General features: G+C 60.1%; 113 protein-coding genes, 1 tRNA gene and 5 pseudogenes (2 of these 119 only partly in view). 49 read left to right on the plus strand and 70 right to left on the minus strand.

Annotated elements, in window-relative coordinates:
- On the plus strand, nucleotides 1-309 hold the final stretch of the coding sequence (locus tag AC1DYC_RS15155; RefSeq protein ID WP_477407472.1) for a TetR/AcrR family transcriptional regulator. 336 nt of this gene lie to the left of the window's left edge; 309 of the gene's 645 nt are visible here — the last part of the coding sequence; its start codon lies beyond the left edge, outside the window; the stop codon is at nucleotides 307-309.
- A gap of 194 nt (nucleotides 310-503) precedes the next feature.
- Entirely contained in the window at nucleotides 504-737 is a 234-nt protein-coding gene (locus AC1DYC_RS15160; protein ID WP_477407474.1) for a DUF680 domain-containing protein, read from the plus strand.
- A 120-nt stretch (nucleotides 738-857) separates the two neighbouring features.
- Here the strand turns inward: AC1DYC_RS15160 and AC1DYC_RS15165 are convergent, their stop codons facing one another.
- The 5 genes from AC1DYC_RS15165 to AC1DYC_RS15185 all read right to left on the minus strand — a co-directional run bounded on the left by AC1DYC_RS15165 (nucleotide 858) and on the right by AC1DYC_RS15185 (nucleotide 6,350).
- The gene (locus AC1DYC_RS15165; RefSeq protein ID WP_477407476.1) at nucleotides 858-1,088 is read right to left on the minus strand and encodes a hypothetical protein; all 231 of its coding nucleotides are present in this window, start codon (nucleotides 1,086-1,088) and stop codon (nucleotides 858-860) included.
- 78 nt (nucleotides 1,089-1,166) lie between these two features.
- Entirely contained in the window at nucleotides 1,167-1,739 is a 573-nt protein-coding gene (locus AC1DYC_RS15170) for a sarcosine oxidase subunit gamma (RefSeq protein WP_477407478.1), read from the minus strand.
- Entirely contained in the window at nucleotides 1,732-4,725 is a 2,994-nt protein-coding gene (locus AC1DYC_RS15175) for a sarcosine oxidase subunit alpha (RefSeq protein ID WP_477407480.1), read from the minus strand. Before AC1DYC_RS15175 ends, AC1DYC_RS15170 begins: the two co-directional genes overlap by 8 nt.
- The gene (locus AC1DYC_RS15180) at nucleotides 4,722-5,033 is read right to left on the minus strand and encodes a sarcosine oxidase subunit delta (RefSeq protein ID WP_023683197.1); all 312 of its coding nucleotides are present in this window, start codon (nucleotides 5,031-5,033) and stop codon (nucleotides 4,722-4,724) included. Before AC1DYC_RS15180 ends, AC1DYC_RS15175 begins: the two co-directional genes overlap by 4 nt.
- Before the next feature lie 63 nt (nucleotides 5,034-5,096).
- A complete protein-coding gene (locus AC1DYC_RS15185; RefSeq protein ID WP_436173424.1) occupies nucleotides 5,097-6,350 on the minus strand; it encodes a sarcosine oxidase subunit beta in 1,254 nt (417 codons plus the stop codon).
- Between the two features lie 201 nt (nucleotides 6,351-6,551).
- Here AC1DYC_RS15185 and AC1DYC_RS15190 point away from each other — a divergent pair, with 201 nt between their 5' ends.
- The 9 genes from AC1DYC_RS15190 to AC1DYC_RS15230 all read left to right on the plus strand — a co-directional run bounded on the left by AC1DYC_RS15190 (nucleotide 6,552) and on the right by AC1DYC_RS15230 (nucleotide 13,343).
- Nucleotides 6,552-6,920 (plus strand): YrdB family protein, encoded by a 369-nt coding sequence (locus tag AC1DYC_RS15190; RefSeq protein ID WP_477407482.1) that lies wholly within the window; start codon nucleotides 6,552-6,554, stop codon nucleotides 6,918-6,920.
- Between the two features lie 135 nt (nucleotides 6,921-7,055).
- Nucleotides 7,056-7,826 carry an SDR family oxidoreductase gene (locus tag AC1DYC_RS15195; RefSeq protein WP_477407484.1) on the plus strand — a complete coding sequence of 257 codons (771 nt, stop codon included), beginning with the start codon at nucleotides 7,056-7,058 and terminating at the stop codon, nucleotides 7,824-7,826.
- 127 nt (nucleotides 7,827-7,953) lie between these two features.
- Nucleotides 7,954-8,340: an SET domain-containing protein-lysine N-methyltransferase gene (locus AC1DYC_RS15200; RefSeq protein WP_112559216.1), complete on the plus strand. Its 387-nt coding sequence runs from the start codon at nucleotides 7,954-7,956 to the stop codon at nucleotides 8,338-8,340.
- Between the two features lie 176 nt (nucleotides 8,341-8,516).
- Nucleotides 8,517-8,795: a 30S ribosomal protein S21 gene (rpsU, locus tag AC1DYC_RS15205; protein WP_023671138.1), complete on the plus strand. Its 279-nt coding sequence runs from the start codon at nucleotides 8,517-8,519 to the stop codon at nucleotides 8,793-8,795.
- 208 nt (nucleotides 8,796-9,003) lie between these two features.
- The gene (locus tag AC1DYC_RS15210; RefSeq protein WP_477407486.1) at nucleotides 9,004-9,858 is read left to right on the plus strand and encodes a tetratricopeptide repeat protein; all 855 of its coding nucleotides are present in this window, start codon (nucleotides 9,004-9,006) and stop codon (nucleotides 9,856-9,858) included.
- 157 nt (nucleotides 9,859-10,015) lie between these two features.
- On the plus strand, nucleotides 10,016-10,576 hold the full coding sequence (locus AC1DYC_RS15215; RefSeq protein ID WP_477407488.1) for a DUF4274 domain-containing protein: 561 nt from the start codon (nucleotides 10,016-10,018) through the stop codon (nucleotides 10,574-10,576).
- A gap of 139 nt (nucleotides 10,577-10,715) precedes the next feature.
- Nucleotides 10,716-11,189 carry a DUF992 domain-containing protein gene (locus AC1DYC_RS15220; protein ID WP_477303849.1) on the plus strand — a complete coding sequence of 158 codons (474 nt, stop codon included), beginning with the start codon at nucleotides 10,716-10,718 and terminating at the stop codon, nucleotides 11,187-11,189.
- 89 nt (nucleotides 11,190-11,278) lie between these two features.
- Nucleotides 11,279-11,758 carry a DUF992 domain-containing protein gene (locus AC1DYC_RS15225; RefSeq protein ID WP_477407490.1) on the plus strand — a complete coding sequence of 160 codons (480 nt, stop codon included), beginning with the start codon at nucleotides 11,279-11,281 and terminating at the stop codon, nucleotides 11,756-11,758.
- Nucleotides 11,759-11,906: 148 nt separating this feature from the next.
- Entirely contained in the window at nucleotides 11,907-13,343 is a 1,437-nt protein-coding gene (locus tag AC1DYC_RS15230) for an MFS transporter (RefSeq protein WP_477407492.1), read from the plus strand.
- Nucleotides 13,344-13,390: 47 nt separating this feature from the next.
- Here the strand turns inward: AC1DYC_RS15230 and AC1DYC_RS15235 are convergent, their stop codons facing one another.
- Nucleotides 13,391-14,236, minus strand: coding sequence for a LysR family transcriptional regulator (locus AC1DYC_RS15235; RefSeq protein ID WP_477407494.1), 846 nt, complete (start codon nucleotides 14,234-14,236; stop codon nucleotides 13,391-13,393).
- Between the two features lie 98 nt (nucleotides 14,237-14,334).
- On the opposite strand from AC1DYC_RS15235, the gene AC1DYC_RS15240 reads away from it, so the two are divergent.
- Nucleotides 14,335-15,660, plus strand: coding sequence for an aspartate aminotransferase family protein (locus AC1DYC_RS15240; protein WP_477407496.1), 1,326 nt, complete (start codon nucleotides 14,335-14,337; stop codon nucleotides 15,658-15,660).
- Nucleotides 15,661-15,681: 21 nt separating this feature from the next.
- Here the strand turns inward: AC1DYC_RS15240 and coaBC are convergent, their stop codons facing one another.
- The 3 genes from coaBC to ubiE all read right to left on the minus strand — a co-directional run bounded on the left by coaBC (nucleotide 15,682) and on the right by ubiE (nucleotide 19,644).
- The gene (gene coaBC, locus AC1DYC_RS15245; RefSeq protein ID WP_477407498.1) at nucleotides 15,682-17,154 is read right to left on the minus strand and encodes a bifunctional phosphopantothenoylcysteine decarboxylase/phosphopantothenate--cysteine ligase CoaBC; all 1,473 of its coding nucleotides are present in this window, start codon (nucleotides 17,152-17,154) and stop codon (nucleotides 15,682-15,684) included.
- A gap of 80 nt (nucleotides 17,155-17,234) precedes the next feature.
- On the minus strand, nucleotides 17,235-18,809 hold the full coding sequence (gene ubiB / locus AC1DYC_RS15250) for a 2-polyprenylphenol 6-hydroxylase (RefSeq protein ID WP_477407500.1): 1,575 nt from the start codon (nucleotides 18,807-18,809) through the stop codon (nucleotides 17,235-17,237).
- Between the two features lie 58 nt (nucleotides 18,810-18,867).
- Nucleotides 18,868-19,644 (minus strand): bifunctional demethylmenaquinone methyltransferase/2-methoxy-6-polyprenyl-1,4-benzoquinol methylase UbiE, encoded by a 777-nt coding sequence (gene ubiE, locus AC1DYC_RS15255; protein WP_477407502.1) that lies wholly within the window; start codon nucleotides 19,642-19,644, stop codon nucleotides 18,868-18,870.
- Between the two features lie 135 nt (nucleotides 19,645-19,779).
- On the opposite strand from ubiE, the gene AC1DYC_RS15260 reads away from it, so the two are divergent.
- From AC1DYC_RS15260 to AC1DYC_RS15270, 3 genes are all read left to right on the plus strand, one after another.
- A complete protein-coding gene (locus AC1DYC_RS15260; RefSeq protein WP_477407504.1) occupies nucleotides 19,780-20,754 on the plus strand; it encodes an adenosine deaminase in 975 nt (324 codons plus the stop codon).
- A gap of 116 nt (nucleotides 20,755-20,870) precedes the next feature.
- Nucleotides 20,871-21,500 carry a uracil phosphoribosyltransferase gene (upp, locus tag AC1DYC_RS15265; RefSeq protein WP_095084682.1) on the plus strand — a complete coding sequence of 210 codons (630 nt, stop codon included), beginning with the start codon at nucleotides 20,871-20,873 and terminating at the stop codon, nucleotides 21,498-21,500.
- Nucleotides 21,501-21,629: 129 nt separating this feature from the next.
- On the plus strand, nucleotides 21,630-22,193 hold the full coding sequence (locus AC1DYC_RS15270; protein WP_477407506.1) for a TIGR02281 family clan AA aspartic protease: 564 nt from the start codon (nucleotides 21,630-21,632) through the stop codon (nucleotides 22,191-22,193).
- A gap of 10 nt (nucleotides 22,194-22,203) precedes the next feature.
- On the opposite strand, the gene deoA is transcribed toward AC1DYC_RS15270, so the two are convergent.
- The 6 genes from deoA to AC1DYC_RS15300 form a co-directional block, all read right to left on the minus strand.
- Complete coding sequence (deoA, locus tag AC1DYC_RS15275) at nucleotides 22,204-23,523, minus strand: thymidine phosphorylase (RefSeq protein WP_477407508.1); 1,320 nt, start codon at nucleotides 23,521-23,523, stop codon at nucleotides 22,204-22,206.
- Nucleotides 23,523-24,344: a purine-nucleoside phosphorylase gene (locus tag AC1DYC_RS15280; protein ID WP_477407510.1), complete on the minus strand. Its 822-nt coding sequence runs from the start codon at nucleotides 24,342-24,344 to the stop codon at nucleotides 23,523-23,525. Before AC1DYC_RS15280 ends, deoA begins: the two co-directional genes overlap by 1 nt.
- A gap of 12 nt (nucleotides 24,345-24,356) precedes the next feature.
- Nucleotides 24,357-24,749, minus strand: a complete 393-nt coding sequence (gene cdd, locus AC1DYC_RS15285; protein WP_477310276.1) for a cytidine deaminase — start codon at nucleotides 24,747-24,749, stop codon at nucleotides 24,357-24,359.
- 114 nt (nucleotides 24,750-24,863) lie between these two features.
- On the minus strand, nucleotides 24,864-25,835 hold the full coding sequence (locus AC1DYC_RS15290; RefSeq protein WP_477407512.1) for an ABC transporter permease: 972 nt from the start codon (nucleotides 25,833-25,835) through the stop codon (nucleotides 24,864-24,866).
- Nucleotide 25,836: 1 nt separating this feature from the next.
- A complete protein-coding gene (locus AC1DYC_RS15295) occupies nucleotides 25,837-26,976 on the minus strand; it encodes an ABC transporter permease (RefSeq protein ID WP_477332312.1) in 1,140 nt (379 codons plus the stop codon).
- Nucleotides 26,973-28,505, minus strand: a complete 1,533-nt coding sequence (locus tag AC1DYC_RS15300) for an ABC transporter ATP-binding protein (RefSeq protein ID WP_477407514.1) — start codon at nucleotides 28,503-28,505, stop codon at nucleotides 26,973-26,975. The genes AC1DYC_RS15295 and AC1DYC_RS15300 overlap by 4 nt, the downstream gene beginning before the upstream one ends.
- Before the next feature lie 217 nt (nucleotides 28,506-28,722).
- Between AC1DYC_RS15300 and AC1DYC_RS15305 the strand changes: the two genes are divergently transcribed.
- Nucleotides 28,723-28,929 carry a SlyX family protein gene (locus AC1DYC_RS15305; RefSeq protein ID WP_477408316.1) on the plus strand — a complete coding sequence of 69 codons (207 nt, stop codon included), beginning with the start codon at nucleotides 28,723-28,725 and terminating at the stop codon, nucleotides 28,927-28,929.
- Nucleotides 28,930-28,942: 13 nt separating this feature from the next.
- Nucleotides 28,943-29,359 carry a hypothetical protein gene (locus tag AC1DYC_RS15310; RefSeq protein WP_477407516.1) on the plus strand — a complete coding sequence of 139 codons (417 nt, stop codon included), beginning with the start codon at nucleotides 28,943-28,945 and terminating at the stop codon, nucleotides 29,357-29,359.
- A 271-nt stretch (nucleotides 29,360-29,630) separates the two neighbouring features.
- On the opposite strand, the gene AC1DYC_RS15315 is transcribed toward AC1DYC_RS15310, so the two are convergent.
- The 3 genes from AC1DYC_RS15315 to AC1DYC_RS15325 form a co-directional block, all read right to left on the minus strand.
- Nucleotides 29,631-30,620: a BMP family lipoprotein gene (locus AC1DYC_RS15315; protein ID WP_477286027.1), complete on the minus strand. Its 990-nt coding sequence runs from the start codon at nucleotides 30,618-30,620 to the stop codon at nucleotides 29,631-29,633.
- A 233-nt stretch (nucleotides 30,621-30,853) separates the two neighbouring features.
- Nucleotides 30,854-31,177: a hypothetical protein gene (locus tag AC1DYC_RS15320; protein WP_477407518.1), complete on the minus strand. Its 324-nt coding sequence runs from the start codon at nucleotides 31,175-31,177 to the stop codon at nucleotides 30,854-30,856.
- A gap of 115 nt (nucleotides 31,178-31,292) precedes the next feature.
- Nucleotides 31,293-32,030: a hypothetical protein gene (locus AC1DYC_RS15325; protein WP_477407520.1), complete on the minus strand. Its 738-nt coding sequence runs from the start codon at nucleotides 32,028-32,030 to the stop codon at nucleotides 31,293-31,295.
- Nucleotides 32,031-32,392: 362 nt separating this feature from the next.
- Here AC1DYC_RS15325 and AC1DYC_RS15330 point away from each other — a divergent pair.
- Nucleotides 32,393-32,482 (plus strand) — tRNA-Ser (locus AC1DYC_RS15330).
- 1,152 nt (nucleotides 32,483-33,634) lie between these two features.
- On the opposite strand, the gene AC1DYC_RS15335 is transcribed toward AC1DYC_RS15330, so the two are convergent.
- Complete coding sequence (locus AC1DYC_RS15335) at nucleotides 33,635-34,243, minus strand: cell envelope biogenesis protein TolA (RefSeq protein ID WP_477407522.1); 609 nt, start codon at nucleotides 34,241-34,243, stop codon at nucleotides 33,635-33,637.
- Nucleotides 34,244-34,840: 597 nt separating this feature from the next.
- Here AC1DYC_RS15335 and AC1DYC_RS15340 point away from each other — a divergent pair.
- Complete coding sequence (locus AC1DYC_RS15340) at nucleotides 34,841-35,044, plus strand: CsbD family protein (protein WP_025583583.1); 204 nt, start codon at nucleotides 34,841-34,843, stop codon at nucleotides 35,042-35,044.
- 435 nt (nucleotides 35,045-35,479) lie between these two features.
- Here AC1DYC_RS15340 and AC1DYC_RS15345 read toward each other — a convergent pair whose 3' ends face one another.
- From AC1DYC_RS15345 to AC1DYC_RS15360, 4 genes are all read right to left on the minus strand, one after another.
- On the minus strand, nucleotides 35,480-35,809 hold the full coding sequence (locus AC1DYC_RS15345; RefSeq protein WP_477407524.1) for a low affinity iron permease family protein: 330 nt from the start codon (nucleotides 35,807-35,809) through the stop codon (nucleotides 35,480-35,482).
- A gap of 192 nt (nucleotides 35,810-36,001) precedes the next feature.
- Nucleotides 36,002-36,286 carry a hypothetical protein gene (locus AC1DYC_RS15350; protein WP_477408318.1) on the minus strand — a complete coding sequence of 95 codons (285 nt, stop codon included), beginning with the start codon at nucleotides 36,284-36,286 and terminating at the stop codon, nucleotides 36,002-36,004.
- Nucleotides 36,287-36,464: 178 nt separating this feature from the next.
- The gene (locus AC1DYC_RS15355) at nucleotides 36,465-36,881 is read right to left on the minus strand and encodes a hypothetical protein (RefSeq protein WP_477407526.1); all 417 of its coding nucleotides are present in this window, start codon (nucleotides 36,879-36,881) and stop codon (nucleotides 36,465-36,467) included.
- Nucleotides 36,882-36,891: 10 nt separating this feature from the next.
- A complete protein-coding gene (locus AC1DYC_RS15360) occupies nucleotides 36,892-37,185 on the minus strand; it encodes a hypothetical protein (RefSeq protein WP_477407528.1) in 294 nt (97 codons plus the stop codon).
- A 59-nt stretch (nucleotides 37,186-37,244) separates the two neighbouring features.
- Here AC1DYC_RS15360 and AC1DYC_RS15365 point away from each other — a divergent pair, with 59 nt between their 5' ends.
- The gene (locus tag AC1DYC_RS15365) at nucleotides 37,245-37,433 is read left to right on the plus strand and encodes a hypothetical protein (protein WP_477407530.1); all 189 of its coding nucleotides are present in this window, start codon (nucleotides 37,245-37,247) and stop codon (nucleotides 37,431-37,433) included.
- A 10-nt stretch (nucleotides 37,434-37,443) separates the two neighbouring features.
- Nucleotides 37,444-37,707 carry a hypothetical protein gene (locus tag AC1DYC_RS15370; protein ID WP_477407532.1) on the plus strand — a complete coding sequence of 88 codons (264 nt, stop codon included), beginning with the start codon at nucleotides 37,444-37,446 and terminating at the stop codon, nucleotides 37,705-37,707.
- On the opposite strand, the gene AC1DYC_RS15375 is transcribed toward AC1DYC_RS15370, so the two are convergent.
- The 7 genes from AC1DYC_RS15375 to AC1DYC_RS15405 form a co-directional block, all read right to left on the minus strand.
- On the minus strand, nucleotides 37,708-38,427 hold the full coding sequence (locus AC1DYC_RS15375; RefSeq protein WP_477407534.1) for an SOS response-associated peptidase: 720 nt from the start codon (nucleotides 38,425-38,427) through the stop codon (nucleotides 37,708-37,710). It abuts the gene before it with no gap.
- A 118-nt stretch (nucleotides 38,428-38,545) separates the two neighbouring features.
- Nucleotides 38,546-38,878 (minus strand): hypothetical protein, encoded by a 333-nt coding sequence (locus AC1DYC_RS15380; protein ID WP_477407536.1) that lies wholly within the window; start codon nucleotides 38,876-38,878, stop codon nucleotides 38,546-38,548.
- 206 nt (nucleotides 38,879-39,084) lie between these two features.
- Nucleotides 39,085-39,264: a hypothetical protein gene (locus tag AC1DYC_RS15385; protein ID WP_477407538.1), complete on the minus strand. Its 180-nt coding sequence runs from the start codon at nucleotides 39,262-39,264 to the stop codon at nucleotides 39,085-39,087.
- Nucleotides 39,265-39,415: 151 nt separating this feature from the next.
- Nucleotides 39,416-39,637 (minus strand): DUF768 domain-containing protein, encoded by a 222-nt coding sequence (locus AC1DYC_RS15390; RefSeq protein WP_477407540.1) that lies wholly within the window; start codon nucleotides 39,635-39,637, stop codon nucleotides 39,416-39,418.
- Between the two features lie 81 nt (nucleotides 39,638-39,718).
- Entirely contained in the window at nucleotides 39,719-39,910 is a 192-nt protein-coding gene (locus AC1DYC_RS15395; protein ID WP_477407541.1) for a hypothetical protein, read from the minus strand.
- Nucleotides 39,911-40,026: 116 nt separating this feature from the next.
- Nucleotides 40,027-40,227, minus strand: a complete 201-nt coding sequence (locus AC1DYC_RS15400; RefSeq protein WP_477407543.1) for a hypothetical protein — start codon at nucleotides 40,225-40,227, stop codon at nucleotides 40,027-40,029.
- Nucleotides 40,224-41,108, minus strand: a complete 885-nt coding sequence (locus AC1DYC_RS15405) for an ATP-dependent DNA ligase (protein WP_477407545.1) — start codon at nucleotides 41,106-41,108, stop codon at nucleotides 40,224-40,226. Before AC1DYC_RS15405 ends, AC1DYC_RS15400 begins: the two co-directional genes overlap by 4 nt.
- 1,682 nt (nucleotides 41,109-42,790) lie before the next feature.
- Between AC1DYC_RS15405 and AC1DYC_RS15410 the strand changes: the two genes are divergently transcribed.
- The 4 genes from AC1DYC_RS15410 to AC1DYC_RS15425 all read left to right on the plus strand — a co-directional run bounded on the left by AC1DYC_RS15410 (nucleotide 42,791) and on the right by AC1DYC_RS15425 (nucleotide 46,108).
- Nucleotides 42,791-42,997, plus strand: a complete 207-nt coding sequence (locus tag AC1DYC_RS15410) for a hypothetical protein (protein WP_477407547.1) — start codon at nucleotides 42,791-42,793, stop codon at nucleotides 42,995-42,997.
- 161 nt (nucleotides 42,998-43,158) lie between these two features.
- A complete protein-coding gene (locus tag AC1DYC_RS15415) occupies nucleotides 43,159-43,350 on the plus strand; it encodes a DUF3606 domain-containing protein (protein WP_477407549.1) in 192 nt (63 codons plus the stop codon).
- Between the two features lie 310 nt (nucleotides 43,351-43,660).
- Nucleotides 43,661-44,416 (plus strand): Crp/Fnr family transcriptional regulator, encoded by a 756-nt coding sequence (locus AC1DYC_RS15420; RefSeq protein ID WP_477407551.1) that lies wholly within the window; start codon nucleotides 43,661-43,663, stop codon nucleotides 44,414-44,416.
- Between the two features lie 1,359 nt (nucleotides 44,417-45,775).
- The gene (locus AC1DYC_RS15425; protein WP_477407553.1) at nucleotides 45,776-46,108 is read left to right on the plus strand and encodes a helix-turn-helix domain-containing protein; all 333 of its coding nucleotides are present in this window, start codon (nucleotides 45,776-45,778) and stop codon (nucleotides 46,106-46,108) included.
- A 255-nt stretch (nucleotides 46,109-46,363) separates the two neighbouring features.
- On the opposite strand, the gene AC1DYC_RS15430 is transcribed toward AC1DYC_RS15425, so the two are convergent.
- Entirely contained in the window at nucleotides 46,364-46,567 is a 204-nt protein-coding gene (locus tag AC1DYC_RS15430; protein ID WP_477407555.1) for a hypothetical protein, read from the minus strand.
- A 232-nt stretch (nucleotides 46,568-46,799) separates the two neighbouring features.
- Between AC1DYC_RS15430 and AC1DYC_RS15435 the strand changes: the two genes are divergently transcribed.
- Entirely contained in the window at nucleotides 46,800-47,078 is a 279-nt protein-coding gene (locus tag AC1DYC_RS15435) for a hypothetical protein (RefSeq protein ID WP_477407557.1), read from the plus strand.
- A gap of 121 nt (nucleotides 47,079-47,199) precedes the next feature.
- Here AC1DYC_RS15435 and AC1DYC_RS15440 read toward each other — a convergent pair whose 3' ends face one another.
- Nucleotides 47,200-47,604, minus strand: a complete 405-nt coding sequence (locus AC1DYC_RS15440) for an MAPEG family protein (protein WP_477407559.1) — start codon at nucleotides 47,602-47,604, stop codon at nucleotides 47,200-47,202.
- Between the two features lie 276 nt (nucleotides 47,605-47,880).
- Complete coding sequence (locus tag AC1DYC_RS15445) at nucleotides 47,881-48,255, minus strand: hypothetical protein (protein ID WP_477407561.1); 375 nt, start codon at nucleotides 48,253-48,255, stop codon at nucleotides 47,881-47,883.
- Between the two features lie 197 nt (nucleotides 48,256-48,452).
- Between AC1DYC_RS15445 and AC1DYC_RS15450 the strand changes: the two genes are divergently transcribed.
- On the plus strand, nucleotides 48,453-49,895 hold the full coding sequence (locus AC1DYC_RS15450; RefSeq protein WP_477407563.1) for a LuxR C-terminal-related transcriptional regulator: 1,443 nt from the start codon (nucleotides 48,453-48,455) through the stop codon (nucleotides 49,893-49,895).
- 206 nt (nucleotides 49,896-50,101) lie between these two features.
- Here AC1DYC_RS15450 and AC1DYC_RS15455 read toward each other — a convergent pair whose 3' ends face one another.
- On the minus strand, nucleotides 50,102-51,133 hold the full coding sequence (locus AC1DYC_RS15455; RefSeq protein WP_477407565.1) for a GlxA family transcriptional regulator: 1,032 nt from the start codon (nucleotides 51,131-51,133) through the stop codon (nucleotides 50,102-50,104).
- A 102-nt stretch (nucleotides 51,134-51,235) separates the two neighbouring features.
- On the opposite strand from AC1DYC_RS15455, the gene AC1DYC_RS15460 reads away from it, so the two are divergent.
- On the plus strand, nucleotides 51,236-52,642 hold the full coding sequence (locus AC1DYC_RS15460) for an FAD-binding oxidoreductase (RefSeq protein ID WP_477407567.1): 1,407 nt from the start codon (nucleotides 51,236-51,238) through the stop codon (nucleotides 52,640-52,642).
- A 297-nt stretch (nucleotides 52,643-52,939) separates the two neighbouring features.
- Here AC1DYC_RS15460 and AC1DYC_RS15465 read toward each other — a convergent pair whose 3' ends face one another.
- Entirely contained in the window at nucleotides 52,940-54,793 is a 1,854-nt protein-coding gene (locus tag AC1DYC_RS15465; protein WP_477407569.1) for an adenylate/guanylate cyclase domain-containing protein, read from the minus strand.
- A 276-nt stretch (nucleotides 54,794-55,069) separates the two neighbouring features.
- Between AC1DYC_RS15465 and AC1DYC_RS15470 the strand changes: the two are divergent.
- Nucleotides 55,070-55,306: pseudogene (locus AC1DYC_RS15470) on the plus strand (IS110 family transposase); the annotation flags it as partial.
- A gap of 691 nt (nucleotides 55,307-55,997) precedes the next feature.
- On the opposite strand, the pseudogene AC1DYC_RS15475 reads toward AC1DYC_RS15470, so the two are convergent.
- Nucleotides 55,998-56,180 (minus strand): annotated as a pseudogene (locus AC1DYC_RS15475) (hypothetical protein); the annotation flags it as partial.
- A 16-nt stretch (nucleotides 56,181-56,196) separates the two neighbouring features.
- A complete protein-coding gene (locus tag AC1DYC_RS15480) occupies nucleotides 56,197-56,649 on the minus strand; it encodes a YybH family protein (RefSeq protein ID WP_337108348.1) in 453 nt (150 codons plus the stop codon).
- A gap of 280 nt (nucleotides 56,650-56,929) precedes the next feature.
- On the opposite strand from AC1DYC_RS15480, the gene AC1DYC_RS15485 reads away from it, so the two are divergent.
- Complete coding sequence (locus AC1DYC_RS15485; RefSeq protein ID WP_477407572.1) at nucleotides 56,930-60,256, plus strand: AAA family ATPase; 3,327 nt, start codon at nucleotides 56,930-56,932, stop codon at nucleotides 60,254-60,256.
- Between the two features lie 97 nt (nucleotides 60,257-60,353).
- On the opposite strand, the gene AC1DYC_RS15490 is transcribed toward AC1DYC_RS15485, so the two are convergent.
- Nucleotides 60,354-62,063 (minus strand): adenylate/guanylate cyclase domain-containing protein, encoded by a 1,710-nt coding sequence (locus AC1DYC_RS15490; RefSeq protein ID WP_477407574.1) that lies wholly within the window; start codon nucleotides 62,061-62,063, stop codon nucleotides 60,354-60,356.
- Nucleotides 62,064-62,349: 286 nt separating this feature from the next.
- Between AC1DYC_RS15490 and AC1DYC_RS15495 the strand changes: the two are divergent.
- Nucleotides 62,350-62,785, plus strand: a pseudogene (locus AC1DYC_RS15495) (urease accessory protein UreH domain-containing protein); the annotation flags it as partial.
- Between the two features lie 338 nt (nucleotides 62,786-63,123).
- Nucleotides 63,124-63,372: pseudogene (locus AC1DYC_RS15500) on the plus strand (hypothetical protein); the annotation flags it as partial.
- 65 nt (nucleotides 63,373-63,437) lie between these two features.
- Here the strand turns inward: AC1DYC_RS15500 and AC1DYC_RS15505 are convergent.
- The 10 genes from AC1DYC_RS15505 to AC1DYC_RS15550 all read right to left on the minus strand — a co-directional run bounded on the left by AC1DYC_RS15505 (nucleotide 63,438) and on the right by AC1DYC_RS15550 (nucleotide 71,929).
- Nucleotides 63,438-64,055, minus strand: a complete 618-nt coding sequence (locus AC1DYC_RS15505; protein ID WP_477408320.1) for a DUF2062 domain-containing protein — start codon at nucleotides 64,053-64,055, stop codon at nucleotides 63,438-63,440.
- Between the two features lie 208 nt (nucleotides 64,056-64,263).
- Nucleotides 64,264-65,118, minus strand: a complete 855-nt coding sequence (locus tag AC1DYC_RS15510) for a PRC-barrel domain-containing protein (protein ID WP_477407576.1) — start codon at nucleotides 65,116-65,118, stop codon at nucleotides 64,264-64,266.
- 546 nt (nucleotides 65,119-65,664) lie between these two features.
- The gene (locus AC1DYC_RS15515; RefSeq protein ID WP_477407578.1) at nucleotides 65,665-66,882 is read right to left on the minus strand and encodes an OmpA family protein; all 1,218 of its coding nucleotides are present in this window, start codon (nucleotides 66,880-66,882) and stop codon (nucleotides 65,665-65,667) included.
- A 1,495-nt stretch (nucleotides 66,883-68,377) separates the two neighbouring features.
- Nucleotides 68,378-68,854, minus strand: a complete 477-nt coding sequence (locus tag AC1DYC_RS15520) for a YciE/YciF ferroxidase family protein (RefSeq protein ID WP_477407581.1) — start codon at nucleotides 68,852-68,854, stop codon at nucleotides 68,378-68,380.
- A gap of 407 nt (nucleotides 68,855-69,261) precedes the next feature.
- Nucleotides 69,262-69,513, minus strand: coding sequence for a GlsB/YeaQ/YmgE family stress response membrane protein (locus AC1DYC_RS15525; protein ID WP_477407583.1), 252 nt, complete (start codon nucleotides 69,511-69,513; stop codon nucleotides 69,262-69,264).
- A 127-nt stretch (nucleotides 69,514-69,640) separates the two neighbouring features.
- Nucleotides 69,641-69,970, minus strand: a complete 330-nt coding sequence (locus tag AC1DYC_RS15530) for a DUF4112 domain-containing protein (RefSeq protein WP_477407585.1) — start codon at nucleotides 69,968-69,970, stop codon at nucleotides 69,641-69,643.
- Between the two features lie 85 nt (nucleotides 69,971-70,055).
- On the minus strand, nucleotides 70,056-70,547 hold the full coding sequence (locus AC1DYC_RS15535) for a YidB family protein (protein ID WP_477407587.1): 492 nt from the start codon (nucleotides 70,545-70,547) through the stop codon (nucleotides 70,056-70,058).
- A 381-nt stretch (nucleotides 70,548-70,928) separates the two neighbouring features.
- Nucleotides 70,929-71,192 carry a YMGG-like glycine zipper-containing protein gene (locus AC1DYC_RS15540; RefSeq protein WP_477373398.1) on the minus strand — a complete coding sequence of 88 codons (264 nt, stop codon included), beginning with the start codon at nucleotides 71,190-71,192 and terminating at the stop codon, nucleotides 70,929-70,931.
- A gap of 111 nt (nucleotides 71,193-71,303) precedes the next feature.
- Nucleotides 71,304-71,591: a hypothetical protein gene (locus AC1DYC_RS15545; RefSeq protein ID WP_477407589.1), complete on the minus strand. Its 288-nt coding sequence runs from the start codon at nucleotides 71,589-71,591 to the stop codon at nucleotides 71,304-71,306.
- A complete protein-coding gene (locus tag AC1DYC_RS15550) occupies nucleotides 71,588-71,929 on the minus strand; it encodes a low affinity iron permease family protein (protein WP_477407591.1) in 342 nt (113 codons plus the stop codon). The genes AC1DYC_RS15545 and AC1DYC_RS15550 overlap by 4 nt, the downstream gene beginning before the upstream one ends.
- Before the next feature lie 556 nt (nucleotides 71,930-72,485).
- Between AC1DYC_RS15550 and AC1DYC_RS15555 the strand changes: the two genes are divergently transcribed.
- The 5 genes from AC1DYC_RS15555 (at nucleotide 72,486) to AC1DYC_RS15575 (ending at nucleotide 75,132) form a co-directional block, all read left to right on the plus strand.
- Complete coding sequence (locus AC1DYC_RS15555; protein ID WP_477373510.1) at nucleotides 72,486-72,674, plus strand: DUF3606 domain-containing protein; 189 nt, start codon at nucleotides 72,486-72,488, stop codon at nucleotides 72,672-72,674.
- A 19-nt stretch (nucleotides 72,675-72,693) separates the two neighbouring features.
- The gene (locus AC1DYC_RS15560) at nucleotides 72,694-72,897 is read left to right on the plus strand and encodes a hypothetical protein (protein WP_477407593.1); all 204 of its coding nucleotides are present in this window, start codon (nucleotides 72,694-72,696) and stop codon (nucleotides 72,895-72,897) included.
- Nucleotides 72,898-73,202: 305 nt separating this feature from the next.
- Complete coding sequence (locus AC1DYC_RS15565; RefSeq protein WP_477407595.1) at nucleotides 73,203-73,676, plus strand: VOC family protein; 474 nt, start codon at nucleotides 73,203-73,205, stop codon at nucleotides 73,674-73,676.
- 86 nt (nucleotides 73,677-73,762) lie between these two features.
- The gene (locus AC1DYC_RS15570; protein WP_477407597.1) at nucleotides 73,763-74,758 is read left to right on the plus strand and encodes a YihY/virulence factor BrkB family protein; all 996 of its coding nucleotides are present in this window, start codon (nucleotides 73,763-73,765) and stop codon (nucleotides 74,756-74,758) included.
- A 77-nt stretch (nucleotides 74,759-74,835) separates the two neighbouring features.
- Entirely contained in the window at nucleotides 74,836-75,132 is a 297-nt protein-coding gene (locus tag AC1DYC_RS15575; RefSeq protein WP_477407599.1) for a hypothetical protein, read from the plus strand.
- A gap of 92 nt (nucleotides 75,133-75,224) precedes the next feature.
- Here AC1DYC_RS15575 and AC1DYC_RS15580 read toward each other — a convergent pair whose 3' ends face one another.
- Genes AC1DYC_RS15580 through AC1DYC_RS15600 form a run of 5 tightly spaced genes read right to left on the minus strand, consistent with a single transcriptional unit; the run spans nucleotide 75,225 to nucleotide 78,013 of the window.
- Nucleotides 75,225-75,842: a cysteine hydrolase family protein gene (locus tag AC1DYC_RS15580; RefSeq protein ID WP_477408322.1), complete on the minus strand. Its 618-nt coding sequence runs from the start codon at nucleotides 75,840-75,842 to the stop codon at nucleotides 75,225-75,227.
- Nucleotides 75,843-75,869: 27 nt separating this feature from the next.
- Nucleotides 75,870-76,382, minus strand: coding sequence for a DUF6894 family protein (locus AC1DYC_RS15585; RefSeq protein ID WP_477407601.1), 513 nt, complete (start codon nucleotides 76,380-76,382; stop codon nucleotides 75,870-75,872).
- 42 nt (nucleotides 76,383-76,424) lie between these two features.
- On the minus strand, nucleotides 76,425-77,084 hold the full coding sequence (locus AC1DYC_RS15590; protein WP_477407603.1) for a hypothetical protein: 660 nt from the start codon (nucleotides 77,082-77,084) through the stop codon (nucleotides 76,425-76,427).
- Nucleotides 77,068-77,478: a phage holin family protein gene (locus tag AC1DYC_RS15595; protein WP_477407605.1), complete on the minus strand. Its 411-nt coding sequence runs from the start codon at nucleotides 77,476-77,478 to the stop codon at nucleotides 77,068-77,070. The genes AC1DYC_RS15590 and AC1DYC_RS15595 overlap by 17 nt, the downstream gene beginning before the upstream one ends.
- 16 nt (nucleotides 77,479-77,494) lie before the next feature.
- Nucleotides 77,495-78,013 (minus strand): hypothetical protein, encoded by a 519-nt coding sequence (locus AC1DYC_RS15600; RefSeq protein WP_477407607.1) that lies wholly within the window; start codon nucleotides 78,011-78,013, stop codon nucleotides 77,495-77,497.
- Nucleotides 78,014-79,014: 1,001 nt separating this feature from the next.
- On the opposite strand from AC1DYC_RS15600, the gene AC1DYC_RS15605 reads away from it, so the two are divergent.
- From AC1DYC_RS15605 to AC1DYC_RS15615, 3 genes are all read left to right on the plus strand, one after another.
- Nucleotides 79,015-79,392, plus strand: coding sequence for a response regulator (locus tag AC1DYC_RS15605; protein ID WP_477373326.1), 378 nt, complete (start codon nucleotides 79,015-79,017; stop codon nucleotides 79,390-79,392).
- Nucleotides 79,393-79,515: 123 nt separating this feature from the next.
- Nucleotides 79,516-81,486 (plus strand): sensor histidine kinase, encoded by a 1,971-nt coding sequence (locus AC1DYC_RS15610; protein WP_477407609.1) that lies wholly within the window; start codon nucleotides 79,516-79,518, stop codon nucleotides 81,484-81,486.
- A 225-nt stretch (nucleotides 81,487-81,711) separates the two neighbouring features.
- Nucleotides 81,712-82,689 (plus strand): SDR family oxidoreductase, encoded by a 978-nt coding sequence (locus AC1DYC_RS15615; RefSeq protein WP_477407611.1) that lies wholly within the window; start codon nucleotides 81,712-81,714, stop codon nucleotides 82,687-82,689.
- 62 nt (nucleotides 82,690-82,751) lie between these two features.
- Here the strand turns inward: AC1DYC_RS15615 and AC1DYC_RS15620 are convergent, their stop codons facing one another.
- Both AC1DYC_RS15620 and AC1DYC_RS15625 read right to left on the minus strand, forming a co-directional pair.
- Nucleotides 82,752-84,152, minus strand: coding sequence for a phospholipase D family protein (locus AC1DYC_RS15620; RefSeq protein ID WP_477407613.1), 1,401 nt, complete (start codon nucleotides 84,150-84,152; stop codon nucleotides 82,752-82,754).
- Nucleotides 84,153-84,289: 137 nt separating this feature from the next.
- Nucleotides 84,290-84,541: a response regulator gene (locus AC1DYC_RS15625; protein WP_477407615.1), complete on the minus strand. Its 252-nt coding sequence runs from the start codon at nucleotides 84,539-84,541 to the stop codon at nucleotides 84,290-84,292.
- Between AC1DYC_RS15625 and AC1DYC_RS15630 the strand changes: the two are divergent.
- The 5 genes and pseudogenes from AC1DYC_RS15630 to AC1DYC_RS15650 all read left to right on the plus strand — a co-directional run.
- Nucleotides 84,540-84,692 (plus strand): annotated as a pseudogene (locus tag AC1DYC_RS15630) (DUF982 domain-containing protein); the annotation flags it as partial. The gene AC1DYC_RS15625 and the pseudogene AC1DYC_RS15630 sit on opposite strands and share 2 nt — an antisense overlap.
- 286 nt (nucleotides 84,693-84,978) lie before the next feature.
- Nucleotides 84,979-85,728, plus strand: a complete 750-nt coding sequence (locus tag AC1DYC_RS15635; RefSeq protein ID WP_477407616.1) for a DUF4142 domain-containing protein — start codon at nucleotides 84,979-84,981, stop codon at nucleotides 85,726-85,728.
- A gap of 33 nt (nucleotides 85,729-85,761) precedes the next feature.
- Nucleotides 85,762-86,367 (plus strand): hypothetical protein, encoded by a 606-nt coding sequence (locus AC1DYC_RS15640; RefSeq protein ID WP_477407618.1) that lies wholly within the window; start codon nucleotides 85,762-85,764, stop codon nucleotides 86,365-86,367.
- A gap of 87 nt (nucleotides 86,368-86,454) precedes the next feature.
- The gene (katE, locus tag AC1DYC_RS15645; RefSeq protein ID WP_477407620.1) at nucleotides 86,455-88,566 is read left to right on the plus strand and encodes a catalase; all 2,112 of its coding nucleotides are present in this window, start codon (nucleotides 86,455-86,457) and stop codon (nucleotides 88,564-88,566) included.
- Between the two features lie 39 nt (nucleotides 88,567-88,605).
- Nucleotides 88,606-88,824, plus strand: coding sequence for a hypothetical protein (locus AC1DYC_RS15650; protein ID WP_477407622.1), 219 nt, complete (start codon nucleotides 88,606-88,608; stop codon nucleotides 88,822-88,824).
- Between the two features lie 39 nt (nucleotides 88,825-88,863).
- On the opposite strand, the gene AC1DYC_RS15655 is transcribed toward AC1DYC_RS15650, so the two are convergent.
- The gene (locus tag AC1DYC_RS15655; RefSeq protein WP_477407624.1) at nucleotides 88,864-90,009 is read right to left on the minus strand and encodes an extracellular catalytic domain type 1 short-chain-length polyhydroxyalkanoate depolymerase; all 1,146 of its coding nucleotides are present in this window, start codon (nucleotides 90,007-90,009) and stop codon (nucleotides 88,864-88,866) included.
- 811 nt (nucleotides 90,010-90,820) lie between these two features.
- On the opposite strand from AC1DYC_RS15655, the gene AC1DYC_RS15660 reads away from it, so the two are divergent.
- Nucleotides 90,821-91,012, plus strand: a complete 192-nt coding sequence (locus AC1DYC_RS15660; RefSeq protein WP_477339835.1) for a hypothetical protein — start codon at nucleotides 90,821-90,823, stop codon at nucleotides 91,010-91,012.
- Between the two features lie 1,279 nt (nucleotides 91,013-92,291).
- Nucleotides 92,292-92,747, plus strand: a complete 456-nt coding sequence (locus AC1DYC_RS15665) for a phasin (protein ID WP_477310604.1) — start codon at nucleotides 92,292-92,294, stop codon at nucleotides 92,745-92,747.
- A 625-nt stretch (nucleotides 92,748-93,372) separates the two neighbouring features.
- On the opposite strand, the gene AC1DYC_RS15670 is transcribed toward AC1DYC_RS15665, so the two are convergent.
- The 10 genes from AC1DYC_RS15670 to AC1DYC_RS15715 all read right to left on the minus strand — a co-directional run bounded on the left by AC1DYC_RS15670 (nucleotide 93,373) and on the right by AC1DYC_RS15715 (nucleotide 104,987).
- Complete coding sequence (locus AC1DYC_RS15670) at nucleotides 93,373-95,022, minus strand: DUF3987 domain-containing protein (RefSeq protein ID WP_477407626.1); 1,650 nt, start codon at nucleotides 95,020-95,022, stop codon at nucleotides 93,373-93,375.
- The gene (locus tag AC1DYC_RS15675) at nucleotides 95,003-95,263 is read right to left on the minus strand and encodes a hypothetical protein (protein WP_477407628.1); all 261 of its coding nucleotides are present in this window, start codon (nucleotides 95,261-95,263) and stop codon (nucleotides 95,003-95,005) included. The genes AC1DYC_RS15670 and AC1DYC_RS15675 overlap by 20 nt, the downstream gene beginning before the upstream one ends.
- 63 nt (nucleotides 95,264-95,326) lie before the next feature.
- Entirely contained in the window at nucleotides 95,327-95,533 is a 207-nt protein-coding gene (locus tag AC1DYC_RS15680; protein WP_477407630.1) for a helix-turn-helix transcriptional regulator, read from the minus strand.
- Nucleotides 95,534-95,725: 192 nt separating this feature from the next.
- Nucleotides 95,726-96,871, minus strand: coding sequence for a tyrosine-type recombinase/integrase (locus AC1DYC_RS15685; protein ID WP_477407631.1), 1,146 nt, complete (start codon nucleotides 96,869-96,871; stop codon nucleotides 95,726-95,728).
- A 213-nt stretch (nucleotides 96,872-97,084) separates the two neighbouring features.
- Nucleotides 97,085-97,918, minus strand: a complete 834-nt coding sequence (locus AC1DYC_RS15690; RefSeq protein ID WP_477407633.1) for an HNH endonuclease — start codon at nucleotides 97,916-97,918, stop codon at nucleotides 97,085-97,087.
- A gap of 140 nt (nucleotides 97,919-98,058) precedes the next feature.
- Nucleotides 98,059-100,059 (minus strand): AI-2E family transporter, encoded by a 2,001-nt coding sequence (locus tag AC1DYC_RS15695; protein ID WP_477407635.1) that lies wholly within the window; start codon nucleotides 100,057-100,059, stop codon nucleotides 98,059-98,061.
- Nucleotides 100,060-100,599: 540 nt separating this feature from the next.
- Complete coding sequence (locus tag AC1DYC_RS15700) at nucleotides 100,600-102,648, minus strand: pentapeptide repeat-containing protein (protein ID WP_477407637.1); 2,049 nt, start codon at nucleotides 102,646-102,648, stop codon at nucleotides 100,600-100,602.
- The gene (locus tag AC1DYC_RS15705; protein ID WP_477407639.1) at nucleotides 102,645-103,697 is read right to left on the minus strand and encodes a hypothetical protein; all 1,053 of its coding nucleotides are present in this window, start codon (nucleotides 103,695-103,697) and stop codon (nucleotides 102,645-102,647) included. Before AC1DYC_RS15705 ends, AC1DYC_RS15700 begins: the two co-directional genes overlap by 4 nt.
- Entirely contained in the window at nucleotides 103,694-104,779 is a 1,086-nt protein-coding gene (locus AC1DYC_RS15710) for a trypsin-like serine peptidase (protein WP_477407641.1), read from the minus strand. The genes AC1DYC_RS15705 and AC1DYC_RS15710 overlap by 4 nt, the downstream gene beginning before the upstream one ends.
- Nucleotides 104,724-104,987: a DUF4112 domain-containing protein gene (locus tag AC1DYC_RS15715; protein ID WP_477407643.1), complete on the minus strand. Its 264-nt coding sequence runs from the start codon at nucleotides 104,985-104,987 to the stop codon at nucleotides 104,724-104,726. Before AC1DYC_RS15715 ends, AC1DYC_RS15710 begins: the two co-directional genes overlap by 56 nt.
- A 221-nt stretch (nucleotides 104,988-105,208) precedes the next feature.
- Between AC1DYC_RS15715 and AC1DYC_RS15720 the strand changes: the two genes are divergently transcribed.
- Nucleotides 105,209-106,153: a DMT family transporter gene (locus tag AC1DYC_RS15720; protein WP_477407645.1), complete on the plus strand. Its 945-nt coding sequence runs from the start codon at nucleotides 105,209-105,211 to the stop codon at nucleotides 106,151-106,153.
- Nucleotides 106,154-106,547: 394 nt separating this feature from the next.
- Entirely contained in the window at nucleotides 106,548-106,739 is a 192-nt protein-coding gene (locus tag AC1DYC_RS15725) for a hypothetical protein (protein WP_477407647.1), read from the plus strand.
- 51 nt (nucleotides 106,740-106,790) lie between these two features.
- Here the strand turns inward: AC1DYC_RS15725 and AC1DYC_RS15730 are convergent, their stop codons facing one another.
- The 4 genes from AC1DYC_RS15730 to AC1DYC_RS15745 form a co-directional block, all read right to left on the minus strand.
- A complete protein-coding gene (locus AC1DYC_RS15730; protein WP_477407649.1) occupies nucleotides 106,791-107,792 on the minus strand; it encodes a L,D-transpeptidase family protein in 1,002 nt (333 codons plus the stop codon).
- Nucleotides 107,793-107,909: 117 nt separating this feature from the next.
- Complete coding sequence (locus tag AC1DYC_RS15735; RefSeq protein WP_477407651.1) at nucleotides 107,910-108,092, minus strand: hypothetical protein; 183 nt, start codon at nucleotides 108,090-108,092, stop codon at nucleotides 107,910-107,912.
- A gap of 327 nt (nucleotides 108,093-108,419) precedes the next feature.
- The gene (locus AC1DYC_RS15740) at nucleotides 108,420-108,728 is read right to left on the minus strand and encodes a PilZ domain-containing protein (RefSeq protein ID WP_477407653.1); all 309 of its coding nucleotides are present in this window, start codon (nucleotides 108,726-108,728) and stop codon (nucleotides 108,420-108,422) included.
- A 24-nt stretch (nucleotides 108,729-108,752) separates the two neighbouring features.
- Nucleotides 108,753-108,781 carry the 3' end of a hypothetical protein gene (locus AC1DYC_RS15745; protein ID WP_477309704.1) on the minus strand. Its footprint extends 181 nt past the window's final position, so the window shows 29 of its 210 coding nt (coding positions 182-210); its start codon lies off the right edge, out of view — the gene reads right to left on this strand; it ends in the stop codon at nucleotides 108,753-108,755.

A 108,781-nucleotide genomic window follows, 5' to 3' on the forward strand; every position in this document is an offset into this window, starting at 1 on the left:
ATGACTGAAAAGACCAAGCTGCCGGAGGGCAGAAGCTATGAGGACATGGAGGAGGGCAACCCGGCGATGAAAGCGCTGATCTCCAGGGTCGAGGCCTGCGTCGCCGCCGGCAAATTGCACGGCGATGCGCGTGCCATCGCCACAATGCTGTGGGCGGTCGGCCACGGCACCATCTCGTTGCTGATCACCTTTCCGTTCTACCCCTTTGGCGATCCGCAGGCTTTCGTCAGGCGGATGTGCGATTCCACCCTTGCCTCGCTCACCGCGCAGGACGTGCCACCGCTGACCAAGACCCCGGTCAACTGCTGAGCAGTTGGGTATCCCCCGCCCCTCCAATTGAACGTCCGGGCTGACAGCTTCGGCTGTGTCAGTACGCCGCGATTTTTGGCGTTCAAAAAAATTGTCGTACGTGTACGTTTTCTGACTTGAAAACCTGTTTCCTCGGGCGTATCTGTACATTGTATCGTACATGTACGAAAACAAATTACCCGATGGAGACTGACATGAACAAGATCCTTCTCGCTCTCGCCACCGTGCTGGCGCTCTCCGGCTCGGCCTTCGCTGCCAGCGGCAACCACTCGGCCAAGCAGGCCCCGGCTGCCACCTGCGTCGACACCACGACCAATGCCAAGCTCGATTGCAGCGTGACCGGCTCGGTCGAAAAGTCGGACGTCAAGGCCAAGGGCCCGCGCCTCGGCATCGAGATCGACCCGTGGATCGTGCCGAGCACGTTCTAAATTGAGCTCGACCACCGAACGGCACAACGACTAAGGGCGGCAGGACAATCCCGACCGCCCATTTTCCCCCGGCGAATGCCGCGGTTTTCCTGAGTTCAAGCCTAAGCGTCGCGGAACGGACTATGTCTTGCGCGGCTTTCGTCCCGGCACGGTCTTGGCCTTGCCTGGCCTCGCCGGAGCGCCGGAGATGGAGGTCGCGGTGATCGACACCGGGTCGCTGGCCGGGAACGTGTCCTCGAGACCTTCCTCAAGCTCCTCTTCGGCACTCACCTCGCGATGCTGCTCATGTTCGAGCGAGCGTACCGCCGACGTCTTCTTGATCGGTGATTTTGGCGTGGCTTTCGGCGGCATGGCGGCTCTCCCTCGACAGGCGGAAGCAGAACGAGCCCGCGCGGCAGACGTTCCCGGAGCAATCCGAAAAGGATTGCTCTACGCCGCCGCGTCGCTGGCTGCCTCCGACAGGAAAGTAAAGACATAGTCCGAGAAGGAACGCCAGCACTCGACCCGGAAGGCGTCGGCTGCGGTGCGCAGCAGCACGATCTCGCACTTGCCGAGAATGGTGCGCGAGGCCGCGCCCACCGGAAAAGCCTCCAGCGACAGGTCCTGCGGGCAGCCCGCATTGATCGCAGCAGCCGCCGCCGGGCCAGTAACGGCAAAGGCGACGTTGCGATGCGAGATGCCGACCGCCGAATGCAGCGCGGCCGCCTTGGCGCAGTCGGCGAGCGGATCCTTTCCGGCCTCGTCGATCACAAACCATTCGTCCGGCCCGAGCCACAGCGCGGTGCGGCCAGCCTTGGTCGCCGAGCTCTTCGGCTGCTTCGGCAAGGTCAGCCCGAGCGCCTTCGACAGCGCAGCAACAGAAACCACAGGCGCGCGCAACGACATCCGCTCCGCCGGCGGCAGCACCTCGACCTTCACGTTCTTCGCCGACACGCTGCGCCCGGCCTGCGCCGGACGGCGCTCAGCCGACGATGCGTTTGCTTTCACAGCAGCCTTAGCCATTGAGGCGCCCTCCCGTTTCGTCGAAGAACACCATGCCGGTGACCTCCACCTCGATCACGCCGTTCGGCATCGGCACGTAGAGCGTCTCGCCCATCCGGTCGCGGCCGCCGGCGACCAGCGCCAGCGCGATCGAGCGGCCGCAATTTTCCGACCAGTAGCTCGAGGTGACATGGCCGATCATCTTCATCGGGATCGCCTGCTTCGGATCGGCGACGATCTGTGCGCCCTCCTCCAGCACCACTTTCGGGTCCTTGGTTTTCAGACCGACCAGCTGCTTGCGGCCCTTGGCGACAAGGTCCGGCCGCGTCAGGCCGCGAATGCCGACGAAGTCGGTCTTCTTCTTGCCGACCGCCCAGTCGAGCCCGGCATCGTTCGGCGTTACCGTGCCGTCTGTGTCCTGGCCGACGATGATGTAGCCCTTTTCGGCGCGCAGCACGTGCATCGCCTCGGTGCCATAGGCGGCGGCGCCATGCTTCTGGCCTTCGGCCCACAGCGCTTCCCAGACGGCCTGGCCGTAATCGGCCGGCACATTGACTTCGAAGCCGCGCTCGCCGGTGAACGACATGCGGAACAGCCTGGTCGGCACGCCGCAGATCTTGCCTTCGCGCACCGACATATGCGGCAGCGCCTCATCCGACATGTCGATGCCTTCGACCAGCGGCGCGATGATGTCGCGCGACTTCGGCCCCTGCACCGCGATGACAGCCCACTGCTCGGTGATCGAGGTCAGCCAGACGTTCAGATGCGGGAACTCGGTCTGGAGATAGTCCTCCATGTGGTTCATGACGCGCGGGGCACCGCCGGTCGTCGTCGTCACATGAAAACGGTCCGGCGCCAGCCGGCCGACGACGCCGTCATCATAGATGAAGCCGTCCTCGCGCAGCATGATGCCATAGCGGCAGCGGCCGGGCTCCAGCTTCTCCCACGCATTGGTATAGAGCAGCTCCATGAACTTGGCCGCATCCGGCCCGACGACTTCGATCTTGCCCAGCGTCGAAGCGTCGAACAGGCCGGCATTGCTGCGCACCGCGACGCATTCGCGGTCGACCGCGGCATGCATGTCCTCGCCGCCCTTGGGGAAATACCAGGCGCGCTTCCACTGGCCGACATCCTCGAACACGGCACCTTGCGCTTCGGCCCATGGATGGATCGCTGTCTTTCGCGTCGGGTCGAACAGCGGCCCGCGCGAATGGCTGACGATCGCGCCGAAGGTCACCGGCGTATAGGGCGCGCGGAAGGTGGTCAGGCCGACCTCGGGGATCGGCTTGCCCAGCGTCTCGGCGGCAATGGCCAGGCCGTGCATGTTGGACGTCTTGCCCTGGTCGGTCGCCATGCCGTTGGTGGTGAAGCGCTTGACGTGCTCGATCGAGCGCATGCCTTCATGCACCGCCTGGCGGATGTCCTTGGCGGTGACGTCGTTCTGGAAATCGACGAAGGCCTTGACCGTCTTGTCCGGCCCGGCGCCGGGCGCCGCGCCCAGCATGCCGCGTGACCAGCTTTCCGAGGTATCGACCTTCGGCTTCGTGCCCTTGGCGGTTTTCGCACCAGTGTCTTTCGCCGCCTTGGCGCCAGCAGCATAGGCTTCGTCGATACTCGCCGACAGACCGTCCGTGCCGTTGCAGGCGCCGACCGACACGCAGTCCTGAGCATAGGTGCCCGGCACGAAGCGCTTGGTCTCGTCGTTGAAGGCGACCTTGCCGCGCGACTGCGAGAACAGATGCACCGAGGGCGTCCACCCGGCCGACATCAGGATGGCGTCGACGGGAATGGTGCGCTCGCCGCCGCCATTCTTTGGCTGCACGGTCATCGAGGTCACGCGCAATTTGCCACCGGCGCGGATCACCGCGCGGCCGAAATTGATCTCGATGCCGAGCGCCCTCGCCTCGTCGATCACTGGTCCGGTCGGATGGTCGCGCAGATCGACGATCGCAGCGATGTTGACGCCGGCCTTCTTCAGGTCGATCGCCGCCGCGTAAGCCGAGTCGTTGGCGGTGTAGACGCCGACATTTTTGCCGACCGCCACGCCATAATGGTTGAGATAGATGCGCGCCGCCGAGGCCAGCATGATGCCGGGCCGGTCATTGTCGGCAAACACCATGTGGCGCTCGATCGAGCCTGTCGCCAGCACCACGCGCTTGGCGCGGACCTGCCACAGCCGCTCGCGCGGCACATCGTGGCCGGGGCTTTGCAGATGGTCGCTGACGCGCTCGACCAGGGCGACGAAATTCTGTGCGTAGTAGCCGAAGGCCGTCGTGCGTGACAGCACGCGGACATTGTCCATGCCCTTGAGCTTCACGATCGCCGCTTGCGCCCAGGCATAGCCGTCCTGGCCATCGATCTTCGCGCCGGTCTCGAAGCGCAGGCTGCCGCCGAAATCCGCCTGCTCGTCGGCGAGGATGACGCGCGCGCCGGTTTCGGCAGCGGCAAGCGCCGCCGTAATTCCGGCCGCACCACCGCCCAGCACCAGCACGTCGCAATGCGCATAGCGCGACGAATAATGGTCGGGATCGGGCTTGTCGGGAGAAACGCCGAGGCCTGCAGCAGCGCGGATCTTCGGCTCGTACAGGCTCTTCCACGCCGCCTTCGGCCACATGAAGGTCTTGTAGTAGAAACCGGCCGAAAACAGCGGCGATGCAATGTCGTTGACCGCGCCGACGTCGAAGGCGAGCGAGGGCCAGCGGTTCTGCGAGCTCGCGATGAGCCCGTCATAGAGCTCCTGCACCGTGGCGCGGATGTTCGGCGCCTTGCGCGCGTCGTCACGCTTGACCTCGACCAGCGCATTGGGCTCTTCCGCGCCGGCGGACAGGAAGCCGCGGGGACGGTGATATTTGAATGAGCGGCCGACCAGATGGACGCCATTGGCCAGCAACGCCGAGGCCAGCGTGTCGCCCTCGATGCCGGTATAGGACTGGCCGTCGAAGCTGAAGCGCGCCGTCTTGGCCTGGCTGAGCCGGCCGGCGCTCGGAATACGGAACGCGCCGCTCATTTGGAAGCCATTTCGTTGGAGTTTTTGGGCAGCTTAGACGGCTTCGGCTCGCCGGCTTTGTAAGTCATGACAAACTTGTCGGTGACGGTGTCGCGCACCGCGTTGAAGAAACGCGCGCAGCCGTGAATGTGGCGCCAACGCTCATAGATGATGCCCTTGGGGTTGGAGCGGATGAAGAAGAACTTTTCGAAGTCGTCGTCGCTCTCGCCCGCCATGTTGGCCGAGCGCGCAATATGCGCCTCGCCGGCGTTGCGGAACTCGAGCTCCGGGCGCTCTTCCTCGCAATAGGGGCAGCGGATGAGAAGCATCTGTTTGGTCCTAAAATTCGCGGTGGCCGATGGCCGGTTGGTCGCAAAGCCTCTTGGCAGCCATCAGTGCGCCACCGCCGCCGCCGCTGCCTCGTCGATGAGGCGGCCGGTGCGGAAGCGCTCGATGGTGAAGGGCGCGTTGATCGGATGCGGATCGTCCTTGGCAATGGTGTGGGCAAAGACATGGCCAGAGCCTGGCGTCGCCTTGAAGCCGCCCGTGCCCCAGCCGCAGTTGACGTAGAGGCCGGGCACCGGCGTCTTGGCCAGGATCGGCGAGCGGTCGGGCGTGACGTCGACGATGCCGCCCCAGGAACGCAGCATCTTCATGCGGGTGAAGATCGGGAACATCTCGCAGATGGCGTCCAGCGTGTGCTGCAAGATGTGCAGGCCGCCGGTCTGCGAATAGGAGACATACTGGTCGGTGCCGGCGCCGATCACCAGCTCGCCCTTGTCGGACTGCGAGATGTAGGCGTGCACCGTGTTCGACATCACCACGCACGGCACCACCGGCTTGACCGGCTCCGACACCAGCGCCTGCAGCGGATAGCTCTCCAGCGGCATGCGCACGCCGGCCATGTTCATGATGACCGAGGAATGGCCCGCAGCCACCACGCCGACCTTTTTCGCACCGATGAAGCCGCGCGTCGTGTCGACGCCCATGACCGCGCCATTGGCGGCGCGCTTGACCCCGGTGACTTCGCAATTCTGGATGATGTGGACGCCGCGCGCCGAGGCACCGCGCGCATAGCCCCAGGCGACCGCATCGTGGCGCGCCGTGCCGCCGCGCCGCTGGAGCGCTGCGCCGACGACGGGATAACGCGCCTGCTTCGAAATGTTGAGCGGCGGGCAGAATTCCTTGGCCTGCTCCGGCGTCAGCCATTCATTGTCGATGCCGTTGAGGCGGTTGGCGTGCACATGGCGCTTCAGCACCTGGATGTCGTGCACATTGTGCGCCAGCATCATGACGCCGCGCGCCGAATACATGACGTTGTAGTTGAGCTCCTGGGAGAGCCCATCCCACAGCTTCAGCGCATGGTCATAGATGCCCGCGCTCTCGTCATAGAGATAGTTGGAGCGGATGATGGTGGTGTTGCGGCCGGTGTTGCCGCCGCCGAGCCAGCCCTTTTCCAGCACCGCGACATTGGTGATGCCGTGCACGGTGGCGAGATAATAGGCGGTGGCCAGGCCATGGCCGCCGGCGCCGACGATGATGACGTCGTATTCCTTCTTCGGCTCCGGCGAGGACCATTGTTCCTCCCAGCCCTTGTGGCCGCGCATAGCCTCGCGGGCGATGGCGAATACCGAATATTTTTTCAACGTTCCAGCCTCGCAAATGGCGGCAGGGCATTCACTCGGCCCCTGCGCGCGAGGTGTATCACTAGCGAAACAGCGCTTCCACCCTTGCGCTGTTTGCGACGGCGCTTGCCGTTTTGCGCCGTGGTGGAAAAGACCGGCCCGGACTGGCAGCCAAGGTTACGTTCGGCCACACTGGCGGTCGCGAGACTCTGGAGGACAAATATGGGCAACGCCTGGTGGAATCTGACGTTGCGCTTCCTGCTGGAACTTGCCGCTTTGCTTGGTCTCGGCATCGCCAGTTGGAGCCTCTCTGGCGGATGGTGGCGCTGGCTCCTCGCTCTGACCTTGCCGCTCATTGCAGCCGCGCTGTGGGGAACCTTCGCGGTGCGCGACGACCCAAGCCGGTCAGGTCGTGCGCCGGTGCCTGTGCCGGGTGCGGTGCGGCTGGTGTTAGAACTGGCGATCCTGTTTGGCGGTGCTGCCGGATTCTGTGCCGCCGACTACACCACCACGGGCATCATTATGACGCTCCTCATCGCCATCAGCTACGCATTTTCGCTCGACCGCCTCAACTGGCTGCTGAAGCAATAGTCAGGGCGGCTGTACCGCCATCATTCAGTTCAGCAAACCGAACAGTGCGCACGTATCGGGTGGCTCGCGCCGCCCCAGGCTGCGATTACCCATCCCGATTGCCGGCGCTGCTGGCGAAGAAAAGGATGTAAGAAAATGTTCGCACTCGCCAACAAGGTCGCCATCGTCACCGGCGCCAGTTCCGGCATCGGCCGCGCCACCGCGAAACTCTTTGCCGAGGAAGGCGCCAAGGTCGTGGTCGCCGCCCGTCGCCAGGCCGAGCTTGAGGCGCTGGTGGCTGAAATCGAGGACGCCGACGGCACGGCCATCGCGCTTGCCGGCGACGTCACCGACGAGGCCTATGCAAAAGCGCTTGTCGATCTGGCTGTCGAAAAATTCGGTGGGCTCGATATCGCCTTCAACAATGTCGGCGCTGTCGGCCCAATGGGTCCGATTTCGGACCTGTCGCTCAAGGGCTGGCGCGAGACGCTCGATGCCAATCTGACCAGCGCCTTTCTCGGCGCCAAATATCAGGTGCCGGCCATGGTCGAACGTGGTGGCGGGTCGCTGATCTTCACCTCCACTTTCGTCGGCCACACCGTCGGCATGCCCGGCATGACCAGCTATGCCGCCAGCAAGGCCGGGCTGATCGGGCTGACGCAGGTCCTGGCCGCCGAATACGGCGCCAAAGGCGTGCGGGTCAACGCGCTGGTGCCGGGCGGCACCGACACGCCGGCAAGCATCACCAACGCACCGGACGCCGGCCCTGAAGTGCTGGCCTTCGTCGAAGGGCTGCATGCGCTGAAGCGTATTGCGCAGCCGCAGGAGATCGCCCGCGCGGCGCTCTTCCTGGCGTCGGACGCCTCAAGCTTCACCACCGGATCGGCGCTGTTTGCCGATGGCGGCGTCTCGATCACCCGGACGTGAAGCATTTCGCGGTCATCGCCCGCGCTGATCAGCCATAGAGCCTCAAACCGGACTTGCTTTTTCGACCCGATTTGGCGATTCCGTTTTTTGTCGAAACGGGTCTTCTTGCCAAACAGGTCCTGGAACCATGCTGCTGATCAGAACCTATGTCGCCCAGAGCGCAATCGAAGGCGTCGGCGTGTTCGCTGCCGAGCCGATCAAAAAGGGCGCCTCGATCTGGCGGCTCGATCCGGATTTCGACCGGCTGATCCCGATGGACAGATACGAAGCGGCCCCTCCGCATCTCCGCGAACTGCTCGACCGCTACGCCTATCCGAGCCCGGACCGCCCCGGCTTCATGGTCTATGAGGTCGACAATGGCCGCTTCATGAACCATGCCGAGCGGCCGAACACCGACTTTTCACAATATGGCGGCGCCACCGCCACCCGCGACATCGCCGCCGGCGAGGAGATCACCTGCGACTACGGCGAATTCTTTGAAGATTTCGCCCGGCTTCACCTGGCCAGCGCCTGATTGGCGCCCTATCTCGAGGCGACCGTGGCAAATTGGCGGTTGTCCTTCATTTCGAGTGTGGACAGCGCGGCCTGATTCTGCTATCAGCCGCCACAATTCGTGGTGTAAATCGCCGCGGAGGCATGTGGCTATGGCCGCTTGCCTGTTGATATCAAACCCGAAAGACAGGATTGCCCGTGCAGGTACTCGTCCGCGACAATAACGTTGATCAGGCGCTTCGCGCTCTCAAGAAGAAGATGCAGCGTGAAGGCATTTTCCGCGAAATGAAGATGCGCGGCCACTACGAGAAGCCTTCCGAGAAGCGCGCCCGTGAAAAGGCTGAAGCCGTTCGCCGCGCCCGCAAGCTGGCCCGCAAGCGCGCTCAGCGCGAAGGCCTGCTGCCGATGACGCCGCGCCCGGTTGCTGCCGGCGCCGCCGGTGGTCCTGGTGGTGCTCCGCGTCCGCCGCGGTTCTAACGCCAATTTTTCGTCCTTTTCGAAGGATATCAGAGGTGGCGCGATGCGGAATCGCCGCCACCTTTTTGTTTAGAGCGCCGCCTTTTTGTTAGAGGGCGTTCCCTTGAACGCGCAAACGACGCTCTAGATTTTGTTACGACAATCTGTGGACCCGGCCCGGAGGGGGACCTGGACTGAGCGACGCGACTGAAGTGAGGACAGGGCAGACATGAACGCAACCAGCGTAGAGCGCAGAACCACAATGCGCGGTTTCGCCCTGACGGCAGCCTTGCTCTCCGGCCTGGTGCTTGCCAGCTGCCAGAGCGTCCCGACCGGCGAGTTCAACAACATCGACAAGGCGCAAGGCTCGACCGAAAACATCTCCTCGCTGTCGGCGGTGATCCAGCGCAATCCGCAGGATCCGGAAGGCTACAATGTGCGCGGCTCGGCCTATGGCCGCGGCGGCCAGTACCAGGCGGCGCTGAAGGACTTCGACACCGCCATCCAGCTCAACCCGAATTTCTACCAGGCCTATTCGAACCGGGCGCTGATCCAGCGCTTCCTCGGCAATCAGGCCGCCGCCCTTGCCGACTACAACCGCTCGATCCAGATCAATTCGAACTATGACGCCGCCTATATCGGCCGCGGCAACCTCTACCGCAAGGCCGGCCAGACCCAGCAGGCCTTCAACGATTTCCAGAAGGCGATCCAGCTCGACACCACGGATGCCCGCGCCTACCACAATCGCGGCCTGATCTATCAGAGCCAGGGCCAGCACAAATTTGCCATCGAGGATTTCTCGACCGCCATCTCGCTGGCGCCGGATGCCGCCGAACCCTATAACGGCCGCGGCCTGTCCTATCTCGCCATGAACGACGAGGACAACGCTTTCTCCGACTTCAACATGGCCATCAAGCTCGACGGCAAGAACGCCGAGGCCTGGTCTAACCAGGCGCTGATCTATGAGCGCCGCGGCGACAAGGTCAAGGCATCGAAGGCCTACCGCGAAGCGGTTCACCTCGACCCGACCTACCAGCCGGCCAAGGACGGCCTGTCGCGCACCGCCACCGCCACCGCCGGCTGATACCCAGCCGGTTCGCCGCGCGAGTCGTCACCCGCAACGTTTTATCCATCAGTGTTCCCTTCCCTGTGCAGGTCGCCGCAAAGCGGCCCGCGCAGCAAAATCGCAATCTTTGCGTTCCAGAATGGAAGCCGGACCGCGACATCGGAACGGCACCGCGATGGATGAAAACGAACTCCTGATCAAGCAGCAGATCGCCTGGCTTGAAACCGCCTCTCCCGACGATTGGCATCGGGCTGTGCTCGACTTCAACTGGGATTGGGATATCGACCCGCTGCTCTGGATCGCCCGCCAGCCGCAATGCGACAAGGCCACGGCCTTGACCATGTTCTGGCTGGGGCAGCCGGCCTATTACCTCATCCTGGCGGCGGAGAATGGCGGAACGGACGATAGCTACGCCCCGGTATGGGAGATGCTGAAGTTCATTGCCCAGCGCATCAATGCCAATGGCTATGTCCGTTCGAAGATCGCCTTCGACGTCGATGATTTCATCGAGCAGGATTTTGAAGAGCTGGTCGAGAAAGCCGGTCAGCTCGCCCACTCGCCGCTGAAGCCGCATCCCGATATGCGCCGCGCCCTTCGCGGACGCCGGCCCGTCAACGACATCGACTTCTACCGGCGGTATCCCCAGGATTTGCACGGCACGGTGCTGGTCGATTTGCCGGACCCAGGCCCGCTGGACAAGGCCTGGTCGGCGCTCGGGCGCTTGTGGCGCCACTGAGCTTTGGCCGACACGCCCTCACCCAATCTTAACCACCGATGGCAAAGCGTTAACCCTTGCCTTGATCGCGCCAAGTTTTCGGCGGAACGCTCCGGGCCATTCAACCGTTGTTGAAGGCAATTTTCGAAAGGACTGACCCATGATCAAGAAAATCATCTGTGCCGCAGCGCTCGCCACGACGCTGTTTGCCGTTCCCGCTAGCGCCGGCAAGCTTCAACTCGGCACGCTCGATTGCACCATCGACGGTGGCGTCGGCTACGTCGTCACGTCGAACAAGGGCGTCGACTGCACCTTCCGCCCGTACCACCATGGACCGTCCGAGAAATACACGGGGATGATCTCCAAGCTCGGCGTCGATCTCGGTCAGACGCATCAGGGCCAGCTGGTTTGGGCAGTTCTGGCCGCCACCCGCGGCCATGACGAGGGCGACCTTGCCGGCCATTATTACGGCGTCAACGCCGAGGCGAGCGTCGTGACTGGCGGCGGCGCCAATCTGCTGGTCGGCGGCCTGGACGGCGCCTTTGTGCTGGAGCCGCTGAGCGTTCAGGCGCAGACCGGCGTCAACGTGGCGGTCGCCGTGACCTCGCTGGAACTGATCCACTCGTTCAAGTAAGCATCGGCAAATAAGGATCGACTGATCCCTCTACGTGCGGCGCGGAACAGGATACTGTTTCGCGCCGCATGCTTTTTGGGGGATCCGCCATGCTCAAGACCGTAGTCGCCGCCGCCATCGCCATTGCCTGGGCAGGACAGGCGCAAGCGCAGGACCAGGGCCTCGAACTCGGCGTGCTCGATTGCGCCATCGGCGGCGGCACCGGCTTCATCTTCGGCTCCAGCAAGGATCTGAGTTGCACCTTCACGCCTGCCGACGAGAGCTTCTCGCCGGAGGCCTATTTCGGTGCCGTCAACAAATACGGGCTCGACATCGGCACCACCAAGCAGACGGTCATGCAGTGGCTGGTGCTGACGCCGCTGAAGAACATCTATGCGCCGGGTGCGCTTGCGGGTGACTATGTCGGCGCCAGCGCCGAAGTGACGGCGGCGGTCGGCGCCGGCGCCAATCTCCTGGTCGGCGGTTCCTCGCAGGCCTTCACCCTGCAGCCGCTTAGCCTGCAGACCCAGACCGGCATCAACATCGCCATCGGCGTCAGCCAGTTCCAGCTGCGCAGCACCGAGAACTGATCGGTGAAAAAAGCCGCTTGAACTCAACCGTGGTTGAGGTTTTACAAGCCTGCCCTGCCTGAAACAGCGCGCATGGCCCCGCCGGAAACCCTTGCTGGCTTCTGGCGTCATGCGCCGACATAGAGATATGCAAGGCAGGGTAAAAAGAATGACTGACATCACCAGCAACAAAGTCGACTGGCGGGCATTGTGGGCAAGCGGCGACCTCGCGCGCTTCTGCTTCATCAGCCTCGGCATCCTGCTGCACGCCACCAACGAGACGATGGTGGCTACCGTCATGCCGGCCATGGTCGGCGACCTCGCCGGCGTGCAGTTCGTCGGCTGGTCGCTGGCCGTCTATGAGCTCGGCGCCATCGTCGCCGGTGCTGCCGCCGGGCGCATGGTCAGCTATGTCGCTCTGCGCTCCAACGTCACGGTCGCCGCTTTGCTCTACGCCGCCGGCGCGCTGATCTGCGCCACAGCACCTTCCATGCCGGTGTTTCTCGCCGGCCGCCTGGTAGAGGGTCTCGGCGGCGGCGCGCTGGTGTCGCTGGCCTACGTCTCGGTCCAACGGCTGTTTGACCGCAACATCTGGCCGCAGTTGTTCGGCATCATGTCGGCGATCTGGGGCGTTGCCGCATTCAGCGGCCCAATGCTTGGCGCCATCATGGTCGAGCTGTTGTCCTGGCGCTGGGCTTTCGGCGTCTTCGTGCTGGGCGGCATCGCCATGGCGCTGGCGAGCTTCATCGTGCTGAACACGCCGGAAGCGACAAAGCCGCAAGCCGCTGCCGGCACCTCGCCGCCCTTCCCCTATGCCGCGCTTGGCTGTCTCGCCATCGCCGTCATTTTGATCGCCACCGCCGGCGTCGACGTCGCCCTGCTGCGCTCGTCGCTGCTCTTGGTCCTCGGTCTCGCCGGCCTGGCGCTGTTCGTCTTCGTCGACGCCATGAAACCGCGCTCGCGGCTGTTTCCCTCGCAGCTGTTTTCGTGGCGCTCGCCGGTCGGCAGCGGCATGACCGTGGTCGCCGCCTTTTCGGTGGCGACGGTCTCCTTCTCGATCTACGGGCCGCTGCTTCTCACCACGCTGCACGGCATCCCGATCCTGACCACCGGCTACATCATCGCCGCCGAATCCATCGCCTGGTCGATCCTGTCGATTGCCGTCGCCAATGCGCCGCTGGAGCGTGAGCGGCAGATCATCGTCATCGGCGCGCTGATGATCGCATCCGGCCTCGCCGGTTTCGCATGGTCGATCCCGTCGGGATCGATCCCGCTGATCCTGGTCTGCGCCCTGCTGCAAGGCGGCGGCTTCGGCGTCACCTGGCCTTTCCTCACCCGCATCATCGTCGCCTCGGCTCGCGACGGTGAGCAGACCATCGCGTCGGCCGCAGTGCCGACCATGCAGCGCATCGGCTACGCCGTCGGCGCCGCCGTGGCCGGCATCATCGCCAATGCCAGCGGCTTCTCCGCGGGGCTCAACCGCGACGCCGCGGCCAGCGTCGCCGGCTGGCTGTTCCTCGCCTTCGTGCCGCTCGGCATTGTCGGCTGCCTGGCGGCGTTGAGGATGGCTTTGACGGCAAGCCGGCCACAATTGGCGGCAGGCTGAGACCATCGCCGCGATTGGCCGGTTACCTTCCTGACCGGCCACCAGACTCAAAGGGACGGAAGCACACTGCGGATGTGATTGGCGAACGCCTCCACCGCAGGGGAGCGCTCCGTATCGGCAACGGCAATCAGAATGCCAAGGCGCGGCAGTGGAGGCAGCGGCAGAATATGCAGGTCGGAGGGCACCGCCTCCTGCGCCATGACGCTGATCGCCAGGCCCGACCGCGCCACCGCGATCAAACCCGCAAGGCTGTTGCTGGCGTAGGCTATCTTGTAGCGCAGACCGGCGCGGGCCATGGCATCGCAAGCCGCCTTGTGGTCGACAGTGTTCGACGCCGACAGCGCCAGCGGAACGGTGTCGCCGAACCCATAGAGATCGAGCGCCTGCTTGCTGCCTACCCAGACCAGCCGTTCCGTGCGCACGACGCCTTGTGCATCGTCTGCATCCGAAACCAGCGCGAGATCGATCTGGCGCCCGTTGAGAAGCGTCCGCAATTCGACCGTCGGCGCCGAGACAACCTTGATCTCGACATCGGGATACATCGTCCCGAAACTCTTCAAGAGCGCGGGAAAGAAGGCGCTGAGATAATCTTCCGGACTGCCGAAAATGATCGAGCCGTGCAGGCCTTTTTCGGACAGTGCCGAGATCGCCTCGTCATGGAGTTTGAGAATGCGCTCGGCATAGGCGAGGAAGCGCTCGCCGCTGCCGGTCAACCGCACACCACTGCCGCTGCGATGAAACAGGTTTTGGCCGAGCGCCTCCTCAAGCCGCTGTATCTGCATGGTCACGGCCGACTGCGTGCGGCCGACCTGTATGGCGACCGCGCTCAGCGTTCCCGAATGGGCCGCGCGCACGAAGGTCGCCAGCAGCTTGAGATCGAGCGGAGCCTGCATATCAATTCCGTTGATATCGGAATCCGATTACTATCAATTTTACTGCATCCGCGCCATCGGCTACTTTTTCCTCCTCAACGGTTTGATGGAGCTGCGGCATGTCGAAAAACGCGGATCGCGAATTCTGGGCTGCGGCGCAGAAGCACCTGATACGCTATGGTGGCAGCTTCGAACCGGCCATCATCGAGCGTGCGGCGGGCTCCTTCGTCTACGATGCCGACGACAGGCCGATCCTCGACTTCACCTCCGGCCAGATGAGCGCGCTGCTCGGCCATTCCCACCCCAGGATCGTTTCGGCGGTGACCCGCCAGGTCGAAAAGGTAGCCCACCTCTTCAGCGGCATGCTGTCGCGACCGGTTGTCGAGCTTGCCGAACGGCTGGCGGCACTTGCGCCGGGGCTCGACCGGGTCATGCTGCTTTCGACGGGCGCGGAATCGAATGAAGCCGCGATCCGCATGGCAAAGCTGGTGACCGGCAAGCACGAGGTCGTCGCCTTCTCGAAGAGCTGGCACGGCATGACCGGGGCAGCCGCTTCCGCGACCTACAGCGCAGGCCGCAAGGGCTACGGGCCGGCCGCGGTCGGATCGCTCGCCATCCCCGCCCCCAACAGTTTCCGGCCGCGCTTCAGGAATGCCGACGGCTCGCTGGATTGGCTGACTGAACTCGACGACGCCTTCGATCTCGTCGATAGCCAGTCGACCGGAAGTCTGGCGGCCTTTGTCGCCGAGCCGATCCTGTCCAGCGGCGGCATACTGGAATTGCCACACGGATATCTGGCAGCGCTCAAGCAGAAGTGCCGCGAGCGCGGCATGCTGCTCATCCTCGACGAAGCGCAGACCGGCATCGGCCGCACCGGCGATATGTTCGCCTTCCAAAGGGACGGCGTCACCCCCGACATTCTCACTCTGTCCAAGACCATCGGCGCCGGCCTGCCGCTGTCGGCCGTGATGACGACAGCCGACATCGAAGACGCCGCGCATGAAAAAGGCTTCCTGTTCTACACCACGCATGTCTCCGACCCGCTGCCGGCCGCTGTCGGCCTCGCCGTGCTCGATGTGGTGGAACAGGAAAAACTGGTCGACCGCGCCCGGCATATGGGCGCGAAATTGTTCGACGGGCTGTCGCGGCTGAAGCAGCGGCATGACTGTGTCGGCGACGTGCGTGGTCGCGGCCTGCTGCTCGGCGTCGAGATCGTCAAGGACGGCAAGGAGCCGGACCACCAGCTCGGCGCCGCGATCGCGGCGGAAGCGTTCCGGCGCGGGCTCAGCATGAACATCGTCAAGCTGCCCGGCATGGGCGGCGTCTTCCGCATCGCCCCGCCACTGACCATCTCCGAACAAGAACTGGATCTTGGCTTGCGGATCATCTCGGAGTCGATCGAAGCCGGGCTTGCAGCCAGCGCTCCCGGCATCGCCGCGGAGTGAGCCGGGCGGCCGGGCTGCCGCTCAGACGACGATAGTCTTCAGCCGTTCGGCGATCAGCGCGGCAAGCCGCGCCGCCACCTCGTCCTTGGTCATTTCCGGCCATTCCTCGACGCCTGACTTGGAGACGATGCGCACCTTGTTGCGGTCGCCGCCCATGACGCCGGTGGGACCGACGCCGCTTTCATGCGAGACGTCGTTGGCGACGATGAAATCGGCGCCCTTCTTCTTCAGCTTGGCCTCGGCATTCCGGATCAGATCCTGCGTCTCGGCGGCGAAGCCGACGACCAGTCCCGGCCGCTGCTTGTGATGACCGACGCCTGAGAGAATGTCGGGGTTTTCGACCATCTGCAGCGCCGGCGGCCCCTCGCCCGCCACCTTCTTGATCTTCTCGCCGGCGGCGCCGGCGGTGCGCCAGTCGGCGACCGCCGCGACGAACACAGCGGCATCGGCAGGAAGAAGCGCTTCGACGGCCGCTTTCATTTCAGCCGCGGTCTCGACATGCGTCGTCACAACGCTGGCCGGATCGGCAATGCTGACCGGGCCGGAGACGAGGCGCACATCGGCGCCCAGCCTCGCCAACGCTGCCGCAATCGCATGGCCCTGCTTGCCCGACGAGCGGTTGGCGATGTAGCGCACCGGATCGATCGGCTCATGCGTCGGCCCCGATGTGACGATGATCCTGCGGCCGGAGAGCGGCTTCGGCTTGCTGTCGAGCAGCGCCTCGATCACTGCCACGATCTCCAGCGGTTCGGCCATGCGGCCTTCGCCGGCCTCATTGCTTTCCGCCATCTCGCCTCTGGCCGGGCCGACAAAGGCAATGCCGTCCTTGGCGAGCGTCGCCCGGTTGCGGCGCGTCGCGGCATGCGCCCACATTTTCGGGTTCATCGCCGGCGCCATCAGCACTTTCTTGTCGGTGGCGAGCAGCACGGTCGATGCCAGGTCGTTGGCATGGCCGTTGGCGAGCTTGGCCATCAGATCGGCGGTGGCCGGCGCCACCACCAGAAGGTCGGCCTCGCGCGACAGCCTGATATGGCCGACATCGTGCTCGTCATTGCGGTCGAACAGGTCGGTAAAGACATGGTCGGCCGAAAGCGCGCCGACCGACAGCGTGGTGACGAATTCCTGCGCGGCCGCTGTCATCACCACACGCACCGCGGCACCGCGCTCGCGCAGCCGGCGGATCAGGTCGAGCGCCTTGTAGGCGGCAATGCCGCCGCCGATGATCAGCAGGATGCGCTTGGCCGAGAGGCTGCCACGCGGCTGGGTCTTGCTCACCGCAGCAACGACCGGTGCTGCCGGGCTGCGTGCAACAGCCAACTCCCGCAGCGTTTCTTCGATCCGCTCGATGCGACCGGAGGGGCCAAGCTGGCCCTCGACCGCGGCACGGATCATCACCCGCGCCTGCTCTTCCATCGAGCGGTCATTCTCTGCTGCGAGCTGCCGCAGCAGGTCTTTCACGTCATCGTCGAGATTGCGGATGGTGATGCTGGCCATATGATTGCACTCTGCTCGACACAACCGGAAGCAATGATAGCAATGCGATCAATTGAGGACAAGCTGTCCCAGACGAGCCGCTAGAAAATCCGCCACGCAATATAGACCAGTGTCAGCGCGATCACCCACAGCGCCACCCGGCCGGAGCGGGTGTAGCGGGCTTCGGCCTTGCCGATGGCGCGCGATGTCGCCTCGTCGAAGCGCAGGCCGTGCTCGGCCATCAGATCGATCTCGCGCGACAGCCGCTCGGTGCGGGCGACAAAGTCCGGCGCCTGGCGCGCGAGCGCCAGCAGCGCCTTGGCGCCGTCGCGCGCATCCATGAGCAGGCCGCTCGGACCCAGATTGCCGGCGATCCACTGGCCGACCACCGGCTCGGCCGTCTTCCACATGTTGAAGGCAGGGTCGAGCGTGCGCGCGACGCCTTCGACCACCACCATGGTCTTCTGCAAAAGGATCAGTTCCGGCCGCGTCGCCATGTCGAACAGTTCGGTGACCTCGAACAGCAGCGTCAAAAGCTTGGCCATCGAGATGGTCTCGGCCGGCTGGCCATGGATCGGCTCGCCGATCGCGCGAATCGCCTGGGCGAAGGCCGCGACATTGTGCTGGCGCGGTACATAGCCGGCCTCGAAATGCACCTCGGCGACGCGCAGATAGTCGCGGGTGATGAAGCCGTAGAGGATTTCGGCAAGGAACCGGCGCTCCTTCTTGCCTAGCCGTCCGGCAATGCCAAGATCGACGGCGACGATATCGCCGTTGGCTTCGACGAACAGATTGCCAGGATGCATGTCGGCATGGAAGAAGCCGTCGCGCAGCGTGTGGCGCAGGAACGACTGGATCAGGTTGGTGGCGATCGCCTTGAGATCGTGACCGACCGCCACGAGACCAGCCACGTCGTTCATTTTGACGCCGTCGACCCACTCCATGGTCAGCACGTCGCGGCCGGTGCGTTCCCAGTCGACCGACGGCACGCGAAAACCGGGATCATCCTTGGTGTTTTCGCCGAGCTCCGAAAGCGCTGCCGCCTCGAGCCTGAGATCCATCTCGACCTTGGTGGTCTGCGCCAGCGTCTCGGTCACCTCGACCGGCCGCAGCCGGCGCGATGACGGGATGTACTTTTCCTGCAGCCGGGCGGCGAGAAAATAGCTTTCGAGATCCTGGAAGAAGCGGCGGCGCACGCCAGGCCGGATCACCTTCACCGCCACCTTGGTATCGACGCCATCATGGATGGCTTGCGCCGGATGAACCTGGGCGATGGAGGCGGCTGCGACGGGATCGCCGAACGCGGTATAGAGCTCGCCGATCTTGCGCCCGAGCGAACCCTCTATCGCCGCCACTGCTTCCGCCTGCGGGAAGGTGTGCATCTTATCCTGCAGCATGGCGAGGTCGAGCGCCATGTCGTTGCCGACGACATCGGGCCGCGTCGCCAGGAACTGACCGAGCTTGACGTAGGAAGGCCCGAGCCGGACCACCGCCTTGGCCAGCCGGTCGCTGCGCTCGTAGGCGAGCGCGCGGCGGCGGGTGAACAGCCTGGCCATGCGCCAGCCGAATTTCGGCAGGCCGGTGAGTTCGTCACCCGGAAGTGCCGCGATCACGCCCTCGCGGACCAGCACCCAGCCGGCCCGTGCGAGCCGAAAGGCGGCGCCGACGCTGCTCATGCCCAAGCCCGCTTCAAATTGGCCTGCTGCAATTCGGCCTGCTGCAAACTGTCCTGCCTCAAAGCTTCCAGCCTGAATGCAGGGCGGCAATGCCGCCGGAATAATTGCGGAACGAGACCCGCTCGAAGCCGGCGCGGGTGATCATCGAAGCAAAGTTCTGCTGGTTGGGAAATTTGCGGATCGACTCGACCAGATAGGAGTAGGGTTCGCCGTCGCCGGTGACCATCTTGCCGATCTGCGGGATGGCGTTGAACGACCAGGCTTCATAGACCTTGTCGAGCAGCGGCATCTCGACCTCGGAAAATTCCAGGCACAGAAACCGCCCGCCGGGCTTCAGCACGCGGAAGGCTTCCGTCAGCGCGACATCAATGCGCGGCACGTTTCGGATGCCGAAAGCGATGGTGTAGGCGTCGAAGGTAGCGTCCGCAAAAGGCAGTTCTTCGGCATTGGCCTCGACGAAATCGGTGCTTCCGGAGAGGCCCTTCTTCTCAGCCCGGTCGCGGCCGACGCTGAGCATCGAGCCATTGATGTCGAGCACCGTGGAATGCGCATTGCCGTGGCTGGCATCGACGATGCGGAAGGCGATGTCGCCGGTGCCGCCGGCGACGTCGAGCACTTTCCAGCCCGGACGTTTCGGCGGATTGAGCCATGTCACCATGGCGTCCTTCCACAGCCGGTGCAATCCGGCCGACATCAGGTCGTTCATCAGGTCGTAGCGGTTCGCCACCTTGTGGAAAACGTCGTTGACCAGGGGCTGCTTGTCGCCTGGCCCTACGCTCTTGAAACCATAGGAGGTTTCCATGCCGCCCGCGGCTGTGGTTCTCTCAACTGACATTATTTTGATCCGTCATAAAACCGGCGGGACCATAGCCGATCGATGGTGCGGGCGCTATTGTTTAAGGCGCGGTGTTCAGCCGCGCTTCCAGGTGGCGGGTTTGTGAAGACCTGGACTGACCGACGGGATGTTTGAATGCCTTTGAAAGCAGAACTGCACTGCCATATTGAAGGGGCAGCGGCGCCCGAGCTCGTCATTCGCCAGGCGCAGAAATATGGCAAGGACACCTCGCCCTATATCCAGAACGGTTCCTTCGTCTGGCACGATTTCACTTCGTTCCTCGCCGCCTACGATTTTTCCGCCGATCTGTTCCGCACCGAGGAGGACTATGCCCGTCTCGCCGACCATTATCTGACCAGCCTTGCCCGTGACGGCGCCATCTATTCCGAGGTCTTCACCTCGCCCGACCATGCTGTCAGGGCCGGGCTGTCGCCCAAGGCTTATACCGACGCGCTCGGCGAAGGCATGCTGCGCGCGAAGGCCAAGACCGGCATTGAGGGCCGCATGATCGTCACCGGCGTGCGTCATGTCGGCGTCGAATCGATCGAGCAGGCGGCGCGCTTCGCGGCGCGCTGCGGAAATCCGCTGGTCACCGGCTTCGGCGTCGCCGGCGACGAGCGCATGGGCGAGATGGAGGATTATGTCCGTGCTTTCGAGATCGCCCGCGAAGCCGGCCTCGGCATCACCATCCATGCCGGCGAACTGACCGGCTGGGAGACGGTGCAGGCAGCCCTCGACCACATCCGCCCGTCGCGCATCGGCCACGGTGTGCGCGCCATCGAAAACCCCGATCTGGTGCGGCGCATCGCCGACGAGGGCATCGTGCTCGAGTGCTGCCCCGGCTCCAACATCGCCCTCAAGGTCTACGAGACTTTCGCCGATCATCCCTTCCCCGCTTTGCAGGCTGCCGGCTGCAAGGTGACGCTGAACTCCGACGATCCGCCCTATTTCTGGACCTCGCTGAAGCGCGAATACGACATTGCCGCCGAGCATTTCGCCATGAACGAAAAGGCGCTGACCGCCGTCACCAAAACGGCGATCGAGGCGGCTTTCGTCGACAGGAAGACCAAGACTGCGCTCCTGGCACGTCTGAACAGCGCCACGCGCTGACCGCTTCCCGACGATTTCCCGCGACAAAACTGTGGCCGGTCACGCCCAAGCGGTTCCTTGGCCGGCGCATTGTCGCTAGGGTCTTTCCCAAGCAGCGAAAAATTCAGGAGCAACCCATGCAGGGCGTCACCGTCGTCGACCACCCGCTTGTCCAGCACAAGCTGACCATCATGCGCAAGAAGGAGACGTCGACCGCCGGGTTCCGGCGGCTGCTGCGCGAGATCTCGCTGCTGCTCGGCTATGAGGTCACCCGCAACCTCGAACTGACGACGACCACGATCGAGACGCCGATCGAGACCATGGAGGCGCCGACGCTGGAGGGCAAGAAGCTGGTCTTCGCCTCGGTGCTGCGCGCCGGCAACGGCCTGCTCGAAGGCCTGCTCGACCTGGTGCCGGCGGCGCGCGTCGCCCATATCGGCCTCTACCGCGACCACGAGACGCTGGAGGCGGTGGAATATTTCTTCAAGGCGCCGAGCGATCTTGCCGACCGGCTGGTGATCGTCGTCGATCCGATGCTGGCGACCGCCAATTCGGCGATCGCGGCCATCGACAAGCTGAAGGGGCGCGGCGCCACCAACATCCGCTTCCTCTGCCTGCTGGCGGCGCCCGAAGGCATTGAGCGCTTCACCAAGGCGCATCCCGATGTACCGGTCTTCACCGCCTCCATCGACCGCCAGCTCAACGAGAAGGGCTACATCATGCCCGGCCTCGGCGATGCCGGCGACCGCATGTACGGGACCAAATGACGGCGGCTGGCAAAGCCGGCTGACATTCCGTCGTTTACCGCCCGTTTACGCAAAGCCTCGGTTTCGGGCCGGCGTTAAAGCGGCAAACACCATGTGCGGACAAGAATGGGCCTTCACGAAGGTCCATTCATGCTGCGCAAGCTTCTCATTCTGGGCGTGTTCGCGGGAACATCGGCATCGATCCCGATCGTCTACCAGTCGAATCCGCAAATACTGGACAGTCTGCTGAAGTCGACGGTTGCCAGCAAGCCGGCCGCCGAACCGCCGCCTGAGCTGAACCTCGCTTCGGTTCCCGACAAGCCGGCCGCACCGCTGCCCACCGGCCGCAAGGTATTGGTGGCGGCTGACGAGCGCGGCCATTTCACCTCCGCCTTCAAGCTCAACGGCCGCCAGGTCGACGGCATGATCGACACCGGCGCCACGCTGGTCGCCATCAACACCTCGACGGCGCGGCGCATCGGCATCTCGCTCAACCCGTCGGATTTCAGCCATCAGGTCAACACCGCCAACGGCGCGATCAGGGCAGCCGTGGTCAACATCGATCGCCTGCAGATCGGCAAGATCAGCGTCGACAACATCCAGGCGGTGGTGCTCGACGACAGGGCGCTGCAGACCAACCTGATCGGCATGAGCTTTTTGCAGCGGCTGGCAAAATACCAGGTCGAAAACGGCACCTTGCTGCTCGTGCAGTAGGCTACTTCCACTAACCGCGCGCCAGCACCCGGCGGATGACAGTCTTGTCGGCGGCCGGCTTGGAGGCGCCGACCGTATAGGCCGAAAGCACGGCGGCCGCGGCTGCCTCGGCCTCCGCATGCGTGCGGGCATGGACCAGCGCCAGCGCATCGCCGGCCCGCACCTCGGCGCCGATCGGCAGCAGCCTTGTGATCCCGACCGCATGGTCGATCTTGTCGTCCGGCCGCGTCCGCCCGCCGCCGAGCCCGACCACGGCAAGGCCGATATCGCGGGTGGCGATCCCGCTGACAAAGCCATTCCCGGTCGCCTTGACCGCAAACTCTACCGCCGCCTTGGGCAGGTATTTCTCCGGCTTCTCGACAAAATCGGCGGGGCCGCCAAGGGCGGCCACCATGCGGGCGAAAATGGCCGCCGCGCGACCGCCGGCAAGCGTCTCGGCGGCCCGCCTGAGACCATCTTGCTGCGACGAAACCAGCCCCGCCGATTGCAGCATCTCGGCCGCCAGCGCGAGCGTCACATCCTCCAGCCGCTTGTCGCGGAACCGTCCGGTGAGGAAGTCGACGGCATTGCGCACCTCGACCGCATTGCCGGCCGCCGATGCCAACGGCTCGTTCATGCCGGTAACCAGCGCCGAGGCCTTCAGGCCGGCGCCATTGGCGACCTCAACCAGACTGTTGGCCAGTGCGGTTGCGTCGCGCGACTTCTCCATGAAGGCGCCATTGCCGACCTTGACGTCGAGCACCAGCGAACCCAGGCCGGCAGCCAGCTTCTTCGACAGGATCGAGGCGGTGATCAGCGGCACCGATTCCACTGTGCCGGTGACATCGCGGATGGCATAGAGCCGGCGGTCGGCAGGCGCCAGATCGGCGGTCTGGCCGATGATGGCGCAGCCGGTCTCCAGCACCGTCTTGCGAAAGCGCGCCACATCTGGCTGGCTGATATAGCCAGGGATGGCATCCATCTTGTCCAGCGTGCCGCCGGTATGGCCGAGGCCCCGACCCGAGATCATCGGCACATAGGCGCCGCAGGCGGCGACGATCGGCGCCAGCATCAGCGAGACATTGTCGCCGACGCCACCCGTCGAATGCTTGTCGGTGACCGGACCCGGCAGGTCCGACCAGTCGAGCACGTCGCCGGAATCGCGCATCGCCAGTGTCAGCGCCACCGCCTCGTCGCGGCTCATGCCGTTGAAGAACACCGCCATGGCGAACGCGCCGACCTGACCGTCCGTGACGCTGCCCGAGGTTACGCCGGCGACGAAGGCCGCAATCTCCTGCGCCGACAGTTTCTGGCCGTCGCGCTTGCGGCGGATGATTTCCTGCGGAAGCATCAGGCGTCGTCGCCCTTTGGCTCCGGCAACCCGTCCTGGAACACATGCGCAAGGATTGTCGCCAGCCGCGCGCCGCCGATCGGCGCCATATCCTTGGTCTCCTGGTGCGACAGCTCCGCCCCGGTCATACCTGCGGCAAGGTTGGTGATTACCGAACAGGCGGCAACGCGCAGGCCGAGGAAGCGGGCGAGAATGACCTCCGGCACGGTCGACATGCCCACCGCATTGGCGCCCATGATGCGGGCCATGCGGATTTCTGCCGGCGTCTCGAAGCACGGGCCGGAAAACCACATATAGACGCCCTGGTGCAGCCTGGTTCCGGTGGCTTTTGCGGCGCGTTCGATCGCTGCGCGCAAGCCGATGTCATAGGCTTCGGTCAGGCCGACGAAGCGTCGGTCGCTGGGCTCGCCGATCAGCGGGTTGGAGCCGGAGAAATTGATGTGGTCGGTGATCATCATCACCGATCCCGGCGGCATATCGGGATCGACCGAGCCGGCGGCATTGGTGAGGATCAGCTTGGTGATGCCGATGCCGGCAAGCACTTCCAGTGCCGGCCGCATCGCCGCGGCAACGCCGTGCTCGTAATAGTGGGCGCGGCCCGACAGCATCAGCACCGGCGTGCCGGCAAACAGCCCCGCCACCACCTCGCCGGCGTGGCCGGTGACCCCGCTGCGGGGGAAACCCGGCAGGTCGGCATAGGAGACGCGCACGGCATTTTTGATCTGGTCGACAAGCCCGCCAAGGCCCGACCCCAGCACCATGGCGGTGGTCGGCGCCAACCCGTCCAGCCGCTCAACGAGATGGTCCAGAGCTTCTTTCATGTCAGCCAATCTTCATTTCAAAATGTCGCCGCGGAATCCGTAGGGCAGCATGTCGCCCATGGTCACGGTCTCGACCACGCCGCCGTTGTCGCAGAGGTAGAGTTTCGTATCCGGCCGGCAGAACTCCGCCAGCCTCTGCCGGCAGCCGCCGCAGGGCGAGCACTTGGCCATGCGCGAGGCAATGACGGCGATCTCCACGATCTTGCCGCCACCGCCCATGATGTAGTGGCCGAGCGCTGTGGTCTCGGCGCACCAGCCTTCCGGATAGGAGGCGACCTCGATGTTGGCGCCGGTGAAGACACGGCCGTCCTCGGTGCGCAACGCCGCACCCACCGGAAACTTCGAATAGGGCGCGTAAGCCTTGCCCATGGCTTCCTGCGCGGCTTCGAACAGATCATGCGACATTCAGACGTTCTCTCCGACGATCATGGTCAAAACCCGGCGCTTTGCGTTTTCCTGGCGCCTTTCAAGCACCGAGCCGCACGTTCGGCTCAGCAGCCCCAGACTAGCGTGACCGGATCACCGTTCCTTGACATAGGGCACGCCGCCGGCGCGTGGCGGGATCGCCTTGCCGATGAAGCCGGCAAGCAGGATCACGGTCAGCACATAGGGCAGCGCCTGCATGAACTGCACCGGCACCTTGCCGATGAGCGGCAGCGGCGAGCCCTGCAGCCGGATCGCCGCCGCGTCGAGGAAGCCGAACAGAAGGCAGGCGAACATGGCGTTGACCGGCCGCCATTTGGCAAAGATCAGCGCCGCCAGCGCGATATAGCCCTTGCCTGCCGTCATGTCCTTCACGAAGCCGCCATTCTGCACCATCGACAGATAGGCGCCGGCGATGCCGGTCAGCACGCCGGTGCAGATCAGCGCCCGGTAGCGCAGCCAGGCGACCGAAATGCCGGCGGTGTCGACGGCGGCCGGGTTCTCGCCGACGGCGCGCAGCCTGAGGCCGAAGCGGGTGCGAAACAGCACCCACCAGGTGAACGGCACCATGGCGAAAGCGAGATAGACCAGGATCGAGTGGCCGGACAGAAGCTCGGAATAGATCGGTCCGATGACCGGCACATCGTGGATCGCGGCGGCACCAGGCAGAGTGATGGCCTCAAAGCGCTCGCCCGGCTGCAGCGCCGGCGTGCGCCCGCCCTGCTGGAACCAGGCCTGGCCCAGAATGATGGTCGAGCCGGCGGCGACGAAGTTGATCGCCACGCCGGAGACGATCTGGTTGCCGCGATGAGTGATCGAGGCAAAGCCGTGCACCAGGGCAAAGGCGACCGACATCACGATCGCCATGCCGAGACCGAGGAAGGCCGAATGGAAGACCGAGGCCGCGGCCGCACCGGCAAAGGCGCCGACCAGCATCTTGCCTTCCAGCCCGATGTCGAAGACGCCGGCGCGCTCGGAATAGAGACCGGCGAGGCAAGCGAGCAGCAGCGGCACCGACAGGCGTATGGTCGAGTCGAGGATCTGCACGATGGCGATGAACACATCCATCTCAGGCGCCCTTCCCTTTGACCGCTTCAATGCCGACCGACCTTGGACTGAACGAGGCGAACAGCGCCTGGACGTAGGGCCGGAACATGTGCTCCAGCGCCCCGGCAAACAGGATGACGAGGCCCTGGATGATGACGATCATGTCGCGGGAAATCGCCGGCATCTCGAAGGCAAGTTCGGCGCCGCCCTGGTAGAGCATGCCAAACAGGATCGCCGCCAGTACGATGCCGACCGGATGCAGCCGGCCCATCAGCGCCACGGCGATGCCGACGAAACCGGCGCCGGAGACGAAATCGATCGCCACATTGTGCTGGTCGCCCATCACCGGGTTCAGTGTCATCATGCCGGCCAACGCGCCCGAGATCATCATCGCGATGATGATGATGCGGGTCTCCGAAATGCCGGCATAGCGCGCCGCTTTCGGGCTGTGGCCATAGGTGCGCATCTCATAACCGAGTTTGGTGCGCCAGATCAGCAGCCAGACCAGGAAGGCCATGACCAGCGCCAGCAGGAAGCAGATGTTGAACGGCGCCGAGCGGATCTTGGCGCCGAACAGTTCGATGATCCAGTTGAGCTTGGGCAGTTCGGCCCCGGCGAGGAAGTTGCGCGTCTGCGGCGCCTGCGAAGCCGCCGGCTTCAACGGCCCGACCAGCAGATAGACCATGATCGACGCGGCGATGAAGTTGAACATGATGGTGGTGATGACGATGTGCGAGCCGCGCTTGGCCTGCAGATAGGCCGGGATCAGCGCCCACAACGCACCGACCGCGGCCCCGGCGGCGATCGCCAGCGGGAACGTCAGCCACCAAGGCAACACGCTGTCGAAGGCGAGACAGACCACGCCCACGCCGAGGCCGGCAATATAGGCTTGGCCCTCGGTGCCGATGTTGAACAGGCCGCAATGCGCGGCCACCGCCACCGACAGGCCGGTGAAGATGAAGGTGGTGGCGTAGAACAGGGTGAAGGCGATTCCGGTTCCCTTGCCGAAGGCGCCTTCTACCAGGATGACGGCGGCGCGGAACGGGTTCTCGCCGACCAGCATGACGACGAAACCGGCAACGATGAAGGCCACCGATAGATTGATCAGCGGGATCAGCCCATAATCGGCCCAGGCAGGCAATTTGGCGTAAGGCGTGCTCATTCTGCCGCCTCCTGGCGCTCGACGCCGGCCATCAGCAGGCCAAGCTCGCCTTCAGTCGCCTCGGGGCCGCGCTCGCCGACGATGCGGCCGGCAAACATCACCAGGATGCGGTCGGACAGTGAACGGATCTCGTCGAGTTCGACCGACACCACCAGCACCGCCTTGCCCTGGTCGCGCATGGCGATCAGCCGCTTGTGGATGAATTCGATGGCGCCGACATCGACGCCGCGCGTCGGCTGACCGACGATGAGGACACCGGGGTCCTGTTCCATTTCCCGCGCCAGCACGATCTTCTGCTGGTTGCCGCCGGAGAAATTCGCCGTCTTCAGGCGCGGATTGCCGGGCCGAATGTCGTATTTCTCGATCTTGTCCTTGGCGTCGGCCATGATCGCATCGATGTTGAGGAACGGCCCTTTGAGATAGCGCGGGTCGTCATGATAGCCGAGGATCGAATTCTCGTTCTCCTCGAAGGCCAGCACCAGCCCGACATGGTGGCGGTCCTCCGGCACATGGGCCAAGCCCCGGTCGCGCAACTCGCCGGGGTCGGCCTTGCCGGTGAGGTCGATCGGCTTGCCGTCGAGCATGACCGAACCGGAGACGGCATGCCTTATGCCGGATATCGCCTCCAGCAGTTCGGACTGGCCATTGCCGGCAACACCGGCAATGCCGACGATCTCGCCGGCTTTGATATCGAAGGAGATGTCGTCGACCATGGTGACGCCACGGGAATCCTTCACCGTCAGGTTCTTGACCGCGAGCTTGACGGCGCCGGCTTCCGCCTCGCCCTTTTCGACGCGCAGCAGCACGCGCCGGCCGACCATCAGCTCGGCGAGTTCCCCCACCGTCGTCTTGCTGGTCTCGCGCGTCGCCACCATCGTACCCTGGCGCATGACCGAGACATTGTCGGTGATGGCCATGATCTCGCGCAGCTTGTGGGTGATCAGCACCACCGTTTTTCCCTGGTCCTTCAACTGCTTGAGGATGCGGAACAGATGGTCGGCCTCGGCCGGCGTCAACACGCCCGTCGGCTCGTCGAGGATCAGGATTTCGGCGCCGCGATAAAGCGCCTTGAGGATTTCGACACGCTGCTGCAGGCCGACCGGCAATTCCTCGATGATGGCATCGGGATCGACTTCCAGCCCGTATTCGCGTTCGAGGCGCTCCAGTTCGGAGCGCGCCTTGGCGATGCTCTTTTTCAGCAGCGCATCGCTTTCGGCGCCGAGGATGATGTTTTCCAGCACGGTGAAATTGTCGACCAGCATGAAGTGCTGGTGCACCATGCCGATGCCGAGCGCGATGGCGTCATTGGAGGTCTTGATCGACGCCGGCTTGCCGCCGACGCGGATCTCGCCGCTGTCGGCCTGGTAGAAGCCGTAGAGGATCGACATCAGCGTCGACTTGCCGGCGCCGTTCTCGCCGACAATGCCGTGGATGGTGCCGCGCGCGATCTCCAGGTTGATGTCGCGATTGGCGCGCACGGCGCCAAAACTCTTGTTGATGCCGATCAGCTCGATTGCGGCTTGCGCCATGCAGCCTGTCCCACTCTTATTTTTTTATCGCTTGGTCAAAACGCCTAGCATGATGCCCCACCCGTGCCAATTGGCGGCGCAGGCACACTCTCGACAAATCCCTGTACGATTGTCAATTTCGAACGTGACCTGAGACCTTCACATTCACTAATATACAAAGCTCAATGCCGCAGCATTGTGCAGCTGCATGCGCCAGGACCGAAGGATTTTCTCGATGATCATGCCTGCCGACCGGCTGACGACGCTGGAAATCCGCGCCACTGAACAGGAAAGGACCATTGAAGAACTGTCCGGCCAGATTGCCGAGCAATGGAAGGTGATCGAACGCATGCAGCGCAAGCTCGAGGCGCTGGCCGAGCGTTTCCTGGCGCTGGAAGAGCAGTCGGCGCCCGATGTGCCGGTGACCAAACCGCCGCACTGGTAGCAAGGAGAGGCTGATGGCCAGTGAGAGCGATCGCGTTGCCCGTGCCGGCGACTATGTGCTTGGCCTGATGAACGACCGCGACCGGGAACGCGCCGAGCGCGACCTCGAGATCGACCCCGCCTTCCGCGACACGGTGATGCGGCTGGCCGAGCGCATGCATGTCTTCGACCGCGCGGAGCCATCGGGCGATCGTGATCGCTGGCGGCTGATCTCGCAGCGCATCGCCGAAATGCCGCAAATGCGTGTGGTCGGCCATGACGAGGCAAAGCCGACGCCGGTGATCAACAGGCTGGAGCGTCGCCCCTACGGCGTCGGCGTGCATTCGCTTGGCGGTCGACGAGGCGCCGTCATCGCTATCGTTCTGATCGTGGTCTTTGCGTTGGGATATCTCGTGGGCTTGTTGTCGGCGGGCAGCGCGCTTTTGCCGTGACCTGCGAGCCAATCGGATACGGCGCTCCCCCTCTCCGTCTCGGCTTCGCCGAGCCACCTCTCCCCCACTTTGTGGGGGCGAGGAATCCAGGCTCTCCGAGGCCGCGACCTCCGAGATTAGCGTTTCCTCGCCCCCATGAAATGGGGGAGAGGTGGCTCGGGCGAAGCCCGAGACGGAGAGGGGGCTGGCGCCAACCCGAGGCGATTACCCTGCTCCAAAAACAAAACCGCCGGGCTTTCACCCGGCGGTTCAAAACCTTAATCCTTGCCGATCAATACGGGCAGGCGTTGTCGGCGGTGTAGTCGTGGACCTGGATCGTGCCGGCGATGATGTCGGCCTTGGCCTTTTCGACCGCCGCCTTCATCTCGTCGGTGACCAGCGCCTTGTTGTTGTCGTCCATGGCGTAGTCGACGCCGCCTTCCTTGAGGCCGAGATTTTGCAGGCCGCCTTTGAAGGTGCCGTTCTTGCCGTCCATGAAGGCGGTGTAGACGGCCACGTCGACGCGCTTCAGCATCGAGGTCAGCACCTTGCCGGGCTGCAGGCCGTTCTGGTTGGAATCGACGCCGATGCCGAGCTTGCCGGCATCCGCCGCCGCCTGCAGCACGCCGACGCCGGTGCCGCCGGCCGCGGCATAGACCACGTCGGAGCCCTGGTCGATCTGCGTCTTGGCGATCTCGCCGCCCTTGGCCGGATCGTTCCACGCCGCCGGCGTGTCACCGGTCATGTTCTGGATGACGTCGGTCGCACCGGCAGACTTGGCGCCGCCGACATAGCCGCATTCGAACTTGCGGATCAGCGGAATGTCCATGCCGCCGATGAAGGAGACCTTCTTCGTCTTCGAGGCCATCGCCGCCAGGATGCCGACGAGATAGGAGCCTTCGTTTTCCTTGAAGACAAGCGAACGGACATTGGGCATATCGACGGCATCGTCGATGATGGCGAAGTTGAGGTCGGGATATTCCTTCGCGACCACCTTCAGCGCATCCTCCCAGGCAAAGCCGGCCATGACGATCGGGTTGCGGCCGTCTTCAGCGAAGCGGCGCAGCGCCTGCTCGCGCTGCGAGGCGTTGGACACTTCGAACTCGACATAGGCGGTGCCGGTTTCGGTCTTGAACTTTTCGGCGCCGTGATAGGCAGCCTCGTTGAAGGATTTGTCGAACTTGCCGCCAAGATCGTAGAGGATGGCCGGCTGGACATCCGCGGCGAAAGCCGGAAGAACCATTGCGGTTGCGGCCAGGAGGCCGAGAACGATACGTTTCATGTGATCCACACCCTGTCGGTTATTCTTTTCCGTTACGCGCCGCCCGCCTGCCCGGTTCTCCGGCAGGCATGCGACATCAGCCAGGAGCGTACTCCCCTCCCGCTCCGGGCAATCTGGCACGGCCCGAAACAAAATTCACGCGGAATTTTGACCTTTTGGAAAAGCATGCCCAAGGCGGTGACAGCCGTGGGCGGGAGCCGCCTTGTCGTCGCAAGTCCGCCGGGAACAATCCGTCAGCCCGGCGCGAATTCTCCGCCTCGCCGGCGGCGCCGGTAGCCAATCGCGTAGAGCAGCAAGGCAAGTACTGCGAACACGGCGAAGCCCGGCTGGGCCAGTACCCAGGCGATGCCGCCGTCCCAGACCATCGGATTGGCCTTGGCGCGCACGAAGGTCTCGAAGGCCGCGCGGGTGTCGGGCGACACCGCCAGCCAGCTCGAATTGAGCGGCGTCATGACCAGCGCGGAGGCTGCCACCGAGCGCGTCGCGTCGAGCACCGCCATGATGACGGCGACCGAAAGGGCGACCATGGCCGCGAGGCGAAACAAAAAACGCAACATCGAAATCTTCCTCCGGTCCTCAAGCTCCTCCCGAGGACCTTCCGGTCAAGACGAGGAATAGAATGCGTAGGCCCGGCGCGCAATCGGCCTGCGCGAATTTGAAGCCCCCGTCCGCCTATATGGTCGCCTTTCGGCTGCGCCGATGGACGAGCCAGACGGCAAGGATGCCGCCGGCAATCGCGCCGACCACCAGCCCGGCAAGGCCGATGAACAGGGCGAAATAGCCGCAGCCGCCCTCGAAACAGCTGATGTCGGTGACTTCGGCGATGACAGCACCCAGCCCGAAGCCGGCGACGGCGCCGACGACCGCGCCGAGGATGATGCCGAGCAGGGCTGCGGCAATCGAGGCGAAGGCTGACGGCGCTTGCGCTTGCGGTCTGGTATAGACAGCCGCGGGTCCCGCATCGCGACGCAGCAGGTAGATGCAGAACAGGCCGATGCCGATTTCGGCCGCAGTGATGGCCAGGCTTCTGGCGGAGAAGACGAACTCCGGCACAGCCAGCACATAGACCTGCCTTGCCAGCAGAAAGACGATGACGGCGATCTGCCAGAAGGTGAAATGGCGCGGGAAGTGCGCCGAACGGCCGAAGGCGAGGCCGAGCAGATAGAGCCCCCACAGGATGGTGATGATGTCGAAGGCCAGCGCGCCAAGGACGAAATAGAAGACCGTGTCCGGCAGGCCGGAACTGCCCACCAGCCACCAGGCCGAGACCAGCCCATAGGCCGACAACGCCATGACGAAGAGGAGCCAGACCACCGGGATGAAGGACAGGTCCGAACGCCTGGGCGGCAACCCGCCTGGGATGCCTCCGGCTGGCGTTCCGCTGGCCGGCTGTTCGTTGCTCGATGTCATGTCGGACAATGCCCCCCGCAAAGCCTCTGCCTCACTCGACAGCTGGCCAGGCGCGAAGTCAAGCGCGGCCGGCCCTGCCGCCACGCCTGTGCACACCATTCGCAGCCGAGGCGCCCCTTGAAGCGGAGGCGTTGGCGGCCCGAGGAAACGATGCATGGCCGGCAAAGCGAATAGACTGCCGTTATGGCTTGGCATTCGCCGCCGGATCGACTAGATGAGCCCCGCGCCTGTTTGATTGACGGGCGCCGGGAAGGGCATCCGCTGGTTGGCGGCGCCCCTGACGCGGGTCCCCCCGCACTTCCCAAAGGGATGCATCTCCCCAACCCGCGCGGCACAACCGGCCGTCGCGCTATGCACAAGACGGAGAGGTGGCCGAGTGGTTGAAGGCGCACGCCTGGAAAGTGTGTTTACGGGAGACCGTAACGCGGGTTCGAATCCCGCTCTCTCCGCCAATGATATTGATTTTATTACGTTTTTTGACGTTTTTCTCCCGATGCCATAACCCAGCCCAAGCGGCTAAACCTTCATGTTATCCGTAGCGCCTTCGTTGAGCGCACTAATACCCTCGCACAATTGAGAAACGGCGCCGCCGTTGGTAGTTTCCAGATGTCGGCCATCTACTCCTCTCAAGCGATGGCGGCCAAGCTTCCCCCGAGCTTGAAATCAACCGGCTGCCTCACTCCCCCAGGCAGCGGGTTTTATGGAACAAATAGAGACACAACAAAAAGCCCGCCCAAGCGGCTCGTCGGAACCTGCCGACTGCGAGAGGGTTGAGTCTCGTGGCGGCGGAGCATTTGTTTGTCCCTCAACAGCGATGTCGGGCCTCGTAACCCTAATTCGCCGTCACGCCTCATCATTCCCAAATCACCATTCCGTATGGATCATTCCGCCTTCTCCGCGTTGAGCAAACCCATCACGGGATGATTCATCATGGGCGACCATCTCGCAAGGATTGGCGCGACACAGTCAGCGCCCTTGCCATTGAACTCCGCGGCAAGCTCGCTACCAGCTGGTGACTGGAATTGGGATTCCTGTCGGCCGCGCGCTGGCGAGCTGAAGGCTTCTGCGACACGCCCTGCCAGACCATGACGTGAAGGAAAGTCTCAGGTATGCCTTGAGGCGGCCTCTATCCCGCCCTGCCGGCGCTCTATAGGCTTCTCCAGCTTTGGCGCCGACCATCTTCCCTTTGCTGAGATCGTCAAGCGCACCATTGCGGGAAGCGAAGCTTGCCAGTGGTTTCGCATCCTCCCGGAACATCTCGGTGACAGCGACGTTCGTTTGGATGGCTATAGTTACCGGAGTCGCGGCTGACCTGGTGGTTCTATTTGTCGTGCTGCTGTCAGTTCGAGACCTTCAAAGCGCGCCCAGCTATTATTGGCTCTATCGCCGGCTGCGCAAAGGCTCCTAGCGCCCCCGGCGATTTTTTGGGTGGCGAAACGTGAGGCGAGATTGCGTAAGGGAGGTCGGCATGTTTTCCCTGTTACATGCGCTTCATGTCCTGCCGCAAAACGAGGCGATGGGCTATTGCCGATGCTGTTGACCATATCGGGGTGGCTGCATGAACAGCCGGTTTGGGCCGGTCGGACAACGCCGTTGCTTGGAGCCTACGCCTTTGCTTCGTTCAACGAGGCGTCGTGCGCCTGCTGCTCGCGCTCCCATCTTTCGTCCTCGTCAGCTTCCTCTTTATCCAGTTCCTGCCGTCGCTGCCTGATGGAGTTCATGGCGCTCTCATGGCGGCTACGAGCCCGTTCGAAAACGGCGTTGGCTTTGGCAATCACTCGTTCGCGTCGCCTTTTCTCACGTTCGCGCTCGCCTTCGGCTCTTGCGCGATCAAGGGCCTCACGTTTTCTTTTCTTTTCGAGAGCCGCAGCGCTCCGCTCCGCTTTCTCTGCTGATTTGGTGCCGGCCTTCTCGCTAGCGCGCGGGCCTTGCACACGATCCTGCGGAGCCTGCTGACCCGCGTCGGGTGCTGTCGGAAGCGCAGCCTTTTCAGTGAAGTTCTCGCGCGATCCGACCGGTCGCCGCAACACCACGCCCGGCTTGGCTGTCGCTGCTTCAGCCACCTTGGGGTCTTCCGTCTGTTTCGCGAATCCGCGTTTGAAGATGTCGGGGTCCGATCCCCATGCTTCTGCGGCAGCCTTCATCGATGGTGCGGCGACGGCAAGGTCGAAGAAGCCGATAGAGGTTTGATACACTTTGAGTTTCTTAGCCATCCGATAGAGACACTTACATGCTTAACCTCTTGGATCGAGCTGTAGATGGAGCTTTGCTCTTGGGAGTAAAGAGCGGATTCTTGCCTTGCCCAGGTGCCGTCACGAGGGCGCTATCACATCTTGCCCTTCTCGAATGCAGGCCTCCAATGGTGGTTCCGCACTTCTAGACGGGATAGGCTGCGGAAACGGCCAGAGCCCTACTCGGCCCTATGCGCCTAGACAGTTGGCTTGGTGCGCGGGTCACAAGGCTAATAAGCCTTCTCTAGCGGCGCATGATTGGCGCGTTTGGTCGCGCTCCGCGGCCTTGCGCGACCGCACCATGCTCGACGCCGCTGTCCCGCTTATAGTTGCATGCTGTGGAACCACGAACATTGGCCAGCGCCAAGCCACCCCTGAGCGATTTTGAAAGCCCGCGCTCTTTCGGGAGTAGCGCGGGCCGATCGGAGGCCCGATCTTCGGCAGGCGATGGAGGGCACCACCCGCCGCATGCCTCAACATTTAGCGACAACTAATGTTCCTTCAGGCCACAATCTCGCACCGGAACCTAGCCGGGCTGCCGACGTTTCAACTGTATGTACAACCAAGGAGGCCAAGGCCATGGATTGGAACCGCGTTGAAGGTAACTGGAAGCAAGTTAAGGGCAAGGTTAAGGAACAGTGGGGCAAACTGACCGACGACGATTTGGACCGCATCGCCGGCAAGCGCGACCAACTCGAAGGCAAGATTCAGGAGAGATACGGCATCGAGAAGGACCGGGTCCGGCGAGACATCGATGACTGGTATTCGATGCAAGGTTGGTAGATCGGGACTCCAAGAGCTTTAATTATAAAAGCGCGCTTGGCAGAGCGCGCTTTCTGTTAATTTGATCAGCCTTGCCATACGCTCCGGGCCGGTGCAGCCTATAAAGGCCGTCAGTGAGGTGAGAGCGCGGCAAGGGACAGCGACATCACCAGAGCAACAATAACAAGCGTTGCCAATATCCCTACAGCGATCCAGAACCTTTTTGACTTAGGCACGGTCATCCACGCTCGCCTCCGGCACGGTTCTGCATTGCCTCAAGGATGGCCTCCAAAACGCTACCGACCTCTTCGCTGACCTCGTCTGCGCTGATGTCTTCCTTGTCGGCTGCCGTCATTGCCTAGTCGGCAAAGATCGGTGATGGCCGCCGGGTCGTCGGTGATGGCATGCGGCACGTGTTTCTGCCATCCATTTGTCGAGGAATGGTTCCGCGTGTGCTCACCTGATGCCAGCCTCCTTTTCCAACTCACGGAGCTTGGCCTTAATCTCCTCAGGGTCCCCATGTTCAAGCCCGATGACATCGTTCCTGGTTTCCTTGAGCGCGACAATGATCTCGTCAAGCTTGGCATGGATCGCGGCTGTGTCCCGGTAGCCTTGGATCAGCACCACACCGGTGATGACGATAGCCGCCACCGAGAGGGCATAGGTGATAGCATTTGTGAGACCGAACGGGACCAGCGCCGTGCAAATCACCATGGCCACGATCATCACGTAAAACCCGGGTGGTCGGGAAAGAAAGTCCGCCGCAAGGAAGAGCAGACGGTTCATTGTTCACTCCGCTTCGTCTGGGGATCGAGCAAATTGTCTTCCTTAGGGCACATACGATTCACCGCTCTTGCCCATAGTCAGCGTCCGAAATGACCAAATGTTCCAACGGCTGATCGCCGCTTGCCTTGGTCCCCGGCTCAAAGAAAAAAGCCCGCCGGCGCGGCCCCAGCGGGCTTGTCCTTTCAGTTGGGCCTATTTGCCCATCTGCATTGCCATTTTGCAGAAATCTGCGTGCGACTTCGCGACGGCTTCGTCGGCACACTCCTTCATGATTGCGGCGCGGTCGTCCGCACTCATGGCCGTCCACGCAGCCTTCGTTTCCGCTTCCGACTTCATGGTCTTCATGCCGGCGTCGGTGAAGAACGGCGACATTTTCGCCGGGTCATCGAGCGCAGACGTGCCGGTGGAACTTCCGGCGAGGGCCGAACCGGTCATAAGAGCAAGCGATGCGCCGAGAACAAGCATTTTCGAGTTCATGAAAATTCCTCCTGATGTTAGCTGCTTGAATGCAGCCGTGCTAATGCAATGCCGGCTAGGAAAAAAGGTTTCCAAAAGAACCTGAAATTGTAGCATTCGCTTCCGATGCGCCGGTGCCTGCGACGATCGAGACAGGTCCGGGATTGTCGGCGAGCAGTTTCGCAAGGCTGCCATGCCGTCAGCCATTCTTCGACCGGCGTCCATATTTGTCGCCATTGGCAATGAATTCCGTGTAAGCCGCCTCCAACTGCTCGACTGCCTGGTCCTTTGAACTTTCTCGTCCGCCCACGCTGCAGCCTCTACCCGTGTCGGGATCGGTCCCGTTGACGAACCATGCCCAGCTGCCGGGTTTATCACCGCTGACCGTGGGCATGATGCGCCCGGCTCTGTGGTCGCCGTGACGGGCCGAAAAGTCTTGGGGAACCTCGCGTCCGCCGATAACGGTCCGTTCCCACTTGAGGTGCACCCGTGCCCCTCTATCACGCGCGAAGGCAAAAGCCTCGAAGCGCCGGAAAACATGAGCCAACTCGATGCCCGCCTGGTCGATCAACCGGAAGCCGCCTTCGGTCTCTTCGACCTCCAACCGTTCTGTCATGTCGGTCCTCTCACGCTCGAAACCTCTCAGTGTGCCAGACGATCTTCCCATCAATTTTGATCGGCTTGTGAATGACCAGGCGCTTTGGCAGATGCTCAGGGTGAACTTCCAGAAGCGTGATCTTGATATTTGACCTGCACCGACTGCAGTCGGACTTCAGGCGCAACGGGTCAACGCCACCGCCGTAGACCATCATCAGGTCGGCCGAGCGGCAGTAAAAGACGTTGCCACAGGTGCACTCCGCCTTCACAAGCATGTTGTGCCGGGTTGCCTTGCCCAGCGTGTCGATCGGTTCATGCGCCATAAGAACAGAAAGGGAACAAATTCCTTGAACGTCAAGCCGGATTGTGGAATCTTTTCAGCATGAGCGACGAACCATCGCGGCTTGCCGAAGGCATGGCGACCGTCCCACGCGAAGGGCGGCGCGTCGAAAATCATGCGTGCGAGCATCCCGGATGTGGCAAGGATGCGGGCTTCGGCTTTGCCCGACAGCGCCAGCCATCGCACTGGTTCTGTTTCCTGCATCGCGGCGACGGCGAGCGGTTTTTGTAAGAGGCAAGAAATGTCAGTCCACGTGTTGCCGGAACCCAAGTTGCCGAAGCTGATCGTGGTTATGGCATTCGACCGCGGCGAGGATGGCGAGTTGTTCACGGCGTTCGGGCCGGCCGACCAGCAGACCGAGGAGCGCGCTATCCGCCTCGCTAAAGGCCTCGCTTCCAAACACATCGGCGTTGTTGCTTGGAGCCGCGAAGCCAATCCCGCTCTTGGCGACTATGGGCCGCCAAGCGTGCTCTTCACCGCAGGTGAAGTTCCCGACATAGAATGATCAAAGGTCGAACAGATCAGTCGGCCCTAGGCCGATCCTGTCGATGATGTCGGGCGTGTTGTTGCGCGGACTGCCGACCTTGCTGTCGATCGGCCACATCGTAATCAGACCGGACGGGAACGGCTTCATCAGGTCACGCGGATCCGGCTCCGGCCCAAGCCACCGCATGTAGTCTTCCGGCGCCAGGATGACCGGCATGCGGTCATGGATCGTCGCCATCAGCTCATTCGGCTCGCAGGTGACGACGGCAAAGGTTCGGATGAGTTCGCCTGTCGTCTTGTCTGCATATTCTTCCCAGATTCCAGCCATAGCGAACGGCTCGCCCGATTTCATGGCGATGGCGTAGGGCTGTTTTTTCTTCCCAGATGCATCGAGCCTCTGCCATTCGAAATAGCCGTCGACCGGCACCAGGCAGCGGCGTGAGGCATATGCCTTACGAAACAGGCCGTTGGTCGAGACGGTCTCGCATCGCGCGTTGACCGGAGGCGGCCGGCCGCCGCTGTCGCGGGCCCAGCCAGGCACCAGGCCCCATTTGGCCGAAACAAAACCGGCCATACTGGTAGACAGCTCTTCGCGGATGATGATCGGATAGATCAGGCTCGGCGCACCGTTCCAGATCGGAAAGCCATTGCCCAGCCGCTCGATATCGCCGGCATGCGCGAATTCGAAGCGTCGCACCATGTCGGGGATTGTCGATTTGACGAAAACGCGTCCACACATTTCAGCAACCGCTCCATGATGGCAAGGGAACGGCCAACATGGGAACGGAGAGAGAACAAGTCAATCCGCCAGGCCGCCGGCGGGTCCTACCGCGCAACCGCAGCCAATGTCCGGCTTGTCAATACCGGCAAACCCGAACGCGTTCCAGCACCCGGTGGTGATGGCGCCAGTGCCTCACCCACTTCACGTGGCAATGACGATGATGCCGGTAATAGTAGCGATGTGGGTAGCGGGCCACGTAGCCGGGATAATATTCACGATAGCGAGGGCCGTAATAGCGGCCGCCATAGTCGTAAAACGGGCCGCCGCCGTAGAAGGGGCCACCACCGAATAGGCCGAAGCCGCCGAACGGGCCACCGATACCAGGACCAAAAAATTGTGCATCCGCAGGCACGACCGTGGCTGCGGCGGTAGCGATGGCAATCACCGAGGCAAGTAACAGTTTTCTCATAGCAACCTCCCTGGAGCCCTTCACCCGATAAACTCCCGCATGAGCCGTATGTTCCCGATCGCTAATATGCTCTGCGCGCCACGCTTGCTGTGAAAGTCCTAGTCGAAGGTTGCTTGCAAACGGCGTGGCGGGGGAACGTGCCGGGTCATTGCGTGGTCACGTGATGCGAACCCCTCGCTTGCAAAGAACGGTGAGCCCGGAGGAAGTTAATGCTGCGGGTGCTCATGGCTTAGAAGTCGGGCTTCGCGCATCACGGATGAGAGATCGTAGCCCAGCAACGATACGAGCGCTCGCACCTGTTCTTCAGAAACACCGGTTTCACGCGCAACTTTACGCACGAACTCGACTTTCGGGTGCAACGGCTTTTCTTTTTCTTCGTCAGCCATCAAGCATAATTCGGCGACAGCTTAAAGGTTTCAGGGAAGAACGCTTTCGCTGCCGATGGCTCTCTCTACAACCTCATCGACCATAACACCACCAGTGCCACCACGACGCCGACGAAACAGAACGCGACCCAGACGCTGGTCATGGATTGCTTCACTCAGCTAAGCCGGCATCGTGGGGCACGATTGCGTCTAGGATAGCCTCGTAAACACTCCCAGTTTCTTCCTCAATTTCCACACTGCTGATGCCGATCGCCTTGGCGTCGGCGAATAGCTTCTGAGTGAGCTCGCGAACTGAGATGACGTCGGCGCCGACGGTTTCGGGGATGTTGGCCGAAATCCACTTGTACAAAAAGTCAGTGCCGCGGGTGCTCATCGAGGATTAAGCGGAGCGACTCTATTAGGTTCCGCCGAGATAGACATTCCGCAGGAAGAGCATTCAGTACCGAAGAGAAAACTAGAGCCGAATGATCTTATCGAGATGCAGGCGTATCCGCTGGCCTTCCGCAAATGACAGCGCGAACGATTCCAGATCGAATGAGCGGGTCATTTCCTGGTCTTCCTCAACCACGCGGACCAACCATTCGCCGCAGGCTTCGACCACTTCGACGCGAGGCAGGGCCCTACGGATTGGAACCACGTTATCCATCACAGCCTCCCTACGAAAAGCAATGGTAACGTCGAATAAGACCGGCTGACGGCGGTTTTCAATATCAAATGTTGGGCTCCGCGAGACTTTACTAGCTGCGGCGCAGCTATCCATTCCTAGCGTAACCCCTGCATGATGGCTTCGAAGATCGGGCCAATTTCTTCATCGATCTCCTGGCCCGGAATCCCTTGGGTTTCCGCCTCCCGTTTCGCGTCTACTGCCAAATCGATTACCAGCAAGACCGGGTCGACAATCTGGTCGTCAGGCAAACGGTCGGATATCCACTGGTAGAGAAAATCACTCCCGCGCTTGCTCATTCTTCCCGAAAATCCTGCACCGAGGCGTGGCGCAGCTTTGGCTCGCCGCGCAGCGTCTTTACGCGCATATTGATGCCCGGCTTGACCCATTCGACATCCGGGGTCACCACGGCCGTGGGCAAGCCCGCCGGCGGCCGGCCCTTGCCCTGCTGGACTCGCTTCCAGAGCCGTTCCTTGACCGCGTTGCTTGTAGCGATCACGGCTTTGCCGACATATTTGCCGTCCCTTGCGAGCAGCGCTTCGCTTCCCTTGCCGGCCTGGCGGTGGACGCCGAGCAGTTCGAATTCGCCGATGTCCCAGCATTTGACTTTCACCCAAGCCTCGTCCTTGCCGCCGCTTCGGTATGGGCTACCCCGACGCTTCGAAACAATGCCCTCGAGGCCCATTTTCTCTGCCGCCTCATAGAACGCGGCGCCGCCGCCCTCGACGTGCTGGCTGTACTGGATGATACCGTCGGCCGGCTTGACCAGGTCCCACAGTATCGCCTTGCGATCGATCGCCGGCAGCGTGCGCAGATCCTGGCCGTCCCTGTGCAGGATGTCGAACGCGACGAACGCGAGCAGTTCGGCGTTCCAGGCCATGCGCGAGTGAATCTCATGGAAGTTCGGCGGACCGTCCGGCTCGGGCGCGATCATCTCGCCGTCGAGGATGAGCGCCTTGGCCGGCAGCTTCTCCAGCGCGGCGACAATCGGCCAATAGCGCTTCGACCAGTCGTGGCCGGTCCTGGTGAAGGCACGGCCGCCGGCCCAATCGAGTACCAACTGGGTGCGAAAGCCGTCATATTTGATCTCGTGCAGCCAGTCGTCGCTGATCGGGGCAACCTCGACCAGGATCGGTTCCTGCGGCTTGATGAACCTCAACCGCTCACTATCGCTTCGCATGCACGCACACTCCCACCCGCCGCCATTAAATAAGCTTAAGCTAAAATAGTTCCGAAGCCTTTTACCGTTTGCGGGGTAGTCAATCGCAAATGACGAAGGTTTCCGAACTCGGGCCGCCGATAGTGGGCCGACGCCATGGCGACAAGCCCACCTATGATCGCGTCTACTTCTACATCTGCCGGACATGCGATCAGTGGGTCGACCGGCGAGATTTCCGGCAAGTCATCTGGCACACTCAGCCTGTGCATGAACCCCTGGAGACGGCGCCTAACATGGCAGCGGCGGCGGGGTAAGGCTCGGGAGGGCTTGAGGCGTCCGTGGGAACAACCCGGCGTCAGCGGCGTTCGGCTTGATGGCTTTCGTCACCGGGTTTGCGTCTGCAATGGTCGTCCTGTTTGTGGTGCTGCTCTTCACCCACGCAGCGCGAGACCTTAACAGTTCGCCGATCTACCATCGATTATGTCGCCGATTGCGGAAGGTGCGCTAGGCGCCCAAAGGGAGCCGGCTTGCGTCTAACTGTGATCAGGCCCATGCTCTGGACGGGCTGGGGAGGAGCGGAATTCTTTCCATGCCTTGGCCCGACTACTTTGGCCTTCCCCAGGTGTTCGGCAGTCGGGCCGCTCTCACGTCCATTTGACTTCGCAAATCGAGGCGAGCCATTAACAGCGGGCGAAGGAAGACAACCCAGGCAATGGCGGAAGCGCCTTTGAGATTGCCATGATCGTTATCTCGTTTTGGCCGCCCCCCGCCGGGGTCCTCACCTACGGCTAGATAGTGCCAGTTCTTATGATCCATTCCAGCAAGTTGGAATCTACGTCATCGCCATCCGTAAAATTGTGAATCAAAAGCGCAGCCTCATCCCGCCATCGGTCCTCTGGGATGTTCTTTTCGATGACGGATTTTACGAAGGCGCCGCGCAGGACATTGCAGTCGGAAGCCGATACACTTCGCTGGGTCATGATACGACCTCCTATCGCGGCGGAAGCGCAAAGAACTCTCGCGCACCGAGCCAATACGTCGTCGCCGGTGACCTTGGGGATCTAATGCGCTCAGAGGTGGCTTCAACCAGGACTCCCTGTACGTCCTTAACCAATCGTTGCCGATCGTTTCGGAGAGCGCTAATTTCCGTGGGCGGGTTCCGTATACCGCATTGGCCGGCGCGGGTTTCACTGTTGTCTAACCGGCAATATCGCGTCGGCCATTCGTGTTCATGCTTTGCCTTTTTTGCTCGAAGAGCTCGAGCTTGGCCGGATAGCTAAGCCTGATCTTCGCGTCACATTGGTCGCAGTTGAAGTTCGATATCACTTTGAACCACGAGCCTTTCTTCACCATCACATGGGAACAATTGGGGCACTCAAATTCCAGGTAGTCGTCGTTCAACTCCGAAATTGGCATTAAGCGACCTCCCGAAACAACGATGTGACGACACTGCCGAACGTGACGCCTTCACAAATGTTCCGTGATCCGACCTGAGCACACTAGACTCAGACCTAGGTCCTAAACTCAGACAAAAGAGTCCGAAAAGTGGGACGGTAGGGAACACTTATCCAACAGGTGAATTGATTGGCGACCGTCGATTGAACTCCCCCTCATCGACGGCCTTTGGTTCCGCCGCCTTCCTACATTACGAGGGCGGCGGAACATTTTTGCAGTAGCCCTATGGCGCCCCAGGACGGATGAAGATGATGAACAACGCCGAAGTTTCGCCAGCCCTCGGTACCCGCGTTGCCTCTCTCAGAGCCAGGATGCGCAGCGCGCGCATCACAGAAGCTGATATGAAGGTCTTTCAGAAGGTCGCAACCATTATGGGAGGCGATAGCGGAAGCATTGACAGTGATGACCTCATTGCAGCTTCGTTCCTTGTCGACTGCAAGCAGGACAACCTCTAATCATGCATACTAGTCGCCGGATCGGCGCGGCCGGAAGAGCTTGATCTCAACCGGGACATCCGGAATCAGGCTCATGCTGGTCCAGTCAAACTCGGCGCCCAGGTTTTTGGTGCAACAAACATGTCAACTAGGCGTTCCGGTGGATCGCAGGAGTAATCGATATGGCCGACGACAAGAGCAAGCGGGATTCTCGCGATCGGGACCGTGTTTCAGCCGAGGACGATTATGAGGTTCAGTATTTCGCCAAAAAGGCCGGGATCACGCCCCAGCAGGTGAAGGACCTGATGCCAAGCACTGGAACAATCGCGCGACGCTGGAGCGGGAAGCGAAGGCAATGGGGAAGCGATAGGTAAGCCAGCATGCCAGCATACCAAGTGGAAGAGTGGCATGGAGACGAGCTTGTCTCGTCTCATGCCACAGACGCCGATGATCCGGTATCAGCGGTAGAGAAAGTCACTGGGCAACGGGTGTCGCCTCGATCTCTTCACGAACGGTGGTTTCGTGTGGTCGATGAGGAGGCGAGAAGCGCGCAGGAATTCAGTCTTGCGGACGATGAAAATAATGCCTGAGGCCCCGCTCCTGTAGTCGGTTGCCCCCGGTCTGTATGAACGGGACGGAGCGGCAAAGCCTTTGTTAGATCATGACAAAATGCTAAAGTTAGCGATGTCCGATTTGACGACACCGCTGATCCGAAAGCTCGAAAGCCTAGGTCGTCTTTCATCAGATGATCGCGAGAGCGTCGAAGCGATGGTGCTTGTGGGTAAGGAGTTGAGGCCCGGCGAGCAGGTCGCGCTAGAAGGAGACGAACCGAGCCACTGTTGCCTGGTGGTTGAGGGGCTCCTGCGACGGTACAGCGTTTTAAGCAACGGCAACCTGCAAACGCTCTCAATCCATGTCCCCGGCGATATACCTGATCTCCAAGGCTTGCATCTAAGGATTATGGATCACACACTCGCGTCGATCGGTAGAAGCAAGATTGCACTGATCGCACACCGCGACATTCTCAATGTTCTGCGTAAATCACCTCGCCTGGCCAATCTCTTTTGGCGCGAAAGTTTAGTTGATGCAGCGGTCGCGCGCGCCTGGGTCAAAGTTTTGGGGGGACAGGATGCTTTCGGCAGGTTAGCCCACCTCGCCTGTGAGCTTTACACGCGCATGGAGGTCATGGGGCTGGTAAAGGACGATTCCTATCCGTTGCCACTAACTCAAGTTCAGCTAGGCGAAACCGTCGGGGCGAGCGTAGTTCACGTAAATCGGATGCTAAAGAAGCTGCGCGCTGACCGCCTTTTAGAGCACAAAGACGGGCGGCTGGTCATCCTAAACTGGGACGCCTTGAGCGAGGTGGCAGACTTCGACCCCGGGTATCTAAACCTGCGAGACCCACTCAATCTGGATTTAACGCCAGCCGCTGGCGGCTAGCATCGCTCCTCCCGAAGTCCTGTTGTGAGGCAAGCGGCGGCCCGCGCCGTGAGGGCAGCGCGGGCCCGACTGTCTTGCGGGACCAGTCGGCAGCGGGACCCATACCGCTGCACCAAACCAACTACGCGGCATTTAAGCAGTTCCTTGAGCAAACAAAAAAGCCCGCCGGTTTGGACCAGCGGGCAAACGGTCTGGAGTAGCCGGAATAAACCGGCGCGAGTTCAACGAACGTTGAAGATGTCGGTTGCAACCTCGCTCTCGTCGCTCTCAAGGGTCCAGCGAGGACGAGTTGTTGCCTGAGCAGCGCGGTACTGGAACACTGCCGCGCCACAAAAGGATGCGCGTGCTTGGTAAATGGAACATTACGCCATGCTAAATAAGCCAACGTGAAAAAGGCCCGCCCGAATGCGGAAACGGGCGGGCAAGTCTTCTGGAGTGCGCCGGGGGCCTGGCCCGGCAAATTGTCAATGAGCGGCGGAAGGTTTGGTTGCGGTGCATTGAAATGAAATGCCCGCGCTCACCTAGGGCGTAGGCGGCGCGGGCTCCCCAGCACGGACCGCTGAAAGGACGGGCTGGGAAACGGCATAACAGCCTCCCTGGAAGGAAGTTCCGGCCATTCGCAAAAAAGCCCGCGGGCGCGAACCGACGGGCCTAATCATGCATACTAGTCGCCGGATCGGCGCGGCCGAAACAGCTTGATCTCAACCGGAACATCCCACCGAGAATTTCACCAGTGGCGGCCCGCACCTCTGGCGAAGGAAGCGCGGGCCCGACCGTCTTGCGGAACCGGCCGGCAGCGGGAGGAGTATGACGTCGCACCGCTGCACTAAACCAACTACGCGGCATCTACTCAGTTCCTTGAGTAATAAAAAAGCCCGCCGGTTTGAACCAGCGGGCAACGCTCTCATGGAAGTGCACCAAGGGGAACAGTGCGACATTAGAATTCTGGACCTGTCGAGATGTTCCGGGCCACTGAGCGGCCCGCTATAAGATCCCAAAACCCGCCGCTCCATTCACGGCAGCGGCGGGTCCAGAAGATGCCGGGGGGTTGATGTGACCCGACGCTAACGAACGGTCGAGACGCTCAGATGTTCCTGCGGCTTCGATCCCCAAGGGTCATGGGTACAAGGCGCGTTCTATGCCGCCGCTCTCCTGCTCGGGCGAAGGGTCGGATGCGCTCTGGCGGCTCGCTGTGGCCTGCCGGCAGCGGTTCTGAACACGTTCCCCCGAAGAATAGATGAGTCCGCGCTGCTTCTCTGCCTCACGGTCAGCCTGTACCTGCAGCAGCGGCTGCCAATCGGCGGCTTGTGGAGAAGAAATCACGGGGAACATATTAGCCATATCGAATGTTGAGTGCTCATGAACAGCCGCAAACAGCTCTCAGCAGATGAATTAAGGGCAGCGCGATCCTTACTGAACTGGTCGCGAGTCCGACTTGGCGCAAAGGCCAATCTTAGCGAAATGACGATCAGCGATTTCGAGAACGGCGTTAGGAAACCGCGGCCCCACAACATCGAGGCGGTGCGCCAGGCGTTTGAGGACGCCGGAATTGTATTCACCGCAGAAGGTTCTCCATCGCTGGCCAACACTGAAGGTGATAGCGGCCTCGACACCGATTCTAGAGGAGGTCGATGCCGCGATTGCTTATCGAAGGAACCAAAAAACGAGCAGTGCGACGGAGGCAAAGAATAGAGTTCCGGCGGCTACCAACACCCCTTTGCTGGCCTCCCGCCGCGGCTGAGGGTCGGGGACGAGCTTTTTAGGATTCGCCTCTTCGTTCATGGGAGCTAAAGTTGCGGCAGCGAATTAGGTTCCGCTAATCCTTGACTGCTCAAGAACCCGCCGCCCCATTCACGGCGGCGGCGGGTCGATCCCGCTTTTTGGGCTGGACCTGCAGCAGGCGAATTTGAGGGAACTGCGCCTGCTGTAAGCACAAACCTTTGACGATCACTTACGTTCCGGATGCATGAGTTCTTGGGACATTGCGCCGATTTCTTCGTCGATCTCTTGGCCCGGAATGCCTTGGATTTCCGCTGCCCGTTTTGCGTCCACAACCATATCTATCACCAGCAGCACCGGGTCAGTGATCGTATCGTCGGGTAAATGGTCCGATACCCAATGGTAGAGAAAATCGCTGCCTCGCCTGCTCATTCCTCCCGAAAATCCTGAAGGGAAGCGTGCCGCAAGTCTGCCTCACCGCGCAGGTGCTTTACCCGGCCGATCAGGCCCGGCTTTACCCATTGGGTGGGCGGCCGCTTCATGCCCTTCGGCGCCGGCCCGGCGTGCTCCTGGACGCGCTTCCAGAGCCGGTCGCGGATTTCCCGGCTAGAGTTGATGAAGGCAGAGCCGACATAGCGGCCGGTGCCATAAGGGCAAAGGCCGGTTGGCCGGGCTCGCGCTCGACGCCGAGCAGGTCGTATTCGCCGATGGTGTAACACTTCGCTTTCAACCAATTGCTCGATTGCCCGCTCCGGTAAACGCTGTCCCTGCGCTTCGAAACCATTCCTTCAAGCCCGGCCTGATCGACAAGATGGAATATTGCCGCGGCATCGCCTGGGAGGGACTGGCTGAATTGGATGCGGCGACCCTCTGGGATCATTGCTGCTGGTATCAGGCGCCAGTCCTCCAGCGGCATATCTTGGTCGCCAGCACGGATCGCTGAAAGCACACGCTGGCAGAGCCTAACAGTCTGTCCGAACCTGATGCGCAAAGTTTGACTATCTGCAGCCCTCGTTTTCTTATTCCTGGCCGTCGCGGCGGGGCTCTGAAAGTGGCCGCACTCTTCACCTCAACAGCGCCCAGGACCAATACGCACCAATCACCATTTGCACGGCGAACGCAGAGAACCTGAGACTGACCGCGATCTGGGTCGTGGAGAGGAGGTGAATTATCGACTGCACTATCCGCGCGCCTAACAGTGTAGAGGCCAGCGGATCAGTGACATCTGTCTTTGAAAGAATGATCGCGACTCCGAGCAGGCCTCCGAAGATTGGAAGCCCTTCAATGCAGTTGGCGTGGGCACGGGCCAACCTCTGCATGAAGGGGGAAAGAGCTGCGTTGTCTGGCGTAAAGCCGTTTGCTGCGACCTGTCCAGAAATCACCAGATACGTCCGGATCACTTCCATCACGATCAGCAGCCCCAGTGCCCACGAGATGAATCCAGTCAATGCAAAAGCAGTCGCCGACATGTGCCGTCCCCGTTGCTAGCAGTCTCGGTCGTTGTGGCTCGAGCAACTAGTCTAACGCTATGCGGTGGTGGAGGCCAATGGCACACTAAAGGCGCATTGCTGACCGACAGCTTTAGGCCGGAAGCGGACTGGCAGCTTCAGGCTGTGAGTCTTCGTGAGCGGACATAAATGGGCGGCGTGGGCATTGTCAGGATCTGACCCGATCCGGACCTTCGTTTCATGACGTTCTACGGACTCGAATCAGCCTTTCGGATTGCATATCGTCGACTAGGAAGGTCATTCGTCGCGCCAGTATGGGTGGGAACAGCTGAATTGGCGCGAGCCAACCAGACGGCGTTTGGCGCCCAATGTCGTTCCTTGGACCTGCGGATCATTCGCGGTCATATCGGGTACGACAGTGTAATCCTGGTCGACAAGCTGCAGTTTCAGCTCTGCCAAGTGGCGCCTGAATCCGTTTTCGATGTAGCTGCGAGGATACCGCCATCCGTTCCTGCATGCTCGCACGAGGATGTCGGAATACAGTTCAGCGCTGGCAGCTTTCACCGCTGCTTCGGAAATCAGTTTGCCGTTAGTTTGGGTGCCTTCGGACAAGCATGGCCCCGCCGACACCGACAGCACCAGTATTGCGGTCAAGACAGACAACTTTGTCATGGAGGCCCTCCGTGTTCTGAATCGACCAGGCCTGCCAAGCGAGCTGACCCTGTCGACCTGCGGAGGCTAGGATGCTGACCCGTCGGATGGAATCGTGCAAATGCAGTGTTTTCGATGTCGCATCTGTAGTATTTTCACCCTGATGTAAGGTCATCGGGTTCTGGCCACAGGTCGGCAGCGGAAGGGAAACCGGAACGATGTTTCGCGCCGTAGGCAATCCTCTCGCCGGCTTGTCGGATCGGGAGTTGCTGGTCGCGGCAAAGTTCGCGGAGGGAATGACTTATCGCGAAATCGGCGAAACACTCTTCATAGCGCCTACCACCGTTCGGACCCATCTTTCGGCCATTTATCGGAAGCTCGATGTTCGCAGCAAAGTGGCGCTTGCTGGGTTACTTGCCGATCACCGCCAGCAGGACCGCAGCCAGGCACCACCCGGAAGCCTTTCGACCGACGAGTCGGGTCCGCCGGTCCTCGCAGTTCTTCCGTTCGACAATCTAAGCGGAGAGGAACACTGGACTCGTATCGCTGACGGTTTGTCGGCGGACCTCATAGTTGATCTCGCCCGTTACCGGGACCTTGCGGTGATCGCCCGCCAAACAATGCTTTCTTACAAGGGACGGCGTGTTGACGTGCGAGCCCTCGGACGAGAGTTGAATGCCGATTATGTGATCGAGGGAAGTTTTCAAGTGGACGGGCAGCGGGTGCGCATCCGCGTCCAACTCGTCGACGCCCACACCGGGGTCGATGTTTGGACGGTGCGTTACGATCGTTCGGCGAACAACCTGTTTGCGATGTTGGACAGCGTGACCGAAAACGTCATCAATGTCCTTGCAACTGGCCACGGTCAGCTCGCCAATCTGCGACGCGATGCGGCTCGTCGGAAGCCTCCAGCAAGTTTGCAGGCCTATGACTGCTATCTGCTTGGACTTGAGCAGAAGCACCTTTTCACCCGTGAGTCGAACAAGGAGGCGATACGGCTACTGGCGCGTGCGATCGAACTCGACCCGGGTCTAGCAAGAGCCTGGGCCGCGCTGGCAACTTCGCATGCTGTGGATGCTATCAACGGGTTTACCGACAACGTTTCCGGCTCGATCGAGAGCTGGAGCAAATGTGTCAAGCAAGCGCTGGCGCTCGATCCGGCCGACATTTACGCCCGCATAATGCTTGCCGATCTTCGGGCATTGCAGGGCGATGTCGAAGCTGCTGTCGAAGAACATGAACGAGTGTTGGCGGCTGCTCCAAATGACGCTGACTCACTTGCCTTTCTTGCGGGTAGCCTTGCTCTTGTTGGTAGCGACCCGAAGCGGGGATACGAACTGGCCAAGCGAGCGGTCCGGCTAAATCCTCATGTTCCCTGGTATTATGGAATGCTTGCGCGATGTAGCTACGTTCAAGGCCTTTATCGGGAATCGCTGGTCGCGCTACGTCAATCTGCGCCAGATTCGCCCGCCACACTTCTGTTTCTGGCAATGGCTCATGCGATGCTCAATGAAACGCCTCAGGTCGCCAGGATCAATTCGCGACTGAAGTACGAGTTCCCGGACTTCACACCCGAAGTGTTTATCAGCACCTATCCGGTTACCAATCCTGTCGCCATTGCTGCGATCAGAGAAGGCGCCCGTCGCGCGGGTTTGGCGTAGCTCATTCCTGGTCAACACTGGACGCGTGGTAGCTCGCTCGGGCCTAGGTCCTATATCGTTGCCACAAGCGGCGAATGTCCGCTGGTGGCGCGACTACGACCTACAGCATGGCCATCCATGACGTCTGCTTCTGGGCGCAGACGAGTTCATCTTTATGGCCGACTTGAGGCGCAGAGCGAAATATCGGCATCGCGTCGCAGCGAGATTCAATCGCGGCTCAGAGCTCGCCGGAGAGCACTGAAACGAATGCGATATTGCGCCGGCGTCAGCCCGACCTTGCGGCGGAAGAGACGCCCGAAAAAACTCGCATCCTCGTAACCGACTTCATTGGCCACTGCTTCGACAGGGAGATCGCCCGTCTCCAGCAGCTGCTTGGCCTGCTCGAGCCGGAGCGCGTGGATGTAGTCGATTGCCTTCATTTCCGTGGCCTTGGCGAAGCGGCGCACGAAGGAGCGCTCGGACAGGCCTGACAGCTTGGTCATTGCGGCGACGGGCGCGGGCGTCCGGTAGTTGCGTTCGGCCCATTTCTGGCAGCGGTTGATCACCCCGTCGTCGGTCTGGCGAAACCGCATCAGCGCGGCGAAGGGCTGCTGGCCCATATCGTGCCACTGCAGCATGTAGACCTTGGCGACCTCCATCGCCTCCCTGAGGCTGACGAAGCGCGCGATCAGATAGAGGGCAAGATCCTGCCAACTCGAGCCGCCCCCGGCCATGACGATTCGCTGGGCCTCGCCGCTGAGCACGAGCGACTGGCCCGGCTTCACCTTAACGCCGGGATAGTTGTTCGTGAGCGTCTCGACATAGCCCCAGTGAATGGTGGCCTCGCGATTGTCGAGCAGCCCGGCCTCGCCGAGCAGCACCGCGCCAGAACATGCGCTGGCCAGCATGGCGCCGTCGTCATGCGCTCGCTTCAGCCAGGCGGCTTCGGCATCATACTGTCCGGCAACGCTTTCGCCCGGATTGACGAAGAAATCTGGAATACAGACGATGTCGGGGTGCGGGCAATCGGCAAGGCCGTGGTCTGGGCGCACCCAGATGCCGTTTGCCGCGCGAAACGGGCTGCCGTCCCCGGCAACCACATAGGGCCGCATGCGCGGCGTGCCTGCGGCTCCGCTGGTGATGAACAGGAAATCCCTGCCGGGCGAGGAAAACAAGTCGAACATGCCGTAGATCGTGGAGGCGGTAGCCTCCGGAGCGGCAAGGATCGCTACATTCAATGGTCTGGTCTGTTCAATCATGGCAGAAATGACCGCCTTCCAGCATTTTCGACTTTAGCGGCCGTGCCCGTGCCGCGCTAGCGTGTGTGCGTGCGTGCGTGCGTGAAACGAGGAGACCGCCCCATGGCCGCCACCGCTACCCTTGCACCATCGAGCATCGAAAGCTTCCGTTCCATCTTGCAAGGCGAGATGCTGGAGCCGTCAAACTCATCCTACGACACGACGCGAACCGTCTGGAACGGCATGATTGACCGCCGTCCTGCCCTCATCGCGCGCTGCCGGAATGCCGCCGATGTCGTGGCGTCGGTGAATTTTGCGCGCGAAAACGGGCTGGTGATCGCGATCCGCTCGGGCGGCCATAATGTTGCAGGCTACGCCGTCTGCGACGGCGGGCTGATGATCGACATGTCGCTTATGCAGGGCATACAGGTCGCGCCCGACCTCGACCGTGCCTTCGTCGAGGGCGGTGCCACCTGGGCCGATGTCGATGCGGCCACCACCCCGCTTGGCCGCGCTACGCCGGGCGGTCTCATCTCGGCGACGGGCGTTGCCGGCCTGACGCTTTCTGGCGGCATCGGCTGGCTGCGCGGCAGCCACGGTCTCAGCGTCGACAATCTGCTGGCCGCCGATCTGGTCACCGCCGATGGCAACCTCATCCATGCCGACGCGACGCAGAACCCGGATCTCTTCTGGGCGCTGCGCGGCGGCGGCGGTAATTTCGGCGTGGTGACGAGCTTCGAGTTCAAGCTGCACCCGATCGAGCCGGAGCTGATGTTGTGCGGTCCGACCTATCCCGAGGAGCGTGCCAACGAGATCATTCCGCTCTGGCGCGACTTCATGCAGACCGCACCCGATCGCCTAAGCGGCCTGGCGGAATTCTCCACGCTGCCGGACGATCCCTCGATCCCCGAGCATGCAAGGGGCCGGCGCGTCCTGGCGCTCGCGCATGTCTATGACGGACCGGCCGACGAGGGCGAGCGCGTCGTGGCGCCGTTGCGCAGCTTTGGGGAACCGCTCGTCGATTTCAGCGGCCGCATGTCGTATCGAACCATCCAGTCGCTCTATGACGGGCTGTTCCCGAAAGGCCGCGACCGCTGCTACTGGAAATCCACCTACCTCTCGCGCCTCGACGACGAGGTCATCGAGGAGATCACCGTGCGGATGGCGAAACGGCCCTCCGAAATGACCTTCACCTCGATCTGGAAGTTCGGCGGTTTCGTTCAGCGCGTTGCAGCCGATGAGACTGCCTTCGGCGACCGCTCCATGCCCTTCATGCTCAGCCTCGACGCCATTTGGCCAAGCGCTGACGAGGACGATGCGAACATCGGCTGGGTTCGCAGCTTCTGGCAGGACATGCAGCGCTACTCGACCGGCCGCCTCTATCTAAACTTCCCCGGTCATGGCGAAGGAGCGGATCTCGTGCGCGACGCCTTGGGAGCCGAGGCCTATGCGAGGCTCGCCAAGATCAAGCACAGATACGATCCGGACAATCTGTTTCGCCTCAACCAGAACATCCTGCCAATGCCCTGACGCACAATCCAAATCCGGCCTACGGTGGCTACTCTCATTTCGGCCAAGGCGGTTTTGATCGCGCTAAGTCGCGAGCGACGCCCGCGTGGTCGCCGTGATGTCCGCTTTCAACAGATCTGCCCGCAACGGCCGATATGAGGCGCATTGCTGACCGACAGCTTTGGGCCGGATGCGGACTGGCAGCTTTTCATCAGCGGATGGTCCAAAGCTGACATTCAAATCGGTGCATACTGAAAGCGATTAGTGACGCGGGGAAAGGATGCTGCTGCACGCTTGAACTCCGGCTTCCAACCGAAACTACTTCGTTGGCACTCCCGCGGCCACCAGGTCGGCCACCTGTCGATCAATCACTGAAGGATTGATATGGAACGTCATATCGCGCCACCGCGTGGCCTTGAGCCACGGCTGCATGGCAAGCGCCTTGAGGACTTCACTGCGTGCATCGACAGTTTTTCCAAGATGGACATCGTTGATGGCACGTAGCAGCGGAACAGTGATCAGGAAGTCTGACGCCTTCGTGATCAGGGCAGCAGATTCGGCGTATTTTTCGATATCCGTCAGGGCATTCGCCTTCATCACGAGATAATAGTCGGCGAAGTTTGGATCGTTCCTGAGCCCGTATTCTGCTCGCTCAATGGCCTTGTCTGTCAGGCCACTGAAGCGGGCTGCCGATGAAAGGTCGCCGATCAGAAACGCATCTCCCGGCGAAAGCGCGATCACCTCGTCGGACCTACGCAGAGACAGATCGAAGTTGCCCTCATGAGCGCTGACGTAGACGGATGACCACAAACAGCTTTTCCGTGCGTCAGGCCCAAGGTTAGCCCGCGGAAGAATCTTTGCTTCCAGTTCAGACGCCATGCGCCAATGCTCTTCAGGCTTATTGTCAAAAGCGAGGTTAGCCGCCAAGACGTGATCCCAGGCCAGTCCGCACGATAACAGCGACGAATCGGGAAATTTGGCCAAGCCCTCAAGAATTATGTTCGTCGCCTTCACCAAGCTCTCGGGCGTAAACTGCCCAAAGAAGAAATTGGATCGAAGGAAGAAGTCGTACTCTTCAAGATCCGGTGTGTCCTTTTCCCAGACCTTCTTGTATTCGATGTCGTACATTTTTCCGCGCTGGCCACCAAGCGTGCCAATGATGCGTTCGATCGCCTCGTCCTCAATCGCAAGGGGATTGCTTCCAGAGCGATCGAACTTTTCCGCCCAGAGATTTTCGCCTGTGCGCGCGTCGATCAGCTGTGCGGTGATGCGCACCCGGTCCGTCTCCTTCCAGACACTGCCCTCGATCACGTAGGCCACGTTCAACTCTTGGCCGATCCGGCGGACATCGGTTGGCTTGTCCTTGTAGAAGAAGCTAGAACTACGCGAGAGCACCTTGAGTTCGGTGACGCCTGCCAGCATCGAGATCAAATTGTCTGTCATGCCGTCGCTAAAATAATCTAGCGTCGTGTCGCCGCTCATGTTCTTGAACGGCAAAACCGCCACGGTCGGGATGCCACCTTGGCCTATCTCGCGCTTTGTTCCATAGAACTGCCACCACGCCAGGACCGCTGTGACTGTTAAGACCAGCACTAGGAAGGTCGCCACGACTGGCAGCCATGAGCGGCTGCGGCTCGCGCGCATGAGCTTGGCCTTGCCGTCGGTCGTGACACGGTATGCCTCAACCGGCTCCGCGATGTTCTTGACCTTCTGCAGGCCCATCGACTGAAAGCCGAAAGCCAGCTTCTTCTCAACCTCGCGCGCGACCTTCGCAGACACCCAGATACCGCCAGGCTCAGCAAGTTGTTCGAGGCGCGCCGCGATATTTACGCCCTCGCCAAACCGATCGTCACCCTCGACAATCACCTCGCCAAGATTGACGCCGATGCGCACTTCCACGCGCTGCTCTTTCGGCAACGAGGTGTTTCGCTCGGCCAGCCCACGTTGCAACGAAACCGCACATTCCATCGCCTCGACGACCGAAGAAAACTCCGCCAGCAGACCGTCGCCCATCAGCTTGAAGATAGTGCCATGATGACGTGCTACTGTCGGCTCGAAAAGTTCCTTATGACCGGCGCGCACCCGTTCATGCGTACCCGCCTCGTCACGCTCCATCATGGCAGAATATCCGACGACGTCAGCAGCAAGGATGGCGGCGAGCTTGCGGTCCATTGCGGAGCACTCTGTCGGCAGCCAACCTCGGAGGCGAGGTGGCAAAACCCTCCCGGGTTCCGATCAGTTTCGCCTATTAGTACCTTACCCGCAAGCGGCTGCCGGTTGTGGACTTGATTGGGCCGTAGAACGTAGATGAGGTAGTCGCGGAAGCGGTGGCTAAGACGTGGCGGCGATGTTCGAACCTCTCGCGGCTGGCTGTCCCCCGATAGGGTGAAGAACGGGCTCACGATTGACACCGGGCCGAGGCATCGAACAGTATATCGTTTTCGACGTATCCGTGGAAATAGACGACAATTTCGATCGTCGCAAAAGGATGTGGGCAAGTGCGCGTGCCACCCGCAACTGCTCGCGGCGCTGATCCGCAACCGGGCACCCGATGTCCGGCGAGTGGTATTCGGGACGGGGCCGCTACCGGTGTGGTTCTACCACGCGCTGACGGCAGAGGAACTGCCGGCGATTTGTATCGATGCGCGGCACGTCATGGCCGCACTCGATATGGCCGCGAGCAGACGCCGATCAGTTGCTTCAAATAGTAAACAACATCCAGAGTTGCACCAACCCAATCAAGACGAGAAGACCTACCGTCAGCGCAGCGAACAGATCTATTGGGATCTCGGCGACGTACCTCGCGTGGTGGGTTCCCAGTTTCGCCTCGGCATAGTCTTGGTTGATTGCCTTGATTTCCTGGAGAATTGACCTTCCTGCGAGAGAGCCAAAACAGGATATGTTGAAAACGGACAAGGCTAGCGCCAGCTTTGCTGAAGCTGGCGCTGTGTGAGCGAAGCTGAATATCAAAAATACGTTCACAGCCGTGACCGCGAACGCTATGCCCATTACCGTCATATAGTGCCCAAGCCGAGCATTCGACAATGCGACTTGCTGGTCTCTATTGAGGTTTTCATGGTCGGCATTTGCAATCATACCAAATGTCCTCCGATCAACCGCCAGCATCTGGGTTCATGGTACTCCTATTGTCACGACCTGCAACGCACAGCAGATAAATAAAAGGCGCGCGGCGTGAGTTGCTAAGCTGGCGTCACACGCGATCGTAGTGAGACTTACCTCTACCGCAGCGCCGCCCGGGCTTGATGGGGCATCATTGTCGTCCGAATCAAACGATGCGCTATGGGTCAGATTCTCCATGGGAGCGCCACGAACGAGCTTTAATGTCGGCGGAAAGGGGCGGCCTGCCGTCGTCCTGCTACACGGCTTTTTCAACTTTCGTGGCCCCGACATGGAGCGGCTCGTTGCCAGGCGCGAGCGCATCTGAGCTTGCGGCATAGATCATGGCGCGGAAGCTCTCGTTCTTTTCATATCGAGCGGCGACACGCCTGAATTGCCTGAGGTCGCAGAAGAAGTTCTCGGCGAGATGGCGCCACTCATAGCGTCGTAGGTGCCTTTCATTTCCCCGAGTCGGAGTTCCATATATCCCGGTAGAGCTTCCAGGTGCGGTCCTGGCCTTTCTTCCAGACCACCACATATTTCCCGGTCGCATCGACCAGCTTCGAATCCTTGCCGGGTGCCTTGAGAGAGAAACTCCCGGATTCGAACGCAAAATCTCCACTTTCTTGGACATCAAGCGTCGAAAGCGTGAGCCCCGATATGCCCATATCCATCGCGCCCTGCCATAGCTTCTGGATATTCTGGCGGCCGTCGACACGCGCCATATCCGGCGGGAATGCGGCCGCGTCATCCGCGTACTTCGACGCAACTCCGGCCGCGTCCTTGCTGTTATAAGCCTTCACGAACTCGGCATTAGCGGCTTCGATGGCTTCCTTCGCAGACTGGGCCTGGGCAGAACCCATGCACAGTGACGTGAAAACGACGGCTAGCAGACAGTGCTTCAAAGTCATTTCATCCTCCCGCGTTCCGGTTTCTGGATACCAGTTCCTCCAAAGTGGAGATCAATCGCGCGAACGGTCGTGGGCCACACTCTATATTAATTTAACTTGTCCTAATATGCCATCTGAATGCAGGCTACCCTCTGAGTAAAAATTCGGGACTGGTGGCATCATTCACTGATAGGATAACGCACGGCCCAAAGGGGCATTGCTCATCGCGAGAGACGCGACCCGGCTTAGTGTTTGCGATATAGTGGTCGGGCAAAGCCTCCACCGCCTGGGAGGTAGGCACGTGGATGTTCGGGCATGGCTGGTGAGCCTCGGCCTCGGCGAGTATGCCGACGCCTTCGGTAGCCACGACATAGATGAAGAGGTGCTTCCAAGCCTGACGGCCGACGATCTGACGGCACTCGGGATCACGTCGATTGGGCATCGGCGTAAGTTGCTCAGCGGCATTGCGGCCCTGGCCGAAGATCGGATCCGGCCCACCGCGGCTCGGCCGCCGCCTCCACCCTCGGAATCTCGCGCAGAGCGGCGGCAACTCACTGTTATGTTTGTCGACCTCGTCGGCTCGACGGCGCTGGCGACGCGTCTGGATCCCGAGGACCTGCGTGAGATTATTGGAGCGTATCATCGCTGTGTCGCCGATACGGTCGCTCACTTCGGCGGCTTTGTCGCCAAGTACATGGGCGACGGAGTGTTGGTGTATTTCGGCTACCCGCAGGCGCATGAGAACGCCGCCGAGCAAGCGGTGCGTGCCGGCCTTGCTCTCGTCGATGCCGTTAGGCGACTCCCAGAGCCCGAGCCATTGCGGGTTCGTATCGGCATCGGCACCGGACAGGTCGTTGTTGGCGATCTGATCACCGCCGGCGAAGGGCAAGAGCGCGGCGTCGTGGGCGAGACGCCGAACCTCGCCGCCCGCCTGCAAGCTCTTGCCGAACCCGACGCGGTCGTGATCGGGCCGCAAACGCGGCAGTTGGTCGGCGATCTTTTCGAATATCGCGATCTTGGCGCCGTCGCGGTGAAAGGCTTTCCGGAGCCGATCCATCCCTATCAAGTGTTTCGTGAGAGCGCTGTCGAAAGCCGGTTCGAGGCGCTGCATGGGACGACGCCCACGCCGCTAGTCGGGCGTGAGGAGGAGGTCGAGCTGCTGCAGCGCCACTGGCATCGCGCGAAAAGTGGTGAAGGTCGTGTGGTGCTGCTCTCAGGCGAGCCCGGCATCGGAAAGTCGCGCCTCACCGTCACCTTGCAGGAGCGTATCCAGAATGAGCCACACACCCGCTTGCGCTATTTCTGTTCGCCGCACCATCAAGACAGCGCGCTCCACCCGACCATTGCGCAGCTAGAGCGTGCCACCGGGTTGGAGCGCGACGACCCACCTGAGAGGAAGTTGGATAAGCTTGCGGCCCTGCTTGCCCCGGCCTCGCCGGAAGACCTGGCGCTGCTGGCCGAGCTGCTGTCGTTGCCGACCGAAAGCCGTTTCTCGCCTCTCCAACTGACGCCACAGCGTAAGAAAGAGAGGACCTTCGATGCGTTGCTCCGGCAGCTCGAAGACCTGGCGCGACGAGGTCCGGTGTTGATGCTCTTCGAGGATGTGCACTGGATCGACCCCAGCTCGCGCGAGCTGCTCGACCTAGTCATCGAGCGGGTGCCGCGCCTGCCAGTGCTGCTTCTCCTCACGTTTCGCCCCGAGTTTCAACCGCCGTGGACCGGGCAGGCGCACGTAACGGTTCTTGTCCTCAATCGGCTCGACCGTCGTGAAGGCGCCGCGCTGGTCCAGCGGGTCGTCGGCACCGGAGAGCTGCCGAGCGACGTTGTCGCAGAGATCATCGAGCGCACGGATGGGGTGCCACTGTTCGTCGAGGAGCTGACCAAGGCAGTGCTGGAGGGCGGGAACGCCACGGCAGTGCTCTCAAGAGCTGGTGCGACGGCGTTGAACGTTCCCGCCACGCTGCATGCCTCGTTGATGGCGCGGCTCGATCGCCTCGGCTCAGCCGTTAAGGAGGTCGCACAAATCGGCGCAGTTCTCGGTCGGGAGTTCTCCTACGAATTGCTGGCAGCGGTAGCACAGCGAAATGCCGCTGAGCTAAATGGCGCACTGGATCAACTCGTCGGCGCCGGTCTGGTGTTCTGCCGCGGGACTCGGCCACTGGCCACTTACCTCTTCAAGCATGCGCTCGTTCAAGACGCCGCGTATGGCACGCTGCTGCGCGCCAAGCGCCAGCAGCTACATAAGCGTGCCGGAGATGTGTTGGAGGAAAAGTGGCCCCAGATCACCGAAGCACAACCCGAGCTCCTCGCGCACCACCTTCAGGAAGCTGGGGATTGGGCGGGCGCGCTCGATTATTGGCAAAAGGCTGGAGGGGCCGCCGAGGCCAGGGCTGCCACGCGGGAAGCCGTGTCGCACTTTGCCAGCGCTATCGACTGCAGCAGCAGACTTGGTGAGGTGTCCGGCGGCGCCGAACGGATGACACATCTCCACCTTGCGATGGCCAATGCCTTGATGCAGACTGAAGGGTATCGTCCTGAGCGCCTTGGGAAGACGCTTGAGGATGCACGTCTTGCCGCCGCGAACACTGAATCGGCCGAATTGCAATGTGACGTTGCGCTTTCACTCGCTCCATTTTTTTATGCCACTGGGCGCAATCACGATTACCTGACCCTGGCCGAAGAGCAGCTCGCAAACTGTGCCGATCTCCTTCCGACGGCCCATCTGAGTGGTCTTTGGGCTACCAAGGGGAAGGCTCATTATAACCGGGGAGAACAACCGCAGGCAGCGGAAGCTTTGCGGAATGCCTTAGATTTGATTGATCGTGTTGACCCAAGTCGGGGTATTTTGCTCGGCGGTGCGGATCAACGTGTCTCTACCCAGAACTATCTTAGCGAATCGCTGATCATCTTGGGTTTCTTTGATGCTGCAGTCGAAGAGAAAGAGCGCCTAATTCGAAATTTTGACCAGGGCGATAAGCCCTTCGGACTCGCGTGGCGTCTTCTCGGGCATTGCGAATTGTGCGCGCTACTTGGTCAATACGAGGAACTCCTTGAGAACGCTACGAAGATCGTCGAGATTTGCGAACTGCATGGCTACACGAAGCGTCGAAGCAGCGGCATCAGGTGGCGTGGTCATGCCCGCTCACATTTAGGCGAACTGGATGCCGGCATCGATGACGTCCGGGAGAGTTTGGTTCTTTGGCGTGGGCACGGCGTCGTATTTCATACCCCTGAGAAAGCATGCGAACTTTGTGATCTTCTCCTGCGGGCCGGTCGCATCGATGACGCATCGCAAATGCTTGATGATGTCGATACCCTCGTTTTCGATACGGACGAGGCGAGCTACCTAGCAGAATGTATTCGCCTTCGTGGCCAAATCGCCGCTGGTCGAGGTGACCTGACGGGTGCCGCTCACCTATTCGAAACAGCAATTGCCACTGCCCGTCGGCAGCAAGCGAGACTCTTCGAGCTTCGCGCCGCAACGCAACTAGCACCGGTTCTGGCACGTCAAGGTCGTGTCCATGAGGCCGCGACGCGTATGCAAGCGGTGGTCCACACATTTAACACTAGGTATCCAATCGTCGACCTCATCGCGGCACGAAGGGCGCTGGACGCCCTGAGCCGTTGAGGTCGCCCCATCTGCGTCGGCTCAGACAAGCTAGTTTGTGCCGATTAAATGCAACCTTGGCGCGTACCCCACAACGACATCCAGCGCGGCACGGCGCTCACACGTCCACGCCTGCTTTGCGAAACCCCTCGAGCCACAATTCACGGTCTTCGGCCAGCGCGCACATGCCTGCACAATTGCGGGCGAATGCCGGAACGTCGAAACCTGTCGGTGCCTCGTCTAGAATTGTTTTTGCCTCATCGATCCTTCCCAGTTGTGAAAGGCACATCGACTGAAGCAATCTTACATAGAAAGGTGCGCCGTTAATCGTTTTGTAGGTATTAAGGGCCCCTGCAAAGTCACGCATTAGATACTGTACGTCGGCCAAGATGACCGTCCATCCCGGCGGTACGCGTGGCTCAGCCCGACATACACGTTCAATTATTTCCCGTGCGCGATTGTGCTCGCCTGTGAAGGCGAGAACTAGTGCGCGCGTGGCGGCCGTGGAGATGTCACGCGGATTGAGTAAACTTGCACTATCAGAGTATCGTCTTGCATTGTCTCCATCGCCGAGCATTAGGTACGCAGCTGCAACCTGTTCAAGCACGTAGGCGTCTGTCTTGTCGGCAGCGATAGCTCTTTCAGCGTATCCGCGAGATAGTTCGGCGATTTTCATATGAGTGTCACGTGCGGATCCGGTGAATCGTCTATAGCCATAAAGGCCACTCAACATGGCCAACGCTCTCGCATATTGAGGATCAACTTTGATCGCCTGATTCAGGCAGCCTATAGCATCCTCCTCGTCGCCATTTCTCGAAGCCTGCCTGCCGCGCAACCACAAACTATAAGCGGTGGTGCTTGTCGTCGGATTTCGCTGACGAGCTTTGCTTGCTGCTTCATCTAGATTGTAAAAAAGCCGACCAAGAATAGCATCAACGATCTCGTCCTGAACTTGAAATATGTCTTCAATTTTCCGATCGAAATTTTCTGCGAACGCATGAGTCCCAGTTTGAACGTCAATGAGTTGAACTGTAGCACGGACCCTGTTGCCGGCCTGGCGAATGCTTCCCTCGATCACAAAATCAGCCCGAAGCTTGCGGCCTATCTCCGCCACGTTTATGGACTGATCCTTAAACAGAGCTGTCGTGTTACGTGCAATCACTGACAGATGTTGATAGCGGGAAAGCTCCGTGATTATGTCCTCGGTTATTCCATCCGAGAAATAGTCTTGTGCTGGGTCGCCAGACATATTTGCGAACGGCAACACCGCCACCGTCGTACGCTCGTTGCCCCTTAAGAATTGGGCTTCTTGGACTCCTTCTGCGTCGCTGGGCCTAATGCGATAGGCGCGAATTGTCCTAGATATATTCTTGAGGGAGCTTTCCCCAATATCCTCGATTGAAATCTCGAGCTTTCCTTGAATTGCGTCGTACATTTGGCCCGAAATGCAAATACCCCCCGGCTCGGACAGGGTTTCAAGTCGAGCGGCAATGTTAACACCGTCACCGTAGACATCCGACTCGTCCTCTATGATGTCTCCTAGGTTAATGCCTATCCGCAACCTGATCCGGTTAGCATCTGCTAGCGTTTCATTTGCCTTGGCCATGCGGAGCTGAAGTTCAAGTGCACAACTCACCGCATTTACTGCGCTTGCAAATTCGGCCAGGATTCCGTCACCCATGAACTTGACGATTCGACCTGCGTGCTCTCGAACGGCCGGCACCACGATCTCCCTTCGCCGTTCCTTGATCGCATCAAAAGTGCCGAGCTCATCCGCCTCCATGAGGCGGGAGTAACCAACCACGTCGGCCACTAGGATGGCAGCCAAACGGCGCTGCGCAGCATTTCCAACCACTGCCGACCAACCTCTTCGTTCCCATCGCCGCTACCAATCTACAATACGGCGCAAATGTCTGCCAGAAACTTGCCTCAGCACGGTCGAGCAGGTTTTTGGCGCGTGGTTCGCCCTGGACGCCGGAGGCAGCGACCCTGGCGTGCGATTAGCTAATAATTGCCGTTGTCGCCCCGACAAGCGCCCGATAGCGTCGTTGGTGGGTGGCCGGTGCCTGGATGAGCGAGAGCTACGTCGTTGGAACTCGGCATCACAACGCCCACATTTGCTGACACCAGGACACAGCAAGGCGGTCCTGGCCACGTATCTGGCGGGTTCGGACGCAAAGATTTCTCGAGGCCTCCTTGTATCGACAACGCTATCGATCACGCATGTGACCACAGCGGTTCTGATTGCGGTCCTTTCCTTGCCGCTTGTCTCAATCGCCCTCGGGAGTGTTGGCCGCGCTCCTCTGCTGGAAGACATCAGTCGCGGACTGCTGGGGTTGATTGGCCTATGGATGCTGTGGCGGGCACTCAGCCATGGGCATCATCACAAGCACGAAGGCGAAGGCGTCGGAGTCGTGGCTGGATTGGTTCCTTGTCCGCTCACGCTGTTCGTAGTGACGTTTGCGATCGCGCGCGGAGTGCCGGCGGCCGGTATCCTGTTCGCCGGCACGATGATGATTGGCGTGGCGATCACGCTATCAGCCGTCGCAATTTTCTCGATCCTACTGCGCGAACGCCTGGTGTGGTTTGTAGAAGGCAGGTCGCGTCTGTTCGAAGCTATCACCAGCTCCATCGAGGGCTTGGCTGGCGCTGCCCTGATCGCCCTCGCTATCCACGAAATCGGCTTCGCTGATTTGACGAAGGAATCCGTGCTGCCCGCGAGGATGTTGACCCCAAGCCGAGAATATCACGCCTGCCACGGCCACTTTGCACGTAGGGCGTGGTCGATGCCGAACTCTCCCACGGACCGGTCTTGAACCGAGCCAGCATCGTCTCTAGACGCCGCCCTCGACGGCCAGGGTGTCGCACTCGCCCGCACCACGCTTGCGGCTTGGGATATCATCAACGGGCGCCTCGTAAGACCATTCGGCACGGCTCTGCGATTGTCCAGGACCTACTGGATCGTCTGCCCCAAGGCCACGTCGACGCTGCCGAAAATCTCGACGTTCCGCGACTGGCTGTTGGCCGAAGCCGCCGATGACGTGCGCCGCCTTAAGACACTCTCCAATGGGCCCACATCTCCGAAGCGCGGCTCCAATGCGGTCACTAACGTCCGCTTTAAAAAGTGGCACAACTAATTAGAATGACCGACTGGAGGCGCGAAGCCGCCATTTCTCAATGAAAGAAAAAAGCCCGCCACAATTCACCTGCCAGAACGGCGATGTCGAGTAGGCAGGGGGGGTGATAACACGATGTCTTCCTGCTGTTGAAGCGGGCTCCCCTTTTCCGCCAGTCGCTTGCGCCTCTGTTCGCGGAAGGCTGTCATGCCATAGCGGGTGATGCCATAGAACAACAGGCCAAAAATCAGCCCGAGTGGCACCGCACCGCAAAGCATGGGCTTTAAGACCGGTGCCCACAATTGCGAAATTGAAAGGGTCTGCAACATCTCACTCAGATGGGCTGGCCGTTCGTGACTCTGCATGTGGCCGTGCAACATGAGTTTGCCGGTTTCCCAGGACGCTCCCGCAACAAACGGGAGGGTCAGCGGATTCCCAAAGACAAATGTTCCTAACCCTGCCGCCACCATGTTGCCTGCGATGAGCCAGCACGCGATTGCGGCAATGGCGAAATGGGATCCTAATGGAAAGAAAGACGCGAAAACGCCAGCCGCTACCCCAGCCGCGACCGCGTGCGGAGTGGCATTCAGGCGCAGAATGCGCTTTGAAAAATATTGAAGCGAGCGTGAGAACGACCTGCGCGGCCACACATAAGTGCGTAAGCGCTCGAGGAGACCATCAGGATTTCGGCGTCTAAAGAGCACTCTCTTGCCACCTACAACGCAGTCTGAAGTTGATCCGATCGATGTCGTCTCTTTGAAAAGCAACCTTTTCCGCTTGTTCTGAATTTGAATCAGCCAGGAGCCACGTCGAGGAATGCAAGTACGATCAGGCACCGCCTTGCCGGTGAGTAGTGACTTCACGTCGACCTGGTGGACGGCCCGCGCCGGTTAAGGCGCGGGCCATTTCCAACTATTGACTGATAACGATCCGCTGCTTGTCACGATTCTGGGCATAGGTGCCCTTGTCATAAGCGGTCTGCGCCTCAAGCTGGTCTTTGGTGAAATTGGTGTAGAGATAGCGATTGCCGTCCTTGTCGGCCATGAACTTCAGCTTCTCAAGGCCCACGGCCACCTGTTTTTCGCCCATGCCGAGGAAACCGCCGACGTCGACGATCACGGCATCAACCTTCTTGTCTGTGCTTAGAACCACGTCGCCAATTTCGCCGACCTTCGCATCATCAGCGCCATAGACGGTAGTGCCGACAAAGTCATTGGTGCTGATCTTGTCCACCGGCAGCTCGGTCAGCGACGCCTTGTCGATAGCAGCTGTTGCTGTGTTGTCGGTCGTTGTAGCTGCAGGCTCGTTGTTGGCCGAGGCGGCGGGATTCGAAGCCGTCGTGTCGTAAGCCTTGAGGTCGAAGTCGGGCTGCGCGGTGAGGTCTTCCTTGCTGGTCTTAGCGACCAGCCAGCGTTCACCCTTCTTCTCGACCCATTCGGCCTTGCTGAAATCGTAAGCGACGTTCTTTTCACCAATGCCCAGGAACCCGCCCACGCCGATGATGATGTACTTGGCTTTGCCGTCCTTGGAGAGGACGATGTCTTTTACATCACCGATCTTCGCGGCGTCGTCAGCGGCACTGTCGTAGACGTCGGCGCCAATGATCTTGGTAACGAGGCTGCCGTCTGCAACGGCCGCCGGCGCGGTCGCCGCAGTGGTCGTAGCGGCGGCAGGTTTGGTGACATCTTCAGCCGCGGCCCCTGATACCCAGAGACCAGACGACAGCAGGGTTGCTAGTGCGGTGGTAGCCAAAAGTTTGCTGATCATGGTACGTTTCCTTGTGCGTTAAGTGTTGATGCACGCCGCGTTCGGCCGAACCATTGCAGGGAGGCTGAGCGCGGCACAGTTTGCTACCTCACAACGGGCCGCACGATGCGAAGTTCCCCTTGGAATTTAGAAGGCGCCTGAGAGGCTAACCTGCTGCGATCTCGCATTTTTTCGAGCTTGCACGGCACCTATAATCTATGGGGTCCGCTGTTTGCTCGATTTCGTGCCACCACGTACCAGGCGGGCACAGATTGGCGGGGGAAGTTCAAATCCGCTTCAGCCAAACGACCACCGGCGGGCAGCGCCAGCCCCGGAATTTCGACAAGCCGGCGATTTGTGCCTGAGGCAGGTCGGCGACCGACGGGCGGTGGTGCTCGAAGATGCGGAACTGCGGTCGGCAAAAACCACACGGCAAATGAGTCTCAAAGCCCGCCGGGGTCTGAAAGACATGTTTTATCGCTCAACAGCGAAGGCCGAGCCATTGATCCTTCGGCTGCTGAGGTACTCGCGATCCGGCGAGATTTACCGAATCGCGAGATTTCTTGGTCAGTTGGAACTGGCGACAGGCGCCACAAGCGGCGTGATGCGGCGAATGGCGACGCGGCGGTTCTGTCGTTCGGACCCCGTCGTATTCACCTTAAGATAGCGTTCGCCGTAGCCTTGGGTCGTCAAGTTCTCTGGCGCGATGCCAAAGGCGTTGGTGAGGGCCTCGGCAACTGCCTCGGCTCGCTGGTCGGACAAGGCTAGGTTTGCATTGTCGCTACCGACGGCATCAGTGTGGCCTTCGATCAAGAATGTTTCCGCCGGGTTCTTCTTCAGCAGCCGCTCCATTGCGTCCGCAACGCCCTGCAGCTTTTTGACTTCGCTGCCCGAGATCGTCGCTGAGCCGGACTCGAAATTCAGCGTGTCCAGATCCACACGCCGAGCGATGTCGCGCACACGCGCCGAGCGCTTGACCTCGTCGACCGAGTAGAGGCGCTGGACCTTTTCCACCGGCGGTTGCTCGAGGAACGTATAATAATCCCCAGCATCCTCTACCAGATCAGACTCCAGGATGTATTGCTTGCGCGGGATGTTGAGCCGTATCGGTGGCAAGTCATCTCCAGGGTCGCGCCAGTCCTGCACGTCCTGATAATACCTCTCGTCGACATAGCTCAGAACATACTCGCGGCCGTCGGACGTGATGCGGGAGCGCTGAATGACGTCGCCATAGCGGTTGCGGATGGTGACGATCTGGTTGCCGTTGTCGCGAACGATCGTCTCGCGTGTGCGACCGCCCGGCAGATCCTCGTAATACACATCCTTGGCACCACGGTTCATTCGCGGCGTTTCGTCGCTCTCGACTATCGTCTGATTGTTGAACTGGATGATCACCCGGCCGCCAATTTCCGTGAGGACATCGGCGCCTTTGGGGCGTTCCGGCGCCTGGTTATCCGGCGCCTTGTCACGGCGGGTACCCTTTTCCTCCGTCGCCGGAACGATCTTCTCAGGCTTGATTTCCTGCTGCGCTGCCTTGTCGTCTGCAGGCGGTGGTCCGGCGTCAACGGGGGCAGGCGCAGGCGCGGCGGCCTGACCGCCATCGCTCTGCTGGGCAGGCGGTTTGCCGTCCTGGCCCGGACGTTTGGCATCTTTTTCGCTGTCGAGGACTGGCGCGGCGTTAGGATCCGCTGGCGCCTCGCCCTGGACGGGCTTCTCGCTTTGGGCGGGTGCCGCCGGCTCACCGTTGGCTGGCTTTTCGGATGTTGAAGGTTGCTGATCGGTCACGGGCTTCTTTGGTGCAGGCTGCTCGGCAGCAGGTTTCTTTTCTGTCTTGCCCGTCGGTTCCGCCGGCTGTTGGCCATCGGCAGGCGCAGGCTCAGCGGTCGCAGGAGGCGCTTGGGGAGCCGGGGTGGGCAAAGGCGCCTGATCTGCAGGTGGCTGGACTTGGGCGGGCGCTGGCGCAGCCTCGGACGCCGGGGCGGGCTCGGCAGGTTGAGCAGGCTGTTGCTTCGCGGACGGTGCCGGTGCGGTGGCTTCTGGAGGGGGAGCTGCCTCAGACGCCGGAGCTGCCTCTTTTGGCTGCTCCTGCGGCTTTGGCGTTGGCTGTGGGTCGGTCGCTGGAAGGGGGGCGGCGCTTTCCGACGGAGCCTGTTGCCTTAACGCGCAAGCTTCGACGGACTCGCCCTCCTTACATTTCAACTTGATAAAGATTCGCGGTGCAGATTCGACGAACCGTGCGGCACCTGCTGCGATGCTGAGGGGCGCGAACGGGGCGGACGCGATCAGCAGACCGAGTGCGGTGCTGGCCAAAATCGTTGGTCGGCGTGTCATTTGATTCTCCATGTCGTGTCCCGTCGCTATCCAAACTGGGCACGGCCGCATTCGTTCCCGTTCGATCTCGAATGACGCGCTTAGGCAGATATTCCGGAAGAACCCCCGCAAAACGCGCCTTGCCGTAGTTGCCGCTGATTGCCCTCAGTCTTCTCGGTGCCTTGCTAGAACGGCGACCATCAAGAAGTGGCCCGCGCGTTCGGTCAAGGCAGCGCGGGCCAGACCATGATGTGTTCATCTTGGTCACCGGCAAACGCTGAGGGAGCACGTGCCGGGTGAGTCACAACTGTCTTGGTGACGGGACGTTCCGGCCATGCACAAAAAAGCTCGCTAGGTCGAGCGAGCGAGCAAGACTTCACCAATGGCCGACGAAGTTGCAATCTCGTGGACGATTAGCTGAAGCTTAAATTGGTCAACTCGTCCTTACGGCCTATTCGCAACCCTTCGAGGAACCAGAGCTTAACGCGCGGCTTTGGCGATCTCGTTTCGCCTCGGCCGATGCTGTTCAAAAAAGACGAGCTTGTCCGCGTAGCCGATCCGAACATTCTGGGCACATCCCGCGCATCTGTAATTGGAGATCTCTTTAAACCAGGAGCCTTTATGGACGACTGGAACAAGGAATAAGGGGAAGATACACGTCACGCAGTTCTTCTGAAATGGGCACTGGGGCTCTCCTTTGGACCCTAACTCAGCTGACAAGGGTTTGTTGCCCCTCCGGCCCAATGCGTGCACGAGTCGGACCTTTGCGCTGAGGGGCGGCCTACGCACCTGTGACAGCGCGCAACCTGCGGTGCGGGCCCGCGACCAAGGCAGGACGCGGGCCCGGCCAAGTCTTGCGGACCTTGGCCAGCAGCAGTGCTGCTGTGTCATCAACCGATGGCCTTATATGCAGTTCCGCTAATACAACAAAAAACCCTCCCGGGTGTCAGCGGGTAGTTTGGTCGGGAGGTCAATTTGTCCTGTTGATCGACGTAACCGCAAGCTTCGTCAGCTTGTTGTTGGTGGCTTTTTCCTGGTCGAGGATCTCGCTGAGCAACTTGTGCGCCTCATCATGCCCAAGGTCCTTTGCCCATTCCCGCAGCGAGCCGTACCGGGATATCTCATAGTGCTCGACTGCCTGGCAGGCCGCCAGCAGGCCGGAATCGAGGGCCGTTCCTGACGCCTCCTCCATCAGCCCGTCGGCTTCCTTGATGAGGCCCTCAATCGCGTCGCACTTCTCGCCGGACGCCTTCATGCCTATCGACTTGAACACCTGCTCGAGCTTCTTGATCTGCCCCTTCGTCTCCTCGAGATGGTCCTCGGCTGCTTTCTTTAGCTTGGCGTCCTTCACGGCCGCAGCCACCTTGGGCAATGCCTTGGTAATCGCGTTCTCCGCGTAATACATGTCTTGGAGGGTATGCTCGAAAATATCGCCCAAAGTTTTCATTGCAGTGCTCCTTGCCCGAATTGGGTTCCGGTGAAAGAGCGGGCAAGGTAAAAGGTTCCGTGCCTTTCACTTAGCCGTGGCACGTCCTTGCAGGTGTCACCTGGCTTATAGGGAATTGCGACAGCTTACCTGCGTGGTCAGAGGCGAAGACCCAGCATTAATGTGGGCAGCGCCGCGCTCGCGGGTGTACGCAGCCATCAGCACAACAGCTCCACCAAGGTTGGTCTTGCCCTGCGCGAGCGAGCTACAGGAGGGGCTTCAAAAGCCGAGGGCTCGGACAGGCAGGAGGACTGCGAAGTCGATCTGAACCGGGGGATCGAGCGTCGCAACAGGGTTGTGAAAAACGCGTGATCCCTAGGACCACGCGCTTCAATCACGAGTAAGAACGTGCAAGCTCGATGATTGGATCAGCGTCTAATCATTCGAGCGACGGCAATCAAAATGCATGCACCGATAAAGCCGGCGACAAGATAGCCAAGCCAGCCGCTCAAAGATAGGCCCAGCACCCCGAGAAGGACGTTGGCAACGATGGCGCCAACGATCCCCAAAATGATGTTCATGAGCACTCCCATATTGCTTTTCATGAACATCTCGCCGAGCCAGCCGGCGATACCGCCGATCACGATAGCAGCTATCCAACCAACGCCCGGATTTTCCATGTTTTCCCCTTCTCCTTGAACCGAAATTGGCTCGGCGGGAAAACGTGCGATAAACCAATAAGGTTCCTCGGGTGAATACTGAGCTACACTCAGGCAGGTCGCTTACCGGCCAGCTGCCGGATTCCGCCTACCTCTGGAGGTGACGACGAAGCAGTCGGATGTTGCGGTTGTTGGCCTTAAAATAGATATCGAAGATTGAACCGAGAATAGGAACGCTTCCCCCTACCGTATCAAGCAGCACGTTCCCTAGCATGCGGACGACCAAGCCATTTCCCGCACCGCAGTTTCGGGCTCGCATCACGATATATGCCGAGACCAGGCCCGTCGCCACATCTCCGAGTACGGGCACCAGACCCACCAGGGCATCCAGTCCAAAACGAATTGGTGTTCCTGGAATCCGCCAGCGGGAATCAAGCAACGCGGCCAATAAATCCAACTCGACAATTGCTCTTGCCATCTCAGAATCGCGATGGCCCTTCCGGCTCGTCTCAGCGGCCAGACGTGTGCGATTTCTCAAATCGCCCCGGTCTAGGGCTGTTGCTCTAGACATCGCTCTGGCCGGTTGAATTTTGTGGCCTACGCGTGGGCACGTCATCAAGCAGGGTCGTCTCATCCGAGCCTCGCGTCGGCTCAGGGGGCAACTTACCATTTGGCGTCATCTTGTTGACCGCCTCGGGCAAATCCCGAGTTATCCTGCTGATGAGTTCCTCGCGCGAAAGGCCGGTCTGCATTGAAAGGGACGTCAGCGTGTCGTCGTCTATTGCCGCTTCCACGTCGCTCGGCTGGATAGGCTGGTTTGGCCCGGTGCCAACCCAAGAGTCGACCTTCGATCCTGCCCCTGCCCCCCTGAATCGGTCCAGGATGTCACCAAGGGCTGTCCCCGAGACGCCATTCGAAATCTGATCCAGAATTCCGCCTTGCGGGTCGTTTGGATTACGATCTCTCGCCCCACGGATCATGTCGCCGATCTTGTCGCGATTCTGGTACGCTAAGACGCCAAGCATCGCGATCGCCAATCTTCCCAGATTTGCCATTTTGGTCTCCTCCACGGTTCCATGGAGGAAGGGCTCAGCTTCACAAAGGTTCCGCGAGCGACGATCTAATGTTGTGGGTATCGTTGCGGCGCTGTCCGGGGGGCGTCCGACTGAGATGAGAGGGCCGCTGCGACGTTGCGCTTGCGCTAAAATGTGGTGGATCGCGGGCTGCCGCAATGAGCTATTGGCTCCGTCCAAGAAGCTTACAGATTTGCGCCTTGCCCACGTTCAACGCGCCGACCGCTAATAGGCGGCTGAGATCGCGGTCGCGAGCTCCAGGGCATCAGCTACAGCAGAAATAGGCAGCTTCTTGACGGAAAATGCCATTTGATTATCTGCCTTGGAAAGGCGCGTGATCGTAGCGGATCACGCGCCTCTAAATCAGTAGCCGTCCGGGCACCGAGCCACGTAAACTCTTCCATACCTATCGCGGTATCTGCACTGGCCGGCTTCACTGGCGTGACCAATGACCGCCCCGGCTATCGCGCCAACTGCGCCGCCAACAACCGCGCCTTTGACCGGGTCGCCTGCCACGGCGGCACCGACTGCTGCGCCGCCCAATCCGCCGACGGCAGCGCCCTGTTCGGTGCGCGAACATGCTGAGAGCGGGATAAGTAGACTCAAAACAAGAAGTGTCTTTTTCATAGATTCCTCCTTAGGCCATTATTAGCCATAACTTAAATGCGCGACCGGTTTTTTTGATCCAACGACGCCCGCTGCCAGCAAGCGAAAATCAGATTGGGCATGCCGCCTTCGTCAGTCATTGGGCTTGATTTTCATTCGGCGTGCGGCGTTCACCAACGCAGCACCGTCTCGTTCAATGCTATCGACGAGCTCGCGGGCTTGATCGGGGTCGATGCCGGTTTCCCTCGACAGGAAGAAGACACGAAAGGACTTCTCCTCAGATGGAACAGGCGCAACACACTCGCCCCCGTCTTTAGCCAGACGCTTGGCACGCTTCCACGGTGCGCGTTTCCTCTGGGCAGATGCCGTGACGGGTCCGACCGATATGGCCACGTCGTCTGCTGGGCCAGAGACGCTCATGATCGCTGTCCTCGGTTTGCCGCTTCTTCTTCGAGCACGTTAAGCTTTTTCCGGATTTCCTCCGGCTCAGCGTGCTCCAATCCGACGACATCGTTTCTGGTTTCATCCAGTGAAACGATGATCTCATTGAGTTTGGCGTGGATGGCGGCTGTGTCTCGATAGCCCTGAATAAGGACGATGCCCGTGATCACGATGGCCGCTACTGAAAGCGCATAGGTAACTACATTTGTCATGCCAAAGGGCACCAGGGCGGTGCATGCCACCATGGCTATCATGATGACGTAGAAGCCCGGTGGCCGCGAAAGAAAATCGGCAGCCGCGAAAAGGATGCGGTTCATGTCGTCGCCACGGTCAACAAGGCAATTAGGGAAGCGATGGCGACGCAGATTGGCACTGCCGCGAGTAAGCCTGCCTCCATGAAGGGGACTTCTTTGTCTCGAAACATTAGTTCACCCCACGCTCACCAGTCAGGACAGAGGGTTCGATCGCCATTTTCCGCTGCAGGAGAATCCTCTCAGCGCAGCAATGGGCCAAGCAGATGTTGGGATCGTCAGCCAAGGGATATTCCAATCATTAGGAATGTGATGGCCACCGCAAAAATCGGCGCGAGCAGCCAGCGCGCTTGGCCAACACTTCTATCCATAGCTTCCTCCTGCAATCTGCATTGAACAACGAGCGCAGGGAGTGGCTGTTCCGGGCAGCACAATCCGCAAGACCATTGCGTCTCGCAGTCCGACGTTGGTCCGGCGTCGGCCCGACCGAAGCCTGTGCCTAGGGACGTTTGCAATCCGACAAAGCAAGCTGAGCGCTCCGGATCGAGAATTCGCACGCCGTTGAAACCAATCACGATCAAGCACGTTCGGAGAAGCGATGGCGTTGTGGAGGCTGTTTCAAATGACAGACGACAAGAATAACACTGGCTACCAGGATCGCACTCAAGTCAGCGGCGACCAGGAATACGAGGTTGGTTATTTCGCAAGCAAGTTTGGCCTTTCGATCCCCCAGGTTCGGGAGCTGATCGAGAAACACGGGAACGACCGTGCAACCTTAGAGCGTGAAGCCAAACAGCTCGGCAACAGGTAAAGGCATGGCGCGATATCAAGTGGACGAGCTCTACCGCGATGAAGTTGTCACCTCACGCGATGCAGATGCAGAAGATGCGCTAGCGGCCGTCGAGGCAGTGACACGAAAGGTGATTTCGCCACGGGCGTTGCAAGAGCACTGGTTCAGAGTCGTGGACGAGGGAGGAAGCGTCCACGAATTCAGTCTAGACCAAGAGCAGCAACCTGCCGACTTTGCCAAATGACGAGCTGGCAGCAAGGAGGTGCGATGACAAAACCAACGGCCAGCGCTGACCCGGATTCGGACATCTGCCCTTACGAGTTGAATTTTTTCGCCGAGAAGCACGGCCTGTCCCGGGAGATGGCCGAGGTTATTTTGCACAGCAACGGACCCTCCCGTGCGCGGTGCGATTATGCGGCGGCAGCATATCTTCGCTTCAAGGGTTTGAGAGAGGGGAGAGCCAAGCCGCCTGCCACGAGTATCAAATCCTAGATTGCCAGCCCGGAAGGCGCTGATGTGCAACTGGCTTGAGATCGGAAGGACCAAGCGATGCAAAAAAATACGATTTGCCTTTGGTACGACAAGGACGCCGAAGCTGCGGCTCGATTCTACGCCGAGACCTTTCCTGATAGTGCAGTGGGTGCGATCCATCGTGCGCCAAGTGACTTTCCGTCCGGGAAAAAGGGTGACGTCTTGACGATCGAATTTACCGTCGCTGGCGTGCCCTGTATCGGTCTCAACGGCGGCTCGGCGTTCAAACAGAGCGAAGCCTTCTCGTTTCAGATCGCCACCGACGATCAGAATGAGACCGACCGTTACTGGAACGCCATTGTTGGCAATGGCGGCCAGGAAAGCGCCTGCGGCTGGTGTAAAGACAAGTGGGGCGTGTCCTGGCAAATTACACCGCGCACACTGACGGAGGCGATGGCGGTCGGCGGCGCCGAAGCCAAGCGCGCGTTTGATGCGATGATGGACATGAAGAAAATCGACGTCGCAGTGATCGAAGCGGCGCGGCGCGGCTGAGGCAGCATCGCGCCGGGCGCCAATCTGCCATACGTGCACGTTCCAGCTACGTGGCACTAGGTTCCTTATTCAGGCAAAGAGTTCCAATGCAAGTGGCACGCGAAGCCTGGTTTCTTGGCAAGGATAGCATCGTCGGATTTATCAACGACAATGCACTTAGCCACGGTGCGGCGATGGCGTTCTATGCTGTTACGTCCCTGGCGCCGATTCTACTAATCGTGGTTGCGATTGCCGGACTCGTCTTCGGGCATGAAGCAGCTCAACTTGCCTTGTCGGCCGAAATTGCAGGCGTGATGGGTACGCAAACCGGGGAACTTCTGCGCACGACCATCGAAAGCGCTTCTCGTAGAACATCTGGCACTCTTGCAACGCTGATAGGCATCGTCACCCTCGTCGTCACAGCCTCAGGGGTGTTTGGCGAAATACAGGTTTCGCTTAACAAGATCTGGAAGATAGAGCCTCCCGCCATGTCCTTGTCGCGACTTGTTCGGGCGCGGGCAGCCAGCCTTGGCCTGGTTGCAGCGTTGGGATTTTTGCTGCTTGTCTCATTGGCCGCGAGCACTGCGATTTCTGCGCTTGGTGCTGTTATCAATGACCATCTGCCGTTCGGTACATTCATCCTCGCATCGATAAACGGCGTTATTTCATTCGTCCTGATCTCCGCTCTGTTTGCCGCGATCTTCAAAATTCTGCCAGACCGATCCCTCGAGTGGCGCGATGTCGGAATTGGTGCGGTGGTCACCGCTTTGCTCTTCACCGTGGGCAAGTCGCTGATCGGCTGGTACATTGGAACCAGTGCGATCGCATCCTCCTATGGCGCGGCGGGTGCGCTCTTGGTCGTGCTGCTTTGGGTTTACTATTCCTCGGAGATCTTCTTGCTCGGAGCCGAATTCACGCGAGCCTATTCGGTGCGTCTCGGCAGTCGGTCCGACCTTCAAGGGATAGTGCACGCGGAGAAGGCTCCGCCGAAGCAGGTATCGAACCTCGGGACAATTCACCAACGCGAGGTACAGGCGTGGATTGTGATCACCGGCGTGCTGACCATCGTGGCGACAAGGCTATTGCGATCGCGGCGATCTTAGCTCCTTTCCCGCCCAACTCTCTTTCCGTTGGAACGCAACCCGGACACGGGCATTGCATAGGAACAGGAGGTTTTCTCATGCCGAAGTTTCGCTTTGAGACGACAACATCTGGCCAGACAACTGCCTTCGAGGAAGAACTCGCCAGCGCGGATATGGCCAGTCCGAGAGCGATCGAAAAGGCACGCGCAGCAATCGTGGCGGACCCTGGGTCTGGCACCGAGCAATCGGGGTCAATTACCAGGGTCTACGATGAAGCCGGATATCTGGTCGCCACCGTCAATTTTTCCGATGTGCTGCCTGTCGATCCGAACGCCTCTTCAGATGGGATTATCGAGTCCCCTCTCGAAGAGCCAGGTGTGATGCGATCCGGCTGAACTGGCCAAATATCGGACGTGCTCAGGCGATCGTCTTGAACCCTCAACACCCCGCGTGTGTTCTCCGGCAAGATAGACGGCGACGCGACGATCTAGCTCGACTGCCAGTTTTCGAGGACATCCTTCAGTGTGACGGTTTCGAGCTGCTCGCTGAACCGTGAGCGATAGACTTCCATAAGAGCGTCGTGAGTCTGGTCGGCCGAGCTGCAGATGGCATCGGAAACCAGAATGACACGGAAACCGCGGTCAACCGCACCTAGTACCGTGGCCAGAACACAGACGTCTGTCTCTCCGCCCGTGACAACTAGCGTATCCACCTCCATGGCGTTGAATAGTGCATCGAGCCGGCCTTCCGTCCAGGGCGAATAGACGGCCTTGTCGATTATCTTCGCCGGCGGCACGAAGCGCGCCAGCTCGGGCATGAGCTCCACCAGCGCCGGATCAATATTTTCGAGTGTGGCTTCGGCCCAGCGTCGGTAGTAGTGAACCCACATGCCCATACCCTCGCCCGCTCGTGAGACGGGAATGAAACGTGTGAAGATGGTGCGCTCCGCATGCCGGCTAACAAGTTCCTCGATGGCGGGCAGCACATGTTTGGCCCATGGTATATTCCACGGGCCCGCAGCGCCAAAAAGGCCTTGCATATCGACACAGACGTGAACCGACGCTTGGCTGAGAGGGCCGTGTACAAGACCGCGAGCTGCCATCATCCCCTCGCCAACAATTGCCAATTCGCCTCAAAGCGGCGTGTTGTCATTGGCCTGCCGGGCGGCTTCGGCCTGGGCGACGTCGATCGTGCAAAGCTCGTTGCCGGCGGGATCGCGCATTCGTACCAGCCATCCAGTCAGGTTGTCATCGCCGGGTTGCAGATCGACCAGCATGTCGATCGCGCAACGAATTGCTTCCGCGCGAGCGGCCTCAAAACTTGGCATCACGGCAGGGGGAACCTGACGGGCCTGGTCCCCATCGCGATATTCGAATATGTAAATATTGCCCTCCCTAGTTTGGACGTCGTCGAGTTTCGCAGAACTATCCGATACATCTTTCCTCTCGACAGGCATCTCGAAGGCTGCGGTCTGGACAAGCAGTGCTTTTGCACGGTCGATTGCTCCGAGAGCGTCATCAGCGTCTTCGCCTCGCGCCATTTCGACGGCGATAGATTCCCCGCCCTCGCCCTCAAACACCACACGGATTAGAGGCAGGCCTGAGGACGCGGCGGCCGGTCCAATGTTGATACCAACAATCTGCATGGGAAATCCTTCAATTGTTCGGTGACTCAGGCTTGCGGCCGATCAGCGATTGAGCTCATCGTCGTGCTCGTCAGCGCGGCCGATATAGTCGCTGGCAGCGGCCAATACTGCTAGGAACGCAGCCGCGTATCTGGCAAATCCGAACGTCTGCGCGGCGGCTAGTTTCGCACCATGCACATGCTCAGCGAGAAACGCGTCCGCTGCATCGCGGACTTCAGCCCCAGCCTTGCCGAACAGGTCGCGCTCTTTTGCCGTGGGCTCAAACGCCTTGCCGATAATGTGGCCGATCAACAGCCCTCCCGCAGACCCAGCGAGCACCTTCGCCCGCGTCAAGTTTGTCACCGCCTTGTGCGTATGGGCCTCGTATCGAATTGAAGCTGCGTCCGAATGCGCGGCGCCGGCAACCAAGTCGACAGCCTCATAATCGGCGCCTACTGGGACGCGGGCACTTCGCCTGCCCGCGTCGAACACCGCAACTGCGCCCAACGCGACCGCCGCGGCGGCGCCGCCATTATCCTTCACCGCGTCGGACACACCGCCAAGGGCCTTCGCAACCTTCCGCTTCGCGTATCGCGTCGACGCATTGACCAGATTTCGGGGCTGCAGCCGCCGGCTGATTTCGCTGACAGGCTCAAACAAGGCCTGCCGTTCTGCTCGGCTTTGCAGCATGATCTCTCGCATCTCTTCACTGGGTTGAACCAAAACGCATCCCCTGTTTTAGTGCTGCGATATCGGTGCGCACCTGGTTGACGGTCTCCACCGGTGTGATGGTCCATCCAGCAAGCGTTCGCTTGGCAAGATAGAGCAACAGCACTCCGCCCACCCCCAGCAAAGAACCGACGACCAGACAAGCGACCATCGGATTTACGCCGAACTGGATCATTGCGAGGATAAGGAACTGGACCATGGTAAAGGCTGCCAGGACAAAGAGCGCTAATGCAGCGATTCCGCATGCTCCTGACGAAACGATCGTCGACGTCTTGACCTTCATCTCCGCCTGGAGAAGACGAAGATCGAGCCGCATCAGCGAAGCGAACTGGCTCAACCCTTCGCTCAACACACTCCCCAAGGAGCGGCGATCGGAACCATCATCCATTTGGAGTGCTCCTCCTTCAGGACCGATCGGAGCTTCGCATGATGCGGGTGAGAACCACGCCGGCCAGGATACCTACGCCGAAGAAAGCTGCAGGCTGGCGCTGGGCGAATTTTGTAACGGAATCCAGCAATTCACCAACGTTTCGGTCCCTGATATCCGACGAGATCCGTTCCACGCCTTCGGCGGCGGTTCGGACCATGCCAGCAACCTGAGGTGATTGCTTCTCGATTCCATCGGCGGCTTCCTTGACGGAATGGGCAATGTTGGCGATCGCGTCGGCGCCGGCGGTCTTGTTCGACTCCACCGCTTCCTTGAACGCCCCAGCAGCATCTGATGCCACCGAGCCGGCATAATTTTTCGCGTCAGTCGAAACCGACGCGGCGGCGGTTTTGAGGTGGGTTGCAGTTTCGGCCGCGCTCGACTTCAATTTTCCGAGCGCTTCCTTGCTTTTGCCGGTCCGGCCGGTATCGGTCTCGTCCTGCCATTCATTCTCATTAGTGGACCCGCTGAGGTCGTTGGTGATTGGCGTGTTCACGATTTTTCACTCCTGTTGTCGCGACTTGATGTCGTGAATTGAACTCGACCAACAGCAACCAGTTCCTGGCGGAATCGAATATTCCTGCCGCTAGTCCGTCCGGATCGGCCGCAGCCCGTTGCTCAGAGCCTCGCGGCTTTGCTGGACCTTCCCCGCGAGTTCTCGGAACTCGATGCATGTCTGGCCTGCCGCACAGTTCAATCGCGGGGCCACTAGAAGGCTGACTTCGTCCATCAGCTTGGCCCATGAGCCGTTGGCGCCGGGCACCGCGGGTCCGAGTGGAACTTCACGACGCAAGTAAGATCTCAAAGGTCAGGCCAGGAGGAGACAACAAATGCGACTTCAGATGCTCAACGCCTGGGTTGTACGGTGCGGACATCAAGCTCCCCACATCCATTCGTTTGCGCTAAGGAACAAAAGACCGTCCAGCCAATTCCCTACAAAGAAGACCGCCATTGAGCAGGTGATGTTAGGGAGGAAAAGATGGGCTTGTTCGCAAAATATTTCTCTGGCCTTCGTGGCAAAAAGCCGGCCGAAAAAGAGAAGAGTGGCGACATGCGTAAGGCTACGGGCGCAGGTCCAGCAATAGCTGCACACTCGAAGGATGCCCAGACCACGGCTGCTACTGGCCAGAATCCCGCCGCCGCAAGGAAGAGATCAAATGGCTAGCGGGCAGCTTTGCCGTCCATTTTCGGGGGAGGATCTGTCTGCGGGTTCTCCGCCAATGGATTGAAACTGATCCCCTCAAAGGGGAGCCCCGTAAAGCGGGATCAAGAACTCGACGCTAGCTAATCGCGCGCTGCGGACCCTGCACTGGACTCTGCGAGGGAACGAATGATTCTTCTGCGAATTATTAGCGGGCGCTAACAAATTTGTGGGAGGGGTATAATGGGGGAGTCTAGATTGCCGTCGCGTCGTACGGATGTCATTCCGATGATCATTCTCGTCATGCTTTCCGCCCGCTAGGATGTCATTGCTCCTGGGATTGAAGGCGGTGGCATTTGGCTGACAAACGGCGCCTCAGAGTCCTCGTTGTTGAGGACGAAATACTTGTCGCCATGCTGCTCGAAGACATGCTGGCGGATCTGGGATTTGAGGTTCTCGGCCCGGCTATGCGCCTTGACGCTGCGCTAAAGATGGCCCTGGACGAAAGTTTCGATCTTGCCGTCCTGGACGTCAATTTGGCAAATGAACAATCCTTTCCTGTGGCCCAGCTTTTACAGGAGCGAGGTATCCCGTTCGTTTTCGCCACTGGATACGGGCTGCGTGGGCTGGACGAGCGCTTTAAAGAAGTCACGACACTTCAAAAGCCCTTTGAACCGCACCAGCTCGCGAATGCAATTTCCTTGGCCCTCCCTTCTAAGGACGAGGATAAATAGTTTCATTTTCTAGATAGCACTTGCCTAGTCTCAGCATGGTTGGCGGCCTGAACAATGTGGGGATGGAAGTTGCCTCGTCTGTCAGCTCGATTGTATCTACTAAGCCTAATAACGGCGGCCGTTGTGCCTGTCTGGCTCTTTGCCGCTTACCTCCTCGCCCAATACGCCTTGAACGAGCGGTCGCGTTTCGAGGGTGAGGCACTGCAGGTCGCGCGCCAGATTTCACTCGTGGTCGAAGGCGAGATTACAAACCTCGCCACAGTGGTCGAAGGCCTTTCCAAGTCATCCTCTATGTCTGGGGGCGACCTGATGACGCTGCACAAGGAAGCCACTCGCCTGGTGCTGGGTACGGATCGAGTCATCTTGCTGCGCGACTTGGGCCGCAACCAGTTGATCAATACTCAGTTGCCCTTCGGCGCCGCTTTGCCGCCCGTCACAGCGTTGTCGACATCGGAAATCGCCAAGGTCAAATCCAAACTGCCGATCGTCAGCAGCGTCTATGCCGCCTCTGGAGAATATCGGATTGCCGTCGCGATCCCTGTGCGTGGCCCCAGAGGCGAAGAATGGCTTCTCGCCGTCTCGGTCCCCACCGCCCACATTCGCGACGTCATGATGCCGGCGGTGCCCGAAGGTTGGACGATCGGCGTTGGCGACCGCGAGGGCGCCTATGTGGCACGATCAACACTCCACGAGGAGATGACCGGTAAGCCGGGCTTGCCAGAGTATCTTGAGAAGGTCGCCGGCCGCTCGGGCACGTTCACCTCCCGAAACTTTCAGGGCATGACACTGCTTGCCGGCTACTACCGTTCCGCAGCTTCCAACTGGTTCTACACGGCAAATGTTCCGCTCTCTGTAGTCCAGGCGCCCCTTTGGCGATCTCTTGCTGCGATCGCTGCGCTCGCCCTTGTGGCGATGCTGATCTCTTCCGCACTCGCCTACGTTGTCGGGAACGGCTTCGCCAAGGCGGCCCGCGATCTGGCTAGCCGCGCTGATGCGTTGGGCCAAGGCCGACCGGTCACCGCCATGTCTACCGCGGTCTCAGAGTTTGCAGTTGTCGCTGACGCACTTGTCACCGCAGAGCGCGCGCTTGCCGAACGCGAGTTCGAGCTGGAAGCTGTCCTGGAGACTGCTCCTGCGGCGGTCTGGTTCACATATGATCCACAAGCACGCCAAGTGATACGCAATCGCTTCGCCGCGGAACTCATGGGCTTGCCTACCGACAGTCGCAAATCCTTCGGTACGACCGATTTGGTCATCGACACGATCGCTTTGCAGGATGGACATACTGTGAGCCGCGAAGATCGGCCGCTCAGCAAGGCGATGCGCGGCGAGCAGACAGACAATCAGGAATTTTCCTATATTCTTCCGAACGGCGTTCAACGGACACTTCTGTCGAGTGCCCGCCCGATCCGCGGCACCTCTGGCAAGGTCATCGGTGCGGTGCAGGTCAGCCTCGACATAACCGCACGTAAGCAGGGCGAAGAACAGCGCCGGCTTCTTGTCAACGAGCTCAATCACCGTGTCAAAAACACCTTGGCAGTTGTTCAGTCCATCGCGAGCCAAACACTGCGCAATGCCACGAGTTTGCCAGAGGCGGAGCGCTCGCTCTCAAGCAGGCTTGTCTCTCTTGCCAAGGCACACGATATCCTGACGCAAGAGAATTGGAGCGGGGCCGATCTGAAGGATGTCGTCGCGGCAGCACTTTCACCGCATGCCAATACGGAGCGCTTGCAAATCTCAGGGGACGAGGTCTGGCTTTCCCCCGCTCTGGCGTTGTCCCTATCATTGGGTTTCCATGAACTGGCCACCAACGCAATCAAATACGGAGCACTTTCGTGCAAGGAGGGAACCGTCTCGATCTCCTGGGTAACAAGCCGGCAAGAGCAGAGGAAGCACGTTCGAATAGAATGGCGCGAGCTGGACGGCCCTCCTGTCGCGGCAATCGACCGCAAAGGATTCGGCACACGAATGCTTGAGAGGCTTCTCGGGCCAAAATCTGCAGGGACCGTTACAATCACGTTCGAGCCGACGGGTCTCGTTTGCGTTTTTGAGGTTGACCTGGGAGAACCTGGGGGGCCTGATTACGCGTCTTGAGCCCAGTTCGAGGGATCCCCTCGCCCGCCGCAATTAATTGTTCCAAGCTTGCATCACTTGGATACAATCGCATCTGGTCGAGCTCGTTGCGTTCCGGAAGAAGCGGCGCCGATACACTTCGGTTCCCGCAAAAAAGCATAGCGCCTTGCCGATATCGTCCCACTAGCTCCCGACGAAAACCTTTTTGCCCCACATGCGTTGTCCCTCCAACAAAGGAGGCAATCCATGTTGACGAAAACGAAAACCGACACGTCGAAGATAACGGGGAAGCAGCGCAGCGTGCAGCGCAAGGTGGACGCCGACGATCGCAAGAAGGTGAAAGCCAAGCCTGACGCCGCCATGCAGGCAGGCGCCCGGCTCTATCCCGAGCCGCCTTTTCCCAAGCAGCATCATCCCAAGCCGGGCGAGGAAGCGCAGGTCAGACCGCCGCCGCTCTACGACGCGCCGTTCTGGCAGGGCTCGAAGAAACTCGAGGGCAAGGTGGCGCTCATCACCGGCGGCGATTCCGGCATCGGCCGCGCGGTGGCAGTGCTGTTTGCACGCGAAGGCGCCGACATCGCCATTGTCTATCTCAGCGAAGACAGGGATGCCGAAGTGACCAAGCAAGCGGTCGAGGCCGAGGGCCGGCGCTGCCTGACGCTGCGCGGCGATGTCGGCAGCCGCGCCTTCTGCCGACGGGCGGTCGACAGCACAGTAACGCAACTGGGCAAGCTCGACGTGCTGGTCAACAACGCCGCCTTCCAGGTTCATTCGGCCGACTTCGCCGACCTCACCGAGGAGCATTTCGACGCCACGCTGAAGACCAATCTCTACGGCTATTTCCATATGGCCCAGGAATCAGTGGCGCACATGAAGCCGGGCTCGGCCATCGTCAACACAGGTTCGGTCACCGGCATAGATGGCTCGAAAGAGCTGGTCGACTATTCGATGACCAAGGGCGGCATCCACGCCTTCACCCGCGCGCTGTCGGGCAATCTGATCGCCAAGGGCATCCGCGTCAACGCGGTTGCGCCGGGGCCGGTCTGGACACCGCTCAACCCGTCCGACAAGCAGGCGGCGGATGTCTCGCAATTCGGCGCTAAGACGCCGATGAAGCGCCCGGCGCAGCCTGAAGAGATCGCACCGGCCTATGTGTTCCTGGCCTCGCCGCAATGCTCGAGTTACATCACCGGCGAAATCCTTCCGATTGTGGGTGGATATTGAGCGGTCAATCGCCGCTGCAGCGCTTGAGGATGAGCCCGGCGTCATGATCTTGCGCTGCCAGCTTAGAGCTGAGACTCGACCGGAAGATGGCGGACCAGGCCCGCAAGGATACGGCGAAAGAATCCAGCTTCTGGTTCGTGCGTATAGTCCTGCAGCTTGCCTTCGTCGCAGCCATGCCAGTGCAAGACATTGTGCTTGAGTTCGAGCCGGTAGCTCGCTTCTGGAGATATCTCTGACTGGAATCGATCCCGCAACTCAGCAACCAATCCCGCATCTTCAAAGAGCACGCCCATTTCCGAGTTTAGAGACACCGACCGCGGATCGAAATTGAAGGAACCGACGAAGCCGGTTTTGTCGTCAACGGTGAATGCTTTCGTATGCAGACTGGCGCCCTTTGAGCCAAACACCGAGATTGCCGGCTGACGGCTGAATGGTTGAAGCTCGAAAAGTTTGACGCCGTTCCTTAGCAGCCGCTTGCGATAGTTTGCGTAGGCGCCATGGACCGCGGCGACATCTGTGGCGGCCAGGGAATTGGTCAGGACCGAAACCTCAACCCCGGCACCGACGAGCTGCAACAGGATCGCGGAACCCCTTTTGCCTGGGATGAAATAGGGAGACACAATTTCCAGACATTCGCGCGTCGATTGAATGATGGGACGCAGCTCTTTCATAAGCCAGCTGCGACGTCTCCAGCCACGAACCTTCTCTGGTGGATCGGAAATGACCCGCACGCCTTCCACCCAGTGAACGTCGTTACTCGCCGCGATAAATTCTACGACAGAGCCTCGCTCCCCTATGCCGTTCAAGAATTTTGACTCGGTTTCGGACTCGTTCACTTCAAACCGTTTGACCTGCTCATGCTCCGTCGCTGAACCAAGCGTCTTGATTGGCTTGGATTCCTCGCATTCCCAGAAGGCATCAAATATCGCCGCCGTTTGCTGTACTGCTGGCCCCATGAGCAGCATGTCGAGGTCGCGGAAATTGGTCTCTGCCGCATCGAAATAAGCGTCGCCAACATTGCGACCGCCGACAATGGCAAACCTGTCGTCGGCGATCCAAGCCTTGTTGTGCATACGTCGTGTCAGTGCGAAGAGCCGCAACAGCACTTCCAGACCACGCATGATCCGGCCGCTCCTGATTCCGCTTGGATTGAACAACTTCAGTTCGATGTTTGGATGATTGTTCAGCGCCAGATAAGCAGCATCGTTTTTGCGCGGATTGACGTCGTCAAGGAGCATGCGCACCCGCACTCCGCGCTCAGCGGCCCGAAGGACCTCCTGCAAGAGCAAGCGACCGGTGTGGTCGTCGTGCCAAAGGTAATACATGAGGTCTAAGGTGCGCTCTGCACTCCGTGCCGCCAGCACGCGCACGGCGAAAGCGTCATAATTGTCCGAGACAAGCAGCAAGCCGCTCTTGCCGGCCTTGATGTTGTCGTCTGCGATTTGAGAAACCGATACGTCCATGAAAATTGGCCACCTTCGGACGGCGGTCGCAGCCGGCCATGCTCAAAATCATAGCAAGAACCCGTCAGTGCAATTCTGGTTGCATACCCAACCGTCTGACAGTGCGTTGAAGTGGGATGACTGACGACAGCGCGACATCATCGCCGAAGGGCGATGTCCATTGCCTTTTCCAAGTCTTCTTCAAAAAAGGGCTTGGCCAGGCGGGTCGCACTTGTCTGTGTGCCAGACGGAAGTTCGGCATAACCCATGGCAAGAATTGCGGGAAGGTCTGGGCGCTCGGTTCTAACGATGTCGATCAGGTCAGCGCCCGTCATCCCGGGCATGGCATGATCGGTGATGAGCAAATCCAGCTTCGGTTCGCTCTTCAGGATTTCCAGCGCCCGGGTCATGGGCAATTTCTTACCGCTTCCAATCAGGCTGGTTGATGGCCAAACCGTATTGGTCTCTTCGGTCTGCGACGCCGAAAAGGCACTCCTGGGACAGTGGCCCAACAAGGGAGCGGCGGCTTACCGCGATGCCTGCAGGCTGATCGCGGCCGCGAGAGAAGGGAGTTGTAGCTCCGCCATCGCTTTCGTGGCGTTCAAGGCGGCTGCGATCGACCAGCGCCTGCTGCAACCGACAAACAAAAGTTCTGCACTCAGGATGTTGGACGATGTGACCTGCGGACCTGACGGTCCCGGTACGCAGAAAGCCTGCTGCCGGGAGACGGACCGCTTCCGGGAAGGCAAAAACCGATTCGCCCGTATAATCAGTTGCGCGCCGGAACAAAGCCCTCCGGCACTTGTTAGCTCCTCAGCACGATGTGTGCCTAACGAGGATCCTATCCATGAAAAACCGTATGCTTCTGGCTCTGGCCGCGGCTACTGCCATGACCTTCGCCTTGCCCGCTTTCGCTGCCGACAGCGCGCAGGATTTTGTCGACAAGGCCGCCGTCGGTGGCATGTTCGAAGTCGATTCCAGCAAGATCGCCGAAGGCAAGGTGCAGGACCAGGCCGTCAAGGATTTTGCGCAGAAGATGATCGACGATCATGGCGCGGCCAACGCCAAGCTTCAGACCATTGCCGGCGAGCAAAAGCTGACGGTACCCAAGGAACTGGACGCCAAGCACAAGGCCGATCTCGACTCGCTGCAGAATGCCAAGGACGCCGTCGACGAGCCGTATGTCCAGTTGCAGCGCGATGCGCATTCGGAGGCGGTCACCCTGTTCGAGAGCTATGCCAAGGACGGCGACAACGCGCAGCTGAAGACCTTCGCCTCCGAGACCTTGCCAACGCTCAAGATGCATCAGGAGATGATCGAGAAGATCGCCGCCACTGGCGACGCTGCGGCAGCAACGAGCTCGACAACCCCTGCCGTGACCACGACCGACACCGCCAACCCGGCCGCTCCCGTTCCCGGCGCCAACTCCTTCACCGAGGACCAGGCCAAGAGCCGCATCCAGGATGCCGGCTACTCCGATGTGTCGAAGCTGACCAAGGACGAGCAGGGCATCTGGCGCGGCCAGGCGACCAAGGACGGCAAGAACACGACCGTCGCGCTCGACTACCAGGGCAACGTCGTTGCCGGCGCCAACTGAACCGACTGAAACCAGATCGAGGAGATCAAGATCATGAAAACCGTAACCGGACTTTTCGACAATTACGATGATGCTTCCGATGCCGTTGGCGAACTGGAGGCGAGCGGCGTGCCCCATGCAGATATCAGCATCGTCGCCAACAATTCGGACGATTGGTACGAGGATGGCGACACCTCCAAGGCGGCGGATGACGCAGCCGGCGGTGCCGGCGTTGGCGCCGTTATCGGTGGCGCCGGCGGACTGTTGACCGGGCTCGGCCTGATGGCCATTCCGGGTGTCGGTCCGGTCGTCGCAGCCGGTTGGCTGGCCGCCACCGCGGTCGGCGCCATTGGCGGCGCGGTCGTCGGTGGTGCTGCCGGCGGCATTGTCGGCGCGCTCACCGAGTCCGGCGTCCCGGAAAAGGATGCCCATGTCTATGCCGAGGGCGTTCGCCGCGGCGGCACGATGGTGACCGCCAGGGTCAGCGACGAACTCGCCGGCGAGGCCGAGCGTATCCTCGGCCAGTCCAACTCGGTCGATCTGCAAGACCGCCGACGCGCCTACGAAGCCGATGGCTGGACCGGTTTCGATCCCAGGGCCGACCCTTACACCGACATCGAGGCGGAGCGCGACAGAGTGCGTAACGCCAGCCCGCTCTGATCATCGAGCCCCGTCGCCGAAAGGCGGCGGGGCTTCATTTGTCGACCACCCAGGAATGCGTGCACTCGCTACCCAAGGAACCCGTCCATGTCCAAATCTCCAAGCCGCGTCAGCAATCAGGCTGTCATCCACGATCAGAAGCTGGTCCGAGGCGAAGGGGGCGAGTTGCATCAGATTGCTGAGGGCGACGTTCCCGTCCTCACCACCGCCCAGGGTGGACCTGTCTCGGACGACCAGAATTCCCTGAAGATCGGCGCCCGCGGGCCAACCGTTCTGGAGGACTTCCATTTCCGCGAGAAGATTTTCCACTTCGACCATGAGCGGATTCCCGAGCGGGTCGTGCATGCGCGCGGCTACGGCGCGCACGGCTATTTCGAGACCTATGAGTCTCTCGCCAAATACACACGCGCAGACATCTTCCAGCGCGCCGGCGAAAAGACGCCGGCTTTCGTGCGCTTCTCTACCGTCGCAGGCAACAAGGGCTCGGCCGATCTGGCGCGTGACGTGCGCGGCTTCGCGGTCAAGCTCTACACGCAGGAGGGGAACTGGGACATTGTCGGCAACAACATCCCGGTGTTCTTCATCCAGGACGCGATCAAGTTTCCCGACCTCGTCCATTCGGTGAAGGAGGAGCCGGATCGCGGCTTCCCGCAGGCGCAATCGGCGCATGACAATTTCTGGGACTTCATCTCGCTGACGCCTGAGTCCATGCACATGATCATGTGGGTGATGTCGGACCGCGCGATCCCGCGATCGCTGCGCTTCATGGAAGGCTTTGGCGTCCACACCTTCCGCATGCTCAACGCCAGGGATGAATCCACCTTCGTCAAATTCCACTGGAAGCCCAAGCTCGGCCTGCAGTCGGTGGCCTGGAACGAGGCGGTGAAGATCAATGGCGCCGATCCCGATTTCCATCGCCGCGATCTCTGGGACTCGATCAAGGCCGGCGCGTTCCCGGAATGGGAACTGCAGCTGCAATTGTTCGACCAGGACTTTGCCGACAGTTTCGATTTCGACGTGCTCGACGCCACCAAGCTCATCCCCGAAGAAATCCTGCCGCCGATCCCGGTCGGCCGTCTGGTGCTCGACCGCATGCCCGACAATTTTTTCGCCGAGACCGAACAGGTCGCGTTCATGACGCAGAACGTTCCGCCCGGCATCGACTTCTCCAACGACCCGCTGCTGCAGGGGCGGAATTTTTCCTACCTCGACACGCAGATAAAGCGGCTGGGCAGCACCAATTTTACCCATATCCCGATCAACGCGCCGAAATGCCCGTTCCACAATTTCCAGCAGGACGGCCATATGGCCATGCGCAATCCAACCGGCCGGGTGAACTACCAACCGAACTCCTTCGGCGAAGGCCCAAGGGAATCGCCGCAGCGCGGCTTCCGCTCGTTCGCCGAAACCGAGCAAGGACCGAAGCAGCGCATCCGCGCTGAAAGCTTCGCCGACCATTACAGCCAGGCGCGGCAGTTCTACATCAGCCAGACGCCGCCCGAGCAAGGCCATATCGCGGCCGCGCTGACCTTCGAGCTCAGCAAGGTACAGACCCCTGTCATTCGCGAACGCATGGTGTCCCACCTGCTCAACATCGACGAAGGGTTGGCGGGCAAGGTCGGCGACGGGCTTGGCCTGAAGGCGATGCCGAAACCGGCCGATGCGGCCATTGCCACCAGGCAGGATCTGGCCGCCGCACCTTCGCTCAGCATCATCGCCAACGGCCCCAATCGTTTCGAAGGCCGCAAGCTCGGCATATTGGTGACCGACGGCACCGATGCCGCACTGCTCAAGGCGCTGACCGCTGCATTGACCAAGGCCGGGGCGGTGTTCGAAATCATCGCTCCCAAGGTCGGCGGCGCCAGGGCCAGCGACGGCAGCCTGATCGAGGCGCAGCAAATGATCGGCGGCGGCCCGTCGGTGTTCTACGACGCGGTCGCCTTGCTGCCCGCCAAGGCGGCGATGGCCGATCTGGTCAAGGAATCCACGGCACGCGATTTCGTCGCCGACGCTTTCGCCCACTGCAAGTTCATCGGTTATGTCGAGGCGGCCCTGCCGCTTCTCGACAAGGCAGGAATTGCCGACAGCCTCGACGAGGGCTGCGTTGCGCTGTCCGGGCCCAAGGATGTCGCCGGTTTCCTGTCAGCCCTTGGCGCCCTGCGCCTATGGGCGCGCGAGCCGAAGGTGAAGATGGCGTAGCCGCGCATTGTCCCAGACAGCACAAACTAGGAGTTCGACATGAACGATGACAGCGACCGGACGAAAGTCACAGGCAAGGCGTTGCGGGTCAACGACAACAGCGCGGGCGAGCGCGACGAGACGTCCTCGCCGGCGCCGACGAAACCGCGCACCGATGCCGAACCGGCCAAGGCGGAGGGCAATGCGCTGCGGGTGAACGACAACAGTGTCGAGGCTGAAGAGCCTGTCCCGTCGCCGGCCCCTGCCCGCAAGGAATGAGCGTGGCGTGCGAGCAGAGAGCTCGCCTGCCGCCAAGCGCTAGCGCATCAACCCTGCTGCGCGCAGCGCGTCCTCGATGACCTTGCCAATCCCGCCGGCCGTGCCGCGTGCGTTGGCAGGGTCCGGGGTGGGATCGACACGGACCGCGCGTGGTTTTTCCTTCGGCGCAAAAGGCTGCAACGCGGCGCCTGAAGCGGCCTCGACTTTCGCAGTGCGTCGCACGACCGGTTTGGTGAGCTCCCAGAAGCGGGCGATGTGGCGGGTCGAGGAAATCCCGACATCCAGCATGAATGGCCCTGCTTTGCCGAGGCCATCGTCGCCGCTCGTCTTCAGCGGCGTACCATGGCCCATGCCGGCGATTGTGTATGCCTCGAGCACGTCCTGGCCCTGGTCATCGGACCAGACTTTGCGCGTCTGACCGTCGACCTTTTCCGTCCGGGCCGGCCTCTCGCCGACGCCGTGCACGCTCTGCCATTGCGCCAGCACCGCGTCGGCATTGGAAGGCACGACGGTGCTGTCGGCCGAGCCCTGCCAGATCGAAATCCTCGGCCACGGACCCTTGTGCAGCGAGGCCTGCCGCAACAGGCGCTGCAGCTCGGCCCTGGACGGGCCGCCATGGCCACGCATGCGATCAAAAGCTTCGGGGATGGTCGAGGCGCTGCCATAGGCAAGCCCGGCAATGATCGCGCCGCCAGCAAACACTTCGGGGTAAGCCGCCAGCATCGCCGCTGCCATGGCGCCTCCGGCGGACAGGCCGGTGACGAAGATTCGAGTGCGGTCGAGACCATGCGTGACGACAGCCGCCTCGATCATCTGGCGGATAGACGCCGCTTCGCCGCTGTCGCGGCTGATATCGCCTGATACAAACCAGTTGAAGCACAGATTGGCGTTGTTGGCGCGCTGCTGTTCTGGGAAAAGTACCGCAAAACCCTGCTCGGCGGCAAGCTCGGTCCAGCCGGAGCCATGGTCGTAGCCGGCGGCAGTCTGGGTACACCCATGCAGCACGACGACCAGCGCCGCCTGTTGTGGAAGATTCGCCGGAAGATAAAGCCGCGCCCGCAAGGCGCCGGGATTGGAGCCGAAGCCTGTCATGTCTGAGAGATGATCGCCCTTGCTCTGCCCGGAGCCTATTGGCCGGCCGCGCATCGCGCTCAGCCGGGCGATGGTATCGGATATATTTCGCAAAATTGGCATCCTTGCGCGCGGGAATGGCAGATATCGTGCACAACGCACTTGCAGCAATATCGTTGCTGCACTGCACAATAACAAGCTCCGATCGCAGCTTCACCGCATCCTGAGTTTGATGGAGGAACATGATCTCCTGCGTGCCCGAGAGAGACATGGTAGCGACACCACCCTGGGGGACGATTTCAACGGCAATTCTTTTGCTCTGACTGGAAACGGATGAGCAAATGGTTGCGCCACGTGCCGTATGGAAGGGCTTCGTGAAGGTTGGGTCAGTGGCGTGAGGCGTGAAAATCGTCGGCGCCACCAGCGAGTCCTGAAAGATTCACTTCAAAAATCCTGAACCGCCGCGGGCGGTCGCCGACCCATATTTTCATTTGGAAAAATGTGCGCGTTGGGGCCGGACCGGTCAACGCGGAGTCGACCCCCGGAGATCGAGATGCCCCTACCGGGGGGCGGTCACATCCTCATAGTCTTCCAAATCGCTTACCGCCCCAGAGTACGCATTTCCGCAATTCAAAAGTTGACCTCTCGCGCGCGGTGCACGTGCGGGCGCGCGAGTCCTGGCAGGTTTTTCTGTAATAGCGCTATCGTTGCTAGGGCGGTACGGCATGAAAGAGCGGTAGGGAGTTGACCCGCCCCTACCGCTCCAAAAAATAATATGAAAACCTGCGGCATAACGCGTTTGAGGATGCGGGCGGTATCCGGAGTCGACTGGCACAGGTCTTGAGACGCCCCCCGGTGGCAAATGTGATTTTACGATCGGTGCCAGCGGGCTTACGCTGCGTCTTCAACGATTGAGGAGATGACGATGAAAACATTCCTCGCAATAGCCACAGCGTTAGGCCTGTGCGTATCCGCCGCCTATGCCGATTGCCCATATCACGAGAAGGTACAGGCATCCGTCGACACGCAGAAAACAGCGAGCGTCGAGAAGGCCGATATGTCGAAGGCTGCGGATACTCAAACTATAACGAACGAAGTGCCACCAAAGACGGAATAACGGCGGGCTACCGGTCCCACGCCCCTGTGCGCAGCCTGCACCAAACGCACCGCCTTCCGCACGACGCCTGATGGGCTCGGGGCGGCCGTGCTAGCGCGTGCTGCCGGAAGAAAATCCCACAAAAATCGAAATTGTTACGGTTTTGCAAGACTAACTCCCGAGGCGGTCTAAGCGGGTAACCACTGGCGCTACCTAGACCCCGTTGGGTGGGTGGTCATCCCAGATCGAGAAACCGGCCTGGCCGGCAGTCCGTTTCCGCAATGTGCGGGACAGCAGAAAAATCAGAACTAATCAAAAAAATCCGGGTGAGAGTCATACGGGTAGTTTCGGATCGTGGCCTGGTGGCGATCGGCCCCCCCGCCCCCTAGAAAACGGTGCATAACGTCTCGCTTCGTCTATTAGCCCTTGCTAATTTTATTTCCAGGCACCAGCGTCGACTGGGGCTTTCAGAAGGCGAAATGCTAGAGCGGATCGTAGCTTCCACCACAACCAACTCTCGCCAATTTAACCATCTTGTTCCCGATGACGTCACCGACGCTATCGCTGGATGTATCGACTGCTCTGTTCCCGGACACATCATTTCAACCTTTGCGGCAGTTCAGTCGGTGCGAGACAAGGTTCCCGATTGCGAGATGTCGGACGATCAGATCGAGCGGTGCGCTGTATTGGCTGCGGTTGATGCGGGCCTAGCCGTCCACTTCGATCGGCGAGGACGCCAGCCGGATCCGTACTCGAGCTTGAGCAGGAGCCATTGGCACCTCGTGCCGATCTGGAAAACCAAGGCCACGACACGACTGGCCCACGTGTCATTCCGCCGAACGACTTCGGACCTGCCGGCCGTACACCTCCGTTCGTTGTCGTTGTCCGGCCGCAAGTCCGGCCGCAGTGCGTAGAATTCAACCCAACTGAGGCGCTTGCCGGTAGGGTTTTGCGGAATCCGTGACCGCGTCCGTCGTTGATGATCGGGCTAGATCCCTGGCGGTTTGCATTTCTTCCCACCGCTAAATGTTTTTCTATACAGGTTTAGCCAAGGTAAGCCCCGAAGCGGTCTAAGCGGGTAACCACTGGCCATACCTAGACCCCGTTGGATGGGTGGTCATCCCAGATCGAGAAACCGGCCAGGCCGGGCAGTCCGTTCCCGCAATGTGCGGGACGGGTTGGTTAATAAATCATGCTGCAGCGCAACAAAAATGTTGCAATGCACGCAAACTTCCGTTAGGTAATGCTAATACAAATGCGAAGCTTTTTAAAAGCCACGCCCAAACAAAGGATGGAAACGATGTCCAAGACCACTGAAAAGACTGTCGAATTTATCGACAACGCCGCTTTTGATGCATCCAAGGCTATCGACCAGGTCAGTGCCTTTGCAGAAAAGGGGGTCGAGCAGTCGAAAGAAGTTCTCGCCAAATTCAAGACGGGATCCGAGACGACCCAGAAGGCTCTCGAGTCGAGCTTCCAGACCGCCAAGACCGTTTCCGGTGACCTGTCGCTCAAGACCATCCAGGCTCTGCGCGCCAACGCCAACTCGGCCTTCGCGCATTTCGAAGCCCTAATTGCCGTCAAGTCGCCCTCCGAATTTGCCGAACTGCAGACCGCCTTCGTTCGCAAGCAGATTGAAAGCGCTGTCGAGCAGGCCAAGGACTTCCAGGCCGCCACGACCAAGGCTTTCGAGGACGTGTCCAAGCCGATGAAGACCGCCTTCGAGAAGGCGATGAAGGAAATAAAGGTAGCCTAGCTTTTTCTTGGTGCGGCGGATAGCAGGCGGGGGCGGGTAGCCACGGCTCTTCAGTACTTCGGAGAGCCGTGGTGGCTACCTACGCTTGGCTGCTATCCTCCGCCATCCGCTGATTGTCATTCGCTGGCTTCCTGTCAGGTCGGATCTTCCAGAGTTCCGCCCAGACTGATGCGGCGAATTTGGACGGTCTCGCCGTTGGTCTCGACTGTTCTTGCTGTAGCCACTGGCGCCTCCCATTATTCGTCCACCCGCCGAACTGACGGCACCGAACTGGTGTACATTTGGCCGTCATCGCCTTCCAAGATCATGACGAAGCGGCCTTCATCGTACGCTCCATCGTGAAGTACGCCGATGACCTGGCACGGGTACCAGTTTGTCTCGCCGCTCATTTGCCTGACTGGGTACGTGGCCTCGAATGGCGCGATCGAAATTACGTTGCTGCTCATGCTGTGCTTTCATCGAGTGTTCTCCTCGTTTCTTTGTTGTTGTCCGATTTTTTGTGCAGCACTTTGTCCTTGGGTACGCACGAGAGACCGACTGACTTCTTTTTATTTAAGAGAGAGGGTTTTTTTGATTCTGTTTCCACGCGCGCAAGGACAAAGTGCTGCAATGTTGTAGTCCTCTACTAAACTCCCTTTACGGTTGTAGTCTCTGCGATGAGTGTTCGGATTTCTGCGCGCCGGAGGGCCTCTTTTTTGGCCTGCTCTTCGAACAGTCGATGCACCAGCGGATTTACATTGTAGCGTGGCGATTTCTGGTTACGATCCAGCGGCAATGGCTTAAGCCAGCCAAGCGCGTCAAGCCGCGAAAGAACCTGCGCGGCGCGTCCTTCATCCATGCTGCTGCGTACGCGATCACCACGGCGAGCCTCACTTACAGTGACGGTTTTCACGTCGCGCGCGAGGATCCAGTTTGCGACGGCAAGCACCATGTCTTGGTCATCGGCCAGACCGACAACGTCGCGATAAAACGCAAGCGCGTGCTGCAGCAGATACCCATGAAGGAACGCGGCAACCCGCCTGGCCGTGTCTTCCGTTATGCGTTCGGGCAATTCACTGCCGGCCGTTTCAATGCAGTGCCACAAGACACAGAGGCGCGCGAACAAGCCGTCATATTTTCCGAAGTGCATTGCCAGCTTCGCATTGACGGTTTCCCAACCCCGCTGGAGCGCGCCGTTCGTCCTGCAAACATCCATGAAGATTGCTTGACCACCTTCGTCAAATCGCAACTGCCGTTCCACGGGTACCGCCTTGCCCGTAGGTGGGCGCAGCGCATGCAATCTATCAATGAGCGCTGCGTACATCGGCACTATAGGCCCTACCGCCTCGTCGCGGCCGTCTCCGGATTGTCCAACGATGACGGGCGTAAAGCGCTGGATTAACCCATCGTCATCTTTGCCTTGGACGATTGAGCGAAGCGGCCCTGGCTGAATGCCGCCAATCATCGAGACAGATAGGTTGGGAACCCAGATGCTGCCGCGCGATATACGGTCGACGGCGTAACTGCCGCCATTGAATGCTTGCAACCAGAGTGCGCGGTCGGCACCAGCGCCCTTGGCCGAAGAGTATTTCTCCATCGCGCCAAACCAACCCGTCAGCTCGTCGCGATCGAGAAGTAGGCCACCGGGATTGTCTTTTAGGATTTCTCCCACCTTTTCCGGCGAGGCGTCCATAATGCGGATACGCTTCGCAATCGGCTTTGGTGTGGTCTCTTTCGCCTTTTTATCGAGCGCCTCCCATGCCTGCATGGCATCACGATGCTGACGCTGATATCCGTCATCGATAGCGCGTAGTGGCCCTGCAACGGCGTTGATTGCAGGTGTCTTCTTGGCGCTTGGCCCGCCGACAATTACCGCCCACAGGCGCGCAGACTCGGTCCAATCGTCATGCACCTTAACGCGAAGCTTGATATCGTCGGTGATGGCTGCAGCGCAGACGGCAAGCGCCGTAACGGCCATTCCGCCAGGGTCAACCCCCATCTGCTCGGCTCGCTTGCGGGCAAACTCCTCGATAATCTGCGGGAGTAGTCCGGATGGTAGCGACGGATGGGCGCTTTCTGCCCAAAGGTCTACAGGTTCGTTGTCGTTGTCGGCCGCTGGTGGCCGGACCTCTAGCGATAGAAAGCTGGCGAGGATTCGCTTTTCGCCGACCTGCGCAAACTTCACAGTAAGCTTCTCGCCGTCTATGTCGGTGACCGTGCCGGCGCCGAATTTCCCGTGAGTAATGGCGTGGCCGATATAAAAGTCGTGCTGCCCTTCAGATGCTGATGCGGTCATTGGCGGATACGCCCTTCAGTGCGGCCGACGCGGCGCTTGCGATTTCTTCAGAAAATGCTGGTGAAAAGCTCATCACTCGAGCGCCACCCGTGTTCGGGCCGAAGGCGTAATTGCTGCCGTCAGATCGCCTGATTAGCTTAAGTTCGAAGAGCTTGATGTGATCATCGATGGCGATATCGAAGCGCGCAATTGTCTTGCCGGCGCCGCCTGGCGGAACCGGTCTGATACTGAGGATTTGCAAGTTGGGTTGTTCCTGATTTGGAGAACCGCAGTTGGCTCCGCGGTGGGTTTTTGTAGGAGTACGCTAAGCCGCCCTCGCCGCGATGCGGGCATCGATCCACGCATCCACCTCGGCCCGCACATATGCAACACGCCGCTCGCCAAGCCTGACTGCCTTTGGAAATTGGCCCTCGTCAGCCATCAAACTCAAAAGTGGTCGCGAAAGGCTTGTTGCCAGAGCCGCCTCCTTGGGTGCCATCAAGCGTGGTACATTGTCGTTTGAATGTTGCATAATTCTCCCCTACTCCGACGCTGATAAGCGCGGAAATTGCGCACGCCAAAGCGCGCGTTCAAAAGCTAACAACAATGATGAGGGGTTAGGGCCGCCGTTAATTTAGGCGGGAGAAGCGAGTCGCGGCGACAAGCGCCGACTTACTCCAACCTATAGGCGTTTTCGCCTAATTTGTCAATATAGTAAATGCGGTTACTGGCAGCTAGCGCAGTATTTCGACCAGTCGTCCATCAATCTGCGCCTTTTTTGAAGCGCATCGGAGCGGCGGTAAGCCGCTTCGGTCTTATCCTTCAATGTGTGAGCAAGCGCCGCCTCTGCCACGTCGCGGGGATGACTCGTCTCGTCGCCGCACCAATCTCTGAAACTTGATCGCAAACCGTGAAGTGTGGAGTCATCGCCCGTCGCCTTCCGCAGCGCCTTCACCATAGCTGTGTCGCTGATCGGGAACACGGAATCAGTGGTCGCGATTTCCCTCATCCCCTCGATAATCTCGATTGCCCGGTCGCACAGCGGAACGCGATGCTCTCGGCCGGCTTTCATTCGCTGTGGCGGAACGACCCAAAGACCCTGCTTCATATCGAATTCGTCAAATTTCGCGCCGCGTACTTCCCCGCTTCGCGCTGCGGTCAGACAAGAGAACTCGACGGCCCGCGCAGATATGCCCGCGGCCGTGCCTAGAGCCTTCATGACGGCTGGCAGTTCCTTATACCCCACGGCCGCGTGGTGGCCCCTCGTGAGTTTCTGCCGTGGCGACAGCAGATCCTTTAAACCACCACGCCAGTCGGCTGGGTTGTCGCCAACGTAAAGCCCCCTCGCCTTCGCGTGATCCATAACGGACGCAATTCGCATCCTGAGCCGATCGGCCGTTTCCGGTATCGTTCCCCAGATAGGCTTCAAGGTCTCGACAACATCATCGCGCGTGATGTCCGCTATGGGCCTTTTATGCAGATGCTTGGCGTACTCTCGCAACGTCATCGCCCATTGCGCTTTGTGCTTCTCGTTCCGGAAACCGGATGATTTCACTTCGAGCACGTCATCCATGACATCTGCGAAAGTCTTCTTCGCAGAAAGCTGGTCCCCCCGCGCCAGACGCTGCCTAACCGCCTCTGCCTTCTCCCGCGCCAAAGCCAGGCTGACTGGTGCCGTCCCTTGGCCATAGCCTCCAAGGCCAAGTTCGGTACGCTTGCTCGCTCGCCTATAAATGAAAAACCACTGGCGACTGCCCTCCTTCCTTACTCGGAGGAACAGGCCGTCTCCATCGGAATGGATGCCAACCGGAAGGGTCTTTATGCGTGTTTCGGAGAGCCGGTGCTTGGCCATATCGATTCCCGTTGCCATAACCGCGATACCGAAAATAGGGAAAATACGACAAATAGCAAGGTCAAAGCTCTAGTAATTTCAATACGTTACAGAAAGAGGCGGACGCTCTCTCCGCCATTTAGCATAAATAAATGAATAATTTCAATAGGTTACAAAAAACGCTTGTTGCAACCCACATTCCTACCCACATAGGAATATATTCCTACATGTATCCATGGCGCGCCAAGGACCTCAGTTCTCTTCTGGATAGAAAGGAGATGATTCTAGACGCTCTTCGGTAAGATGGTTCGGCCTTCCAACCGCAACCATATAAACTGGCATGTCTGTCCAATTTGCGAATAGTACTATATTGACGACGATTATCGTTCCGAATATCGATTCCGGGAATGTAAAATATAGCAAATGGTCAGGTTTCGTATATTCGCCTCTAGGTTCGCTGTGGCATCCAACGTAGTTTATAACATTGGGGTCGTTGTTTAGAATAAACCTTGGTATGTCGTAAATGTATCCGCAGACACCAAGCTCTTTTATCGCGAATGCATGAGCAATCTTTGCCAGCATGCGAGAAAATTTGATGGCATGTATCGAAGATCTGCCATGTATTTTTTTGGCACCAGTGTACGCCGGATTACCTTTGTCCAAAAACCCGCGTAACATTACTGTCATTGTCGGTTCTTCCTCGATATTTGTAATTATTGGCGGCATCTGATCGAACCGCAGAATTGGAAATATCCCCGGGTGGTCGCCAGCCTTAACGTCGACTATTTCGCATCTGTCTTCGAATTCCACCCATAACGGGATGGTTCCCGGCTTCCTTCTCCGTGTTTGTAGCCCTTTGGCATGGCGGAATTGCCCCATCATCGAACCGGCGACATAACCTTCAAAGCTGTGCGTAATCGAGTTGCATTCTCGGCAACTAGATTTTGCCAGGACAAGATTACCGTTCAATGAGAAGGGAATGATATGCTCATCGGTGAGATATTCGCGGCGTCTCTGCCCGCAATAGATGCACTGCCAAACCGGAGTAGTTTTGATAGTGTCTGCGGGCAAACGAGGTTTGGACATGTCTGATCCTGAAAATGAGAGCAGGAATGACGAGGTCGACAAGCGGCGTGACGAAGCGCTCCGCCGCGCCCTCCCAATGCCGCCTAAGCCTCACGATGACATTCCAGCACCGGCGCAACATCCCGAGACATAGCCCGTGGCTAGGCCGTTGCGGCCGTCGCCTGAGCCGGGGCTCGTTTTCGGGGGGCCGGACGGCGTCGATCGCGGCGTTTCGAAACGACTTTGAGGGGAACGGCCGGCGCTGGAGACAGCGCGCCAAGCACAGCGTTGACCATGCCGCCAACTACGAAATCGGCGCTGATGTCGGCAGCCAGAGCTTGCCCTTGTTGCCCGGCATCGCCCTGCTCCGCGTCCGACCAGAACACAATTCCGATTCTCAAACCTGCCTTGGCGCGTTTCAGTCGGCGCACCAGAAAGCGGGCATGCTTGAGAGAATCCCGGTTCAGGAAACCGACCACGACTGTGTCGATCGTCTCTAGGTCGAGTCGGCGAATGCCGGCCGGCTCCATATCGACGAAACTGGCCTTCGCCACTGTCGCACCTTGCACCTCCAGCACCTGCGCGAGCATGGCGGCCGCAGCATCGTCGAGTTCCCCGCGACCGCCGGCACAAAGCACCGACATGTCCTTGCCATCGGGCAGCTCGATCTCTTCCTCCTCGACGCCATCCGGTTCCTTGCTCGTGCTCCCTTCCGCGGCCGCTGTCGGCTCATCTTCCTCGCTTGCTTCCTCCTGCGCATCGTCGGCAAGATTTGCGACGAGGATTTGGGCGCTCGCTGCCACCTGCCTTCGCTGCTGATCGCCCATCACGCCACGCATGCGGTCCTGCTCGCCCAGCAGGAGAGCGGGAATGGCGACCTTGTCGTAGAAATCGATCAGATACTTCTCCTCGAGGATTTCCTCTGCATGGTCGGTGGCTTCGTCGGGATCGCCGGCCAGGAGCCGCTGATAGAGCCGGGCGTGGGGTTCAAGCACAGGCTCGTTGCCAAACAGGACGTCGAGAAATTCGAACTGCGGAACGTGTCGCCCCAGAACGACGAGACAGACCGTCAGCGGCGTCGAAAGAACGAGGCCCAGCGGCCCCCACAGCCATGTCCAGAAGATCGCTGCGACGATGATCGCCAAAGGGGAAAGTCCCGTGCGCGAACCGTAGAGCCACGGTTCGACGACGTTGCCGGTTACCATTTCCATCACGATGAACAGTGCAGCGGTCCACAGCACCAGCGACCAGCCGGGCGCCACGGCCAAGGCGAGGAACAAGGGCAGCAGCGCGCCTATCACGGGGCCGATGTAGGGAACGAAGCGAAGCGCCAGTGCCAGCAATCCCCACAGCAGCGCGTTGGGAATGCCGAGCACCCAAAGCCCGATTGCAATGGGTATCGCGTAGACGATGTTGACCACCAATTGCATGATGAGATAGCGGCCCACCCGCTTGCCTGCGTCCTGCAATGCTTGCGTCGTGCGATGGAGATCCCCGTAACCGACCAGGCGGATGAACCGGTCGCGCAAATCCTCGCGCTCGAGCAACATGAAGATGACCACGATGATGATCAGGCCAGCCGAGGCCAGCGGGCTGATCAATGGTCCGATAATGTTTTGCAAGACCTCCAGAGGTCGCTCACGCGCGACGATCTCGACGGGTACAGGCTCACGGCGGGGCTTGTCCGCCGCAGGCGGCGCCACGTCCTGTTTATCGATCTCCTGACCGACACGCTCGATCACGCTGCTCAGTCTGGCAATGATGCCGCCACCAACGCCCGTTTCCTTGAGCGAGCGAACCTTGGTCAGAATGTTTGTCTGGTAGGTTGAAATGTTCTGGGCAAGCTCGCTGACCTGGGTCGCCACGATAAAGCTGAACAGGCCCAGAGCCGCGAACGCGCCAATGACGCTGAGAAGGACTGCGGGAAGCCGAGGCAATCCGACGCGCTTCAGTGCGGAGACAACCGGCGCCAGCGCAAAGGTCAAGAGTAACGCGATGGCAATCGGGAGAAAAACCTCGCGACCGAAATACAAGGCAGCAACCGTCGTGACGACAGTTGCGACGGTCGGCAGAGCCGTGCTCGGATGGGCGCTCCCGGCCGCAAGGATCCGTCCTAGCCCTCGCTCGGACGATGGGATGTCGTTTCGACGATTGGCAGCCACCTGATTCCCCCCGTTGCCCCAGGATAGTTAGACCCATTCGGCTGGCGGGCAATGTTAGCAGGGTCGAATACACGCATTTTGCAGCTTGCTAAAGCGAATCCAGCACTTCCGGGCGAAATTCAGATGAGTTTTCAGTTCCGGGTGGCTAGATTTGCTACCAAGTCATTGAAGCGCAGCCTAAATTAGAGTTGTAGCCGGACCGAACGCCAAGGGTGCCTCTTGGAAACGACCCCGCGAGGTCAGACATTGTTCCGAAACTATGTCCCGATTTGCACCGGTACGGACGACCGATTTCAGTGCGCGTAATGGGGCCGAAGTGAAAGGCGTTTTTTCGATGGCCCGCGCGAAGATAGCGGACGTTCGTTTCGCTAATGCGAGCGGCCGTTCGGGGTTAGTGACTATAGCTGAGCCGATCGTCGGGCCTTACAGCGCTCGGCACCCGCTCCAGCTCAATCTATCGGGAACTGAGCCGCGCAATTTGCAACCACACTCAAATGGCTACCGGAACGGGCACCTCCAAGCCGATTGCAATTTCGACGGCTATTCGCTACTCTGAAAGCAGAGGAGATTAGTGATGCTGTCCAAAATGTTGGAATCGTCGGTAGTCATCGGTGTGATGTTGCTGCTTTTACAGCTTTCTGCACTCGGCACGGCTGTAGCGGGGTCTTGTACGCCCGGCACGGTCTGTTGAACTTCCGGTTCCCGCCTTTTGAGACCCTCTATTATGGCTTCCACTAGTCTCGCGTCACCCAAGCCCTTACTCAGATGATAAATGGGGTCGAATGACGTAAAGCGAGGATGCGCCACCGCGTCCGTTACCATCTGTAGCGCCTCACTTATCTCTTGCGATTTTTTCTCCACCGTCACCTGATCCAATAGAGCATATTTATAGTGCGCCAGTGCTCTAAGGATGCCGGTTTCGTCTATTGTTTCGTCAACTTTCACCGCAGACTTGAGCAACGAAAGCGCCTCTGTAATTTGATCCATGCTTAGTTTTACATCGTGGCTCTCGTCTTTCTGTGCATACTGGAGCAACACGTACCCGAGCGTTGCGCTGGAGCGCGCAGTTGCATATTTGGACTGTCCCAACTTTGCATCCTGCAACTTTGCATCCTGAAGGGCGCGACGAGCCAGATCGAGGGCATCGAAGTTCGGGGGGCCGGGGCACTTCTTGAGCTCGTTCTCGTCTAAAACTGGGCGGCCCAGACCGATTCCCCAACGGGCATAGAATAACGCCAGAGTGTTATACAGTCCCGTGACGGAGGCAGGAGCCGACGTATTCTCCACTTCCGTCCCAGGCGCAGGCCAAGGCAGCGATTTGCAGATACTTTCAATGAAGTCCCTCTTGTATGAACTGTTGAATGCTGCAGAAGTGTCCACGTCGTTGGCGTAGCTCCTCTCTGTTAATATACCGGCCATAGTCTCCACAACTTTGCTGCTCCATCCAGCCCCCAGCCACCAACCATTCTGGCTAATAGATCTCAAAGTGGATTCGTCGAATGTGACGCCCGAGAACGATGTTTGGAAGAAGACAACTCCCTGAAATTTTACATTGGTGAAATTAGAGTTGTCGAATATTGCCCGCGTGAGGTCAACATCGGACATAACACTGCTATCGATTTCTGTCTTCTGAAATTGGCTGTAGCGGAAATATGATCGCCAGAATTTAGTCTTGCTTATTTTTGCTTCTGAAAAGACTGAATAGTCAAATCGGGAATTGTCGATAACAGTGTTGCATCCTGTCATTTGAACAAAACTTGCCCCTGTCATTTGAAAATTGCTAACTGGGGTGTCGGTCAAATTTACCCCGGTAAATAATTTCTCGGAACTAGGACGTTTTATCGCATTCAAGCAGCTAAATTTCTCTAACGCGCTTCCGCGCATTTTAGGGTTTTTATTCTCATTGTAAGGAAACGCAGTGTCATAAACATTGTTTTGCGCATACGGAATAATAGAAAAGTATAGAAGGAACATGAAAAAAATTATCAATATCAAAGGGCCGCCGACAAATACTAGCAATAAGGTCCAACGCCGGTGATAATGCTTACTGGCTTGGATAAATTGCCGGATCTGATTATCGTTGATTTTTAACTCATCGGTGAGGTGGAGAGCTTTCTTGCCAAGAATCAAAAACCCAGCGTCCTTGCCGAACTGGCTCCACAGTCGCGACGCCGCAGCGAGACGGACCAAGGTCCGCGCCCTATCTTGATCCGCACTGTCGCGCTGACTTTCGGCGCTGTGGTCCTTGTCATCCTGTGACGCAACGGTGGGCGACCCGGAGAACGGGGCGAGGGTCAGGGGCCGTTGTTCCGAACGCTCATGTGCGGCAAAGCGCCATAGCTCTGCCGACCAGTAGTCAGCGATGCTCTGCAGTTGCCGGCGTTCTTCGACTCCTCCGACTATCGCTCCGGCCGCGGAGATCTTGTCGAGAAGTTCGTTTATCCTGCCATACAGCTTCTCTTCCTTTGATGGCCTGCCTTTGACCTTCCTCAATTCGCGATAGGGAATGAGCAGCGCGGCGTGCAGCGAAGAAATCTCGGTGATTGCTACTTTCGCCTCGCTTCCATCTTTAGACGACTGATCCATCATGAAGCTCCGGTGGGAGTGATCCTCACCACTGGATCACGTAGGTCACTCAAGTCGTCGCAAAGCCGGATAATCTCCTCGTCCAGAGCGTAGAAGAGTTTCCGCACTAGGTTGCGGCACACGTCGAAACGGCGTTTCACTTCCGCCATGTCGGCGGGTTCCTTGGCGAGTTCGTCGTCCGTGTCCGACAGCGACCGGCCAAGCCCCCTGGACCAGATGGCGGCACTGTTCGCGGCGCTTACCTTCATTATTTCATCGCGGATCCCCGGCCACTCCCCGTAGAAAAGCCTAAATGTCGCCTTGCCGTCGGACCGGCCTATCAGTTCAATACGGTCTCCGAGGTAGATCAGCTCGTTCTCGATGCCCTGCCAGTCGTCATGCACGTCTGCCAGTTGCTTCAGCATGGCGTGGGCCAAGCCGAGGTTTCTCTCAGCGCTTTTGAGCGGCACGACTTCTTCAGGATCGCCCAACACTTGCGTGATATGCTGCACTACGGTCGAGAATTCATCCAATCGAAGCGAGGTCGCAGCGCCGATCAGGCCGGCGTTCAGGGCGACCTGCGTATCACGCACGATCTGCTTCAAGCTGCGCATCAGGGCCACGACCCCGGCAACGTCAGGCTTCGGGGCTCCCGATGCATCCGATTTCGCCAACAGCGCTTCATATCTCGCGCTCATCGAGGCGATCTTCTCCAGACTTGGGTTGATCTCTTTAGACACTCGCGTTGAACCGTCATCCTTGAGTAGAGCAAGTCTCTCCAGTTGATGATTGCAATGAACCAAATGACTTAAAAACAAATACAAACCTGCAAGATCGTATTGAGTATGAGAGCTGTTGTTTTCAAGCTCAAATGGAAAATCATAAGTCCTCAATTGTAGGTCATGCAGCACTCCATGATATTTTTTGTACGCGCTAAACATGTATATTTCGCCAACCAATTCTTCCAAAAGAGATCGATTGTTTTTGARTATCGAGTTGACAGAAGCATTTCCAGAATGGGTGGACAGTTGGCGCAAACCGAATATGATCGCCGGGATGTCCGCTGGCTTCACTGTAGGAAACTCTCTTTTACAACAGCATCCACAGCCAAACCTCTAAGGGCGCCATAACGCTGGAGCACATGCGATATCTTTATGCCTTCGTTCTTGACGACAGGCGGCTTTCCCGCGACCTCCACCGGCCGCCCGCCGCTGTGGTGGAGCGCCATGATGCGGCCTGAGGAGTCGAAAACCGGCGCGCCCGACGACCCCCCTTCGGTGTCCGTCAGATACCTGACATAGATTCCGTCGACTTCGCTGATTTTGTTGCGCACGAAGCCCAGCCGTTTATAGTGTCCACCTGGATGCTGGATGATGAATGCCTTATCGTTGACCTTCGGCTCGGCCGATCCGGTCAAGTCAATTATCGGCCATTTTTCGAGCGACTCGGCCATGTCGATGACTGCCCAATCCGAGTCTTTTTCTCCCATTATCGTTTCGACCTTGCCAGTGAACTTTTCGATCGATTCGGACGGTTCGCCCGCCTCTTGATCGAACCCGAATCTGACGGTGACGTTGTTGGCGACGATGCCGCCTGGGAAGAGAACATGGTGGTTCGTGAGGATAGTCTGGGCGCCGATCTTGAATCCGGTCCCACGCAATGTGCCTGCAATCGTGTCAATGGCGATGTGACAGACACTTGGCGCGAGGGTTGACAGGAGATTCAATGTGCGGACCAGACCGTCGATCTCCTTCACGCCGATCGTCAGGTCGTCATAGAATAGATATGCCTCCTCCACGGTGACGTTTTCGTTGGGTCCGGCTGGAGACATCGAGACCGGCTCGGCATTTAGGACGACCGGCTGGTCGGCGACGAGATCGGCAAGGAATACGGTATAGGAACTGCGTGGGGTCGTCGACAGCGTGGTCTGAACGAGATCGCGCAACTTGCCGACAGCGGCGAGCCTCCGGAGCAGTTCGCGCCATAAGAGTCGGATGTCGTTCTGCTTGCGAAGGTCGCTCGTTCTTATCTTGAACCTTCCTGCAAAGAGCCGCGCTTCTTGCGTGGAAGGGAAAATGGATTCCATTGCGCGGACGAGTTCAGCGCCAAGACGGGTGTGAAACGGAAAAGTGTCTATTTCGAATAAGGCGTTCATTATTCACTCGCGCCGGCTCTACGCTCCGCGCAGCACAGTAAGCGCAATCGATCCGTCTTGTCACGCATGACTTGCGATTGTTGGCCTTAAAATAGACGTCGAAGACTGAGCCCAGAAGCGGAACTCTTCCAATAACCGTATCAAGCAATACGTTCCCCAACATTCTGCGACCAAGGTCTTTCCAGCACCACAGTCTCGGGCGCAACACGATGCAAGCCGAGACGATGCCGGTTGCAGGCCAGATTTTCGGACTCGCGCCCTCTCAACCGTGAAACCGAGCTCGGGAACCTCCCGACACCTCCATCAAAGACGTGTGGCGGCCCGAACACTGATTCCTTTCCGCTTCATCCGTTCAAAACGGATGCACAACCCAACGGCGCAGGCTATGTTGCCCCGACGGGGCCTACGTCATTGAGGGGGAGGCATGACATGCAGGCAATGCCGATAGCGCATCAAGCCGGCCAACCCGAGGCCAGGCCCATATCCTCCTTGACCGGCTATCCCGCCGCAGTCCTGTGCTGGCTGCTTTCGGCCGGTGTCTATATCGCGGCCAAATGGGTGGCGCCCGAGATGCCGCCCTGGGGCCTCTGTTTCTGGCGGCTGACGCTTGCTTGCGCCATCCTGCTGCCGATTGTGCACCATCATCACGACGCGATGATCGGGCTTTTGCGCACGCGCGCCGCGGAGGTCATCGCCGTGGGGGCGATCGGCCTCACGCTGTGCCAGGGCATGATCTACCATGGCCTCAACGACACCGACGCCACCACGGCCGGCATCATCATGGCGCTGTCGCCCGTCATGACGATGGTGCTCGCCCGTTTCGTGCTTGGCGAGCCGCTCGGGCTGTGGAAGTCGCTTGGCGCGCTGGTTGCGCTCGCCGGGATGATTTTCATTGTTGCCCACGGGAACCTGACGGCACTGCTGCAACTCAAGTTCAACGCCGGTGAGCTGTGGATCGTCGGCAGCGCGTTCTGCTGGGGCCTGTACACCGTGCTTTTGCGCCGTGCCAAATTCGGCATCGAACTCCTGCCGATGGTCGTGTTGCTGCTCGGCGCCGCTGCGCTGGTCGCCTTGCCCTTCCATCTGTGGGAATTGTTCAACGACGAACGCTCCGCCATGAACGTCCACAGCATTCTCGCGCTCGCCTATCTGGCAGGTCCCGGCGGCGCCTTGATGTACTATCTCTACAACAAGAGCGTGGAGACGCTTGGCGCGAGCCGGGCGAGCATGCTGCTTTACCTGCAGACGGTGTTCGTCGCTATGCTCGCCTATCTGCTGCTGGGCGAGGAGTTGCACGATTACGACCTGGTGGGTGCGGCGTTCATCGTCGCCGGCATCGTACTTGCCACCATGATCAAGCCAAGGCCGGCTTAACCACCAGACCGGCAACGCAACTTCGACAAGCGATTGCTTTGACCGCGACCATGCTCCTGCCGCGCGCGATGTTGCGATGTTCGTCCGCAGTCGTCCCGCAGGCGCTGAACCGCGCTGATCGCAAGGTCGGTGGTTATCGCGCGATTTGCCTCGTCGCAGGATTTTTGTCCCACTATGTCAAACTTTATTGCTGGCAACGGTTCCTCGGCAGATAATCCCATTGCTTGGCAGGGTGGGGTAGCCGGCGGCCTGCGCGCTTCTTCCGTGTAGGGAGAAGGCGCGGGTTCGCGGTTTGAGTTTGGTCGAGACCCTAAAGACTTTTGTTACTTGAAGAACTGATTTCGGCGGTCCCATAAATTCGTGATTGTCCACATTGCGCGGGAGGCAGTGCGAAATGGATGATGTAACATTCAACGCCTGGGTTTGCCCCTGTGTTGAAGTGATCGAGGCCTGCGGCGAATGGTTCGTCCGCGTGGTCGAGGATGACCAGGAGCTGACCCGATCATTCGATCTGGAATCGTTCGCACTGGCCTATGCGGAAGGTCAGCGAATACGGTTGCGGCTTGCGGACTTCAAGCGATTGTAGACCCTAGTAGCCTTGCATCCTCGGCCCTTAGGCAGCCCAAGTGCGCGTGGTCTAATCGGCGAGCTTGATGTCTGCGTTCGCCATCTCGTCCTTGAAGTTAACTTTCGTGCCCTTCTGCACCATCGAGGCGAGGTCTTCGGCATCCCAGTTGGTCAGCCTTATGCAGCCATGCGAGAAGGTCGTTCCGATCTTTCCGGGTTCGGGCGTGCCGTGAATGCCATAGCTTTCGATTGAGAGGTCGATCCAGACCGATCCGACGGGGTTGTTCGGCCCAGCAGCGATGGTGAAAGGTCGCTTGGTCTTTACTCCCTTGAAGGCGAAGTCCGGATCGTAGTGGTATGTGGGATTGCGTACGACACGTTTGATCTCTGCCTCACCGCTTGGCGCCGGCTTCTCGTTGCTCCCGATTGAAGCGGGGTAGACTGCGAGCCACTTGCCAGAGGCATCAAGCACACGCACCAGGCGAGTGCCCTTGTCGACCTCGACGCTGGCGACGCCGGCGGGAGAATCGCCTCGGTCAACATCTGGGACCACCAACATCGTGCCGGCCTTCTTGAAGCCGATGCCCGGATTGAGCTTTCTGAGCAATTGTTCGCTGATATGGAAGCGCTCGGCAATCTTCTCTGCCGCGTTGTGATAGCCAAGCCTCGACAGACGGGCCATCCTCTCCAGGCGAGCCGGAATGCGCTTGGTGAAAGGTCCTCGCACATCCTTGGGTGTCAGTTCGTAGGCCACCAGAACGGGACTGGCGGAGGTTGCCATCAGTTTGTCCCAGGTTTCCCGAGTGAGCTTGCCATCCGATGGGAATCCGTTCGCGGCCTGAAAGGCCCCAACCGCCTTGGCGAAGTTCTCCGAAATGCGCCCGTCGATCAGGCCCGGCGAGAATCGGGCACGATCCAGAAGAATCTGCGCTTTCAATATGGTTGGATTGACACCTTTGGGTTGGCCGACGCCGAATTGGGCCTGATTGACGGCGGTTTGATCCAGCTTGGCCGCCTCTGCCCCGCCGCAAGCGAGGACGAGCGCCACGGCGAAAAGGAGGAGCCTAAACATCGAGTCAACTCCGGAGTTGAACAGGACCTCCCTTATGACGCGGAACGGCCTTAGTGGTTCCGTTCGCCGACAGCTGATTCATCGGCAGATCTTATGGAAACGACGAGCGATACCCTCTCAGCCAGCTGCCTCCGCCGCCTTGCGCCACGTATCCCTCGCCGTCAGCCAGACAGCCGAGACCAGGAAGTAGAAGGCGCCGAACGCCGCGTAGGGCACGACATTGGTGATGGGCCGCACTGCCCGCAATCTTACGAAGAAAATGCCTGCCAGTACCGACGGACCGCTCAGACCATTGCTCACTGCGCGATCGCCCTGCCGGCCGAACATTGCTGGAACGAGTTCGCACCTTGCGGCGTTGATGCGTCTCATGGTTGCGCCGGCCCGACGGACGCAACGATGGTATTGTCAATGAGGATCGCCTTATGAGCCGACTATCCCTCTGGATCGCAATCGTCGCAGTTGTCCTGGTCGTTCTCTACCTCCTCCAATCGCAAGGCATAATCAGGTTCTGACACCGGGCCCATCCGGTATCCTGCCATTGCGGCACTGAGCGGACCGCCACGCGGACGCGGCGCGGTACATCCAGGCATGGCCGGCGCGCTCGTGCGCGTTCTTGGCTACCACCGTCTACGTCTGTCTTCCCGCATCAAGCTGCACCCCAAGCCGCTCCTTCCGTCTCCACCGCACCACGGCGCGATAGCTGGTCTGATCGACAGGCACGTGAAGCACGAAACGGTCGGGAATTTCGATGTCGGCCTTCACCCGCAACTCCGCACCGTGGGCGTGCTGGTTACAGACCAGACAATTGATGCTGGCGTCGCCGGAGTGGATTGTCGCTTCCTTCAGAACAAGGTTACGGCTATGCGACCGTCGCTCTATGGGTGGGTCAGTCGGCACTGCCTTGTTCCTTTGATTTGACGGACCGAAACCCTTCATTCCGGAACGCGGGTTGGACGCGCACTACCGGCCGAGCGGCTGCCTCGAAAGCG

The sequence above is a fragment of the Mesorhizobium sp. P2_E7 genome (genome assembly GCF_056403855.1).

Excerpts from the sequence above, each read along its gene's own strand:
- AC1DYC_RS15320 (WP_477407518.1), bottom strand. The coding sequence starts at position 31,177 with ATGTTGCGTTTTTTGTTTCGCCTCGCGGCCATGGTCGCCCTTTCGGTC.
- AC1DYC_RS15300 (WP_477407514.1), bottom strand. The coding sequence starts at position 28,505 with ATGGCGCAAGCCGCAATCGAGCTGATCGGCATCAACAAGAGTTTTGGC.
- AC1DYC_RS15740 (WP_477407653.1), bottom strand. The coding sequence starts at position 108,728 with ATGAAGGGTTTCGGTCCGTCAAATCAAAGGAACAAGGCAGTGCCGACT.
- AC1DYC_RS15270 (WP_477407506.1), top strand. The coding sequence starts at position 21,630 with ATGCTGCGCAAGCTTCTCATTCTGGGCGTGTTCGCGGGAACATCGGCA.
- AC1DYC_RS15345 (WP_477407524.1), bottom strand. The coding sequence starts at position 35,809 with ATGAACCGTCTGCTCTTCCTTGCGGCGGACTTTCTTTCCCGACCACCC.
- AC1DYC_RS15230 (WP_477407492.1), top strand. The coding sequence starts at position 11,907 with ATGACTGACATCACCAGCAACAAAGTCGACTGGCGGGCATTGTGGGCA.
- ubiB (WP_477407500.1), bottom strand. The coding sequence starts at position 18,809 with ATGAGCAGCGTCGGCGCCGCCTTTCGGCTCGCACGGGCCGGCTGGGTG.
- AC1DYC_RS15295 (WP_477332312.1), bottom strand. The coding sequence starts at position 26,976 with ATGAGCACGCCTTACGCCAAATTGCCTGCCTGGGCCGATTATGGGCTG.
- AC1DYC_RS15580 (WP_477408322.1), bottom strand. The coding sequence starts at position 75,842 with ATGATGGCAGCTCGCGGTCTTGTACACGGCCCTCTCAGCCAAGCGTCG.
- AC1DYC_RS15375 (WP_477407534.1), bottom strand. The coding sequence starts at position 38,427 with ATGTGTGGACGCGTTTTCGTCAAATCGACAATCCCCGACATGGTGCGA.
- AC1DYC_RS15440 (WP_477407559.1), bottom strand. The coding sequence starts at position 47,604 with ATGTCGGCGACTGCTTTTGCATTGACTGGATTCATCTCGTGGGCACTG.
- AC1DYC_RS15615 (WP_477407611.1), top strand. The coding sequence starts at position 81,712 with ATGTTGACGAAAACGAAAACCGACACGTCGAAGATAACGGGGAAGCAG.
- AC1DYC_RS15700 (WP_477407637.1), bottom strand. The coding sequence starts at position 102,648 with ATGATGGATCAGTCGTCTAAAGATGGAAGCGAGGCGAAAGTAGCAATC.
- AC1DYC_RS15380 (WP_477407536.1), bottom strand. The coding sequence starts at position 38,878 with ATGAGAAAACTGTTACTTGCCTCGGTGATTGCCATCGCTACCGCCGCA.
- AC1DYC_RS15640 (WP_477407618.1), top strand. The coding sequence starts at position 85,762 with ATGAAAACCGTAACCGGACTTTTCGACAATTACGATGATGCTTCCGAT.
- AC1DYC_RS15350 (WP_477408318.1), bottom strand. The coding sequence starts at position 36,286 with ATGAACTCGAAAATGCTTGTTCTCGGCGCATCGCTTGCTCTTATGACC.
- AC1DYC_RS15220 (WP_477303849.1), top strand. The coding sequence starts at position 10,716 with ATGATCAAGAAAATCATCTGTGCCGCAGCGCTCGCCACGACGCTGTTT.
- AC1DYC_RS15415 (WP_477407549.1), top strand. The coding sequence starts at position 43,159 with ATGGCCGACGACAAGAGCAAGCGGGATTCTCGCGATCGGGACCGTGTT.
- AC1DYC_RS15210 (WP_477407486.1), top strand. The coding sequence starts at position 9,004 with ATGAACGCAACCAGCGTAGAGCGCAGAACCACAATGCGCGGTTTCGCC.
- AC1DYC_RS15425 (WP_477407553.1), top strand. The coding sequence starts at position 45,776 with ATGAACAGCCGCAAACAGCTCTCAGCAGATGAATTAAGGGCAGCGCGA.
- coaBC (WP_477407498.1), bottom strand. The coding sequence starts at position 17,154 with ATGGCCAGCATCACCATCCGCAATCTCGACGATGACGTGAAAGACCTG.
- AC1DYC_RS15420 (WP_477407551.1), top strand. The coding sequence starts at position 43,661 with ATGTCCGATTTGACGACACCGCTGATCCGAAAGCTCGAAAGCCTAGGT.
- AC1DYC_RS15720 (WP_477407645.1), top strand. The coding sequence starts at position 105,209 with ATGCAGGCAATGCCGATAGCGCATCAAGCCGGCCAACCCGAGGCCAGG.
- AC1DYC_RS15370 (WP_477407532.1), top strand. The coding sequence starts at position 37,444 with ATGTCAGTCCACGTGTTGCCGGAACCCAAGTTGCCGAAGCTGATCGTG.
- AC1DYC_RS15530 (WP_477407585.1), bottom strand. The coding sequence starts at position 69,970 with ATGGCAAGAGCAATTGTCGAGTTGGATTTATTGGCCGCGTTGCTTGAT.
- AC1DYC_RS15730 (WP_477407649.1), bottom strand. The coding sequence starts at position 107,792 with ATGTTTAGGCTCCTCCTTTTCGCCGTGGCGCTCGTCCTCGCTTGCGGC.
- AC1DYC_RS15565 (WP_477407595.1), top strand. The coding sequence starts at position 73,203 with ATGCAAAAAAATACGATTTGCCTTTGGTACGACAAGGACGCCGAAGCT.
- AC1DYC_RS15550 (WP_477407591.1), bottom strand. The coding sequence starts at position 71,929 with ATGAACCGCATCCTTTTCGCGGCTGCCGATTTTCTTTCGCGGCCACCG.
- AC1DYC_RS15535 (WP_477407587.1), bottom strand. The coding sequence starts at position 70,547 with ATGGCAAATCTGGGAAGATTGGCGATCGCGATGCTTGGCGTCTTAGCG.
- AC1DYC_RS15665 (WP_477310604.1), top strand. The coding sequence starts at position 92,292 with ATGTCCAAGACCACTGAAAAGACTGTCGAATTTATCGACAACGCCGCT.
- AC1DYC_RS15555 (WP_477373510.1), top strand. The coding sequence starts at position 72,486 with ATGACAGACGACAAGAATAACACTGGCTACCAGGATCGCACTCAAGTC.
- deoA (WP_477407508.1), bottom strand. The coding sequence starts at position 23,523 with ATGCTTCCGCAGGAAATCATCCGCCGCAAGCGCGACGGCCAGAAACTG.
- AC1DYC_RS15690 (WP_477407633.1), bottom strand. The coding sequence starts at position 97,918 with ATGTCCAAACCTCGTTTGCCCGCAGACACTATCAAAACTACTCCGGTT.
- AC1DYC_RS15165 (WP_477407476.1), bottom strand. The coding sequence starts at position 1,088 with ATGCCGCCGAAAGCCACGCCAAAATCACCGATCAAGAAGACGTCGGCG.
- AC1DYC_RS15545 (WP_477407589.1), bottom strand. The coding sequence starts at position 71,591 with ATGAGCGTCTCTGGCCCAGCAGACGACGTGGCCATATCGGTCGGACCC.
- AC1DYC_RS15160 (WP_477407474.1), top strand. The coding sequence starts at position 504 with ATGAACAAGATCCTTCTCGCTCTCGCCACCGTGCTGGCGCTCTCCGGC.
- AC1DYC_RS15235 (WP_477407494.1), bottom strand. The coding sequence starts at position 14,236 with ATGCAGGCTCCGCTCGATCTCAAGCTGCTGGCGACCTTCGTGCGCGCG.
- katE (WP_477407620.1), top strand. The coding sequence starts at position 86,455 with ATGTCCAAATCTCCAAGCCGCGTCAGCAATCAGGCTGTCATCCACGAT.
- AC1DYC_RS15660 (WP_477339835.1), top strand. The coding sequence starts at position 90,821 with ATGAAAACATTCCTCGCAATAGCCACAGCGTTAGGCCTGTGCGTATCC.
- AC1DYC_RS15430 (WP_477407555.1), bottom strand. The coding sequence starts at position 46,567 with ATGAGCAGGCGAGGCAGCGATTTTCTCTACCATTGGGTATCGGACCAT.
- AC1DYC_RS15540 (WP_477373398.1), bottom strand. The coding sequence starts at position 71,192 with ATGAAAAAGACACTTCTTGTTTTGAGTCTACTTATCCCGCTCTCAGCA.
- AC1DYC_RS15450 (WP_477407563.1), top strand. The coding sequence starts at position 48,453 with ATGTTTCGCGCCGTAGGCAATCCTCTCGCCGGCTTGTCGGATCGGGAG.
- AC1DYC_RS15240 (WP_477407496.1), top strand. The coding sequence starts at position 14,335 with ATGTCGAAAAACGCGGATCGCGAATTCTGGGCTGCGGCGCAGAAGCAC.
- AC1DYC_RS15190 (WP_477407482.1), top strand. The coding sequence starts at position 6,552 with ATGGGCAACGCCTGGTGGAATCTGACGTTGCGCTTCCTGCTGGAACTT.
- AC1DYC_RS15595 (WP_477407605.1), bottom strand. The coding sequence starts at position 77,478 with ATGGATGATGGTTCCGATCGCCGCTCCTTGGGGAGTGTGTTGAGCGAA.
- AC1DYC_RS15410 (WP_477407547.1), top strand. The coding sequence starts at position 42,791 with ATGATGAACAACGCCGAAGTTTCGCCAGCCCTCGGTACCCGCGTTGCC.
- AC1DYC_RS15365 (WP_477407530.1), top strand. The coding sequence starts at position 37,245 with ATGAGCGACGAACCATCGCGGCTTGCCGAAGGCATGGCGACCGTCCCA.
- AC1DYC_RS15200 (WP_112559216.1), top strand. The coding sequence starts at position 7,954 with ATGCTGCTGATCAGAACCTATGTCGCCCAGAGCGCAATCGAAGGCGTC.
- AC1DYC_RS15670 (WP_477407626.1), bottom strand. The coding sequence starts at position 95,022 with ATGACCGCATCAGCATCTGAAGGGCAGCACGACTTTTATATCGGCCAC.
- AC1DYC_RS15725 (WP_477407647.1), top strand. The coding sequence starts at position 106,548 with ATGGATGATGTAACATTCAACGCCTGGGTTTGCCCCTGTGTTGAAGTG.
- AC1DYC_RS15460 (WP_477407567.1), top strand. The coding sequence starts at position 51,236 with ATGGCCGCCACCGCTACCCTTGCACCATCGAGCATCGAAAGCTTCCGT.
- AC1DYC_RS15315 (WP_477286027.1), bottom strand. The coding sequence starts at position 30,620 with ATGAAACGTATCGTTCTCGGCCTCCTGGCCGCAACCGCAATGGTTCTT.
- AC1DYC_RS15525 (WP_477407583.1), bottom strand. The coding sequence starts at position 69,513 with ATGGAAAATCCGGGCGTTGGTTGGATAGCTGCTATCGTGATCGGCGGT.
- AC1DYC_RS15620 (WP_477407613.1), bottom strand. The coding sequence starts at position 84,152 with ATGGACGTATCGGTTTCTCAAATCGCAGACGACAACATCAAGGCCGGC.
- AC1DYC_RS15635 (WP_477407616.1), top strand. The coding sequence starts at position 84,979 with ATGAAAAACCGTATGCTTCTGGCTCTGGCCGCGGCTACTGCCATGACC.
- AC1DYC_RS15225 (WP_477407490.1), top strand. The coding sequence starts at position 11,279 with ATGCTCAAGACCGTAGTCGCCGCCGCCATCGCCATTGCCTGGGCAGGA.
- AC1DYC_RS15480 (WP_337108348.1), bottom strand. The coding sequence starts at position 56,649 with ATGACTTTGAAGCACTGTCTGCTAGCCGTCGTTTTCACGTCACTGTGC.
- AC1DYC_RS15170 (WP_477407478.1), bottom strand. The coding sequence starts at position 1,739 with ATGGCTAAGGCTGCTGTGAAAGCAAACGCATCGTCGGCTGAGCGCCGT.
- AC1DYC_RS15465 (WP_477407569.1), bottom strand. The coding sequence starts at position 54,793 with ATGGACCGCAAGCTCGCCGCCATCCTTGCTGCTGACGTCGTCGGATAT.
- AC1DYC_RS15385 (WP_477407538.1), bottom strand. The coding sequence starts at position 39,264 with ATGGCTGACGAAGAAAAAGAAAAGCCGTTGCACCCGAAAGTCGAGTTC.
- AC1DYC_RS15710 (WP_477407641.1), bottom strand. The coding sequence starts at position 104,779 with ATGAACGCCTTATTCGAAATAGACACTTTTCCGTTTCACACCCGTCTT.
- AC1DYC_RS15310 (WP_477407516.1), top strand. The coding sequence starts at position 28,943 with ATGGCCAGTGAGAGCGATCGCGTTGCCCGTGCCGGCGACTATGTGCTT.
- AC1DYC_RS15280 (WP_477407510.1), bottom strand. The coding sequence starts at position 24,344 with ATGAAAGAAGCTCTGGACCATCTCGTTGAGCGGCTGGACGGGTTGGCG.
- AC1DYC_RS15570 (WP_477407597.1), top strand. The coding sequence starts at position 73,763 with ATGCAAGTGGCACGCGAAGCCTGGTTTCTTGGCAAGGATAGCATCGTC.
- ubiE (WP_477407502.1), bottom strand. The coding sequence starts at position 19,644 with ATGTCAGTTGAGAGAACCACAGCCGCGGGCGGCATGGAAACCTCCTAT.
- AC1DYC_RS15405 (WP_477407545.1), bottom strand. The coding sequence starts at position 41,108 with ATGCGAAGCGATAGTGAGCGGTTGAGGTTCATCAAGCCGCAGGAACCG.
- AC1DYC_RS15260 (WP_477407504.1), top strand. The coding sequence starts at position 19,780 with ATGCCTTTGAAAGCAGAACTGCACTGCCATATTGAAGGGGCAGCGGCG.
- AC1DYC_RS15215 (WP_477407488.1), top strand. The coding sequence starts at position 10,016 with ATGGATGAAAACGAACTCCTGATCAAGCAGCAGATCGCCTGGCTTGAA.
- AC1DYC_RS15685 (WP_477407631.1), bottom strand. The coding sequence starts at position 96,871 with ATGGCAACGGGAATCGATATGGCCAAGCACCGGCTCTCCGAAACACGC.
- AC1DYC_RS15335 (WP_477407522.1), bottom strand. The coding sequence starts at position 34,243 with ATGGCTAAGAAACTCAAAGTGTATCAAACCTCTATCGGCTTCTTCGAC.
- AC1DYC_RS15625 (WP_477407615.1), bottom strand. The coding sequence starts at position 84,541 with ATGACCCGGGCGCTGGAAATCCTGAAGAGCGAACCGAAGCTGGATTTG.
- AC1DYC_RS15510 (WP_477407576.1), bottom strand. The coding sequence starts at position 65,118 with ATGATCAGCAAACTTTTGGCTACCACCGCACTAGCAACCCTGCTGTCG.
- AC1DYC_RS15290 (WP_477407512.1), bottom strand. The coding sequence starts at position 25,835 with ATGGATGTGTTCATCGCCATCGTGCAGATCCTCGACTCGACCATACGC.
- AC1DYC_RS15680 (WP_477407630.1), bottom strand. The coding sequence starts at position 95,533 with ATGCAACATTCAAACGACAATGTACCACGCTTGATGGCACCCAAGGAG.
- AC1DYC_RS15355 (WP_477407526.1), bottom strand. The coding sequence starts at position 36,881 with ATGACAGAACGGTTGGAGGTCGAAGAGACCGAAGGCGGCTTCCGGTTG.
- AC1DYC_RS15520 (WP_477407581.1), bottom strand. The coding sequence starts at position 68,854 with ATGAAAACTTTGGGCGATATTTTCGAGCATACCCTCCAAGACATGTAT.
- AC1DYC_RS15195 (WP_477407484.1), top strand. The coding sequence starts at position 7,056 with ATGTTCGCACTCGCCAACAAGGTCGCCATCGTCACCGGCGCCAGTTCC.
- AC1DYC_RS15585 (WP_477407601.1), bottom strand. The coding sequence starts at position 76,382 with ATGCAGATTGTTGGTATCAACATTGGACCGGCCGCCGCGTCCTCAGGC.
- AC1DYC_RS15455 (WP_477407565.1), bottom strand. The coding sequence starts at position 51,133 with ATGATTGAACAGACCAGACCATTGAATGTAGCGATCCTTGCCGCTCCG.
- upp (WP_095084682.1), top strand. The coding sequence starts at position 20,871 with ATGCAGGGCGTCACCGTCGTCGACCACCCGCTTGTCCAGCACAAGCTG.
- AC1DYC_RS15650 (WP_477407622.1), top strand. The coding sequence starts at position 88,606 with ATGAACGATGACAGCGACCGGACGAAAGTCACAGGCAAGGCGTTGCGG.
- AC1DYC_RS15390 (WP_477407540.1), bottom strand. The coding sequence starts at position 39,637 with ATGAGCACCCGCGGCACTGACTTTTTGTACAAGTGGATTTCGGCCAAC.
- AC1DYC_RS15445 (WP_477407561.1), bottom strand. The coding sequence starts at position 48,255 with ATGACAAAGTTGTCTGTCTTGACCGCAATACTGGTGCTGTCGGTGTCG.
- AC1DYC_RS15325 (WP_477407520.1), bottom strand. The coding sequence starts at position 32,030 with ATGACATCGAGCAACGAACAGCCGGCCAGCGGAACGCCAGCCGGAGGC.
- AC1DYC_RS15575 (WP_477407599.1), top strand. The coding sequence starts at position 74,836 with ATGCCGAAGTTTCGCTTTGAGACGACAACATCTGGCCAGACAACTGCC.
- cdd (WP_477310276.1), bottom strand. The coding sequence starts at position 24,749 with ATGTCGCATGATCTGTTCGAAGCCGCGCAGGAAGCCATGGGCAAGGCT.
- AC1DYC_RS15175 (WP_477407480.1), bottom strand. The coding sequence starts at position 4,725 with ATGAGCGGCGCGTTCCGTATTCCGAGCGCCGGCCGGCTCAGCCAGGCC.
- AC1DYC_RS15360 (WP_477407528.1), bottom strand. The coding sequence starts at position 37,185 with ATGGCGCATGAACCGATCGACACGCTGGGCAAGGCAACCCGGCACAAC.
- AC1DYC_RS15340 (WP_025583583.1), top strand. The coding sequence starts at position 34,841 with ATGGATTGGAACCGCGTTGAAGGTAACTGGAAGCAAGTTAAGGGCAAG.
- AC1DYC_RS15395 (WP_477407541.1), bottom strand. The coding sequence starts at position 39,910 with ATGGATAACGTGGTTCCAATCCGTAGGGCCCTGCCTCGCGTCGAAGTG.
- AC1DYC_RS15400 (WP_477407543.1), bottom strand. The coding sequence starts at position 40,227 with ATGAGCAAGCGCGGGAGTGATTTTCTCTACCAGTGGATATCCGACCGT.
- AC1DYC_RS15180 (WP_023683197.1), bottom strand. The coding sequence starts at position 5,033 with ATGCTTCTCATCCGCTGCCCCTATTGCGAGGAAGAGCGCCCGGAGCTC.